The organism is Robiginitalea biformata HTCC2501 (assembly GCF_000024125.1).
Classification (GTDB): domain Bacteria; phylum Bacteroidota; class Bacteroidia; order Flavobacteriales; family Flavobacteriaceae; genus Robiginitalea; species Robiginitalea biformata.
In genome coordinates, this window is sequence record NC_013222.1 from 3209314 (window position 1) to 3324656 (window position 115343).

Genomic DNA, 115343 nt, shown 5'->3' on the forward strand with positions numbered 1-115343 from the left:
GAAAGCCGAAGCTTCTCAGCAATCCGGGTAACCCGGCGCCACGGGAATACGCTAGGCCACCGGTTCGCCGATCAGGTCAAAATCTCCCGCTTCGGTCACCCGGATTTCGGCAAAATCCCCAACCCTCAGGTAATGTTTTGCGGCATCCACGCGCACTTCGTTGTCCACATCCGGGGAATCAAATTCCGTACGCCCTATAAAATACCCGCCTTCCTGCCGGTCGATCATACAGCGAAAGGTCTTCCCCACCTTTTCCTGGTTCAGCTCCCAGGAAATCTGGGCCTGCAACTCCATAATCTCAGATGCGCGGGCTTGTTTGGTCGCTTCGGAAACATCGTCTTCGAGGTTGAACGCATGGGTATTTTCCTCGTGGGAATACGTAAAACAGCCCAGGCGCTCAAACCGCGTCTCCCGCACCCATTCTTTCAGGATTTCAAAATCTGCATCGGTCTCCCCGGGATATCCCACTATCAGCGTTGTGCGAATAGCCATCCCGGGAACCTTTTCCCGAAAAGCCTCCAGGAGCCGGGTTGTTTTTGCCCGGGTGGTTCCGCGCCGCATACTTTTGAGGATGGGGTCGGAAATGTGCTGCAACGGGATATCGATATAGTTGCAGACCTTCGGTTCAGCCCGCATGACCTCCAGAACATCCATCGGAAAACCGGTGGGGAAAGCGTAGTGCAGGCGGATCCACTCGATGCCTTCAACCTTCGCCAGGGCGCGTAATAAATCGGCCAGGGCCCGCTTCTTATACAGGTCCAGCCCGTAATAGGTAAGGTCCTGGGCTATCAGGATGAGCTCTTTGACCCCTTTGGCTGCCAGGGACTCCGCCTCCCGGACCAGGTCTTCGACCGGCTGGCTGCGATGCCCGCCCCGCATCAGCGGGATAGCGCAAAATGAACAGGGTCGGTCGCACCCTTCGGCGATTTTCAGGTAGGCATAGTTGGCCGGGGTTGTGGTGAGCCGCTCCCCTACCAGTTCGTGCCGGTAATCCGCCCCGAGGGCTTTCAGGAGCCGGGGCAGATCGCGCGTGCCGAAGTAGGCGTCCACATCCGGGATTTCCTTTTCCAGGTCCGGTTTGTAGCGTTCGCTCAGGCAGCCCGTCACGAAGACCTGGTCTACCCGGCCGTCTTCCTTCTGCCGGACGTATTCCAGGATGGTATTGACGCTTTCTTCCTTGGCATTGGCGATAAACCCGCAGGTATTGATCACAACGATATTCCCCTCCCCTTCGTGCACCACGTCTTTCTCAGAGGCCTTCAGCTGCCCCATGAGCACCTCGGAATCGTAGAGGTTTTTGGAGCAACCCAGGGTCACCACGTTTATCCGGTTCTTTTTGGAAGATTTTGTCCGCATGCCAAATCGTTGATTGGGGCGCAAAAGTACGAACTACGGCAGGAAGTTCGGCTCCCGGGAGACGAAAATGGCGCGGAATTCGTTATTTGTATATGTATTGGCCCGGTAAAAAGATATCAATTGCAGCTGCCGCAACCCTGTTGGTCCTGTTGGCAGCGGGCGTCTCGTGCACCTCGGATACGGAACCGGCCGATACCACGCCTCCCGCGAAAACCGGACGCTACTTTCCGGATCCGGTCAGCTTTGCCGAATGGGAAACCACAGACCCCTCCGACCTGGGCTGGGACAGCGCAGCCGAGTCGGATCTCGATACATTCCTGGCTTCCAGCGGTACCCGTGCACTGATTATCCTGAAATCCGGACGCATAGCCAAAGAGACGTATTTCGGGACGTTTACCCGGGACAGCCTTTGGTACTGGGCCTCAGCGGGAAAAACACTTACGGCCTTCTCTGTAGGCCTGGCCGTGCAGGAAGGCTTTATCGACACGGGGGACGCCACTTCCGACTACCTCGGCGCGGGATGGACTTCGGCCCCGGCCGAAAAGGAAGCCCTGATCACCGTGGGGGACCAGCTCCGGATGACCACGGGCCTGAACGACCTGGCATTTGATTGCGTCAGTCCGGGTTGCCTTGAGTACCTGGCCGATGCCGGGGAGCGATGGGCCTATCACAATGGCCCGTATACTTTGCTGCAATCCGTGGTGGCGGCAGGGACCTCGGAAAGCTTCACCGCCTTTTTCAACTCCCGCCTGCGCAACCGAATTGGCATGGACGGCCTATGGTTCAGCACCAATGGCAGCAACAATGTGTATTTCAGCACGGCCCGCAGCATGGCGCGGTTCGGGCTCCTGGTTCTCGGACGCGGCAGCTGGGGGGATACTGAAATCCTGGAAGACGGGGATTTCCTGGAGGACATGCTGACGCCGTCCCAGTCGTTGAACGCCTCATACGGCTACCTGTGGTGGCTCAATGGGAAAAGCAGCTATATGTTACCCGCGTCCCAGGTGGTCTTCCCCGGGGAGCTGATGCCGCAGGCTCCTTCCGACCTCCTTGCCGGGCTGGGCAAGAACGACCAGAAACTCTATATTGTGCCTTCTCAGGAACTCGTCATTATCCGGATGGGGGACGATGCGGGGGAGAGCCTGGCAGGACCCTCCAGTTTTGACAATACGCTCTGGCAGCACCTCAGTGCCTATATGAACCTCTGATTTTTAATCGGCATACCCCTCCGGCATCCTTCGGACCGGTAAACGCATTTCAAATGCCCGGCCCAATTCGAGCAATTGCTTCTCCTGGAAGGGACGGGCAATGAAGGTGAGCCCGGCTGGTTCCCCGCTTTCGCGATACCCCATGGGCACGCACAGGGCGGGGTGGCGCCCCAGGGCGGCATAGGCCGCATGCCGGTTGTTCACCGATAGCACGGCGTCCAGTTGATGGGCATTCCAGGGTACCGTGAAATAATCCATACCGGCTGCCAAAAGGCGTGCTTTGAGAGCCTCGAGGTCTTCCGGGCCGGTTGTATCCCCGAGGATTCCCTCCAGCCTTCCCTGCCCGTAGGGCGCACGGACCAGGCTGTCCTCCCTGTTAAAGGCCACCAGGTCGGCCACGTCGGAAATTCGCACGGCATCCCGGTTGCGAACGCGTTTTTGGAGGTAGGCGGGCAGGTCTTTTCGCATATCCCCATTAAGCAGTTTCGAAAAGCCATCCAGGTCTGTTTCCGGCGGGGTAATCGGGATGATTTCCGCACCGGCCTCCCGCAATACCCGGATGGCGCGGCGGTATAGGGAATCCGACTCGGAAATGGCCTCAAAAATACCAAAGCGGCGGCCCGCAAGGGCAACAGGTTCCACCCGGTGTCCGTTTATCAGCGTAGGGGTTTCCAGTGCAACGGGGTCTTCGGAATCATAGCCCCGCATGGCGTCGAGCAGGATGGCCGCATCGGTAACCGTACGGGCCATCGGGCCCGGGGTATCCAGGGTGGATGAAATCGGCACGATTCCCGTTCGGCTCAGCAGGCTCACGGTAGGCTTGAGGCCCACTACGGAGTTTTGGCCGGAAGGAGACAGGATGGAGCCGGAAGTCTCGGTCCCCACGGCCCCCATGGCATATCCTGCAGCCACGGCCGTGCCACTTCCCGAACTGGAGCCTCCCGTTTCGAATTGGCGGCGCCCGTAAGGATTGAGGGTTTGGCCGCCCAGAGCGCTGTAACCCACCGGACATCCGTCGCAAAAGTAGTAGGCCCATTCACTCAGGTTCACCTTCCCCAGAATCACAGCCCCGTTCATCTGCAGCTGGTTCACGATAAATGCATCTTCCGTGCGGTTCTCCTGCAGGGCCACTGCCCCGGCGGTAGTCGGCATGGATTCCGTGTCGATATTGTCCTTGAGTAAGACCGGCATGCCGAAGACCGGGTGCCGCTCAGCGTCCGGCACCAGGCGCAGGACTTCGTCCTTTTTACGGGCCTCCTCCAGCGCGTTCGGGTTGATGGCCAGGACCGTATTGAGCGTGGTGGCATGGGGCAATTCGTAGGTGTAGATCCGATAGAGGAAAAAGCGCGTCAATTCCTCATAGGTCAGGGTACCGCCAAGGATTTGCTCCTGGATTTCCGGTATGGAACGCCCCAGAATGAGGCCTCGTAACTCCCGGTAGCGGGCGGGGTCCAGGGAAAGCGCCTCCGCGTATAAGGGCCGGAAGATATCGTTCTTGTCGGTAACCCGGGACTGAATCAGCTTATAGCGCATCCTCCGGTTGGGGTGATCGGCATTGGCCGCTACCTCGGAGGCGTCGTCATAGGGCTCCCAAATGCGCTCGGGAACATCTTCCCGGGCGCGATCTGCAGAGGTGTTCCCGTCCTTGCAGGAAAATTGAAGGGCGGCACATGCCATCAGGGACGAAATGCCCAATACAAATACTATCCGCCTTCGGATGCTAGCTGGTTTTTCCATAGTTCGATATTCCTTTTGCTTATGCGAACAAATTCATCCTTGCCCTCTGCCCTTGCGAGCTCCATGGACCGTGTGGCCGCCCGGATGGCTTCTTTCAGGGCACCTTTCCGGGCGAGGAGCAGGGATCGGACCCGGTGAAAATAATACGTGTCGCCCCCGAGTTCCAGGGCGCGGTCTACATAGTCCAGGGCGCGGTCGGTGTCCCTGCCTGATTCCTGCAGGTAGCGGGCAGCCTCGTAATAGGTCTGGGCCGTTGGATCCCGGGAGAGTGCCCGTTGGATTTCCGCCTCCATGGCACTTCGGGTATCCACCGCAATCGGGATGCGGATGCGGGTATGGTCCCAGTGCCAGACCATTTGGGCCCCGTCGTGCCGGATGCTGTCAAAGCTGATCTCGAAATTCTCTTTGCCTTCCGAAGCGACCTCCGGATATACCTCAAAGCGGAAGAGGTCCTCGGCGGGGTTGTAGGCATCCCGCCCGTCCCCCCAATGCGTGGTATCCCGGTGAAACGCCACCTCCCAGGCGGTTTCCTCCGGGAAGGCATACAGGGCGTAAGTGCCGGCAGGCACCGGGTTCCCGGCAACCAAAACGGGGCAACTCAGCCTGATTTTCGTCGATTCATTCGCTCCCACCCGCCAGATCCTGCCATAGGGCACCAGTTCCCCGAATATTTCCCGTCCGCGAACAGCCGGGCGCGAGTAGGAGACGCCGATACTGCACAGCCCAATCTCCTGGCGGATTTCCTGTGCCGGGCTCGCCTTTGGGTGACGTAACTGGGCATACGCGCAAGTCAGCATCAACATCAGTCCGATCCAGAGCAGGAGCTTCAAGACTGTCGTTTAAAGAAAGAATCCACGAATTCGTATTTGTTGAATACCTGCAGGTCCTCAACCCCTTCCCCGACACCGATATATTTCACCGGAATCCCAAACTGATCCGAAATGCCGATTACCACGCCCCCTTTGGCCGTGCCGTCGAGCTTGGTGACTGCCAGGGAATTGACCTCGGTGGCCCGCGTAAATTGCCGGGCCTGCTCAAAGGCATTTTGCCCGGTGGAACCGTCCAGCACCAACAGGACTTCATGGGGTGCACCCGGGATAACTTTCTGCATTACCCGGCGCACCTTGGTCAATTCATTCATCAGGTTCACCTTGTTGTGCAGCCGCCCGGCCGTGTCGATCAGGACTATATCGGCCTGCTGGCCCACAGCGGAACTCAGCGTATCAAAAGCTACGGAGGCCGGGTCGCTTCCCATGCGCTGTTTGACAATGGGTACCCCCACGCGCTCTGCCCAAATTTCCAGTTGTTCGATGGCTGCCGCCCGGAAGGTATCTGCCGCGCCGAGGATTACCTTTTTGCCCTGCTGGTTGAATTGGTGCGCCAACTTGCCGATGGTGGTGGTCTTCCCGACCCCGTTCACGCCCACGACCATCACCACGTAGGGACCCTCCACTTCGGGCAGGCTTACTTCGGCAGCCTCCCCCGAATGCGTTTCTTCGAGCAGCCCGGCAATTTCTTCCCGGAGGATCCGGTCCAGCTCGTCCGTGCCCACATACTTGTCGCGGGCCACGCGTTCTTCGATGCGCCCGATGATTTTCAGGGTGGTCTCAACCCCCACATCCGAGGTCACGAGTACTTCTTCCAGGTTGTCCAGGACTTCGTCGTCCACCTTGGACTTCCCTACCACGGCCTTGCCGAGTTTGGAAAAGAAACTGGTCTTGGATTTTTCGAGCCCCTTGTCCAGGGTCTCCTTTTTCTCTGAGGAAAAGATTTTCTTGAATAAACTCATGGGATGGCGTGCTGTTGGGCAAAGATAGCATTTTAACGATTCCCCTCCCCAACCCGCGGGAGACCCGGGACCGTCCAACATTTACCGCCCTGGGTTCCTGAATAATCTTCGTGACGGCGGCTGGCACAGGTAAAAAAAAAACCGCCCTCCCGAAGGAAGGCGGTTCACTCTATATATGCAATGCTCTTATTTACTGTTGAGCCAGTCATTCACCATTTCGGGCGGCATTACTGCCTCCACAAAAGTATACGCCCCTGTTTTCGGAGACTTGACCATTTTGATAGCCTTGGTCAGCCGCTTGGACGATGATTGTAACGTTGCTACTGTTTTCTTAGCCATGTTTCCTTATTTTATCTCTTTGTGAACAGTCATACGCTTGAGGATCGGGTTGAATTTCTTCAATTCGAGCCGGTCCGGCGTATTCTTTTTGTTCTTGGTCGTGATATAGCGGGAGGTCCCGGGCATGCCGGATTCCTTGTGCTCGGTGCACTCCAGGATCACCTGTACTCTGTTGCCTTTTTTAGCCATGGTGCAATCGCTTTAGTGTCTGATGACTTATTGGATGATACCTTTCTGTTTTGCCTCCTTGAGCACTGCCGAAATCCCCTTCCGGTTAATCGCCTTCAATGCCCGGGCCGATACCTTGAGGGTAATCCAGCGGTCCTCCTCCGGGATATAAAAACGCTTCTTTGAAAGATTTACATCGAATCTCCGACGCGTCTTGTTGATCGAAAACGAAACGTTATTGCCAAATTGGGCTCGTTTCCCGGTAAGTTCACAGACTTTAGACATTGCGCTACAATTTCTTGGTTCAAAACAGGGTGCAAATTTACGGCATTTTTCGCGTACACCCAAACTTCTTTTTTAGAATTTTAGGATTTCTTCCCGAAGCATCTCAAAGGCCTTGTGGACGGACTTCCGGACAATCCGCTCCCGGTGGTTGCCCATGGTGAACACTTCGGCACGCGTCCCCCCGGGGCCGCTGACCGCGATGGCCACTGTCCCGACGGCGGCATCCGATTCGCCTTTGGCAGGCCCGGCGTTACCCGTGGTGGCTACCGCGATATCCGCCCCCAGCACCTTCCGGGCTCCTTCCGCCATGGCCCCGGCAACTTCCGGGCTCACCACGGAATGGGCTTCTATCAGTCCCGGATCCACGCCCAACACGTCTTTCTTAACCCCGGTGGCATAACTCACCACACTGCCCAGGAAAAAATTCGAAGCGCCCGGGACAGCAGTCAACTGGGCGGCGATAGCCCCGCCGGTGCAACTCTCTGCCGTAGCCAGGGTAGCCCCGCGGGCGGTGAAAAGCTTGGCCAGGGTAGCCTCCAGGGCTTCCCCGTCCGATTCCCCGAAAAGAATATCTGCCAATTGGTCGCGCAGTTCCCCCACGTAGCGGTCCAAATCTTCCTGAACGGCCTCCGGGTCGGTACCCCGGGCGGACACGCGTAGCCGCACCTTGCCCAGGTTGGGCAGGTAGGCCAACCGGATGTGGCCGGGCAGGGCATCCTCCCAGGTTTCAATCCGGTCCGCAATCGCGCTTTCCCCCAGGCCGTAAGTAATCAGGGTATGGTGCAGCAATACCGGTCGGTCGTAGCTGGCGATGATTCGCGGCACCACGTGTTCCGTGAACAGGGCCTTCATCTCAAACGGGACACCCGGCAGGGAAACCAGCACGCCCCGGCGGCCTTTCAACCACATGCCCGGGGCCGTGCCGTGTGCATTGTGCAGGACATCGGCCCGGGATGGTACCAGGGCCTGTTTGCGGTTCAGGTCGGAAATCGGGGTCGAAATATAGTTGCTGAACAGGTATTCAATATGGCGGAGTACCTCCTTATCTTCCCGGAGGCGGTCTCCGGTGTACTCGCAAAGCGTGTGTTTGGTAATGTCGTCCCTGGTAGGCCCGAGCCCCCCGGTAATTATAACGATGTCCGCCCGGGACTCTGCTTCCTTAAGGGCGGTCAGGATGTGTTCGCGATTGTCCTGCACCGAGGATATCTGGTACACGGACACCCCGATTTTATGAAGTTCGGCGGCAATAAATGCCGAATTGGTATCTACGATCTGCCCGATGAGGATTTCATCGCCAATCGTCAGTATCTCGGCGTACATCAGACGTCAAAATCGTTCCTGAGCTCCCCGATCACCTGTTCCACGTCCCGTTTCAATACCGGGAAACGTTCGCGAATAGTCTCCATATTCCCCTCGCTCTTCCCCAGGGTTTCTATTTCCAGGGCTATCGCCCGGGTCTGTTCCATTCCCAGCAGGTCCACGTTGGGCTTGATCTTATGAGCCAGTTTGTATACCTGCTCGTAATTCGATGCCGCGATAGCAGTTTCCAATTCCCTGAGATCGACCGGCACTTCTTCCAGGAACACCGAAACCACCGACAGTACGAAATCGGAATCCCCGTCGGCCATTTCATTGATTTTGTCGAGATTGTAAATCATCACTTTACATTTACGGAGAAAAGCTCCTTCCCTTCCAACTTGCCGGCAAGGTAATCATTTGGCTGTACCTGTCCAACACCGGCCGGGGTTCCGGTAAAAATTATATCCCCCTTTTTCAGGGTAAAGAAGGTGGAGATATAGGCGATGAGCTCATCCGTTTGCCAGAGCATATGCCGCGTATCCCCGCGTTGCACCACCCGTCCGTTGCACTCCAGGGTAAATTCCAGGTATTCTTTGCCGGTGAACCGGGATTTGGGCACCCACTCCCCGATAACCGCCGACCCGTCAAAGCCTTTGGCCTTTTCCCAGGGCAGGCCCTTTTCCTTGAGCGATTGCTGTACATCCCGGGCGGTCAGATCCAGGCCAACGCTCACCTGGCTGTAATAGCCGGGTGCAAACTCCGGGGCAATGTGTTTGCCCACCTTGTCGATGCGCACCAGCAATTCCACCTCGTAGTGCACCTCCCGTGTAAACTCCGGGATATAGAAATCCTGTTCCCGGGGCAGGATAGCCGAGTCCGGTTTGATAAAGAGCACGGGGGAATCCGGCCGTTGGTTTTTGAGTTCCTCGATGTGGGCGGCATAGTTGCGCCCCACGCAGATGAGTTTCATAATGCTGTCCGTATTTCAATATGAAGCCGGCTTAGGCGACAGGGGCGCGAGCCCCGGGGGTTATCCGAGTTTGTTGTTGAGCTTGCTGAGCTTGATCTGGGTGAGTACTTTCTTGGTGTACAGCGGGAAGTCGGCATTGAGCATCCACCCGAAATACCCGGGTTCCTGCTCCAATACCTCGTGGACGCTCCTGCCCTTGTGCTTCCCGAACCCGAAAACCTCCTCCCCGTTTTCATCCCGACGGATGAACCCGGCAAAATCCACGGTGTCGTTGTGGGTGGAAAACGCCGCCAGCTCCTGCACGTTGTTGGTCAGTTCCGAGTAACGGTCCAGTTGGGAGAGCAATACTTCGTAAGTAGCCTGGGTATCCGCTGTGGCGCTGTGGGCATCGGTCAGCTCCTTGCCGCAATAAAACTGGTAGGCAGCAGCCAGGGTCCGCTTCTCCATTTTGTGGAAAATAGTCTGCACGTCCACGGAAACGGCATTTTTCATATCAAAGTCCACCCCGGCCCGCAGAAGCTCTTCCGCCAGGAGGGGGATATCGAAGCGGTTGGAATTGAAACCCGCCAGGTCACACCCCTGGATCATCTGGTAAACCTCCCGGGCCAGTTCGCGGAAGGTGGGCTCGCCAGCCACCTTTTCGTCCGTGATGCCGTGGATGGCGGACGCCTCCTCGGGGATGGGCACCCCGGGGTTGACCAGCCAGGTTTTGCTTTCCTTGTTCCCGTTGGGGAATACCTTCAGGATGGCGAGCTCCACAATCCGGTCGGTAGCGATATTGGTCCCCGTGGTCTCCAGGTCAAAAAAACAAATGGGCTTACTCAGGTTCAGTTTCATGCTAATGGATTAGGTCGGGCCTGTTTATGCCTGGAAAATACAGGGGTTTACAGGTATTATAAAGTTCATTGTCCGCAAAGCGGTTAATTGTATGCGTCAGTGCCTAATGTGTGCTTCAGGGTCATACGTCCCGTTCCGTATCCCAGGCCTCCAGGTAATCGGCTACCGCCTTGACGAATAAACCTCCCAGGGCGCCGTTGACCACGCGGTGGTCGTAGCTGTGGGAAAGGAACATCTTGGAACGGATACCGATGAAATCCCCCGAAGGCGTCTCGATGACGGCAGGGACCTTCCGGATGGCCCCCAGGGCCAGGATGCCCACCTGGGGCTGGTTGATGATGGGCGTACCGAATACGCTGCCGAAAGACCCGACATTGGTTACCGTGTAGGTTCCGTCCCGGACCTCGTCGGGCTTCAGGGCGTTGTTCCGGGCGCGGGTGGCCAGGTCGTTGACCGCCCGGGCCATACCTACCAGGTTGAGTTGGTCCGCATTCCGGATTACCGGAACAATCAGGTTGCCGTCCGGCAGGGCGGCTGCCATGCCCAGGTTGATCTGTTTTTTCTTAATCACCCGGTCGCCGTCTACCGAGATATTCATCATGGGGAATTTTTTCAACGCCTTGGCAACGGCCTCCATGAAGATCGGGGTAAAGGTCAGCTTCTCCCCTTCCCGCTTTTCAAAATCCGCCTTGACGCGATCCCGCCATTCCACAATGCGGGTCACATCCACTTCCACAAAACTCTGGACGTGTGCCGAGGTCGATACGCTTTCGGCCATGTGTTTGGCGATCAGTTTCCCCATGCGGCTCATCGGGATAACCTCGTCCCCTTCGGATATGGAAACCGGGGAACCCGTCGCCGCCGCTGCAGGCTTGGGCGCCTGGCCTTTTTCGGGGGCTGCCGCCATTGCCGGACCTGCTGCTTCGGTTGCTGCTGCCTCCCGGGGTTCGCTTTCCGAACGGACGGCCCCTTCCTGTCCGCGCGACTCGAGGTAGGCCAGCATGTCGCTTTTGGTTACCCGGCCTTCTTTTCCGGTACCCGGGATGCGGTCGAGTTCTTCCTGGCCGATCCCCTCCTCCCGGGCCATATTCCGCACCAGGGGCGAATAAAACCGGTCTCCGTGCGAAACCGGCGCAGGGGCCGGCCGGGCTGTCTTTTCGCCCTGCTCCACAAAGGCCGCAGCCGCTTCCGCCTGCCCGGAGGATTCCTTTGCAGCCGCTTGTTTCCCGGGGGTGTCTGACGACCCGGGGGAGGCCTCCGCATCGGGGGATCCCGCTGCTTCCCTCCCGGCATCCGGCTGGTCGGATTCGCCGTTGAGTTCAATCACCGCCACCACCTGGCCCACTTTGACCACATCGTCTACCTCGAAGCGCTTTTCCACCAATACGCCGTCCACTTCGCTCGGCACTTCCGAATCGACTTTGTCGGTGGCAATCTCAAAGACAGCCTCGTCCGCCTCAATGGCGTCTCCTACTTCTTTCAGCCAGGAGGTCAGGGTTGCCTCGGCAACGCTTTCCCCCATCTGCGGCAATTTCAATTCAAATTTTGACATATTCCTATTTTGACACCTTGTATCCGGAGAATTTTTGCAAAAATAGCAAAAAAACAACCGGTTTGATGAACTTTCTATCTATCCTGGCCCTTGAAGGACCCTTCAAATGGGATCCGTTGCAGGATGGACCGGCCCAGGGTCACCTCGTCCGCATACTCCAGGTCGTCCCCTACCGGAATCCCCCTGGCGATGGTGGAGAGTTCCACCTCCACCCCCTCGAGTTGTTTGTAAAGGTAAAAATTGGTCGTATCCCCTTCCATGGTTGCGCTGAGGGCCAGTATCAGCTCGCGTACCCCCCCGTCGCGCACCCGCTCCACCAACGATGCGATCTGCAGGTCCTGGGGCCCGATGCCCTCCATGGGGGATATCTTCCCGCCCAGTACGTGGTAGAGCCCCCGGTAGTGCCCGGTGCTCTCGATCGCCATGATATCCCGGATATCCTCGACGACGCAGATCAGCGAGCGGTCGCGTTTGGGGCTGGCGCAAATCTCGCAGCGCTCGGAATCGGATATATTGTGGCATTCCCGGCAACGGCAGATCCCCGAGCGGAGGCTGGTGAGCGCCTCGGCGAGCTTTTCGGTCCGGGCCTTCGGCTGGCGCAGCAGGTGCAGGACGAGCCGGAGGGCCGTGCGCTTGCCGATACCCGGCAACTGGGACACCTCATCCACGGCTTTTCCGAGTAATTTCGACGTGATTTCCATATACGGCAAAATTACGTATCTATTTTAAGTTTTGTACTTTGGTGGCCAAATTAAATGGAATGTCCAAACCGGGCCGGATTCCGGCCTGCAGCCGTTTTTTAAGGCAACGGGCACCCCGGTGCGGCACCAGCCTCCTCCTATGAATGCAACCCATATCCTGCTCCTTATCGGGGGGTATTTTGCCCTGCTGCTCCTGATTTCCTATTTCACCGGGCGGAACGATTCCAACGACGACTTTTTTAAGGCGGGCGGGCAGTCACCCTGGTATTTGGTAGCCTTCGGCATGATCGGGGCCTCCCTCTCCGGGGTGACGTTCATCTCCGTCCCGGGCTGGGTAGAATCCTCCCAGTTCAGCTATATGCAGGTGGTATTCGGCTACCTGGCGGGGTACATCGTGATTGCCCTGGTGCTGATGCCCCTATATTACCGGCTGGGGGTGACCTCCATCTACGAATACCTCGAACAGCGATTTGGCTGGGTCAGTTACAAGGTGGGTGCCCTGTCCTTTTTTGTCTCCCGGGTGCTGGGTGCGGCCTTCCGTTTATTCTTGGTCGCCATTGTGCTCCAGCAGTTCGTCTTCGACGCCTGGGGGGTCCCCTTCGAGGCTACGGTGGTCCTGTCCATTGCGCTGATCTGGGTGTATACTTTCCGCGGGGGAATCAAAACCATCGTCTGGACGGATACCCTGCAAACACTTTTCATGCTGCTGGCCGTAGGGTTTTCCATCCACTTCATCAACCAGAGCCTGGGGTGGAGCCTGTCCGATTTCCTGGCGTCCGAAGAGCTGGAGGCTTACAGCCAGACCTGGTTCACGGATTCCTTTGCCGACAAAAACCACCTGGTTAAATCCTTCCTGGGTGGCATGTTCATCACCATCTGCATGACCGGCCTGGACCAGGACATGATGCAAAAAAACCTCACCTGCCGCAACCTGTGGGATGCGCAAAAAAATATGCTTTCCTTTTCGGTGGTCCTGGTTGCCGTGAATTTTGTGTTCCTGCTGCTCGGGGCGCTGCTCTTTATCTATGCCGACCGGTTCGGCATTGCCCTCCCCCTGATGGACGGCAGCCCGAAATCCGATTTGCTTTTCCCGGAAATTGCCCTGAACAGCGGCCTGGGCCCCGTGGTGGGCACCACCTTCATGCTCGGGCTGATCGCCGCGGCATACAGCAGTGCGGACAGCGCCCTGACCTCCCTGACTACTTCGTTCTGCGTGGATTTTATGGGGATCGGCAAGTTACCGGGAGCGCAACAGAAGAAACTCCGCAAGCGGGTACACATCGGGATGAGCCTGTTGCTGATCGTCGTGGTGATCCTCTTCAAATACGTCCTGGACCGCAACGTCATCGACGGGTTGCTCACCGTGGCCACCTATACCTACGGCCCGCTGCTGGGCCTGTTCGCCTTTGGTATCCTGACCCCCTATGCCCTGAGGGATTCCAGGGTCTGGGTGGTAGCCGTGACGGCCATCCTCGTGGTGGCGCTGATCGCCAATTTGCCGCCTGAATTGCTGGGGGGTTATGAAATCGGGTACGAACTCCTCCCGCTGAACGGGTTGCTCACCTTCCTGGGGCTGCTCTTGATACGCAAGAAGCGCACCCTGTAACGGCGGTTCTTTTGCTGTTCCGGTCAGTAGTTGCCGGTACCCAGCATGACCAGGGTGCACGCCTCCAGGGCTTCTATCCCCGACTGCCTGAGGCGGGAAGCAAATTCCGGGTTTTCCGTCCCGGGGTTGAAGATGATGCGCTCGGGCCCAAGTGCGATGAGCTGGTCGTAAAAAGGTTCCTGCCTGCGCGGGTTCATATACAGCGTTATCGTGTGGATTCCTTGGAATTCTTCAATATTCCGGGTAATTTCAATACCGTGAGCTTTTCCGGCCACCATCCCGAATGCCACGGTTTCAATGCCTTTTTCGGCCAGGCGCCGCATGGCCAAATTGCTGTAGCGGGATGGTTTCAGGGAGGCCCCGAAAACAAGCGTTTTTTTCATACTGCTGACGGTTAAATTTTAATCCGGTTGCTGTAACGAATGCAAAGGTAGCACGTCTTTACTACAAAGCATCCTAGTTCACCCATTGACCGGGCTGTATTTTTATAGTTAATGGTTAGTGTTTAGTGCAGCCTGTCAATGTAAGAAACCCCGGCTTTCGACGAGTAGTCAGCCGGGGTTTCGCATGCCTGCGCCCCCGGAGGGTCATTCGCCCTGGATGTTAAATTCAGGGATACCCGTAACATTCGTGGATTTATGGCGTCTATTATACAACATCAATCATCAACGGCATCATCAATCGTTTGATAAATAAAACGAACAGTCATTTGAGAATCGTCCAGGCTGTGGACCGGTAGTCTTATCGGCGGGCCCGAGGGGGAATTGGTTGGTTAACCTCCCTGGCTTGGCCGACCCGGACCCCGGCATCCGTGCCGGGGTTCTTTTTTTTGGCCTGGCCTACCACCTGATGATGACGCTCCCCCAGGTAAACCCGCTCCCGAATGCGGCCAGGACCACCAGGTCGCCCGCTTTAATTTTACCTTTTTCCCAGGCCTCGGTCAGTGCAATCGGGATACTTGCCGCCGTAGTGTTTCCGTAATGCATGATATTGTTGTAGACCTGGTCGTCGGAGAGGCCAAATTTCTGTTGGATAAACTGTGAAATCCTCAGGTTGGCCTGGTGGGGGATCAGCATGTCGATATCACCGGTATCCAGGCCGTTCGCCCGGAGGCCTTCGCGGATGACCTCGCTGAAGCGGACCACCGCATTCTTAAATACGAATTGCCCGTTCATGACCGGGTAGAAGGAGGTGTCTTCCGGGTCGGCATCCTCCAGGATGTCGGTCACCCAGCGCTGCCCCATCCCCGGGGCGGTTACCGCCAGTTCCTCGGCATGCTGCCCTTCGCTGTGCAAGTGGCTGGAGAGGATCCCCTTGCTGGTGTCGGTCTCCCGGCTGAGTACCGCCGCACCGGCGCCATCCCCGAAAATCACGGAAACGCCCCGGCCGCGGGTAGACATATCGAGCCCTTTTGAATGGAGTTCCGACCCGATTACCAGGATGTTCTCATACATCCCCGATCTGATGTACTGGTCGGCCACCGAGAGGGCATAGACAAAACCGGAACACTGGTTGCGGACGTCCAGGGCCCCTACGGTGGGCAATTCCAGGTCACGCTGGACCAGTACGCCCGGGCCCGGGAAATAATAGTCCGGGCTGAGGGTTGCAAATACGATAAAATCGATCTGATCCTTGTCGATCCCGGCCCGCTCGATGGCGATGCGTGCTGCCTTGACCCCCATGGTTGTGGTGGTATCCTCCCCGGGCACCACATGCCTTCGCTCCTGGATACCCGTGCGTTCGCGAATCCAGGCATCGCTGGTGTCCATCTTCTTTGACAGGTCGTCGTTGGTAACAACCCGTTCGGGTACATAAAACCCGAGGCCGGTAATTTTTGAATGATACATGGGATGTGGCGTTTAGTTTGGTTCCGGGACAGGCCGGGACAGTGGGTAAATGTACCGATTATTGTTTTTGTGTCCCAAAACAGCACATAAGTTTTGCATGCCGGGACCCGATTGGCGCCTTCTCCGGGAAGTTAGTATCTTCAGGGCGGAGCAGGCCTGCCCTGCCAATTGATTCACGCCAAAAGAACGATCTATGAGAACCCTGTTTGCCCTCTTCGCCTTCCTCTGCCTGATCCCGGTTTCCGGACAGGACCAGCTGGAATACCAGCAACCCCCCGAAGAAATTCTGGAACTGGCCACCGCCCCCCTGGCGCCGTACGTCTGGATGACCGACAACGGAAAATATATGCTGATGCTCTACCGCAGTGCCTACAAGAGCATCGAGGAATTGTCCCAGCCGGAAATGCGGCTGGCCGGGCTCCGGATCAACCCGAAGACAAACACGGGTAGCCGTACCACGTTTTACAACAACCTGGAACTCCAGGTCCCCGGGGAATCCGGTACCCGGCCAGTGACCGGCCTCCCCCCGGAGCCGCGCCTGGCCGACTTCAGCCTGTCTCCCGACGAGGAAAAACTGGCCCTAACCCATACCACGGCCACCGGGGTGGAGCTGTGGGTGGTGGAACTGGCCACTGCCACCGCCCGGCGCCTCACGGGGCCCCGGCTGAATGCCAACCTGCGGGACGTGGTCAATTGGTTCGGCGACAGCAAGGCGCTGCTCGTAAAGACGCTCCCCGCAGACCGGGAGGCGTTGGTGGACCGGAGCGAAGTGGTCCCCACGGGCCCTACCATTGCCACCAATGACGGGAAAAAAGCGCAGAACCGCACCTACCAGGACCTGATCAAGAACCCGGACGACGCCTTTAATTTTGAACAACTGGCCCGTTCGGGACTCACCCGGGTATCCCTGGACGGTACCTCATCGGAATGGATGGAACCGGGGATGTACAGGAATATCAGCTTTTCCCCGGACGGCAACTACGTGATGGTAACCACTGTGGAAAAACCGTTCTCCTACCTGGTCCCCTACTACCGCTTCCCCTCCCGGACCGCCATCTATACCAAAGGCGGCGCATTGGTAGAAACTGTTCTGGAGGTCCCGCTTATCGAGGACCTGCCCAAGGGTTTTATGGCGGAGCGCACCGGCATGCGCGACCTGAGCTGGCGAAGTGACCAGCCAGCCACCCTGGTCTATGCCGAAGCCCTGGACGGGGGCGACCCGGCCGTGGAAGTGCCATTCCGGGACCAGGTCTTTACCCTGGAGGCCCCGTTCAAGGGCCCGGGGAAGCCCCTGTTGAAGACCCGCAACCGGTACAGCGGCATCACGTGGGGTACGGACCAGGTAGCCATCGCCCGGGATTACTGGTGGAACAACCGGAATACCAAGACCTACCGCTTCAACCCTTCCGACCCGCACGAAACCCCCGTAGTCCTCTCCGACCGGAATTACCAGGATCGCTACAGCGACCCGGGCAACTTTGTAACCCGCCGAAACGAATGGAATCGCGAGGTCCTGGCCCTGGACCGACGGGGCCGTGCCTTCCTGCTCGGGGACGGATACTCCGAAGAAGGGCAATTCCCCTTCCTGGACCGCATGGACCTGGGCACGGCCGAAACCACCCGGTTATACGAGTCGCGCCTGGAGGGAAAAATGGAGACGCTTATCGATTACAAACCGGAGCAGGATGAATTGCTGGTCCAGATAGAGTCGCCCAGCGAGTATCCGAATTATTACAGCCGGAGCGCCCTGCGGCGCCGCGCCCCTCGGCAGCTCACCTACTTTGAAAACCCGTTTAAAAGCCTGCAGGAAGTCCATAAGGAAGTGATAACCTACCGGCGGGATGACGGGCTGGAACTCAGTGGGACGCTGTACCTTCCAGTGGGCTACAACCCGGATTCCGGCGAGAAAAAACCGATGATCCTCTGGGCCTACCCCCGGGAATTCAAAGACAAGAACAGCGCGTCGCAGAATACCCAGAACCCAAACGAATTTACCTACCCCTACTGGGGCTCCCCGATTTACTGGGTGGCCCGGGGTTATGTGGTACTGGACGATGCGGCGTTCCCGATTATCGGGGAAGGGGATGCCGAGCCCAACGACAGCTTCCGGCAGCAACTGGTGGCCAATGCCCGGGCGGCTATCGATGCCGTGGATGAGCGGGGGTATATCGACCGGGATCGCGTGGCAGTGGGCGGACACAGCTACGGGGCCTTTATGGTGGCCAACCTGCTCTCGCATTCGGACCTCTTTGCCGCCGGCATCGCGCGGAGCGGTGCCTACAACCGGACACTTACGCCCTTCGGGTTTCAGAGCGAGGAACGCAATTACTGGGAAGCCCCGGAGGTGTATTACACGATGTCCCCGTTTATGCACGCAGATAAAATGAAGACCCCCCTGCTCCTGATCCACGGGGAGGCGGATAATAATTCCGGGACCTACCCGATGCAAAGCGAGCGCTACTTCAATGCGCTGAAGGGCCTGGGGGCAACCGTGCGGTTGGTGATGTTGCCCAAGGAAAGCCACGGGTACCGGTCGCGGGAAAGTATCCTGCACCTGCTCTGGGAACAGGACCGCTGGCTGGAAAAATACCTGAAGCCGGAGTCGGGTTCTGCTGCCGGGAAGAATTAGCCAGGGCCGGGTTGCCATGGCCGGGTACTCCTGGTACACGGCCGGGTTGCTCAATCCAGGTACTCCTGGTAATTGTTGACCCGGACCCGTGCCTTCAGGTCGTGCAGTAAATTATACAGGCCGAAAAATGTGCGGTTGATATAGAGGAAATGCCGGGATCCCCGGTTCGCATTCATCTTGCGGATTTGGGTATCCTGGGAATACCGCTGGCTCAGGTCGGCGATCTGCCCCCAGAATTCCGTGGATGAAAAGTCGAACACCTCCTCGTTGAAGGGGCTCGTAAACAATTCGAGCATCTCCCGGAACAGCGCCTTAAAGTAAGTGAGTTCCTCCGGGCTGTCGGAAGGGGTCAGGATCTCGAGTTCCTGTAATTTCGCCGTAAGGATCGCATCATTTTCAATATTCTCCCGCTCGGCAAGTTCAAAATAGGGATTGTAGAAACTTTCCGGGATTTCCTTGATACAGCCAAAATCGATGGCAATCAGGCTGCCGTCCTCCCCCACCAGAAAATTGCCCGGGTGCGGATCGGCATGTACTTTACGAAGGCCGTGGATCTGGAACATATAAAAGTCCCACAGGGCCTGGCCCAGCCGGTCGCCGGTTTCCGACGGGAAGGATTTCTTGGTGAAATCGCCCAGGTGCTCCCCAACCATCCAGTCCATGGTGAGGATGCGCCGGGAAGACCACTGCGGATAATACTCGGGAAAGCGCAACCCGGGCAGGTGGCTGCAGGCATTCGTAATGCTCCGACTCTGTTCGAGCTCCAGGAGATAATCCGTTTCCTCGAGCAACTTGTCCTCCACCTCGCGAAAATACTTGTCCGAATCCTTCCCGCTCAGGTTGAACATGCGCATGGCGATGGGTTTCACCAGGGCCAGGTCGCTGCTGATACTCTCCGACACCCCCGGGTACTGGATCTTGACGGCGAGGGCCTTGCCGTCTTTGGAAGCCCGGTGGACCTGGCCAATACTTGCGGCGTTTACGGATTCCGGTTCAAACCGGTCATAGAGCTCCTCCGGGTACGCCCCGAAATACGTGCGGAATGTTTTCCGCACCAGGGGGGCCGAAAGCGGGGGTACTGAAAACTGGGCCAGGGAAAATCGCTCCACGTAGGCGCGCGGCAACAGGTTCTTCTCCATACTCAACATCTGCGCAACCTTCAGGGCACTGCCCTTCAGACTTTTAAGCCCGTCGTAGACGTCCCGCGCATTGTCCTCGTCCAACTGGCTCCGGTCTGTTGAAGGCTTTACGAGTTTTTTTCCGTAGTACTTCATGTAGTTACCGCCGAGTTTGACCCCGGTCTGCACGAGCTTGCCGGCGCGTTCCATCTTGGTTACGGGAATGTGGTCGAGTGATTTCATCTGTGGTATCGGGATCTATTGGATTAACTCATGGGAAAATAGGAAACGGAGCTGGACGCCGATCAGGTCATGTGTTCCTTATAGAGGAATTTGCCGAAGTCCACTACCCGCTCCAGGGGGGTATTGTCGAAAATATCGAAGATGGTATTGACGGATTTTTCAATGGCCACATCGGTTTTTTCAAAGCCGGGCGAGTCGTCCTTCATCCAGAAACGGAGCAGGAAAAGCATCTGCACCCACGCCCCTTCCGAAAACAGTCCCGGCTGATGGCGGGTAACTTTGGTTTGCTTTTCCTCATTAGCCGCCTCGATCAGGCTTTTGGCATAACCCCGTACCTTTTTTCTCAAATCCCCCAACTGGGCCAGTTGGCGCGACGGTTGGGAATCGGAACCCAGAGCAAACAACACGTACGACCTGTTGAGCCCGAGCAATTCAAAAAACGTGTAGAAGAAACTCAGGATTTTTTCCCGGTTGGTATACCCGTTGTAATTTTTGTCCTTCTCAATCCGCTCAATGGTCTGGTCGAAGAATTTCGTCCATACCTGACGCCTGACCGCATCGAGGGAACCAAATTCCCCGTAAAACTGCTCTTCCCCGATTCCCAGTTCTTTACAGAATTTATATACCGAAGTGGGAAAGTGCTCCGTCTCCAGGACGGCGGTCATGTAGGCTGAAAAAATTTGTTGGCGGAGGGTTGGTGGATTCTTCTTTTTAGAAGCGCTCATGTCGTTAACTTTTGTTTATACAATTTTGTTTTTAAAAAACACTAATACTGTTAATGGAACGGTAAATCCACCGTTAATATGCGAATTTCACCCAGTGGCCTGCCAGCCTGTTTGCAGTTACCCGCCAGCCCAACAGCAATGGCCCGCGATCCCATCCATTGGGTTCGATCTACCCATTCTACAGGGGCAGACAGCAGGATTGCAATAAAAACAAAAGCGCGCCCCCACAATGGGAAGCGCGCTTTTCAAACAACCTAACCAATTAATAAACAAACTGATTACTGAGTCAAAATGCTTCTTCATAGCAAGTTTGAAAGCAATCGTTACAAATATACTTATGTTTATTAATTATCATTATTTATTCAACATAAATATTTGTTAAATATGCGGTGACAGGAAGTTGCCCATACGTGTCAGTTTGTCACCCGCGGCGGCATTGGTATTTTTTTTGACATGTACCAGGCAAAAACTGATACCATGGCAACAGGCAAGATCAATGTTTCCGTAGACAACATTTTTCCGCTCATCAAGAAATTCCTTTACAGCGATCACGAAATCTTCCTCCGCGAGTTGATTTCGAACGCGACGGATGCCACCCTGAAACTCAAGCACCTCACTTCCATCGGGGAGGCCGAAGTGGAATACGGCAACCCGCTTATTGAGGTAAAAATCGACAAAGAAGGCAAGAAACTGCACATCATCGACCAGGGGATCGGGATGAGCGAGGAAGAAGTGAAAAAATACATTAACGAGGTGGCCTTCTCAGGGGCCGAGGAATTCCTGGACAAATACAAAGATGCCGGGAAGGATGCGGGGATCATCGGCCACTTTGGCCTGGGCTTCTATTCCTCTTTTATGGTTGCCAAAAAAGTGGAGATCCTCACCAAAAGCTTCCGGGAAGACACCCCGGCTGTCCATTGGACGTGTGAAGGAAACCCGGAATTCACTATAAAGGAAGCCGAGAAATCCGACAGGGGTACCGAAATCATCCTGCACCTTGCGGAGGATTCCCTGGAATTCCTGGAGGAAGGCCGCATCCGCGAGCTGCTTACCAAATACAATAAGTTCATGCCTATCCCGATTAAATTCGGGACGCGTACGGAGACCCTCCCAAAGCCCGAAGGGGCTAAGGAGGACGATCCGGCACCCACCCGGGAGGTAGACAATATCATCAACAACCCGAACCCGGCGTGGACGCAGAAACCCACGGACCTGGAGGAGAAGGATTACAAGTCCTTTTACCGGGAGCTCTATCCGATGCAGTTTGAAGAGCCCCTCTTCCACATCCACCTGAATGTGGATTACCCCTTCAACCTGACCGGCATCCTGTACTTCCCGAAACTCACCGGGGACATCAACCTGCAGAAAGACCGGATCCAGCTTTACCAAAACCAGGTTTTTGTCACGGATAATGTCGAGGGAATCGTTCCGGAATTTTTGACCATGCTGCGCGGAGTTATCGATTCCCCGGATATCCCGCTGAACGTCTCCCGTTCCTACCTGCAGGCCGACGGAGCTGTTAAGAAAATTTCCTCCTATATTTCCCGGAAGGTCGCCGACAAACTCACCGCACTCTTCAAGGACGACCGGGAAGCCTACCAGGAAAAGTGGAACGACATCAAGATCGTCATTGAATACGGCATGCTGTCGGACGAGAAATTCTTTGAGAAGGCGGATGCTTTTGCGCTCTACCCCACCGTAGACGGGGAATACTTCACCTTTGAGGAACTCATCGACAAAATTGAGGCCCAGCAGACCGACAAAGACGGCAAGCGGGTTCTGTTGTACGCTTCCGACAGGGAGGCACAGCACGCCTACATCGATACGGCAAGGGCAAAGGGATACCAGGTATTGCTGCTGGACAGCCCGATTGTCCCCCACCTGATGCAGAAACTCGAAACAACCAAGGAAAATCTGTCATTTGCCCGGGTAGACGCCGACCATATCGACAAATTGATCCGGAAGGAAGAAGATGCGGTGTCCAAGTTGTCGGAGGACGAGCAGGAAACCCTCAAGGGCCAGCTGGAAAAGGCCCTGGGCGAAAAAAGCTCCTACACGGTCCAACTGGAGGCCATGGACAGCGACCAGGCTCCGTTTGTGATCACCGAGCCCGAGTTCATGCGTCGGATGAAGGAAATGCAACAGACCGGGGGCGGGATGCTCGGAATGGGGAACATGCCGGAGCTCTACAACCTGGTGGTCAATACAAACCACCCGCTCGTCGGCGAGATCCTCAACACGAAAACCGATAAGAAGCGCAGCCGGCTGATTGCCCAATCCCTGGACCTGGCCCGGCTGTCCAAGGGACTGCTCAAAGGGGAGGAGCTCACGGCCTTTATACGCCGTAGCTACGACATGGTGAAATAGGTCGTATCTTTCGGCCATGGCGTATACCTGGCACTACTATTTGATGGCCGGCATGTACCTGTTTGCCGGCCTGGCCCATTGGATCTTTCCCAGGGTATACGGCAAAATCCTGCCCCCCTGGATCCCGTGGAAGCGTTTTACGGTCTGGGCCAGCGGGCTGCTGGAGGTCCTGCTGGGGATTGCGCTGTTCTTTCCCGTATTCAAAGACTGGGCACTTTACGGCATCATCGGGATGCTGTTCCTGTTCCTTCCGGTACACGTTCATATGCTGCAAGATCCCCGGGCAGCGGGCGGATTGCCGCGTTGGCTGCTCTGGCTGCGCCTGCCGCTACAGGCGGGTTTGATGGCGTGGGCCTATGCCTATCTGGGCTGAGAATCCGGCCTCAGTTATACAGGCGGTTTTCGAAGTAGCGCTTTATCCAGGCCAGCTGGCAGCACGCAAAAACCAGGAGGAAAATGGCTCCGTAGACATAGGTCACCGGCACATCCGGGAATTGCATGGCCGGCAGTTGCAGGGCGGCCGTCCGGTCTGCAAGGGTCTCCAGAAGCCGCGGGCGGACCAGTTCCCCCGGCGGCACGCTTACCCCCAGGACCACCAGTACGAGGGCGGCAGCGGCTATGCCCAGCCAGGCGCGCCTGCCGATCAGGGGGCTCGTCGGAGGGAGTACCTTTTCCGCGCGGACGCGGTCCATCACGGAACCCGTGAATCCTTCCGGGGCCCGCTCCATAGCAGACTCCCTGAGGATCTTCCTGTAATACGCATCTTGTTTTTTATCGTCCATATTCCCTGAGTATTTGGTAACCGGCCGAAGCCGAAATCAAGTCGCGCAGCCTTTCTCTGGCCCGAAACAACCGGACCTTCACCGTCCCGGCGCGGATTCCCGTTATGGCTGCTATTTCCCGAAGGGATTGTTCCTGCAGGTAAAACAAACTGATGAGCAACCGGTCGTCTTCGGGCAATTCCTCCAGGGCCATGAGGATCAGGTCCCGTCGTTCCCCTTCCATTAGTTGCGACCAGGTATCTTCCAGATCGCAAAGCGGCCTGCCTTCCGGCAACTCATCCGTCCGGTAGGACCTGTGCCGTTTTTCCCGTGCCGCAACATCCAGGATGCGATGATAGGCGATGGTGTACAGCCAGGTTGAGAAACGGGCCGATCCCCGGTAACCGGACAACGACTGGTACGCCTTGACAAAAATATCCTGGGCGGTTTCCTCGGCCACCTCCCTGTCCCGGAGCATCCGTACGGCCAGGGTAAAGACCATTTGGCTGTAGCGGTCTACGAGAACTTCATAAGCGCGGTCCTCCCCGTCCAGTACCCGGGCAATCAAATCCCTGTCAGCAAGTTGTTGGTTCATCTACCCCGTTTGACGCCCGGAAGGCCCTCCGGGTTACAGAATTTTCGATATATCTGTAACCTGCCGGCAACCGGACCCGTCCTATGGGGTGTATATCAATCAAAAATCTAAAATTCATATCACATGGGAGGAGAAATTATCGTATTTGTCTGTTTGTTTTCAGTTGTATTCGGGATTGCCTATCTCTACTTTTCCACGCGGAACAAGGAGCGGATGGCACTGATCGAAAAAGGTGCGGATGCCAGTATTTTTGTCAAGGGCAAACTGCATGCGCAACCCATCTGGAAAACCCTTATCCTGAACCTGGCCCTGTTGTTAATGGGTATCGGTGCCGGGGTAATGATTGGCGGGATTTTGGCCCAAATGGGAGGTGTGGATGACGACATCGCCATGCCGGGTTCCATCTTCCTTCTGGCGGGAACCGGTCTGCTGATCGGTTTTTTTATCACCAAGAAAATGGACGAAAAGGATTGAGGCCGGACAAATATCCGGCACATGCCATACATCAGGCCGCCCGCTTTCGGGCGGCCTTTTTTTTGGGCGCGGTCTGGCCCGTTTCGGCGAATACCCGGAAATGGCTAAATTGGTATATGGAAATTATCAGTACGAATACGGGGAAGCCCACAACCTTCCGATGGAAGGGAAAGGATGTAGTTACCGGGATTTATAAATCGCCCCAGCCGGATGGCATCTACCTGGACCGGGAGGGCGTACGCAACGACTATATCGGAAACCCGAAAGTCCACGGGGGATCCTACAAAGCATTTTACATGTTCGCCGCCAGCGAATACCCCTACTGGCAACGGCAATTTCATCGACCCGAATGGGGGTATGGGCTGTTCGGGGAAAACCTCAGCGTAGACGGACTGGACGAATCCGCATTGCGCATGGGTGCCGTATACCGCCTCGGGGAAGCCGTCATCCGCATCACCACCCCGAGGGAACCCTGTTACAAGCTGGGCGTGCGATTCGGGGACCAGGGAATCATCGACCGGTTTATTAAAAGGGGACGCCCGGGGGCTTACGGCCAGGTCATCGAACCCGGGCGGGTCCGGCCCGGGGACCGGATGTCCCTGCAGGAAGCCCGGGGAGAAAGCCCGGATATCGCCTCGTTCTTCAAAATGATTTATGCGGGTGAAAAAGATCCTCAAATCCTGGCAGGGGCACTGGATACGGATATCCTCCCCGAAAAAATGCGAAAACAACTCCGGCGTTGGCAGCGCCTGGGTTAACGGGACCCGATGGGTAATGGCTGCTGCCGGAAATGTCGGGTAGCAGAAACAGGTGGGCCATAAAAAGCCTGGGGCTCGTATGGCATTGCCCAGGATTAAGGCGCAGCCCACAAACAGAAAGAGGGAACACAAGTGCTCCCTCTTCCCGGAATTAAACAAACTAAACTAAACATCCATTACCTGACAACTTTCAGGGATTCTGAATACGTTCTATCTCCTGCCTTTACCTCGACTTCTACTTTGTAGGTGCCGGCTTCGGCGGTTTCAAAGTTGAAGGCCTTTTCGACCACCGGGGAGTCCTTGAAACGCTCAATGTAGAGCAGGCGACCTTCCTGGTCAAAGACTTTAACCACTACGGTGTTTCCTTCGAGGTTGAGGTAATTGAGATATACTTTTTCGCCCTGCTTCCGCATATACGGGTCGGCGTCGGCGATTTTTTCGAGTTTACCGGCCACCGGCTTTACGGGATTAACCGATGCCGTGGCTACTGTTGTGCCGGCCAGCATTACGAAGGCGGCTGCGATGTTGATCCAATTTTTTTTCATAACTGGTTGTTTTTTGAATTACACAAGGCAAATCTACGGTGGAAGGCGTGCCCACACTACTACGTGATTATCCAGTTTATGTGCTATATTGACCCGGTTTTGTGTTAATTAATTGTAAAATGATAATATTGCACATGTTTTGGGTAATTTTGCATAGTCCAAGGGGAAATTCCCTACGTATCTTAGGTATAGATTAAATGGATATGCTGAAACTCAAACCAGCTTTTGAAGCGATCGAGCCCGACTTCGGGCAGTCGTTTACCTACCAGAAGTTCGATGCGCTGAAACCGAACAAGAACCTGGTCTGGCATTACCACCCGGAAATTGAACTAGTCTATGTAAACGGGGGAAACGGAAAGCGGCAGATTGGCAGCCATGTATCCTATTACACCCAGGGCGACCTGATCCTGATAGGGTCCAACCTCCCGCATTGCGGGTTTACCGATGCCTGCACGGGTAATACCAGCGAATCGGTGGTTCAGATGAAAACCGACTTTTTGGGCTCCGATTTTTTTTCTATCCCGGAAATGCGGAACATCCGGCAGCTTTTTGAGAAAGCCAAAGGGGGCATTGCCTTTACGGGGAGCGCGAAAAAGAAAATCGGCGAGAAGATTGAAATCCTGGAATACAAATCCGATTTCCAGCGGTTGCTGGCCATCCTGAATATCCTCAATGAGTTGGGCAGCACCTCGGAATACCAGATCCTCAATGCGGAACACCTTTCGGTGGAAACCCAGAGCAAGGAAAACGAACGGATCAATTCCATCTTCAATTTTGTGAAGGAGAATTACCGGGAACCCATATCACTGGAAGAGATGGCCGACCTCACCCACATGACCGTCCCCTCTTTCTGCCGCTATTTCAAAAAGGTGACCAACAAGACCTTTGTGCAATTTGTCAATGAATACCGGATGGTGCACGCCTCCAACCTGCTCTCCGAAAATGAAATGTCGATTACCGAAATCTGTTTTGAAAGCGGTTTCAACAATTTTTCACATTTCAACAAGTCGTTTAAGGCCTTTACCGGCATGAGTCCCTCGGAATACCGGAACCAGCTCAAATCGGTCATGCGATGAACCCCTCCCGGGAAGACCTGGAAAACCTGCCGGACGCTACCCTGAGGTACCAACCGGGCTTCCTGCTCCCAAAAGAAGCCGAATCCCTGTTTGGCGAGATTAAAAGCCAAACCCCCTGGCGGCAGGATACCATCCGGCTCTTTGGGAAAACCTTCCAACAACCCCGCCTCACGGCCCTGTACGGTAAAAACGGACAGGCCTATACCTATAGCGGTATCCTGATGGAGCCCCTGCCGTTTACGCCCCTGCTGGAGGATTTGCTCCATCGGGTTTCTATTGCGGCCGGGGAAAAATTCACGACCTGCCTGCTGAACCTGTACCGGGATGGTTCGGACAGCAACGGCTGGCACGCGGACGACGAACCCGAACTGGGGAACAACCCGGTAATCGCCTCGCTCTCCCTGGGTGCATCCCGTAAATTTCATCTGAAGCACCGGCGCATTAAATCCCAGCGCGTCCGAATGAACCTGGAGTCCGGCAGCCTGCTCCTGATGGCCGGCACCACGCAGCACCACTGGTTGCACCAGGTACCCAAGACCAAACGCCCGGTTGGCCCCCGTATTAACCTCACATTCCGCAGGCTGGGGTAACCCATTAACCGTATATATCATTCAGGACGGCTGCCAGGCGCAAACCGCCCAGGAGCAGTTGGCGCTCCACGCTATCCCACCAGAGGTAGCGATAGCGGTAATAGAGTTTTTCCCCGTTTTCGACGGATGCGTAAACCCGGTTGGCCAGGGACTGGGATTGTCCGGCCCACTCCAGGACCGATCCGGACTGGATAACCCGGATTTCCCTGCGCGTCGCTGGCGGGAGGGTTTCGGCCAGCTCCGTGTAGCTCATCCCGTAATCCTCGATCATATCGGAATCCCAGAGCCGGTGCAGGTTTGTCCCTTTGTCAAAATACTGGAGTTGGATGTCGTTGCCTCCCCGGTCTTCCGGCCGGCCCACATGCATGGGCTGGTGCAGGTCGCCAACCAGGTGCACGAGCAGCTTCAGGTAAAATACCTGCTGGTCCCTGGGGCTGGCAGGGTCCTTCAAAACCCGGATGCAGTGTTCAATTCCCTGAAGGATGTCCCCATCCGGATTGGGGGTGATTTCCCCATAGGGCGTCTCAGGAGGGAGGTTTACGTAATGCCAGGGGCTGAAGGAGCGATAGGTGGTATCCGATTTAATATCGTCCCCGAAGGTGGATACCTTGGCCAGGCTTTCGCCCTCCAACAGCCTGGATACCGCCTTGCGGGCCCGGCGGGAAAGGTGCGCCTCGGCTACCTCCCCGATAGCCCGGTGGCCGGTCCGGCCCCAATCGGGCAGGTCGGCGGCGGTTAAGAGGGGAAACAGGCACAGGAACAGGATGGTCTTTTTCATATGGAATCGTAATAGGTTCAAAAGTAGGAATTCGGGAATTAAGGAATTGTTAATTTGAAGGCCCAATCCCAGGGATTGTCTGAAATTCGTACCGTGAAAAAGTTGATACGCGCATTCCGATCCGTCCGCCCGCCCTGGTTCCGATACCTGCTGGCAAGCCTGCTGACGGGGGTCGTGCTGATGGCCCTTTTCATCGGTTCGGTCTACGCGGGCCTGTGGGGGCGGCTGCCCGGGAAATCCGAATTGCGCGACATCCGACACGACCGGGCTTCCGAAGTGTATGCGGCCGACAGTTCCTTAATCGGGAAATACTACCTGGCCGACCGCCAGCCCATTGCCGTGGATGATATTCCCGATTGTGTTCTGGAAGCCCTGGTCGCCATTGAAGATGAGCGGTTCTACCGGCATTCCGGCATCGATTACCCCAGCCTGCTGCGCGTATTTTTTAAAACGCTGCTGATGGGGGATAGCGGCGCAGGCGGGGGAAGCACCCTGAGCCAACAGTTGGCCAAAAACCTCTATCCGCGGTCCGGGGGCGGCGGCCCGGGCCTGGTTGTGGATAAGCTGAAGGAAATGTTTACCGCCCGCCGACTTGAACGCATATACAGCAAAAAGGAAATCCTCGGCCTTTACCTCAACACCGTTTCTTTTGGCGATAACAGTTTCGGGATCGAAAGCGCCTCCCAAAAGTTTTTTGGCGTCCCCGCGGAAGAACTCCGGACCGAGGAAGCCGCCACCCTGATCGGCATGCTCAAGGCAACCCATTCCTACAACCCGCGGCTATTCCCGGAACGGAGCCTGGAGCGAAGAAACCTCGTTTTGGATGCCATGGCCCGCAATGAGTACCTGGAACGCGAAAGGGCGGACAGCCTGCAGGCCCTGCCCCTGGAACTCGATTACAACCCGTATTCCGCAAACGAGGGCATGGCTCCCTATTTCAGGGAAACCGTGAGGCGGGAAGTGGCCAATTGGCTGAAGGATCGTCCCGGGGCGGACTCCGCCCTGAACCTCTACACCTCCGGCCTGCGGATCTATACGACACTGAATCCGGGGATGCAGCGATTGGCCGAGTCTAGCATGCGGGAGCATATGCAATCCCTGCAAGCCGATTTTGAGGAGGCCTACGGAAATCGCGCGCCCTGGAAAAACAATCGCAAATTCATCGACCGGTATATCCGCCAATCGCCTCCCTACAGGAAACTGGCATCTTCCGGTTTGGGACACGAAGATATACTGGATTCCCTCGGGCAAAAGCGACCCATGGTTCTGGCCGATTGGGGTGGTGAAACTGAAACCGAGGCAAGTACCCTGGACAGCCTGATGCATTATGCCCGATTTCTAAATACCGGTTCCCTGGCCATCGACTCCCGGAGCGGGGCCGTCCTGAGTTGGATCGGGGGGATCAATTTCAAATATTTCAAGTACGACCATATCTCACAGAGCCGCCGGCAGGTGGGATCCACATTTAAGCCCATAGTGTATACAGCCGCCCTGGAATCCGGGATCGACCCCTGCCAGCACTTTTCGGCCCGGGAGGTCCGCTATGAAAACCTGGAAGACTGGACGCCGTCCAATTCCGGGGACAAGGACGAAGCCTACCTGAATTATTCCATGCAGGCGGCATTGCAAAATTCCGTGAATACCGTAGCGGTAAAAGTCCTCGAGCAAACCGGTATCCCCCAGGTGGTTGCCCAGGCCCGGGCCATGGGAATCGACGCACCCCTCCCCGAGAAACCCTCACTGGCCCTGGGTACGGGATCCATCGGCATCCCGGAATTGGCCGGGGCGTATGCGAGTTTTGTAAACCAATCCAGGCCGGTTACCCCTTACCTGATTGAGCGGATCACGGACCGGGAGGGCAATGTACTCTATCGGCACGAGCCCGAAAAAGACCTGCAGCCGGCCTATTCGGAGCGCACCCGGCAGCTGATGCTGGAAATGCTCCAGGCCGTCGTGGATGGAGGAACAGCTTCCAGAATCCGAAGCACATATGGCCTCCGCGGGGATATTGCGGGAAAAACGGGGACCACCCAAAACAACAAGGATGCCTGGTTTGCAGCCATTACCCCCCGCATGGTACATGTGAGCTGGGTGGGGTTGGAGTCGCATGAAATCGGATTCCCCAATACGCGCATCGGGCAGGGAGCCAATGCAGCCCTCCCTTTGTTTGCGCAATGGTACGGAGAACTCGCACGCGACCCGGATTTGCGCGAATGGACCACGCAACGGTTCGGGGACCCCTCCTCGGAAGTAGCCGGGTTGCTGGATTGCGAGCCGGTTAAACGTGACGGGTTCTTCAAACGCCTATTCACCAACCCGGACAAGGCGAAAACCCGAAAATTCAAGGATAATAACGGCAATTAGAGGGGCGCGTTTACCCGCAATCCCAATACCTGAGTGTGGCTCCCCGGATTCCTTAAGGAAAATATAATATAGTGTTAATGCCACACCATTTCCCTGCAATCCTTTTTAAATTAGCCCGCAACTGACCGATAACCGACAACCATGCGAATACTTTGCCTGTTGGCAAGCCTCTTTTATTTTTTGGGAGCTGTTTCACAGGACCACACCCAGAAATCCTTTACCGTAAAATACATCACGGAAACGATCGTCCCGGACGGAATTCTGGACGAACCTATTTGGGAGGAAGCGGAAAGTGCGGCCAATTTTTGGGAATATTTCCCCGTAGACAGCATCCAGGCGCGCAAACAGTCGGAGATCAAGATGTTGTACGACGAAACGAACCTGTATATAGGTATCACCGTTTATACCGAAGGGAAGAATTATGCCATCCAATCCCTTAAAAGGGATTTTCGAGCCGGCAATTCCGACAATATCACGCTGCTTTTCGACACCTTCAACGACGGGAACAATGCGTTTCTTTTCGGCACGAATCCCTACGGTGTCCGCAGGGAGGGCCTCGTCTCGGGCGGGGGCCTGGACCTGAGCGGATTTACCATTTCCTGGGATGTCAAGTGGCGGGGTGAATCCCGGATCTATGAGGATTACTACACCTCCGAGCTCGTCATCCCCCTGACTTCCTTTAAATTCCGGGAGGGTGAAAATCGATGGCGTTTCAACAGCTATCGGTTTGACACCCAGTCCAACGAAAGCAGTACCTGGGTCCGGATCCCCCAAAACCAGAATATCTTCGGGTTGACTTTTATGGGGGATATGATCTTTGAGAAACCGCTCGGTCGTTCCCGTACACCCCTGGCCCTGATCCCCTATGTGAATACGAGTTGGTCGAATGACCGGGAGAACAGTATCGAGGACACTTCCTTTAAGGTGGGCGGTGACGCCAAGGTATCTGTCGGGAACAGCATGAACCTGGATATAACCTTAAACCCGGACTTTTCCCAGGTGGAGGTGGATGACCAGGTAACCAACCTGACGCGCTTTGAGGTGTCCCTGCCTGAAAAGCGCCAGTTTTTCATCGACAACAACGACTTGTTTGCCAGTTTCGGAGATTCCCGGGATGCAAACCCCTTCTTCTCGCGCCGTATCGGGATTGCCCAGGATACCGCCGGCAATACGATTGAGAATTCCATCATTGCCGGGGCCCGGCTCAGCGGAAAACTCACCAACGACCTGCGCCTGGGCTTCTTCAGCATCCAAACCGAGGAAGATGCGGGGAACGAGATTGCGGGAAACAACAACAGCATGCTGGCCCTGCAGCACCTGGTTTTTTCGCGTTCCAATATCGGCATGTTCTTCATCAACCGGCAGAGCACGGGGGACCCGGATTTCCTAGCTGAAGAAAATCGCTATAACCGCGTTGCCGGCATCGATTACAACCTGATTTCTGCCGACAATGTTTGGAGCGGGCAGTACTACCTGCATAAATCCTTCAGCCCGGGGGTTGAGGGCAGGGATTGGTCGGCCGGGGCAAGTATGCGTTACAATTCCCGGAATTACAGCGGATCTACCAAATGGGTTTACATAGGCGAAAACTTCGATTCCGACCTGGGATTTGTGCGCCGCACGGACATCGTCAAGGGGCTGGCCAGTTTTAACCGGGCCTTCTGGCCGGAGGACAGTTTTATCAACACACACAGTTTTGGAGTGACCCCGGTATTTATCTGGCGCCCCACCCAGGACTACCAGAATACGGATTACAGCATCTTCTCCCAGTGGGAAGCCCGATTCCGGAACCGGGAGCGGCTGCAGCTCCAATGGTCCAACCGCTATACCTATTTGTTCGACTCCTTTGACCCGACGGGTTCCGAGGACGGTCTGGAACTACCGGCGGATACCGAGTACCACTACAACAGTTTCCAGGTGGAATACCAATCGGACGCCCGCCGGATCCTGGCCTACGGGGTGGAGACCACTGTCGGCGACTTTTACAATGGAGAGCGCTTTTCCGTGGAAGGGAACCTGGCGCTGCGCATCCAGCCCAAGGCATTTATCTCCATGCAGTTGAATTACGACAAAATCACATTGCCCGACCCCTACCCCAGTGCGGATATCTGGCTGATTGCCCCGCGGTTTGAACTGACTTTTTCCAAGTCCCTGTTTTTATCCACCCTGGTGCAATACAGCAACCAACGCGACAATTTCGGCGTAAATGCCCGGCTGCAATGGCGCTTTGCACCCCTTTCCGACCTGTTCCTGGTATACACGGACAACTATTACGTAGACCGGTTCAGCCCCCGGTTCCGGTCGGTCAACCTGAAGTTTACCTACTGGTTGAATATCTGAAAGCGCGCTCTGGGGAAATTCGATTATCTTTTGGCCCAAACCGAAATAACCGACCATGGAGGAACCCCTGATTACTGACGACACCATCGTTTTTGGACTGCTGGCACTGTGCCTCGGCTTCGTATTCTATACCTCCGGACGCCAACAGGGTTTCTGGAAGAAGTTTTACAATTTCATCCCCGGGATCCTGTTGTGCTACCTGCTACCCGCGGTTTTTTCCAGCCTTGGGATCATCTCCGGCGACCACTCCCGCCTGTATTTTATGGCGAGCCGGTACCTGTTGCCGGCAGCCCTGGTCCTGATGACCCTGAGTATCGACCTCAAGGCGATTCGAAACCTGGGGCTCAAAGCGTTGATCATGTTCCTGACCGGGACCGTTGGGATTGTCGTCGGTGGCCCGCTGGCCATCCTGATCGTTTCTGCCGTTTCACCGGAAACGGTTGGCGGCGCGGGGTTTGACGCTGTCTGGCGGGGCCTGGCGACCATCGCCGGAAGCTGGATCGGGGGCGGGGCTAACCAGGCAGCCATGCTCGAGATATTCCAGTTCAACCCGGACCGGTTTGGGGAAATGGTCCTGGTGGATATTTTAGGTGCCAACCTGTGGATGGCCATCCTCCTGCTGGGCGTTGGCAAAAACCGCAGGATCGACCGGTGGCTCCGGGCAGATGCCTCCTCTATAGAGACCCTGAAAGTCAAAGTCACCGAATTCGCCGAACGCATCACCCGCGTACCCAGCCTGAACGATTACATGATCCTCCTGTTTATGGCCTTTACGGCCGTGGGCCTCGCCCACTGGGCCGGGGGCTATATAAGCCAGGCCCTGAGCGAAGGCTGGGAATGGGTCAGCGACCCGACGAGTTTCCTCTCCTTCCTGGGCGGGGAGTTTTTCTGGATGATTGTCCTGGCTACCGTCATCGGGATAGGGCTTTCTTTTACCCCTGCCAAAAACTACGAAGGGGCGGGTGCCAGTAAGATCGGCGGGGTTTTTATCTATATCCTCGTAGCGACCATCGGAATGCAGATGGACCTGAGCCGGATCCTGGAAAACCCGGGATTGCTGTTATTGGGCCTCATCTGGATCGGATTTCACGCCGGCCTGCTGATCCTGGTAGCCAAATTGATCCGGGCGCCATTCTTTTTCCTGGCCGTAGGCAGTCAGGCCAATGTGGGCGGTGCCGCTTCGGCACCTGTCGTCGCTGCCGAATTCCACCCCTCCCTGAGTTCTGTAGGGGTGTTGCTGGCCGTTCTCGGATACGTAGTCGGCACCGGCGGCGCCCTGCTTTGCGCCTACCTGATGGAAGTGGCTGCTCCGGTTACCGGTTGAATTTCCTCTGTACCCGGGTTTCCGCAATTTCGTCAGAACTGCCTCCCCGGCTGATGGCAGACCGCCAGGCCCGAATCCTGAGCCGCCGGCCCGAATCCTGTCTGCACTACCTGCATCCGCTTCCGGGTTTGTAAAAAAAATGGCATATTTGCCCCGCTAATCTTCAAGGATGAAAAAATTGGTTTTGGCAGCGGTTGCCGCTGTTGCACTCGCGGGTTGCGGAGGGGATGATACCGCCGGGAATCTCACGGTAGAAGGAAATGTCCGGGGTCTGAAAAAAGGAGTACTCTACCTTCAGCAGGTGGCAGACACCTCCCTGGTGACGCTGGACTCGGTGGTGGTCAAAGGCAATGGGGAATTCCGATTGACCAGCCCGGTGGACGGAGCCGATATTTTCTATCTCTACCTGGACAAGGCAGACAACAACCAACTCAATGACCGCATCGTATTTTTTGCAGAACCGGGTACTATCCGGATCGATACGGAATGGGATGCGTTTGAATCGGAAGCCGCGATCTCTGGTTCGGCGGCCAATGAGAAGTTTGCAGAGTACCGCAAAATCCAGTCGCGCTACCACGTACAACAGCTCGAATTGGCCCGTGCCATGGGCGAATTGCAGCAGCCACAGGATAGTGCGGCCCTGGATTCCCTGGACCGGGTGGGGCAGCGACTCACGCTACGCTCCTACCTCTATGCCCTGAACTTTGCCCTGAACAATACGGATTCCCACCTGGCCCCGTTTGTGGCCATTACAGAAGTATCCGATGCCAACCCGAAATACCTGGATTCCATATACCAGGCCCTAAGCCCGGCGGTGGCCGAGTCCAAATACGGCAAGCAGTTAAAGGAATTACTCAGCGAGCAGCGTTCCCAGGCAGAAAACCCGGATTAATCAGGCGAGCTCGTTGACCCGGTCTACCAATTCGGCAGCTTCTTTCTCAAGGGTTTGACGCACCCCTTTCAAATGCTTTTTCCGGTTTTCAACATCCTTGTTGTTGACCTCCGCAATGAGCGAGTCGAAGGTCGCTATCGCCTTGTCAATGATCTCGGATCCTTCCTTGGACCCCTCCTTATTACTGCTGCGCTCCGCAATGTAAACGGCCTCTATAATGCCGCCCAATACGCTGTTGATATCTTTTTTGAGGTCCCGTATAGTAGCCATGATGGTAAGTTTCTTTCAAAAATACAATTTCCCCGCATACCCGCGGAAACCTTTTTCAGGCTGTCACTTGCAGTAATTCGCACCCGTTGGTCGCCAACCGGGCCTTGTGAACGGCTGCCGGCAGCATCAGCGTCTCCCCGGCACGGAATTCTTCGGCTACCCCACCTGCAACCAGGGTGGCTGTACCCGACAGACACATAAAAACCGTAAATGACTTCCCGTCAAATTGCAGATCCCTGTCCCGGTCCAGTTTCAGGTAATCCGTGTTGAAATAAGGACTGCGGGCCAAGCTGTTTGACGTATTCGGCTGCCTGGAATAATCCAGGACAAAATCGTCACGGCGCCGGTAGTCGATGGCATCGAGGGCGAGGTCCGTGTGGAGTTCCCGCAACTTCCCCTGCGCATCCCGGCGGTTGAAATCGTAAACCCGATAAGTAACATCCGAACTCTGCTGGATCTCCGCCAACAGGATACCCCCGCCAATTGCATGGATCTTCCCGCTATTGATAAAGAATGCATCCCCCGTGGATACCGGCTGATAGTGCAGCAGATCCGTCAGTGTACCTCCTTCCAGGGCTTGCTGGTAGCGCTCCCGGGATACATCCTCCCTGAAGCCAACAATGAGCTCGGCGCCCGGGTCGGCATCCAGGATATACCACATCTCCGTTTTGCCAAAACTGTTGTGGCGGGTCCGGGCCAGTTCGTCCCCGGGATGCAACTGGATGGAAAGGTCCAGCCGGGCATCGATAAATTTAATCAGGATCGGAAATTCCTCCCCAAAACGTTCCAGGACCTCATTCCCCAGAACTTCCCCGGGGAATTCCCCGATGAGTTCCGGCAGGGTTTTGCCGGCATACGGTCCGTTAACAAGGGTTGTGGCGTCTCCCGGCACTCCGGATAATTCCCAACTTTCCCCCACCGTGTCTCCATCGGCTTCCTTTTCCAGTACCGTTCGCAGTTTATTGCCACCCCAAAGGCGCTCTTTGAAAATGGGTTGGAATTTTAATGGATACAATTCCATAAGTATCGTGTTGACAAACGGATTATTCAGCGCCCCGGTAGGAAACGAAGTTTCTCGGGGTTTCATACAGGGTGATTTCCAGGTCACATGAAGCGGGGATGTGGGGCCGGAGTTTATCCCAGATTACCACTGCAATATTCTCGGCTGTCGGGTTGAGTTCCCTAAACTCAGGGACCTCCTCATTGAGGTTCTTATGGTCCAGGGCATCCTCCACTTTATCCCGGATTAGAACTTTGAGCTCTGCCATATCCACAACAAAACCGGTTTCCGGATCAATCGGACCCGTAACACTGACAATCAACTCGTAATTGTGGCCGTGGTACAGCGGATTGCTGCATTTTCCGAATACCTCCCGGTTCCGGGCGTCGTCCCAATCCGGCCGGTAAAGCCTGTGAGCGGCGTTGAAATGTGCTTTTCTGCTAACGGTTACTCGCATCACTTGAGGTTGTGCGTCATCACGTAGTTGTGAAAGCGTTCAAATATAATCCTAAACCATGCGGTATAGGCTCCCGGGTTCGCCTCCAGGTCTTCGCGAATCTCTTCCAGCCCCATCCATTTCCAGTCGGCTACCTCATCCGGATTGATGTTGGGCTCGCCCTCGAAATGACCCAGCAGGACATGGTCCAGTTCGTGCTCCGTAAGGCCGTTGTCGAAAGGGGCTTTATAGATAAAAGAAAAAAGGTCCTGCAAGTCTGTTTGAAAACCCATTTCCTCTTCCAACCGCCGCTTGCCAGCCTGGATGTTGGTCTCCCCTACTCTTTGGTGGCTGCAACAGGTGTTAGTCCAGAGGCCCGGGGAATGGTACTTGTGGGCGGCGCGCTGTTGTAACATGGTCTCCCCTTTGTGGTTCAGTACGAAAACCGAAAATGCCCTGTGCAACCGGGCTTTTTCATGAGCCTCCATTTTGGGCATGGTCCCGAGGACTTGGTCTTGCTCGTTGACAAGGATTACTTGTTCTTCCATAACAGCCCAAAAATACGGTCTTTGGTGTAGTTTCGGGTTAAGGGGATCATAAAATGTGGAATGGGGCCCCCACCCACCCGAAATAAAATTATACGTATCGCCTGCAAAGAACAAGCGGGCACCTGGAAATCAGAAGAATCGCGGAGACTTGATATTGCCAACCATTCGCAGGAAGTCATAGCGGAGGATCACTTCAAATGAGCCATCGTTGAATGCGGCGCTACCCAACTCGGTAATTTCCCTGTCATAGGCCACCCCGATGAGGAAGGAGGGGGAAATATTGAAGCCTACCATGCCGCTGAAGGCGGCATCCCAACGGTATGCTGCGCCGAAAATAAACTTTTCGTTGTACATGAAATTGGCCGACACGTCCACCTGCAGGGGTGCCCCAAGGGTCGCTTTGGTCAGGATACTCGGTTTGAATTTCCAAAGCGGGTCGAAGTCCCAGACATAGCCCGTGATCATATAAAAGTTCATCTGTTCTTTTGCGGTGGACAGTGAGGATTCGTCAAAGTGGCTGGTCTCCAGGAACCGCGGCACCGACAACCCGGCATAGAAATGCTCGGTATGGTAATAAATACCGGCGCCGATATTCGGGGAAAGCCGGTTCTGGATATCGGATTGCAACTGGGCATCCGGGTAATTCGGGTCGGAATTGAGTTCGGAAAAACGGATGTCCAGCATGTGGACGCTGGCCTTTAATCCAAAGCTCAGGCGCTGCTCCGGCCCCACCTGAAGCGTATAGGAAAAATCCCCGTCAAAAGCAGTCTCCGAGGTAGGTCCGATCTGGTCGTTGACAATCGACAGGCCCATCCCCACGCCTCGGTACCCTACCGGAGTATGCAGGTTGAAGGTCTGCGTCTTCGGGGCGCCATCCAGGCCAACCCACTGCGACCTGTAGAGTGCTGCAATACTCAGGTTGCCGCGCGACCCGGCATAACCCGGGTTGATGGAAACCGTATTGTACATATACTGGGTATATTGTGCATCCTGCTGTCCTTGTACCGACACTTCAATACAGAGGAGAATAACCATAGTTATGGCCACCCGGCCGAGGCGAATGATTGGTAAGAGGTTATTCTGTCCCATGCAATTATCGGTTTAAGTAAAGGTATCCGGTCCGGGTGCGCATCACCCCATTCTCATCCTCAAAATCCAGTATATAGAAATAGGTTCCCACCGGTAATTTGTTGTCCTGGGCAATCGTGGCCCGGCCCTGTGAAGTGCCGTCAAAAACGTTGCCCTGCGTATCGTAGGCCCGTGTGGTGAACACCAGTACGCCCCAGCGGTTGTAGATCCGGATCGTGTTATTCGGGAAATCCTGGATCCCCGCAATTGTCAGGTAATCGTGTGCGCCATCCCCGTTGGGGGTAACCACATTGAAAACCTCCAGGTCTTCGGCAGAGCTATTGGGCTCCAGGTAGTCCGGGATACCGTCCCCGTCCATATCGTCGTTGTAGAAGATGCCGTCGCCGTTGGCGTCCTCGCCCGCGGTGAGGATCTGGTCGCCGTCATCGTCCGTATCCCGGTAATCGAGCTCCCCGTCCCCGTCGGTATCGGGCCAGTCGTTGATGGGGTCGTCCTTGCCGTCGTTGACGTTGATATCAATGGCCGTTGTCCCTTCGAATCCGTCGTCCAGGCCGTCCCCGTCTTTGTCGGACCCCACAATTACAGTCTCCGCAAATCCATCCATGTCGATGTCGTTCGCCTCAACGCTGTCGGGTACCCCGTCGTTGTCGCTGTCGCTGTCCACGTAATCCGGTATGCCATCCCCATCGGTATCTTCAGGGACAATCCCCACGGCCCCGCCGTTCTCATACACGTCATCCAGCCCGTTCATATTGGCGTCCGTACCTCCCGGGGGAATGTAGCCGGCTGTGGACTGCCCTTCGATATTATCCGGTACGCCGTCGTCATCGCTGTCAATATCCAGGTAATCCGGGACTCCATCCCCGTCCGTATCCGTCGGGTTGGTGGCCGGGTTGCCATCGCCGTCCAGATCCAGGTCTTCAAAGCTATCCACGATACCGTCGTTATCCGCATCGATATCGAGCCCAACGGCATTCACCAGAACCGTCACAGTGGCGGTGCTGCAATTTCCCAGGGCATCGCAAAGGGTATAGGTAAAGCTGTCCGAGCCGGTAAATCCGGGATCAGGCGTGTAGGTCACCGTATCATCCGAAGGATCCCCGGGCGTGCCGCCGTCATCCAACGCGAGCGTGCCATTGGCAGGCGCCGTGGTGGTCAGGGACCCGGAGGTGGGTATGTCGTTATCGTTTGCCAGGATATCGGCAATTGTTGCCTCATTTTCATTGGTGGCAATCGCATCATCAAAGGCGTCGACAATCGGGTTGACCGTTACGGTAACCGTTCCCGTACTGCAATCCCCGGATGTGTTGCAAACTGTATAATCAAAAGAATCCGTCCCGTTGAAATCAGGATCCGGGGTGTAGGTGAGGATATCATCTGTAGGATCGTTCGGGGTGCCGTTCTGGTCGATAGTCACCGTGCCGCCAGCCGGATCCGTAGCTGTCAGGGAGCCGTCCTGGGGGAGGCTGCTGTCGTTGGCGTATATCGGGATATTCAATGCCACATCCTCGTCGGTAATAGCCGTGTCGTCCACCAGCACAGCGGCCTGCTGCATACAAACAACCGTGAATTCCGGTAGCGGTGAACTCACGCCGGCTTTTATGACCGAAGCCGTATAGTTCCGGACGGTCTGGTCGGCTATAACCATGGGGCGAAGGGGGTCTCCGCCCACAGCCGGACTCCAGGTCACCGTCGCACCACCGTTTACATTTGCGGAGATATCAAGCGTGACTTCATTGTCCGGGCTATTGCAATCTGTAAGTATAAAATATCCGGTTGCGTTCGAGCCGCAAAGCGTTCCGTCATAGGTGGCGAAATAAACACCCGGCTGGGTTGCCTCGTAAAAAAAATCCGTACTCAGGACGGTGCTCGTATCCGATGCCTCGTACCAGCGGTAATTCGATTCATCTCCCGCATTGGGGGCCTGCAACAGGAACTGCCCATGCAGTTGGGATATACCCGCGATCAGGAACAGGCCAACAGAGAGGATTGCGGTATGAAGCAACTTGAGTTTCAAGATTCGGGCTGGGTTGTTGGTTGCTACTTAACTACAAAGACCACGTTGATCAGTGCGTTATAATCTGCAGGTTGTCCGATGATATCGTATGTGAGTACCCCATTGGCATCGATACTCATATTGTCGAATACTGTGGGGTCTGCATACGTCACATAATAATACAGTTCATTGGCCGCATAGGTGGGCAGGGCTGCAGGTGCACCGGCACTGGCTACAGCCGGTGTGCCGAATTGGGCAACGTATTGGGCATACAGGTCTTCGGTAAAACCGGTGCCATTTGCCGATGCATCGATTGCGATGGACGGCGGGTAGAAAATCCGGGCAGCCTTTGAGGTAATCGGCGCAATGGCATTAATGACTTCCTGTACAGTTGTTTCGTTGGTTGGCGAAGATTCTCCGCCTTCATCCACGTCAATCGGCGTCCTGAGCGGGACTTCGTCGTCGTACTGGTCGTCTGTGTTGTCCAGCAGGGAGGAAAGGTCCACTACCTCGTTGGTCCCATTTTCAATCCCGATGGTCAGGTCCGTGCCGCTCAGGCCCGATCCGCTGATGTTCTGATCGTCCGTGGAGACAAATCCGGAGAGGTCCACACTATTGCCGTCTTCGATGGAGAGCGTGTTCCCGGCCAGGGTCAGGTTCTGGTCGTCCGTGTTGTCCAGGTAACCACTCAGGTCTACCGTCGTAGCATCGCCGGTTAGACTCAGCGTATTGCCTGCAAGGCTCATATCCTGGATTTCATTATTTGGGTCCGCGTCTGCATCGTCCACCAGGGCAGAAAGGTCTACCGAGGCAGAGCTGCCATCTTCGATATCAATTTGAAGCGTGTTGCCCGTCAGGCTGGCGCCGGTCAGGTTCTGATCGTCTGTGTTGTCCAGGTAGCCACTCAGGTCTACACTATTTCCGTCCTCAATAGACAGGGAGTTTACCGCCAGGGTCAGGTTCTGGTCGTCGCTGCCCAGGCTGGAGACCGGAACAGACAGGGTTCCTGCCGCGTCGGTAATTTCCAGGTTGCCGGCATTGACCGCGAAGGCCGTGTTCGTTTCATTGCTGGAGTCGTTGTCGTTGTCCGCCACAGATACGGTTCCCCCGCCGTCGGAGAGGGTTACATCCGTACCGGTGCGGCTGATGGTCTGCAGTTCATTGGTCGGGTCAGCATCCGCGTCGTCCACCAGAGCAGAAAGGTCTACCGAGGCAGAGCTGCCATCTTCAATGTCAATTTGCAAGGTATTGCCCGTCAAACTGGCGCCGGTCAGGTTCTGGTCGTCTGTGGATACATATCCGGAGAGGTCCACGCTGTTGCCGTCTTCGATGGAGAGCGTGTTCCCAGCCAGGGTAAGGTTTTGATCGTCTGTATTGTCCAGGTAACCACTCAGGTCTACTGTCGTAGCATCGCCGGTAAGACTCAGCGTATTGCCTGCAAGGCTCATATCCTGGATTTCATTATTTGGGTCCGCGTCTGCATCATCAACAAGCGAAGACAGGTCAATTACTTCATTGGTCCCATTTTCAATCCCGATGGTCAGGTCCGTGCCGCTCAGGCCCGAACCGCTGATGTTCTGGTCGTCAGATCCCAGGCTGGAGACGGGGACGGAAAGCGTTCCTGCCGCGTCGGTAATTTCCAGGTTGCCGGCATTGACCGCGAAGGCCGTGTTCGTTTCATTGCTGGAGTCGTTGTCGTTGTCCGCCACAGATACGGTTCCCCCGCCGTCGGAGAGGGTTACATCCGTACCCGTACGGCTGATGGTCTGCAGTTCATTGGTCGGGTCAGCATCCGCGTCGTCAACAAGTGAAGACAGATCGATTACTTCATTGGTCCCGTTTTCAATCCCAATGGTCAGGTCCGTACCGCTCAGACCGGATCCGCTGATGTTCTGGTCATCCGTGGAGACGAATCCAGAGAGGTCCACGCTGTTACCGTCTTCGATAGAGAGCGTGTTCCCGGCCAGGGTCAGGTTCTGATCGTCCGTGTTGTCCAGGTAACCACTCAGGTCTACACTATTTCCGTCCTCAATAGACAGGGAGTTTGCCGCAAGGGTCAGGTTCTGGTCGTCGCTGCCCAGGCTGGAGACCGGAACAGACAAGGTTCCTGCCGCGTCGGTAATTTCCAGGTTGCCGGCATTGACCGCGAAGGCCGTGTTCGTCTCGTTGCTGGAGTCGTTGTCGTTGTCCGCCACAGATACGGTTCCCCCGCCGTCGGAGAGGGTTACATCCGTACCCGTACGGCTGATGGTCTGCAGTTCATTGGTCGGGTCAGCATCCGCGTCGTCAACAAGTGAAGACAGATCGATTACTTCATTGGTCCCGTTTTCAATCCCAATGGTCAGGTCCGTACCGCTCAGACCGGATCCGCTGATGTTCTGGTCATCCGTGGAGACGAATCCAGAGAGGTCCACGCTGTTACCGTCTTCGATAGAGAGCGTGTTCCCGGCCAGGGTCAGGTTCTGATCGTCCGTGTTGTCCAGGTAACCACTCAGGTCTACTGTCGTAGCATCGCCGGTTAGACTCAGCGTATTGCCTGCCAGGCTCATATCCTGGATTTCATTATTTGGGTCCGCATCCGCATCATCAACAAGCGAAGACAGGTCAATTACTTCATTGGTCCCATTCTCAATCCCAATGGTCAGGTCCGTGCCGCTCAGGCCCGAACCGCTGATGTTCTGGTCGTCAGATCCCAGGCTGGAGACGGGGACGGAAAGCGTTCCTGCCGCGTCGGTAATTTCTAGGTTGCCGGCATTGACCGCGAAGGCCGTGTTCGTCTCATTGCTGGAGTCGTTGTCGTTGTCCGCCACAGATACGGTTCCCCCGCCGTCGGAGAGGGTTACATCTGTACCCGTACGGCTGATGGTCTGCAGTTCATTGGTCGGGTCAGCATCCGCGTCGTCAACAAGTGAAGACAGATCGATTACTTCATTGGTCCCATTTTCAATCCCGATGGTCAGGTCCGTGCCGCTCAGGCCGGATCCGCTGATGTTCTGGTCATCCGTGGAGACGAATCCGGAGAGGTCCACGCTATTGCCGTCTTCGATAGAGAGCGTATTCCCGGCCAAGGTCAGGTTCTGATCGTCCGTGTTGTCCAGGTAACCACTCAGGTCTACTGTCGTAGCATCGCCGGTTAGACTCAGCGTATTGCCTGCCAGGCTCATATCCTGGATTTCATTATTTGGGTCCGCATCCGCGTCGTCCACCAGGGCAGAAAGATCTACAGAAGCCGAGCTGCCGTCTTCGATATCAATTTGCAGCGTGTTGCCCGTCAGGCTGGCGCCGGTAAGGTTCTGATCGTCCGTGTTGTCCAGGTAACCACTCAGGTCTACCGTCGTAGCATCGCCGGTTAGACTCAGCGTATTGCCTGCCAGGCTCATATCCTGGATTTCATTATTTGGGTCCGCATCCGCATCATCAACAAGCGAAGACAGGTCAATTACTTCATTGGTCCCATTCTCAATCCCAATGGTCAGGTCCGTGCCGCTCAGGCCCGAACCGCTGATGTTCTGGTCGTCAGATCCCAGGCTGGAGACGGGGACGGAAAGCGTTCCTGCCGCGTCGGTAATTTCTAGGTTGCCGGCATTGACCGCGAAGGCCGTGTTCGTTTCATTGCTGGAGTCGTTATCGTTGTCCGCCACAGATACGGTTCCCCCGCCGTCGGAGAGGGTTACATCTGTACCCGTACGGCTGATGGTCTGCAGTTCATTGGTCGGGTCAGCATCCGCGTCGTCAACAAGTGAAGACAGATCGATTACTTCATTGGTCCCATTCTCAATCCCGATTGTCAGGTCCGTGCCGCTTAGGCCGGATCCGCTGATGTTCTGATCGTCTGTGGAGACAAATCCGGAGAGGTCCACGCTGTTGCCGTCTTCGATAGAGAGCGTATTCCCGGCCAGGGTCAGGTTCTGGTCGTCGCTGCCCAGGCTGGAGACGGGGACGGAAAGCGTTCCTGCCGCGTCGGTAATTTCCAGGTTGCCGGCATTGACCGCGAAGGCCGTGTTCGTCTCGTTGCTGGAGTCGTTGTCGTTGTCCGCCACAGATACGGTTCCCCCGCCGTCGGAGAGGGTTACATCCGTACCGGTACGGCTGATGGTCTGCAATTCATTGGTCGGGTCCGCATCCGCGTCGTCCACCAGAGCAGAAAGGTCTACCGAGGCAGAGCTGCCGTCTTCGATATCAATTTGAAGCGTGTTGCCCGTCAAACTGGCGCCGGTCAGGTTTTGGTCGTCTGTGCTGCCCGCAGCCAGCTCGTCGATAGCCGCCTGGGTATCCCCGGCTGTAAGACCGGAGGTGGAGTTGTCGTAACTCACCTCAGCGGCCGTCTGGTCGTCGGTCTCGGTGAATGTGGTGGCCGTCCCGTCTTCCGAGGTATAGGTAAAGCTGCCGTTGGCATTGTCCACCAGGGTGGTCACCGTCTCGTCGATGTCCGTGCTGGAACCGCCCGCATCGGTAACTGTGGCGATCCGGTTGCCCGCAAGGGTATTGGAGATTGCAACGCCATTTGTGTTAATGGTCACATCCGATCCGTCGTTGTTGGTGAAGGTATAGGTACCGTCCCCGTTATCGGCAACATCCGCCTTGCTGACTGTCTGGGAAACCCCATTCTCATTGACATAGGTAAATGTTCCGTCATTGTTGTCCGAAAGGTTTGTAATGGTCTCGGAAATGGTTACCGAAGCAACGTTCAGGTAGAGCGCACCGTCTGATCCGGCGGTAATATCGTTATTCGCATCGGCGCTTATCAGGTTGGCAGACTGGGTTCCCCCACCGTCTGTCACTTCCAATGAACCGGCATTCATGGCCGCACCCGTGTTGTATTCGTTGGTCGGATCCGCATCCGCGTCGTCTACCAGGGCAGAAAGATCTACAGAAGCCGAACTGCCATCTTCAATGTCAATTTGCAGGGTATTGCCCGTCAAACTGGCGCCGGTCAGGTTCTGGTCGTCTGTGGATACATATCCGGAGAGGTCCACGCTGTTGCCGTCTTCGATAGAGAGCGTGTTCCCAGCCAGGGTGAGGTTCTGGTCGTCGCTGCCCAGGCTGGAGACCGGAACAGACAGGGTTCCTGCCGCGTCGGTAATTTCCAGGTTGCCGGCATTGACCGCGAAGGCCGTGTTCGTCTCATTGCTGGAGTCGTTGTCGTTGTCCGCCACAGATACAGTGCCCCCGCCGTCGGAGAGGGTTACATCCGTACCCGTACGGCTGATGGTCTGCAGTTCATTGGTCGGATCCGCGTCCGCATCGTCTACCAGGGCAGAAAGGTCAACCGAAGCCGAGCTGCCATCTTCAATGTCAATTTGCAGGGTATTGCCCGTCAAACTGGCGCCGGTCAGGTTCTGGTCGTCCGTAGATACAAACCCTGAGAGGTCCACGCTGTTACCGTCTTCGATAGAGAGCGTGTTCCCGGCCAGGGTCAGGTTCTGATCGTCCGTGTTGTCCAGGTAACCACTCAGGTCTACTGTCGTAGCATCGCCGGTTAGACTCAGCGTATTGCCTGCCAGGCTCATATCCTGGATTTCATTATTTGGGTCCGCATCCGCATCATCCACGAGCGAAGACAGGTCAATTACTTCATTGGTCCCATTCTCAATCCCGATGGTCAGGTCCGTGCCGCTCAGGCCCGAACCGCTGATGTTCTGGTCGTCAGATCCCAGGCTGGAGACGGGGACGGAAAGCGTTCCTGCCGCGTCGGTAATTTCCAGGTTGCCGGCATTGACCGCGAAGGCCGTGTTCGTCTCGTTGCTGGAGTCGTTGTCGTTGTCCGCCACAGATACGGTTCCCCCGCCGTCGGAGAGGGTTACATCCGTACCGGTACGGCTGATGGTCTGCAATTCATTGGTCGGGTCCGCATCCGCGTCGTCCACCAGAGCAGAAAGGTCAACCGAAGCCGAGCTGCCGTCTTCGATATCAATTTGAAGCGTGTTGCCCGTCAGGCTGGCGCCGGTCAGGTTTTGGTCGTCCGTGCTGCCCGCAGCCAGCTCGTCGATAGCAGCCTGGGTATCCCCGGCTGTAAGACCGGAGGTGGAGTTGTCGTAACTCACCTCAGCGGCCGTCTGGTCGTCGGTCTCGGTGAATGTGGTTGCCGTTCCGTCTTCCGAGGTATAGGTAAAGCTGCCGTTGGCATTGTCCACCAGGGTGGTCACCGTCTCGTCGATGTCCGTACTGGAACCGCCTGCATCGGTAACCGTGGCGATCCGGTTCCCCGCAACCGTATTGGAAATAGCAATGCCATTCGTGTTAATGGTCACATCCGATCCGTCGTTGTTGGTGAAGGTATAGGTACCATCCCCGTTGTCTGTTACATCCGCCTTGCTGACTGTCTGGGACACCCCGTTCTCATTGACATAGGTAAATGTTCCGTCGTTGTTGTCCGAAAGGTTTGTAATGGTCTCGGAAATAGTTACCGAGGCCACGTTGAGGTAGAGCGCGCCGTCCGAGCCCGCAACAATATCGTTGTTGGCATCCGCACTGATCAGGTTGGCAGACTGCGTTCCCCCACCGTCTGTCACTTCCAATGAACCGGCATTCATGGCCGCTCCCGTGTTGTATTCATTGGTCGGGTCTGCATCCGCATCATCTACAAGCGAAGACAGGTCAATAACTTCATTGGTCCCGTTTTCAATCCCAATGGTCAGGTCCGTACCGCTCAGACCGGATCCGCTGATGTTCTGGTCATCCGTGGAGACGAATCCAGAGAGGTCCACGCTGTTACCGTCTTCGATAGAGAGCGTGTTCCCGGCCAGGGTAAGGTTCTGATCGTCCGTGTTGTCCAGGTAACCACTCAGGTCTACACTATTTCCGTCCTCAATAGACAGGGAGTTGCCCGCCAGGGTCAGGTTCTGGTCGTCAGATCCCAGGCTGGAGACGGGGACGGAAAGCGTTCCTGCCGCGTCGGTAATTTCCAGGTTGCCGGCATTGACCGCGAAGGCCGTGTTCGTTTCATTGCTGGAGTCGTTGTCGTTGTCCGCCACAGATACGGTTCCCCCGCCGTCGGAGAGGGTTACATCCGTACCCGTACGGCTGATGGTTTGCAGTTCATTGGTCGGGTCAGCATCCGCGTCGTCCACCAGAGCAGAAAGGTCTACCGAGGCAGAGCTGCCATCTTCGATATCAATTTGAAGCGTGTTGCCCGTCAGGCTGGCGCCTGTCAGGTTTTGATCGTCCGTGCTGCCCGCAGCCAGCTCGTCGATAGCCGCCTGGGTATCCCCGGCTGTAAGACCGGAGGTGGAGTTGTCGTAACTCACCTCAGCGGCCGTCTGGTCGTCGGTCTCGGTGAATGTGGTTGCCGTTCCGTCTTCCGAGGTATAGGTAAAGCTGCCGTTGGCATTGTCCACCAGGGTGGTCACCGTCTCGTCGATGTCCGTACTGGAACCGCCTGCATCGGTAACCGTGGCGATCCGGTTCCCCGCAACCGTATTGGAAATAGCAATGCCATTCGTGTTAATGGTCACATCCGATCCGTCGTTGTTGGTGAAGGTATAGGTACCATCCCCGTTGTCGGTCACATCCGCCTTGCTGACTGTCTGGGACACCCCGTTCTCATTGACATAGGTGAAGGTGCCGTCATTGTTGTCCGAAAGGTTTGTAATGGTCTCTGCAACGGTAACTGAGGCGACATTCAGATACAGGCCACCATCGGATCCGGCTGTAATGTCATTGTTAGCATCCGCACTGATCAGGTTGATGGTAACGGGAGTTCCCGTTTCATCCGTATAGGTAAAAGTGGCATCCCCATTATCCACCAGGGTGGAAATGGAGGTGTCGCTGATGGTAGTGGTTGCACCTGACGCATCGGTAAAGGTATAGGTGCCGTCGCCATTATCGGCCAGGGCAACCGTTCCGGCCAGCGTATTTATTTCGTCTATCGCATCCTGAACGTTGTTAGCCGCCAGGCCAGAACCGCTGTTGTCATACGGGTTGGAGGCCGCCTCAGTAAAAATCTGCTGGGTGTTGCCATTTTCATCTGTATACGTATAGGTGCCACCGCCATTGTCAACCAGTGTACTTGTGGTCTCGGTAAAAGTCGTAACCGTACCGTCCTCCGAGGTATAGGTAAAGCTGCCGTCCCCGTTGTCGACGAGCGTGGTTACCGTATTGTTTGTGTCGATGGTCACCGAGGTGCCAAAGTCGTCCGTAATCGTATAGGTGCCGTCCAGGTTGTCCGCTACCGTGGCGATCTTGGCGTCAAAGGTGGTGGTGGCCCCGTTTTCGTCCGTATAGGTGAAGGTGCCGTCGCCGTTGTCGGCCAATGAGCTGGTGGTCTCCGTAAACGTGGTCACCGTCCCGTCCTCCGAGGTATAGGTGAAACTGCCGTCCCCGTTGTCTACCAGGGTGGAGAGCGAAGTATCGCTGATGGTAGTTACATTCCCGGCAGCATCTGTAAAGTCGTATGTCCCGTCACCGTTATCGGTGAGGGACACGTTGCCTGCTGCGGCATTGATCTCGTCCAGGGCATCCTGCACATTGTTGGCCGCCAGGCCAGATCCGCTGTTGTCGTATGGGTTGGACGCTGCCTCCGTAAAGATTTGCTGGACATTCCCGGCTTCGTCCGTATAGGTATAAGTGCCTCCCCCGCTGTCTACCAGGGTGGAGAGCGACGTATCGCTGATGGTAGTTACATTCCCGGCAGCATCTGTAAAGTCGTATGTCCCGTCACCGTTATCGGTGAGGGAGACGTTGCCGGCTGCGGCATTGATCTCGTCCAGGGCATCCTGCACATTGGTACCTGCCAGGCCGGAAGTGGTGTTGTCGTAGGAGACCTCGGCGGCAGACTGGTCGTCGGTATCTACCACCGCCGCGACATCTGCCAACGGAACGCTAACCGTATTCCCGTCGCTGTCTGTAATTACCAGGTCGGTCCCAACCACCTCAAATAAGGCATTTGTAGTGTTTGTATCGATAACTGCTGCCAGGTCTGCCAGAAGGATACTCACCGTATTGCCGTCACTATCCGTCAGGGTCAGGTTTGTGCCGTCTTCGGTAAGGCTTGCGTTGGTCGTGTTTGTATCGGTCAGGGCGGCAATGTCCGCAACAGGTACGCTTACCGTATTACCCTCGCTATCGGTGATCACCAAATCTGTTCCGATAACGCCAAAGGCTGCATTGGTGGTATTCGTATCCGTAACCGCTGCGATATCCGCCAGGGGTACGCTTACCGTATTCCCGTCGCTATCGGTGATCACCAGGTCCGAGCCCGCGACGGCAACCGAAGTATTCGTGGTATTGGAGTCCGTGGAGGTGTGCTCCCAGGAGTCCCCGTCCCAGAAATAAATGGTTCCGGTATTCGTATTGACGTAAATATCGCCTGTATCCGCGCCGGACGGGGTGGTCATCCCCGGGGCACTGACGTCGGTGCCGCTCAGGACCTCGCAGTTGCACTGGTCGGCCAGGTTGACCGTAGTCTGGGCGTATCCCGCCGCAGTAAACAGCAACAGGAAGGCGAGTACGATGAAAATTTTCATGGTACCTGGTATTTCATTAAAAAGCTTGGTGGTGATCATAGCAAAACGCTTATGTAAGCTCAATTTTGTTCGATTGGGCCTGTGCTCCTTAGAACACAGTATTTTATCATCCTACAAATTTAACCTGATGCCTAGGGGGGGAAAATAATTGTTGTGAAGGGGTCATATTCCACAGTATAGCCCCCTTTTTCTGAGGTGTGGCTGGGTTGCAGGTGCCCGATTTTAGCGTTCCGTTGGTCGATAAGCCCCGTAACCATGGGCATTTTCAAATGCATAAAATTGTAGGAATTAACTTATTAACAACGTCGTTGAAGTGAAACTATATCCCGTTGAAATACGTCCAATATGGCGGTATAAAATTGTCAGTTCCAAGTAGTACAGGGAAGTTTCCCTGTAGAATCCGACGCGTGAAAAATCCAGGATCCGGAAACTATCAATTGGGATTCACCCGATAGGTGATACGGCGGTTAGTGATCAAAGTGGGTACCCGAATTTCGATCATCGGGCTAAACTCGGAGGTGCTGCCCGCACCCGTAGCTGTCCCTGTAAGCAAATCGCCAATATCCGTGCCCGCGGGCAGCGGAAAACGGAATTCAAAGCGGTTGGTGGTATCCGTATTTCCATCCAGGTCGGCATAGGATGCCGTGGCACCGTCCAGATCGCTTCCGGATCCTTCGGTTGCGGAGCCGATAAAAGTCTGACCTTCGCCGTAGTCGTAGTTATTGCCGAGTTGGTTATCCCCGATGGTAGCCGTACCTTCCTGGATATCCGAAAAGAAGACTTCAACGAGATCGCCGGGGCGCGCCCATCCCTTGACTATCAGTTCGGTACCCTGGATATAAGCCCCGGCCAACACCGGGAAATTTATGAGCCCATTCGGGCCGTTGTCGGTGTCGCCTGAATCGTTGTAGGACACGCCATCCCCCATGGGATCCGCTCCGCCCGGGCCACCCAGGTCAATTCCAAGTGCATCCCCAGCCGTGCCATTGGCGAAGATGGAGTTTTGGGAAATCGTATTGCCGGAGGTCCCGTTTCCAGCCAGGACAATCCCGGCACCACCGTTGCTGTAAATGACGTTGTTGCTGATGCTGGAATTACTGCCTCCTAGGCGAATTCCGGCATTTTCTATCACGCCGCTGCAGGATCCCCCATCCTGGCCGGATCCGGTAATGGAATTCTCGCTGATGGTGATTCCACCAAGGGAGGCCAGGCCGTCAATTCCCAGGGCTGCGGCATTCTCTATCAGGTTGCGCTCAATAACAATCCCGGACCCGCCGGTGATGGTAATATTGTCGAAGCACTTGTCGCCACCGTTCGCAGACAACTGGTTATCCCGAATCCGGGAAGATGTGCCTCCTGCAACCAGGATTCCCGCCTCTTCGTTGGTTGCGATGTAATTGGCCTCAGCCAGTAAACTACCTCCGGCCTGGTGGATCCCATACAGGATGTTGCCGACATTGGTTCCTGATGCATCGACCCCCAGCAAGTTTTCCCGAACATTGGCATCCCCGCTATTGAGCCGGATGGCCGCTTCGTCGTTTGCAAAAATCGAAAGGTTCCGGACAGTGGTGTTTGCCGCGGCTATTCGAAATACATCCCCGTCATTCCGGTGGACCTGAATTTCCGGCAGGTCGAAGTCTGGCAGCAAACTGCCGGATACACCTACCGGAGTACCCCCGGACCCCGTTGTACCGGAATTCGTGTCCCCGCTATAAGCGGTTTGGGTCCGGCCGTCGATAAACGTATTATCTGCCGATATTTCCGGTAAAGGATCCCCAATGGGTTGTTCGATATTGAAAACCCCTGCACTGTACTCCGGATCCGCACTGCGACCCAGGGCATCGCCGGTAGGTGGAATCATGAAAATAGAAACATCTTCTCCCGCTCCCGGGTCAAAAAGGGCATTTGCGACGATATCCAGGCCGCTCTCGTCCAGGTTATTGGCATTTGTTATAAACTGACTGAGGGATCCCTGGCCCGTTTCGTTTGTGTTGACAATCGTATTAAAGTTAAACCCAAAGTCCATCCCGGCCACCCCCTGGTTGAGGATCGTCATGCTGCTCCGCGACTGGGCGTTGTTAAGCGATCCAGGGCCCGGGTCTTCGGCCGAGGGGTCCTCCCCCCCTACCGCATCGGTGTCCTCCACAAGTGCACCCAGGATAAAATCTGTTTTAAAGGTCTGTACAGGGAAGCATTCCGTGCAGCCAGCCCCGCCTGTCCGGGAGGAACGCACCGAATTGTTGACGGCCCGGATCGTATACGTGCCGTTGGCCATCCCCCCGAAAACGTACCGCCCGGCTGCATTGGTTGTGGTGGTCTCCCGGAGGCCGCCCCCCGAGTCGTAGAGTTCCATGGTCACGCCCTCCAGCGGCACACCGCCGGCCGTAGCGCGGTTCCGTCCGGGTCCCCCCCCGTAATTCAAATCTTCAAAGACTATCCCGGTAACCAGGTTGGAAGGTACTTTCAATACCACCGCATTGACCAGCACAAAATCCTGCCCGGACTGGACAGTGGTCGTCACACTGGATTCCCCGGGTTGCACGTATGGCGACACATCATACGTATCCAGGTCGATTCCGTAGGCGGCTGCATTGTTAATCGTAGGAGTTACCGTATTGTCGAATATGGTGGAGTTGAAGGGGTTATTGGTAGTAATTCCATTGTTATCCCCATCGCCGGCCAGGGTAAAAGTACCCAAACCGGTGGTGACCGTTAATAGCTCGTTGTTGCTGAGGGTCTGGTCACCTTCCCAGGACAATACGGTCGTTTTCGCACCGGATGCCCCAATTGCGAAAAAGCCCCCCAGCGTATAACTCGAGGAAGAATTGCTCTCCCCGCTGAAGCCCTCGTAGACGTTGATGGTGGATGCCGGCAGCCCATTGTCCGTATAGAATACCATGATGCTCCAGGCTCCCAGGGTTGTGGCCGTGGAACAATAACTGCCTGTATTGTCGATGGTCAGGCCGGAAAAGGTGAAATTGTGTGTAGACAGGGATGGCAGGGACGCCACATAGGTGGTGATATCGGCACGTCCGCCATAAAAGGTACGATTGGTCAGGGAACTCCCATATAGGAAATCCGCATCGATGGTATTCCCGTCCAGGTTCACCTGGGTATCCGGCGTAGCTCCGGAATGCGACCAGTACAGAATGGCTTTGTCGATGGTGGCCGTAGCCGGGATATTCCCGATAAGCGAATTGCTTGAACTCGTGGTAATTGCACAGGGGTCGGTATTGTTGGACTGAGTCCTGAGTGTCCCGCCAGTGGTGGTATAATCCACGTAGCCGTCAAATTCTTCCTTGAGGACCAGGGGCGTGTTAAACAGGTATTCATCATCCGAGATCGTCCCTTCCCCGCTCCCGTCAAGGATCACCACCCCCGGGTCGCTGATATTGCTCAGGGTCACCGTAAAGGTTTCGTCCAGGTATTCGGGAATGGAATCGTCGATGAGCGGGACAGTTATCGTTTGGGTTTCCCCATCTGTGCCCAGGAAATTCAAGGTGCCGGATGTAGTTGTGTAGTCGCTGCCGGCTACGGCGGTCCCGTCCGCGGTAGCATAATCTACAGAGAAAGCGCCGGGGGCATCCAGCTGGAGGCTTACGGTAAACACGGCTACGCCGTCATCTTCGTTGACAGCCACGTCGTCTATCGAAATACTCGGCGAGAAATTCGCTGTGAACAAGACATTGTCGACAAATACAGTTTCCGAGCCGCCCCAGTTGCCGCTACCGGTTATAAACCGAATTTCGGAACTGGCAGAAATTTCATTGGGCGCCAGGGTATAACTGATGGACCCCGTACCAGCCAGATTGGCAACGGTATTGAAGCCGCTGCCGTCCCAGAGCTGTACGTCGATGTCCTCATTCCCGTTGGTCCGGTTGTAATCCAGGGTGAGTGTCACTGATGTGGCACCGGCCAGGTTCAGAGTCCTGCTGATCCGGGCGTTGTCCATATTCTGGAACCGCAATTGGTTGCTGATGATCCGTATCCGCCCGTTTGATGGGTTGTTGTCGTCGTTGTCCTCGTTCCAGGCGGCCGAAAAGTTCAATGTACCGTCATTGTTGGAATACGAGGTGGAACTGAAATTGTCCCGGAAGGTATCCTGGCCAAATGCATTATGGAGTCCCCCCAGGACTACGCAACATACCAGCAGGCAAACCAGCCGGCAGTTGATCCGTAAAAAGTAAGGGTTCGAATGACGCATAGCTTCGATCTAGCCCCTAAAAATAAGATGCGATGCCCCGCTGGTTAAATATTTGTTGTAAATGGACCGATAAGTCGTGTCAAGGGGGTAATCCCTGTTGTCAGCCGGTAAAAAAGCATGGACGTTTATCGATGCGCCCCGATAAACACAGTAGTTCCCAAGGAGGCGAATCTATTCCAGGATAATAAACTCCGAGCGGCGGTTGAGTTCGTGTTCCTGGGCGGAACAGGGTACCCCGTCATCGCAGCGATTGATCAGGCGGGATTCCCCGAAGCCTTCCCCTTCCAGACGTTCCGGGGCGATGCCCTTGGAGATCATGTACCGCACGGTGGAGTCGGCCCGACGCTGGGAGAGCGCCAGGTTATACGCATCCGGGCCCCGGCTGTCCGTATGGGAATTCGCCTTAATCCGCAGGCTGGGGTATTTTTCCATGGCGGCAATCACTTTCTGGATCTCGATCTCGGCATCCGGGCGGATGTTCGCCTTGTCAAAATCAAAGTAGATCGTACTCAGCTGCAGGAGTTTGGCCAAATCGTCCCCGTAGCCGGCCGTAATGGTCTCCGGTTCCAGGTAGAAGTCCACTACCCGGGGTTTCCCGTCAGAGGGCGACAGGTATTCCTCGGCGGGAACATACCCCTCCCGGGAGGCCCGGACAAAATTCGGCTGGTTGCAATCCAGGGTAATCTCGTAATTCCCCCGGGAATCCGTAATGGCCGAGGAAACTTCGTTGTTCTGCTCGTCGATGATACGGACGGTGGCCCCCGCCAGCAGCTCGTTGGTGATCTTGTTCCGGACCGTTCCGCTGATGGCCTGGATACACTCAAACTGCAGCGGGCGGTTTTCTACAAAACCGTAAATATCATCTCCCCCGGGTCCGCCCGGCCGGTTTGAGGCAAAATAGCCTTCCCGGGTCGTATCCGAAATCACATAGGTGAAATCGTCCTGGGCCGAATTGACGGGCGTGCCGACGTTCTGTACGGAGCCCTTCCAGGGCAAATAGTCCAGCTTGGTGGCAAAAACGTCCAGCCCGCCGAGACCCGGGTGGCCGTCCGAGGAGAAATACAGGATGCCTTCCGAACTGACAAATGGGAAGGTCTCCCGCGCCTCGGTATTGATCTTGGGCCCCAGGTTCTCAGGCTCGCCGAACGTGCCGTCCTCGCGGATCACCACCCGCCACAAATCGGACTGCGCTACCTGATCGGCAGCGCCGATTCGGGACCCCGGCATATCCGAGGCAAAATACAGGACCCGGCCGTCCGGGCTCAGCGCCGGGTGGGCCACCGAATAACTGTCGCTGTTAAAGGGCAATTCCTCGATGGTCGCCCAGACCCCGTCTATTTTTTCCGCCCGGAATATCTTGAGCCGGACAAACCCCGCCTCATCCCGCGTGTACTTGCCTTCCTTAAAATTGTTCCGGGTAAAATAAAGGGTGTTTCCATCCGGGCTGAGTGCGGAGGTGGATTCGTGAAACCTCGAATTCACCCCGTCAACCTTGGTCACCCGCTGCCCCCGGGCACTGTCCGGGGATACCTCGTAGAGATCCAGGAAATCCTGGGAATTCCAGGTGTGGCGGTACCTGGCCAGGTTGCCGGTATCCCGGTCCGAGGAAAATAGCAATCCCTCCCCGGTGAGCGAAGGGGCAAAATCCGAATAGGGCGAATTAAAGGCAAAAGGCGTCAGGTCGTACCGGCCGGAATTCGCCTGGATCTCTGCCTGGTAATCCCGATTGGCCTGGTAAATCTCAGCCCGCGCATCGGATAGTGAGCGGGTCAGTTCGGTAAACCGTTCCATGACCGAGTCGGCCCGGCCCAGTTGCCCGGTACTCCGCAGTGCCTGCGCATATCGAAAATAATAATCCGGCGTAGCCTCGTCCTCAAACTCCCTGAGTAATCTTTCGTAGGATTCCGCCGCCCGGTCGTACTGCGCGTTAAAATAATAGGAATTCCCCAGGCGTTGCAGCAATTCGGCCGACACATACCCCCGGTCCACCACCTTTTGGTAGATATCCTGTGCAGGTTTGAAGGAATAATCGGCATACTGGCGATTGGCCCGCTCGAGCAGCCGTTCCTGAGCGGTCACAGAGCCGCTTCCCAGCAGGAGAATCAGGAGGATGGAACGATATAGCTTCATGTTGTATTTCCTTGATAATTAGAAGAACCGGGGTGAAACGAGCCGCTGGAACGACCGGACGAGTTCCCAACGGACAAACAACTCAAAAGATCCGTCGTTAAACTGGGTCCCCCCGAGTTCCGTAGTCTCCCGGTCGTAGGCCAGGCCTACCATGAGTTGCTGGTTTAGCTGAAAGCCGATCAGCCCGCTGATAGCGGCATCCCACCGGTATGCTGCTCCAAAAGAAAATTTCTCGTTGAACAGGAAGGTGCCCGACAGGTCGAGCTGAAGCGGTGCGCCGCTGACCACCTTGGTGAGCAGGGCAGGCTTGAACTTCAATGTGGGGTTCAGGTCAAAGACATAACCGGTGATCATATAAAAATTTACCCGGTCTACCGAGAGAAACTGGTTTTCCTCCCCGTCCTGGTCGGAATTGTCAAAATGCTCGGATTCCAGCAGGTTCGGGGCGGAGACCCCGGCGTAGAACCGGTCCGTATGGTAATAGATCCCCAAGCCGAAATTCGGCGTAAAGCGGTTGTCGATATTGTCGGCGTCCACCATCTCCTCCTGGTAGCGGGCCAGCCCGTTGAAATCCAGGCTCAAAAGGTTTCCTCCGGCTTTCAGGCCAAAGGAGAGTTTCGCGTCCCGCGATACATCGATCGTATAAGACAAAACGGCATCCAGATACGTCTCCTGGACCACCCCGTCCCCAATATTGTCGTTCACCACGGAGATCCCGTAACCCAGGCGGGAATTCCGAATGGGCGAATGCACGTTGAGGGTGAAGGTCTTGGGCGCCCCTTCCAGCCCGATCCACTGGGAGCGGTACAGGGCCGCAAGGCTCAACTGCCCGCGTGAACCCGCATAGGCCGGGTTCACTGTCATGGTATTGTACATGTACTGGGTGTACTGGGCATCCTGCTGGGCATGGCCCACAGCTGTCGCCAGGACTGCCAGGAGCAGGAGAAACGGGCGTGAAAGTATCCGCATGTTCATTATTTATTCCCGACGTACAGGTATCCGCTGTCCGTGATCCGCCGTTGGTTCAATTCGTATTCAAATATATAGAAATATACCCCTGAAGGCAGGTATTCCTCGGTATTAACCGTTGAGCGGCCCTTGGAACGCCCGTCGAATACATTGTTCTGGTTGTTGTAATTAATACCCTCATAAACTGAAACCCCCCAGCGGTTGAAAATTTTCAGCGTATTGTTCCGGGCGAGCTCCACATTTTCGATAAAGAGGAAGTCGTTCTGGCCGTCGCCGTTGGGGGTGACCAGTTGGAATACAATGATGTCCCCTTCCGGCACCACGGTGGGGTCCGGATCCAGGTATTCCGGGGTGCCATCCCCGTCGGAATCGTCGTCCGTGGGGTCCCCGTTGTCGTCCAGATCTTCGTTCGGGGTATCGATGCCGTCCCCGTCGTCGTCAAAATCCCGGTAGTTTACATCCTCCGTCCCGTCCGTGTCCGGCAGGTCTTCCGCCGGGTTGTCGATCTCGTCGTTCACGTCAAACCCGTCATTCACATCGGCGCCTTCATAACCGTCGTCCAGGCCGTCCCCGTCCGTATCCGTTCCCGTAAATGTCTGATCGGGTATCCCGTCGAAGTTAAAATCGTTCCCCTCGTTGTTGTCAGGAACCAGATCGTTGTCCGAATCGCCGTCCAGGTAATCCGGGGCGTCCGTGCCATCGGTATTCACAGGGTCCAGCCCCCCCAGGTAAGCGGAATTCACCCCGTTGTTCGCAGCGTAGGTTGCCGCATCATCGTCGTTGGGCGGGATATAACCGGCAGTGGTCTGCGCTTCCACATTGTCCGGGATGCCATCGTTGTCCGAGTCGATGTCCAGATGGTCCGGGAACAGGTCCCCGTCGCTGTCGGCAAAGTTGGTCAGCGGGTCGTTATCCCCGTCCGTATTCGGGTCCTCCACGGAATCCAGAATCCCGTCGTTGTCGTCATCCAGGTCGTCGATATCCGGTACGCCGTCCCCGTCTGTATCGGTACCGGGCGGCGGGCCGTCCGGATCCAGGTAGTCCGGGGTGCCGTCGTTGTCCGTATCGTCATTGGTCGGGTCGCCGTCCTGGTCGGCGTCCTCGTCAGGAGTATCGATGCCGTCCCCGTCGTCGTCAAAATCCCGGTAGTTTACATCCTCCGTCCCGTCCGTATCCGGCAGGTCTTCTGCCGGGTTGTCGATCTCGTCGTTCACGTCAAAACCGTCGTCCACATCGGAGCCTTCATAACCGTCGTCCAGGCCGTCCCCGTCCGTATCGGTACCGGTAAATGTCTGGTCGGGTATCCCGTCGAAGTTAAAATCGTTCCCCTCGTTGTTGTCCGGCACGCTGTCGTTGTCCGAATCGCCGTCCAGGTAATCCGGGATCTCGTCCCCGTCCGTATCCTCCGGGGTAATGCCTTCATCCCCCGTTCCTTCATAGGCGTCGTCCAGGCCGTCGTTATCGCTGTCGTTGCCGCTCGGGGGCACGTAGCCGTCCGTAGGCTGGCCCTCCACGTTGTCTGGGAGGCCGTCGTTGTCGGAATCGATATCCAGGTGATCCGGAATCGCGTCCCCGTCCGTGTCCAGCGGATTGGTCAGCGGGTCGTTATCCCCGTCCGTATTCGGGTCCTCCACCGTATCCAGGATCCCGTCGTTGTCGTCATCCAGGTCAATCGGGTCCGGAACGCCGTCCCCGTCCGTGTCCGGGTCAACCGTCGGGTCCAGGTAGTCCGGGGTGCCGTCGTTGTCCGTATCGTCATTGGTCGGGTCGCCATCCTCGTCGGCATCCTCGTCAGGAGTATCGATGCCGTCCCCGTCATCGTCCACGTCCCGGTAGTTCACGTCTTCCGTCCCGTCCGTATCCGGCAGGTCCTCTGCCGGGTTGTCGATCTCGTCGTTCACGTCAAAACCGTCGTCCACATCGGAGCCTTCATAACCGTCGTCCAGGCCGTCCCCGTCCGTATCGGTACCGGTAAATGTCTGGTCGGGTATCCCGTCGAAATTAAAATCGTTCCCTTCGTTGTTGTCAGGAACCAGATCGTTGTCCGAATCGCCGTCCAGGTAATCCGGGATCTCGTCCCCGTCCGTATCCTCCGGGGTAATGCCTTCATCCCCCGTTCCTTCATAGGCGTCGTCCAGGCCGTCGTTATCGCTGTCGTTGCCGCTCGGGGGCACGTAGCCGTCCGTAGGCTGGCCCTCCACGTTGTCAGGGAGGCCGTCGTTGTCCGAATCCAGATCCACCCGATCCGGGTAGCCGTCACCGTCGCTGTCTACGTCCTGGCTGAAATTCACTGTCTGAGGATCCTGGAAGTTATCCAGGCAGGAGAACTGAATCCCCGACTGGCGGGGGACGTTGGTGGTGAAATTTTCACCCACGGACGCCTGTATCCCGAATCGAAAAACAAAAGTGGAAATATTGACGAATTCCACGGCCAGGTTCACACTGGGGTTTTGATTGGAAATCCCGTTATATTCGGCGGTTCCCCCATTGATCAGCAGGCCGCCTTCCGTATTGTTGACCACGATTTCCGTCGGGTTGTCGAACGTGTAGCTGGCCGGGGTATCAAAACGGTTGAATTCCTGGAACTGCTCGTTCCCGTCCACGTCCAGGAAATTCGCTATCAATTCTGCCTGGGTAGCCGGGGTATTGGTCCCCGCCTCAACCAGGGTAATCCTCAGGTCCGCATAGGGTCGGCGGAGCATGTCCGATGTGGTGAAAAAGATCTCGGGTTTGAAGAACTCCGGGTCCACGGCATTCTGGTCCAGCGTGCTGATCGCTGCGCCCTGCAGGGCCTCGATAGTCACCAGGGCATCCAGGCCGCTGCCAATACCCGGGATGCGGTAGACGGCCCCTTCGGCGAATTCCCCGCCGGATTCCAGGACGGGTTCCTGGTCAAAGGAGAGGGTGGGGATCTCGTCACAGTCAAAATCCGTGCTCAATACACTCGACTCCACGCGGTCCAGTATTCCGTCATTGTCCGAATCCGGATCCCGGTAATCGGGAATCCCGTCGGATTCCGTATCCACCGGCTGGAGTCCTTCCCCGGCGCCGGGTGCACTCTCGAATGCATCGTCCAGCCCGTTCCCGTCTGCGTCAATCCCGGACGGGGCCAATACTGCCGTGGCATCCTGAGCCTCAACGCGATCGGGTATGCCGTCATTGTCCGAATCGAGGTCCAGGTAATCCGGGATACCGTCCCCGTCCGTGTCGGTCGGGTTTGTGGCAGGGTCGTTGTCTCCGTCCGTATTGGCGTCTTCCACCAGGTCCGTGATGCCGTCGCCGTCATCATCGATGTCGTTCTGGTTCTGTACCCCGTCCCCGTCGTAGTCGAGGGCGCTTGGGTCTGCGGGAAAGGGCTGCAGCGTTTCCGCAAAGGAGGTAAGCAGGAAAACCGCCGTCAGCAGGCAGGCGAATATTCGAAAGGAAGAAAGCGGCCGGGCGCTTTTGGTTTGCGTAGTGATCTCCATAGATGATCGTTTATTGGGACGAGCACCATGGCATTGCGGTTAGGTTCTTTTAGCTGATTGGGGCACCAAAAGTACGATGCAAGATAAAACTAAAATACCCCGAAGCCAACAGAATTGCTCCCGGATATTCGGGATAATCCGTCAACGACCGCTTTCATCGACAAACGGGGAAATCCCCGGGGGCATCCTTTTCATTTAAAGGCAGATACATTCCATTTATCGGATGTCCCCGGCAAGGCAACCGGGTGTTTCAGACAGGCTGCGGCCCCTGGGTTGAAGGAATCTTCTTATTAATGCCGCCCCGGATAGATCGGGCAGGCTCCCGTGCCGGCAATCCGATGCTTTTTGGTATTTTTGCGCAAATTTCCCATCACCGCAAATTTCCCAACACGTGAGTTTTAAAAGCGAAATAGATAAACGCCGCACCTTCGGCATCATTTCCCACCCGGATGCCGGGAAGACCACCCTCACCGAAAAATTGCTGCTTTTCGGGGGGGCCATCCAGGAAGCCGGCGCCGTTAAGAGCAACAAAATTAAAAAAGGGGCTACCAGTGACTTCATGGAAATTGAACGACAACGCGGTATCTCTGTGGCCACCTCGGTACTCGCATTCCTGTATAAGGACAAGAAGATCAATATCCTGGATACGCCCGGCCACAAGGACTTTGCGGAGGATACCTTCCGTACGCTGACCGCCGTGGACAGCGTGATCGTGGTTATCGACGTGGCCAAGGGTGTAGAGGAGCAGACCGAAAAACTCGTGGAGGTATGCCGGATGCGGAACATCCCGATGATCGTTTTTATCAACAAACTCGACCGGGAGGGGAAGGACGCCTTTGACCTGTTGGACGAAGTGGAACAAAAGCTCGGTTTGAGCGTCACCCCCTTGAGTTTCCCGATCGGGATGGGCTATGATTTCAAGGGGATCTACAATATCTACGAACGGAACCTGAACCTCTTCAAAGGCAGCAGCAAGAAAAAGGTGGAAGAGGTCATGGCTTTTGAGGACCTGGACAACCCGGAGCTGGAGCAACTCATCGGTTCGGATGCGGCCAACGCCCTGAGGGAAAACCTGGAACTCGTGGAAGGGGTCTACCCGCCCTTTGACCGGGAGGCTTACCTGGCCGGTACGCAGCAACCCGTGTTTTTCGGCTCCGCCCTGAATAATTTCGGGGTCCGGGAGCTATTGGACTGCTTTGTGGAGATCGCGCCGCCCCCACGTCCCAAAAAGGCGGAAGAACGCCTGGTAGAGCCCTCGGAAAAGGAAATGACCGGGTTTGTCTTTAAAATCCATGCCAACATGGACCCCAAACACCGGGACCGCCTGGCATTTGTGAAGATCGTCTCGGGCACGTTCCAGCGCAACAAACCCTACCTGCATGTCCGCCTGGACAAGCAACTGAAATTCTCGAGCCCGAACGCGTTCTTTGCCGAGAAGAAGGAAATCGTCGACGAGTCTTACCCCGGGGATATTGTCGGGTTGCACGATACGGGGAATTTCAAGATCGGCGACACGCTGACCGAAGGGGAAGCCCTACACTATAAAGGGATCCCCTCGTTTTCACCCGAACATTTCCGCTATATCAACAACGCGGATCCGATGAAGTCCAAGCAGCTGGCCAAGGGGATCGACCAGCTGATGGACGAAGGGGTGGCTCAGCTATTTACCCTGGAAATGAACGGCCGGAAAATCATCGGCACCGTGGGCGCCCTTCAGTACGAGGTTATCCAATACCGACTGGAGCACGAATACGGGGCCAAATGTACGTATGAAAATTTCCCGGTACATAAGGCCTGCTGGGTGGAGGCTGCAGATCCCGACAGTGAATCCTATCAGGAATTTTTGCGCGTTAAACAGAAATACCTGGCGCGGGACAAACGCGGCCAGTTGGTTTTCCTGGCGGATTCCGCCTTCTCCCTGCAGATGACCCAGCAGAAATACCCGGATGTGAAACTGCACTTCACTTCGGAGTTCGAGCCCCAGGGAGCCTGAGACACGCTGCAAATCTTCAAATCGACAAATCTTCAAATCAAAAAACCGCGCCTCCCAGCGCGGTTTTTTTGATCAAGCCTCCCCCGTGGGCCCGAAATTGATCGGGATGGGTGGTTGCTCGTAATCCTTGATGGGCCCATGGGCCTGCTCAAATCGCTGCACGTTCTCGCCCAGCGCCTTGAGGAACTTCTTGGCGTGCTGGGGCGTGAGCACAATGCGGCTCTTCACCTTGGCCTTTGGCCGTCCGGGCATCATGCTGATAAAATCCACTACAAATTCAGAGACCGAGTGGTTGATGATGGCCAGGTTTGAATAGATACCCTCGGCGGTTTGCTCATCCAGCTCGATGTTGATTTGCTTCTGCTGTTGTTTCTCCGGTTTATCTGCCATGGCAATGGGATTTAAAAAACCCCCGGTTTTCATGGCCGGGGGTTTGTAATATGAATGATCAGAATTTCAATTCCTCCTTGCGGGCCATGATCTCGTCGTACTCCTCCTTGGAGCCCACGATGATGCTGTCATAGTCGCGCATACCGGTTCCGGCCGGGATCTTGTGACCCACGATCACATTTTCCTTGAGGCCTTCCAGATCGTCGATCTTACCGCTTACGGCCGCTTCGTTCAACACCTTGGTGGTTTCCTGGAAGGAAGCCGCAGAGATAAACGATTTGGTCTGGAGGGATGCCCGGGTAATTCCCTGAAGGATCGGGGTAGCGGTTGCCGCAACGGCATCGCGTCCTTCGACCAGCGTCTTGTCGGCGCGCTTGAGGATGGAATTCTCATCCCGCAGCTCGCGGACGGAAACAATCTGGCCGCGCTTCAGATTCTCGGATTCCCCGGCATCGGTTACGACCTTCATCCCGAAGATGTTGTCGTTCTCCCGGATAAAGTCGTCCTTGTGAACCAGCTGGTTCTCCAGGAAGATGGTGTCGCCCGGATCCTGGATCTGGACTTTACGCATCATCTGGCGAACCACCACTTCAAAGTGTTTATCGTTGATCTTCACTCCCTGGAGGCGGTACACTTCCTGCACTTCATTGACCAGGTACTGCTGTACGGCAGACGGGCCTTTAATGGCCAGGATGTCTTCCGGGGTAATGGACCCGTCCGACAGCGGCATACCGGCGCGGACGTAGTCGTTCTCCTGTACGAGGATCTGGTTGCTGAGTTTCACCAGGTATTTCTTCACCTCGCCCAGTTTGGACTCGATGATGATCTCCCGGTTCCCCCGCTTGATCTTGCCAAAGGAAACCACCCCGTCGATCTCGGAAACCACAGCCGGGTTGGAGGGGTTCCGGGCTTCGAAGAGCTCGGTAACCCGCGGCAGACCCCCGGTGATATCCCCCGCTTTGGCGGATTTCCTCGGAATCTTGACCAGGATTTTGCCCTCCTTAATCTTCTCCCCGTTGTCCACCATCAGGTGGGAACCAACCGGCAGGTTGTAGGAACGCAGTACCTCGCCTTTTTTATCCTTGATATGCAGGGTCGGGATCAGTTTCTTGTTCCGGGACTCGGAAATTACCTTTTCCTGGAAACCGGTCTGTTCGTCGATTTCCACCTGATAGGTAACCCCCTGGTCGATATTCTCATAGTCGATTTCCCCGGGGAATTCGGAAACGATTACCCCGTTATAGGGATCCCACTGGCAGATGATATCGCCCTTCTTCACCTTGGCGCCGTCCTTGATGTGCAGCGTGGATCCGTAGGGAATGTTGTTCGTGCTCAGCGTAATGCCTGTCTTGGCGTCGACGATCTTGATCTCCGAGGTCCGGGAGATGACGATTTCCGCCTTGTTCCCTTCGGAGTCCTGCCCCGTTACTGTGCGCAGGTCTTCAATCTCGGCTACACCGTCGTACTTCGCTTCGAGTTTATTATCCTCGGAGATGTTCCCGGCAATACCTCCCACGTGGAAGGTCCGCAGGGTCAGCTGGGTACCCGGCTCCCCGATGGACTGGGCAGCCACCACACCGACGGCTTCGCCTCGCTGGACCATCTTGTTGGTCGCCAGGTTCCGCCCGTAGCATTTGGCGCAAATCCCCTTCTCTGCCTCACATGTAAGCGGCGACCGCACCTCGATGCGCTCGATGGGGGAATTCGCAATCTTCTGCAGGTCGGCCTCCAGGATTTCCTGTCCGGCTTCCAGCAGTTTTTCTTCGGTAAGCGGATCGAAGACGTCGTGGAGGGATACCCGTCCGAGGATTCGCTCCCCGAGGGTTTCCACAATCTCTTCGTTCTTCCGCAGCGCTTCCACTTCGATTCCGCGTAGCGTACCGCAATCCTCGATGTTGATGATCACGTCCTGGGAAACGTCGACAAGACGACGGGTCAGGTATCCGGCATCCGCCGTCTTCAGGGCCGTATCCGCCAATCCTTTCCGCGCCCCGTGCGTGGAGATAAAGTATTCCAGGATCGAAAGGCCTTCCTTAAAGTTCGACAGGATCGGGTTTTCGATAATCTCGCCCCCGCCGGCCGTGGACTTCTTCGGCTTGGCCATCAGCCCCCGCATACCGGTAAGCTGGCGGATCTGCTCCTTGGAACCCCGGGCACCGGAATCCAGCATCATGTACACGGAGTTGAAGCCCTGTTGGTCTTCCCGTATCCGCTTCATGGCCAGTTCTGTGAGCATGGCGTTCGTAGAGGTCCAGACGTCGATCACCTGGTTGTACCGTTCGTTGTTCGTGATCAGCCCCATGTTGTAGTTCATCATGATGCCGTCCACCTGCTCATTGGCGTCCGCAATCATCTCGTGCTTTTCCTTAGGGATGATAATATCCCCGAGGCTGAAGGAGAGTCCGCCCCGGAAGGCGAAATCGTACCCCATGGTCTTGATGCGGTCGAGGAACTCGGCCGTGGTGGGTACATCCGTCACGGAGAGGATGCGCCCGATAATATCCCGGAGGGATTTTTTGTTGAGAACCTCGTTGATAAAGCCCGCTTTCTCGGGAACCACGGAATTGAACAATACCCGTCCCACTGTGGTCTCGATGATCTTGCTTTCGAGTTCGCCCGCTTCGTTCAGGTCCTTGACGCGCACCTTGATGGACGCGTTCAGGTTCACCCGCTTTTCATTGTAGGCTATCTCCACCTCTTCCGCGCTGTAGAACGTCAGGCCTTCCCCTATGACAGGGACTTCCTTGGTAGACTTCCGCTCCTTGGTCATATAGTACAGTCCGAGGACCATGTCCTGGGAGGGTACCGTAATGGGCGAGCCATTGGCCGGGTTGAGAATGTTGTGCGATGCGAGCATCAGCAACTGGGCTTCCAGGATGGCTTCCGGCCCCAGGGGCAGGTGCACCGCCATCTGGTCCCCGTCGAAATCCGCGTTAAAGGCGGTACATACCAGGGGGTGGAGGCGGATCGCCTTTCCTTCGATCAGGCGCGGCTGGAAAGCCTGGATCCCTAGGCGGTGGAGCGTGGGGGCCCGGTTCAGCAACACGGGGTGCCCTTTCAGCACGTTCTCGAGGATATCCCAGACTACAGGCTCCTTCTTGTCGATAATTTTCTTGGCCGACTTCACCGTCTTGACGATGCCGCGCTCAATCAGCTTGCGGATCACAAACGGCTTGTACAGCTCTGCAGCCATGTCCTTGGGCAGACCGCACTCGTACAGCTTCATCTCCGGTCCTACCACAATTACGGAACGGGCGGAATAATCTACCCGCTTTCCGAGGAGGTTCTGGCGGAAACGCCCCTGTTTTCCTTTGAGGGAATCCGAAAGGGATTTCAGCGGCCGGTTCGATTCGGTCTTCACCGCGGAAGCCTTCCGCGTGTTGTCGAAGAGGGAATCCACAGCTTCCTGGAGCATCCGCTTTTCGTTCCGGAGGATCACCTCCGGCGCCTTGATCTCCATGAGGCGTTTCAGCCGGTTGTTCCGGATGATCACGCGGCGGTACAGGTCGTTCAGGTCGGAGGTGGCAAAACGGCCCCCGTCCAGCGGTACCAGCGGCCGGAGTTCCGGCGGGATCACCGGGATGACCTTCATGATCATCCACTCCGGGTTGTTGTCGCGGTTGTCCTGGGACTCGCGCAGGGCTTCCACCACCTGCAGCCGTTTCAGGGCCTCGGTCTTCCGTTGCTTGGAAGTCTCGGTATTCGCCTTGTCGCGGAGTTCGTAGGACAGTTCCTTGAGGTTGATGCGGGAGAGCAGGTCAATGAGGCACTCCGCACCCATTTTAGCGATGAACTTGTTCGGGTCGCTGTCCTCCAGGTACTGGTTTTCCGGCGGGATGGTCTCCAGGATGTTCAGGTACTCCTCCTCGGTGAGGAAGTCCATGGGCTGGATCTCCTCCCCGTCGGGGCCCTTGGCAATGCCCGGCTGGATGACCACATACCGCTCGTAATAGATAATCATGTCCAGCTTCTTGGACGGCAGCCCAAGCAGGTAGCCGATCTTGTTGGGAAGCGAACGGAAATACCAGATATGGGCAACGGGAACCACCAGGTTGATGTGCCCCACCCGGTCGCGACGGACCTTTTTCTCGGTCACCTCTACCCCGCATCGGTCGCAGACGATCCCGCGGTAGCGGATCCGCTTATATTTACCGCAGGCGCACTCGTAATCCTTTACCGGGCCGAAGATGCGCTCGCAAAAGAGCCCGTCCCGCTCCGGCTTGTGCGTACGGTAGTTGATGGTTTCAGGTTTCAGGACTTCCCCCCGCGATTCGGCGAGGATGGCTTCGGGCGATGCCAGGCCGATGGAAATCTTGTTGAACCTCTTGATTTGTGTATTATCCTTTAGTCGTGCCATGTTGTGATGGTACTAGTATTAAATGTGATGTGTTAACAGCTTACTCCTCCAGGCGGATGTCCAGACCCAATCCCTTGAGTTCGTGCATCAGTACGTTAAAGGATTCCGGCAGGCCGGGTTCCGGCATGCTTTCCCCTTTCACGATGGATTCGTAAGTCTTCGCCCGGCCGATTACGTCGTCGGACTTCACCGTCAGTATCTCGCGCAGGGTGGCAGAGGCGCCGTAGGCCTCCAGGGCCCAGACCTCCATTTCCCCGAAACGCTGGCCACCGAACTGCGCCTTACCGCCCAACGGCTGCTGGGTGATGAGGGAGTACGGCCCAATGGAACGGGCGTGCATCTTGTCGTCCACCATGTGGCCGAGTTTCAGCATGTAGATCACACCCACCGTTGCCGGTTGGTGGAAGCGCTCCCCGGTACCCCCGTCGTACAGGTAGGTATGTCCGAAGCGCGGGATCTCGCCCTTGTCGGTGAGCTCGTTGATCTCGTCCAGGGTGGCCCCGTCAAAGATCGGCGTGGCGAATTTCTTGCCGAGTTTCTGTCCGGCCCATCCGAGTACCGTTTCATAGATCTGCCCGATGTTCATCCGCGAGGGTACCCCCAGCGGGTTCAGCACGATGTCCACCGGAGTCCCGTCCTCGAGGAACGGCATATCCTCCTGGCGCACGATCCGGGCAACGATTCCCTTGTTTCCGTGGCGTCCGGCCATCTTGTCACCCACCTTCAGCTTCCGCTTCTTGGCGATGTACACCTTGGCCAGTTTCATGATGCCGGCTGGCAGTTCATCCCCAACCGAGATGGTAAACTTATCCCGACGCAGGTTCCCCTGCAGGTCGTTCAGCTTGATCTTGTAGTTGTGCAACAGGTCTGCAACCAGGTCGTTGGTCTTGGAGTCCGTTGTCCAGCTGCCGCCAACCAGGTGGGCAAAATCGTCCACCGCGTTCAGCATCTTCAGCGTGTACTTCTTGCCCTTCGGCAGGACCTCTTCGCCCAGGTCGTTCATCACGCCCTGGGAGGTTTTCCCGTTCACCAGCTGGAAGAGTTTCTCCACCAGCACGTCCTTGAGCTGCTCAAACTTGGTCTCGTACTCGAGCTCCAGCTTGGCAATCGCCTCCTTGTCCTCGGACCGCTTGCGCTTGTCCTTGATGGAGCGGGAGAAGAGCTTCTTGTCGATGACCACCCCGTTCAGGGAGGGCGGCGCCTTCAGGGAAGCGTCTTTAACATCCCCGGCCTTGTCGCCGAATATGGCGCGCAGCAGTTTCTCCTCCGGCGTCGGGTCGGACTCCCCTTTCGGGGTGATCTTCCCGATCAGGATATCCCCGGGCTTCACCTCGGCCCCGATACGGATCATCCCGTACTCATCCAGGTCCTTGGTAGCCTCTTCGGAGACGTTCGGGATGTCGTTGGTGAGCTCCTCGGCCCCCAGTTTGGTGTCCCGTACTTCCAGGGCGTATTCGTCGATGTGGATGGAGGTGAAAATATCCTCGCGCACCACTTTTTCCGATATGACGATCGCATCCTCAAAATTGTAACCCTTCCAGGGCATAAAGGCCACTTTCAGGTTCTGGCCCAGGGCCAGCTCGCCGCTTTCGGTGGCGTACCCTTCACAGAGCACCTGTCCCTTCTTCACCTTCTCGCCCTTCCGGACAATCGGCTTCAGGTTGATACTAGTACCCTGGTTGGTCTTGCGGAACTTGACGAGTTCGTAGGTCTTGGAGTCCTCATCGAAGCTCACCAGGCGTTCCTCGTCGGTACGCCCGTATTTGATGGTGATCCGCTTGGAATCCACGCTTTCCACCACCCCGTCGCCTTCGGCGTTGATCAGAACGCGGGAGTCCGTGGCCACCTGGCGCTCCAGCCCGGTCCCGACAATCGGGGATTCCGGCTTGAGCAGGGGTACGGCCTGCCGCATCATGTTCGACCCCATCAGCGCCCGGTTCGCATCGTCGTGCTCCAGGAACGGGATCAGGGAAGCGGAGATGGAGGCAATCTGGTTGGGCGCTACGTCCGTGTAGTTGATCTCCTTGGGATCCACCACCGGGTAGTCGGCCTCCAGGCGCGCAATTACTTTTTCCGCATCGATGGCCCCATCCTTTTTGAGCGGGATGTTGGCCTGTGCAATTTTCTTGCCCTCTTCCTCTTCGGCGCTCAGGAAGGTATAGTTGGCCGTATCGACCTTGCCTTCCTCCACCTTGCGGTAAGGGGTCTCCAGGAAGCCCATGCTGTTCACCTTGGCGAATACAGACAGGGAGGAGATCAGTCCGATGTTCGGCCCTTCAGGGGTTTCGATCGGGCAGAGCCTTCCGTAGTGCGTGTAGTGTACGTCACGAACCTCAAAACCTGCGCGCTCCCGCGAGAGACCTCCCGGCCCGAGGGCCGACAGCCGCCGTTTGTGCGTGATTTCCGCCAGCGGGTTGGTCTGGTCCATAAACTGGGACAGCTGGTTCGTACCGAAAAACGAGTTGATCACCGAAGACAGCGTCTTGGCATTGATCAGGTCAATGGGGGTAAACACCTCGTTGTCGCGCACGTTCATCCGCTCGCGGATGGTACGGGCCATACGGGCCAGCCCCACGCCGAACTGGGCGGAAAGCTGCTCCCCTACCGTACGCACCCTCCGGTTGGAAAGGTGGTCGATATCGTCGATCTCGGCCTTGGAGTTGATCAGTTCGATCAGGTACTTAATGATGGTGATGATATCCTCCTTGGTCAGCACCTGTTTGTCCATGCCGATATCCAGCCCGAGCTTTTTGTTCATCCGGTAACGCCCTACCTCTCCCAGGTTGTAGCGCTGGTCGGAGAAGAAGAGCTTGTCGATGATGCCGCGGGCGGTTTCCTCATCCGGCGGCTCGGCATTCCGTAGCTGGCGGTAGATGTGCTCCACCGCTTCCTTTTCTGAGTTCGTCGGGTCCTTCTGCAGCGTGTTGTGGATGATCGCGTAGTCGCTCTGGGCGTTGTTCTCCTTGTGCAGCAGGATGGTTTTTACGTCCGTTTCGATGATCTGGTCGATATGCTCTTTCTCCAGGACGGTATCCCGGTCCAGTACAATCTCGTTCCGTTCGATGGAAACCACCTCCCCGGTATCCTCGTCCACGAAATCCTCGTGCCAGGTGTTCAACACCCGGGCGGCGAGCTTGCGACCCAGGACCTTTTTGAGGCCGGTCTTGGACACCTTCACTTCTTCCGAAAGGTCAAAGATCTCCAGGATGTCCTTATCGCGTTCAAAGCCGATGGCCCGGAACAGGGTGGTTACGGGTAATTTTTTCTTCCGGTCGATATACGCGTACATGACGCTGTTGATATCGGTGGCGAATTCGATCCAGGATCCCTTGAAGGGGATGACCCGGGCCGAGTAAAGCTTGGTGCCGTTTGCGTGGAACGACTGCCCGAAAAAGACGCCGGGCGAACGGTGCAGCTGGGAAACCACCACGCGTTCCGCCCCGTTGATGACAAACGTCCCGCTTGGGGTCATGTACGGGATGGTGCCCAGGTATACGTCCTGGACGATGGTTTCGAAATCCTCGTGCTCCGGATCCGTGCAATACAATTTCAACCGCGCCTTGAGCGGCACGCTGTAGGTAAGCCCGCGTTCGATACACTCCTGGATGGAGTAACGGGGCGGGTCGATGAAGTAATCCAGGAATTCCAGGACAAACTGGTTCCGGGTGTCTGTGATGGGGAAATTTTCCATGAAGGTGTTGTACAAACCTTCATTGGCCCGCTGGTCAGATTTCGTCTCAAGCTGGAAAAAATCCTGAAACGATTGAATCTGAATGTCCAAGAAATCCGGGTATTCCGGTATGTTCTTAGCCGAGGCAAAGCTTATTCTTTCAGTCTGTTTTGTGAACATCTACGGACAACATTTAGTGTGAATACGAAAGAGGGGCTGTATATGACTTTATATACATCGTATAAAAGGGTTTAGGCCTAGCCGCCAGAAAGGCGGAAGACCTAAACCTAAACCATATGGTCGACGCAATTATTTAAGCTCAACTTCTGCTCCTGCTTCTTCCAGTGATTTTTTGATACCTTCGGCTTCGTCTTTGGATACGGCTTCCTTAACAGCTTTGGGTGCGCTGTCAACGATGTCTTTTGCATCTTTCAGACCGAGTCCGGTCAGTTCTTTTACCAATTTAACAACTGCCAGTTTGGAACCACCGGCGGCCTTCAGGATTACGTCGAATTCGGTTTGCTCTTCAGCAGCTTCACCGGCGTCTCCACCAGCAGCAGCACCTCCGGCAACCGCAACCGCAGCAGCGGCGGGCTCGATTCCGTATTCCTCTTTCAGGATATCGGCCAATTCATTTACCTCCTTAACGGTAAGGTTGACCAACTGTTCTGCGAATTCTTTTAAATCTGCCATTTTTCTATCGTTTACTTCTGTTTGAAATTTATACTTAGGTTTTAGTGCGTACTTACTCTTTTTCGGAAAGGGTCTTCAGGATTCCCGCCAGTTTGCCGCCGCCGGACTTCAGACCTGAAATCACGTTCTTGGCCGGTGACTGCAGCAGGCCGATGATATCTCCAATTACCTCTTCCTTGGACTTGATGCTTACCAGCGCGTCCAATTTGTCATCGCCGATATAGATTGCCTCCTCGATGAAAGCGCCTTTGAGCAGCGGCCGGTCGGACTTCTTGCGGAAGTTCTTGATCAGCTTGGCCGGGGCGTTTCCGGTCTCGGAAAGCATCAGCGAAGTGTTCCCCTTCAGGACTTCGGGCAAATCCCCGAACTCCTTTTCAGAGGCCTCCATAGCCTTGGCGAGCAGTGTATTCTTCACTACCGCCAGCTTGATATTTGCTTTAAAGCAAGCGCGACGGAGGTCCGAGGTGGTACCGGCATCCAGGCCGGAAATATCGGCCAGGTAGATGATACCGCTCTCGCCCAGCTGGGCTTTCAGGTCCTCAATTACAGTTGCTTTTTCTTCTCTGGTCATCTTGGGTTCTTTTAGATTTGGACCACTTTCGGATCCAGTTGAACACTCGGACTCATGGTGCTGGACATGTAGATACTCTTCATGTACACCCCTTTGGCAGCCGCGGGTTTCATCTTGACCAGGGTCTCGATGAGTTCCTTGGCATTGCCAGCGATCTTGTCGGCTGAAAAGGATACCTTGCCGATTGCGGCATGGACGATCCCCGTTTTATCCACCTTGAAATCGATCTTACCGGCCTTGACCTCGGAAACCGCCTTGGCGACATCCATGGTTACCGTACCCGTCTTCGGGTTCGGCATCAGGCCACGGGGCCCCAGGATCCGCCCGAGCGGTCCGAGTTTCCCCATGACGCTGGGCATGGTGATGATGACATCCACGTCCGTCCAGCCGCCTTTGATCTTTTCGAGGTATTCATCCAGACCTACGAAGTCTGCTCCTGCTTCTTTTGCTTCCGCTTCCTTATCCGGGGTCACCAGTGCGAGCACCTTGACGTCCTTCCCGGTCCCGTGGGGGAGGGTTACAACCCCGCGGACCATCTGGTTGGCCTTCCGCGGATCCACCCCGAGGCGGACCGCCAGGTCTACCGTGGCGTCAAATTTTACGTTGGTGATTTCCTTGATAAGCTCGGAGGCTTCCTGAATAGAGTAGAGCTTGTCGCGTTCGATCTTGGCCCGAGCCTCTTTTTGCTTCTTTGTTAATTTCGCCATGTTAAAGTGCTTTTCGGATTAAAAGGGGCGTTTGCCTGCCACCTTCAGGCCCATGGAACGGGCCGTACCGGCAACCATCATCATGGCTGACTCGGTGGTGAAGGCATTCAGGTCTGCCATCTTGTCTTCTGCGATGGCGCGAATCTGATCCCAGTTCACACTCCCCGCTTTCACGCGGTTCGGTTCGCCGGATCCCTTTTTAACCTTTGCCGCTTCCATTAGCTGAACTGCCGCTGGCGGTGTCTTGACGACAAAGTCAAAGGACTTGTCGCCGTATACGGTGATAACAACAGGCAAAACCTTGCCCTGTTTGTCCTGCGTACGCGCATTGAACTGCTTGCAGAACTCCATGATGTTAACGCCGGCAGCACCTAAAGCGGGTCCAACCGGTGGCGACGGATTCGCAGCACCTCCCCTTACTTGTAGTTTAACTACTTTACTTACTTCTTTTGCCATTGTTATATTTAATTTACAGCTCCCGGCCGTTTCACCCCGGCCGGTTTAAATCCCGCCACCCGGGGGCCGCGGAACATAAAAGCGAGTTAAATTGGAAGCAACTCCACTTTTAAGCGTAACAATTATTCTCTATACCTTTTCTACCTGCATGTAGCTGAGCTCCAGAGGCGTCTTCCTTCCGAAAATCTTCACCATCACCTCGAGTTTCCGCTTTTCCTCGTTGATCTTCTCCACCGTTCCGTTGAAACCATTGAAAGGACCGTCGATTACTTTTACCGTCTCGCCCAGGACAAACGGAATCGCCACGGCATCCGTGTTGATTGCCAGCTCGTCCACCTTCCCGAGCATCCTGTTGACTTCGGATTTGCGAAGCGGCACCGGGTCTCCCCCTTTGGTTTCACCCAAAAAGCCGATCACATTGGTGATGGAGCGGATAATGTGGATCATCTCCCCGGTAAGGTTTGCCTTAACCATGATGTATCCGGGAAAATAAACGCGCTCCTTGTTGATCTTTTTTCCGTTGCGGATCTGGACCACTTTTTCGGTAGGAACCAGGACCTCTTCCAGGTTATCCCCGAAACCGTGGCGTTCCACCTCGCTCTCGATATACCCTTTGATCTTGTTTTCCTGACCGCTTACGGCGCGGACTACGTACCACTTCTTCTCCAATACTTCTGACATCCTCCTCCGCTTATCCGATTAATGCGTTAAAATACAACTGGATGAGTTTTGAAAACAGGGAATCCACACCCCAGGTCGCCAGGGCAAACAGAATGGAAAAGACCGCTACGATCACCATCAGGTTAGACGCCTCCGCCCGCGAGGGCAGGGTTACCTGGTGCCTTAATTCATGATAGGATTCCTTAAAATATGTCAACATCGCTGGTTGTATTTTATTCCTGAAGACCCGCTCCCTGCGGGACCTTCCGTTGCTCTGCACGGGAGGAGAGACTCGAACTCCCGACACCTGGTTTTGGAGACCAGTGCTCTACCAACTGAGCTACACCCGTATTTACAGTGAAAGGGATCCGTCCCGATTCGTTATCAGGACGGGACCCCTCACTGCCTTTCCTAAGCCTTTTGGGGCTTAATCCAGAATCTTGGTTACCTGGCCGGCACCGACAGTACGACCTCCTTCGCGGATGGCGAAGCGCAGCCCCACGTTCAGGGCGATCGGCTGGATCAGGTCTACAGTGATGGTCAGGTTATCCCCCGGCATCACCATTTCAACGCCGTCAGGCAGGTTGATGGTTCCGGTAACGTCCGTTGTCCGTACGTAGAACTGAGGACGGTAGTTGTTGTGGAACGGCGTGTGACGTCCACCTTCTTCTTTTTTCAGGATATAGACTTCCGCTTCGAACTTGGCGTGCGGAGTAACAGATCCCGGCTTGCAGATTACCATTCCGCGCTTGATATCTTTTTTCTCGATACCGCGCAGCAGGATACCTACGTTGTCACCGGCTTCCCCGCGGTCGAGGATCTTGCGGAACATCTCAACACCTGTAATGGTAGAGGACAGTTTTTCAGCGCCCATACCGATGATGTCAACCGCGTCTCCTGTACTGGCAACACCAGTCTCGATACGGCCTGTAGCAACAGTTCCACGTCCGGTAATGGTGAATACGTCTTCAACGGGCATCAGGAAATCCTTGTCCACATCGCGCTGGGGCAGCTCGATCCACTCGTCTACAGCCTTCATCAGCTCCATTACGGTGTCCACCCACTTTTGCTCGCCATTCAGGGCGCCCAGGGCAGAACCGGAAATAACCGGGCTGTTGTCGCCGTCGTACTCGTAGAAGGAAAGCAGCTCGCGCACTTCCATTTCAACGAGCTCCAGCAGCTCCTCGTCGTCCACCATGTCTACCTTGTTCAGGAAGACAACGATGCGCGGGATACCAACCTGGCGGCCGAGCAGGATGTGCTCGCGGGTCTGGGGCATCGGACCGTCTGTAGCAGCAACTACCAGGATAGCGCCGTCCATCTGGGCAGCACCCGTAACCATGTTCTTTACGTAATCCGCGTGACCCGGACAGTCAACGTGGGCGTAGTGACGGTTTTCGGTCTGGTATTCTACGTGAGAAGTGTTGATGGTAATACCACGTTCTTTTTCCTCGGGAGCGTTATCGATGGAGTCGAAGCTCCGAATGTCAGAGAGGCCAGCGTTTGCCAGTACGGTAGTAATGGCGGCTGTCAGCGTAGTTTTACCGTGGTCGACGTGTCCAATCGTACCGATATTCAAGTGCGGTTTGGAACGGTCAAATGTTTCCTTAGCCATTGTTAGTGATTTTAATCTTAGTTTATATTAGTGTAACTGTTCTAAACGCGTCCGGCCCGCCATCCCCAAACTCCCTGCCGGTAAACGGCAATTGGAAATCGGTTCGATCAGGGCTCCGAAAGCGGGTGATCCGGCCACCGGGGCCATATTTCTTTGAGCCAACGACGGGAATTGAACCCGTGACCTCTTCCTTACCAAGGAAACGCTCTACCCCTGAGCTACGTCGGCTGGTTGGCGCAAGGTTCAGGGGGCGACATCACCGAAAACCTTTCGGAAATCGATCGGCCCAAGCACCGCAAACGCTTGCCCAAGGTCTTGAGCGGGAGACCGGGTTCGAACCGGCGACATTCAGCTTGGAAGGCTGACGCTCTACCAACTGAGCTACTCCCGCAATAATTTAATCTCAATATGTCAATTCGCGAGGATTACCTCGCTGCGCTCGGTTCCGGTTAAACCTAAAACCATTTTTAGTAGCGTTTCGGTTGTCTCCGGATTACCGCCACCGGTTTCCCGGTGTCGGTGATCCTGGTTCGGGGAACCGGTCCGAACGTTTGCAGAACGTCCGGTGGACGTTTTGCAGTGAGGAGCCAGCTGGTGCGCTGGCCTCATCCTCTTATATAAGAACTCAATGAACGCTAATCAAAAGCGAGCTCTTGACACCCACTTTAAGAATTTCTTTGTGGGGAGAGCAGGATTCGAACCTGCGAAGGTGAAAACCAACAGATTTACAGTCTGTCCTCGTTGGCCGCTTGAGTATCTCCCCGAACCCTAGAAATTTAAGAACTTACGAGCCGATGGAGGGACTCGAACCCACGACCCCGAGATTACAAATCACGTGCTCTAGCCAGCTGAGCTACATCGGCTTAATGGGCCTTTTTTAAGCATAAAAAAGTCCGCTATTTCTAACGGACTGCAAATGTAGATAATTATTTATTTAATCAAAACTATATTTATAAAAATTTTAGGGAGGAATACGCCCTGGGTTTGCGCTTCTTTTTGACCAGTTTCCGCTCCAGGGAACTGCAGGCAGAATCGACTGCTTCCTCAAAGGATTTACACTGCTTTTTCACGACGAAGGTATCTTTGGGAACCTGCATTTTAATCTCTGCAACCTTGTTCTCCTTTTCGCTGATGTTCTCCACCTTCAGAAACACCTCGGCCCGGATGACCCGGTCGTAAAATTGTTCGAGTTTGTCGAGCCGGCGCTGGGTGAATTCCAACAGTTTACCATCGGCGTTAAAATTGACGGATTGTGTGGTCACATGCATACGCGTTGATTTTGATGGTTCTTACTTTGTTTTGTTCCTCGGGTGCGAAGTACCGTGGATCCGTTTCAGCTCGGCAATGCTATTGTGCGTATAAACCTGCGTGGAGGCCAGTGAAGAGTGTCCCAAAAGTTCCTTGACGGAATTCATATCGGCTCCCTGGTTTAGTAGATGAGTAGCGAAGGTATGCCTGAGGATGTGCGGGCTCCTTTTGGACTTCGCGGATACCATACTAAGGTATCTATTTATAATTCTATAAACAAGATTTTCATATAATTTATTGCCCCTGGAAGTGAGGAAGAGATGCGGTTCCGAACCGGATTTGAAGTGGGCGCCCCTGAGCTCCAGGTAGGCCCGGATTTCACGTACAATCCCCGGTAGGAGCGGCAGGATACGCTCCTTGTCCCGCTTCCCGGTAACCCGCAGCGTCCCCTGTTCCAGGTCTACGTCCCCGAGCTTTAATCCAATGAGTTCGGCCCGACGCATCCCCGTGGTATAGAGGAGTTCCACAACCAGTTTGTCCCGATGGGCCTCATACCCTTCCGATGGCTCCCATTCGCCCAGCAGGCCCTCCATTTCCGACTCGCTGAAGGGGATTTCCACCCGGCGCGGGATTTTCAACGGTTTGTGGGCGGCCAGCGGGCTCGCGTCAATGCGGCCCTGCCGAAGCTGGTATTTATAATAGGATTTCAGGGAGGCTACCTTCCGGTTCACCGACCGGTTGTTCAGGCCGGATTCCATCAGGTGGATGATCCAGCTGCGGATCACGGGGTACGGCTGGTCCGCCAGGGCAAATTCCCCCTGTTCCTCCCGGCAGTATTCCGAAAATGCATCCAGGTCGGCCAGGTAGGCCTTCACCGTATGGGCGGCATACTTCTTTTCCAGGGTCAGGTATTTGGCAAACGCCTCCAGGGACATGGATTAAAGATACGAAAGGGGCGGGTACAAAAAAACGACCCGGGCCAAATGGTCCGGGTCGCGATATTGCTTGCTGAGTGGATCCTAGTATTCTTCCTGGTCCCTCAGACTTTGGATATATTCTGCCTTGAGCACTTGCTGGCGGCGTTCTACCGAAGGCTTGGTAAACTGCTGCCGCTTCCGCAGCTGGCGCATGGTACCGGTCCGGTCGAATTTCCGCTTAAAGCGCTTGAGCGCTCGGTCGATATTTTCTCCTTCTTTTACAGGTATAATTAACATGGGCTACAACCTCCTTTCTTTTGGGATTCGGGCTGCAAATATACAGCCATTCCCCGGAAACTTCCTAGTTATTTTAAAAGATTCTTTGAGATGACCACTTTCTGTATCTCCGTAGTCCCCTCCCCGATGGTGCACAGTTTGGCATCCCGGTAGAATTTTTCCACGGGAAATTCACGAATATACCCGTATCCCCCATGGATTTGCACCGCCTCGTTAGCCACCCGCACACACACTTCCGAAGCGTACATCTTGGCCATGGCGCTCTGTTGGGTTACCGGTTTACCCGCATTTTTCAAAAACCCCGCTTTGTGGACCATCAATTCAGCCGCCTCGATTTCCGTGGCCATCTCAGCGAGTTTGAAGGAGATACCCTGGAATGCGCTGATGGGCTTGCCGAACTGCACGCGTTCCTTGGAGTATTTCAGGGATGCCTCAAAGGCTCCTTTGGCAACTCCCAGGGAGAGTGCCCCGATGGAGATGCGGCCTCCGTCCAGGACCTTCATGGACTGGATAAAGCCTTCCCCTACCGGCCCGAGCCGGTTGCCGTCCGGGATGCGGCAATCCTCAAAAATCAATTCGGCGGTTTCACTGGCGCGCATGCCGAGCTTATCCTCTTTCTTGCCGCTGGAGAATCCCGGGGTACCCTTTTCCACCACAAAAGCCGTCATGCCCCGGCTGTCTCCTTTCTCCCCGGTCCGGGCAATGATTACCGCCACATCGCCGCTGATCCCGTGGGTGATAAAATTTTTGGCACCATTGAGAACCCAGTGGTCACCGTCCTTTTTAGCCGTGGTATTCATCCCGCCGGCGTCCGACCCTGTGTTGTGCTCGGTCAGGCCCCAGGCACCGATCCATTCGGCAGTGGCTAATTTAGGAATCCAGCGCTGCTTTTGCTCTTCGTCCCCAAAAAGCAATATATGGTTCGTGCAGAGCGAATTGTGGGCGGCCACGGACAGGCCGATACCCGGGTCCACCTTCGAGATTTCCTCGATAATGGCGATGTATTCGTGGTACCCCATCCCGGAGCCCCCCAGGGCTACCGGTACCAGCACCCCCATAAATCCGTATTCCCCGGCTTTCTTGAAAACCTCCACGGGAAACGTCTGGGAAGCATCCCATTCCATTACGTGGGGACGGATGAACTGTTCCGCAAAATCCCGCGCAGATTCGGCCACCATACGCTGGGTTTCGGAATATTCAAAATTCACACTATCAGTGGATTCGGCGATCATAGCAATTCATTGTTTTTCAAGGGACAAATATAACGCTATTCTCTCAATTCGCCCGCCTGGAATACTGCCGATCTCCCGGAGCTCCTCCAGGGATTCGTAGGGACCCAGGGTATTTCGGCGGGCCACGATATCCCGGGCCATTTGCCAGTCCAGGTACACCAGTGCAGCCAGTTCCTCAACGGTGGCATCGTTGATATCTATGCGTTGTACCGGCGGGGGTTGCACCACCCGGAACTGCAGGGCGGCACGCCTGGCTACCTCCGGGGGGAGCCCGTATACGTCGTAGAGCTGCCCGGCGTGCTGGAAGCCGCCAAGGGCATCTCGGAACTTTACGATCCGGGCAGAAAGGACCGGACCAATCCCGCGGACGGCCTGCAAATCCGATGCGCTGGCCTGGTTCAGGTCCCGGAAAGGGTTGGGTTTTGCCTCGTCCCGGCCCGGCGGGCGGACCCGGAGGGTGGAGGTGTCTGAATGGGGTACCCGTACTGCGGAGGCGTCCGGATGGCGTTGCCGGCCCGCAAAGGATTCCGGCTTACCGGACTTTTGATCGGAAACCGGAGTAACCGGGGTGTCAGGGATCCAGGTAAAAGTAGTGTCGGGTCCTGCAGCGACCGGATGCCCGCTCCCCCACCCGGGCGCCGAGCGACGCAAGCATTCCAGCAGTAACATCAGGCACAGGAAATAAAAAATCCCACTCCGGATGCGTTGGTTGCCTCTGAAGTGGGATTCGGGTCGCCTCATCCGCCAAAAATACGGATGGGGCCTGCCCCTATTCTGCAGTCTGCTTCCGGAAAAGCTGGTTATTCTTGAGTTTCGTCATGTACTCCCGCAGGTCTACCCGTACCTCGCCGGACATGATATACAAGCCGATGATGTTCGGGAAGGACATGGCCAGGATCATCATATCCGAGAAATCGAGTACCGCACCCAGGCTCACAGACGCCCCGATTACGACAAATACCAGGAAAAGGGATTTGTAGACCATCTCGGATTTCTTGCTCTTGCCGAAGAGGAACGTCCAGGCCCGCATACCGTAGTAGGACCATGAAATCATCGTGGAAAAGGCAAAGAGGAATACCGCGATGCCCAATACATACGGGAACCAGGAAATCTGGCTGCCAAAGGCATCGGACGTAAGTTGGGCGCCGGCCATGCCCTCCACCTCGTGCATCCCGGTAAAAATCAGGACGAGTGCCGTCAGCGTACAAACCACCACTGTATCGATAAACGGTTCGAGCAGGGCCACAAAGCCCTCAGAGGGCGGATGGTTGGTTTTTGCGGCGCTGTGCGCGATGGCAGCCGACCCCACACCGGCTTCATTGGAGAATGCCGCCCGCTGGAAACCGACCACCAGCACGCCGATGATCCCCCCCTTGAGGGCTCCCGGGTTAAATGCGCCGTCCACGATGGCGGAAAAAGCCGGTCCGATATTTTGTATGTTCATGATAATGACCGCGAGGGCGGCAACCACATAGATAGTCGCCATGAGGGGGACCACCTTGCCGGTTACCTTGGCGATGCTCCGGATTCCCCCGATGATCACGACCCCTACCAGGATGGCCGTAACCACACCGAACCAGAAGCCGTTCCCCTGAAGGACCGAGAATTGCCCGGCCAGTTGTTCAAAAGACTGATTGGCCTGGAACATATTCCCCCCGCCAAAGGAAGCGCCTACTGCCAGGACGGCAAATACCACGGCCAGCACCCTTCCGAGGCCTTTGAGGTTCCTTTTTTCCAGCCCGTACCGCAGATAGTTCATCGGCCCGCCGAAGACCCTCCCGTCCGGGAGGATGTCCCGGTATTTCACGCCCAGGGTGCACTCCACAAATTTCGAGGACATCCCGAGCAGCCCGCAGATAATCATCCAAAAAGTCGCCCCTGCCCCACCGAGGGATACGGCAACGGCTACACCTGCGATATTTCCAAGCCCGACAGTACCGGACACCGCGGTCGCCAGTGCCTGGAAATGCGTAACCTGCCCGGGGGCATTCGGGTCGTCGTATTTGCCGCGTGCCAGGGCCAGGGAATGCCGGAAGCCGCGGATGTTGATAAAGCCCATGCGGATGGTGAAGAAGGTGGCCCCCAGTACGAGCCAGATTACGATAAACGGAATGCCATTGGTAATCGGGTCGCCGTTCGGGTGTGCAATTACCACGGGCTCGTCGTATTCCACCTGGGCCAGGTAATGGGCCCCCTGCTCGATGATGTGTTCCGGGTTGTCCGGGTTGTAGATTACCTTCCCTTCGTCCACCAGGTGTTTCAGTGAACCGGAGGCGTTAGCCGAAATGGTCTGGTCCGGCCCGTTATCCCGGGATATAACCGCTATGGGGTCTCCATTTCGGACTTGCTCCCCTTCTGCCTTCAGCCACTCTTTAAGGACGTACCGGTCGGTTACGTCTGGCGACCAGCCGGGGATGCCGATATTCTTGACGTCGGCATATACCACCGGGTCGTACAGGCCGAGAGCGGCGAACGGATCCCAGAAAAGCACGGATCCCAGGGCGTTGACCGCCGGTGTCATCGTGCCGTTGAATACTTCCGTGATCGCCTCGGTGGGGACGGTGTATTCCGCGGTTGCCGAGTTCCCCTGCGAATCCGTTACGACCACGGAGTAAGGCACGCCTTCGGTGAGCCCTGTAGACCGGTCCGAGGTAAGCGGGGTCTCCTGGTTGCTCCACCGGTAGGTGTACGGCGCCGTACCACCGGAAACGGTTACCCGGATGACCCCGTCGTTGATATTGGATGACGGGTTGTTGATGGTCCCCCGGAGTTCGAGTTCCTGGGCGGTTATCCCCAGGGATGTCATGCAGATCAGGAGGGAAAGTAAATACTTCATATTCGGTAGGGTGAGTTAGTGTGGTTTGAATTTTTCGGACCGCGGCAATATCCTAAAAATTAGGATGCCGTCCAAATATTATCCCCGGGGTTCAGCCGATGTGAAACATCTCGTTGAGCTTGCGGATCTGTTCCGGACGGCCCAATACGATGACCTTGCTCTTGGGTTGCAAGGGGAGGTCCGCTTCCGGGTTGATGATATAGTTGCCATCGGGTTCGATATACCCGATAATCGTACATCCCGTTTTCCGCCTGAGGTCCAAATCGCGAAGCGTATTGCATTCCACCTGGTTGCGAAAATCCTCAATCCCGACTTCTTCCAGGTTTGTCGTGTGCTCGCCTTCCATGGAAAGCTGGTCCATGAAGGTAATCAGGTCCGGCAGCACCACCAGGGATGCCATGTGATCTCCGCCGATCTTGTCCGGCATGATCACCTTGTCAGCGCCTGCCAGTTGCAGTTTTTTGACCGAGGAAATCTGCGAGGCGCGGCTGATGATGGTGAGGTCCGGGTTCAACTGGCGGGCCGAAAGGACCACAAACAGGTTGGCCGCGTCGTCCGGGAGGGTGGTAATCAGGTACCGGGCGCGTTCCACCCCGGCCTCCTGCAGCACCTCGTCCTCGTTGGCATCCCCTTCCTGGAACAGGATGTCGTCCGTTTCGTACTTCTCGATAATGGTTGGATCCCGCTCCACTACGACAAAGGGCTGTTTGTAATTCTGCAGCCGCTGCGCGGCCTGGGAGCCGTTCCGTCCGTACCCGCAGATGATCACATGGCGCTCAAGTGCATCGATTCGCTGTTTCACTTTTTTCTTCTTTAGGATTTGAAGGGAATTTCTCCCGAGGATATACTCGGTAATCACTGAGATCGCAAAGGCAAAGATAAAGACGCTCGATACGATCAGGATAACCGTAAAGAGTCGTGCCTCCGTATCCAGCGGGCGCACCTCCTGAAAGCCCACCGTGGTCACGGTGATGATGGTCATGTACAGGGACTCGCTCCAATTGAACCCGGCGACGTAACGATACCCGAACAGCCCGAATAGCAGCACGAGGAGCATCAGCGTCAGCGCCAGGTAAATCTTGGACCGGAAGAGCTTCAGCATAGTCAGAGGTCAAATACGGAGGTTCGTTTGGTGTACACCAGATCCTTGATCCTCAGCCAGAATGCGAGGAAGAGATAGAGGGCAAATCCAAAGCCCAGCGTAACAAACGTCAGGTAAATAAACGAGGTCCGGACCACCCGGGTACGGATGCCCAGGCGCTCGGCTATGCGGCGGCAGACTTCAAATCCCCGCTTTTGGAAATAATACAGTGCCGTGTAAAAAAGGTTCACATGCTAAAAATAGCACATTCCGAACAATTATTCGGTTACCTCCCCGTCCCACTCGAGCATCCCCCCTACCAGGTTGTAGGTACGCTCAAAGCCCTTGCTTTGCATCAGGGAGCAGGCCTGGCCGCTGCGGTTCCCGGAACGGCAGTACACGTAATAACTTTTGGATTTATCCAGTTTTTCCACTTCGTCCAGGAACCCCTGTCCGCGGTATATATCGATCTGGATGGCCCCGGGGATGTACCCCTCCTCCATCTCTTCGTCGGTCCGGACATCCAGGATGACGGCATCCGGGTCGGATTCCAATTGTTCCCTCCAGTCTTCTTGGGTAAGGTCTGCCATACGGTGTTTTCTGTTTTTGGAGTCGCGCATTCCAGAAAACCGGGGCGCGCGAATTCCCGGCAAAAATACGGATTTTGGACCAAATGCCCGCCGGGTCGCCCGAAACTGCCTCCGGGCTCCGTGCGGCTACCTCAACTATTCTCAGGCCTTGATGCTGCACCCGATTGCCCGGGTGGTTTCAGTTGGCACGGGTTGTCCGTTGAGCAGGGCGTCCACGGCAGCTTCCACGTAGGGCGTTTCCACGGCCGAGGCATCCCGGTAATTGTCGTCGACGGCTCCGATATAGCGTACAATATGGTCGGAACCGCTGCGCTCCAGCAAAAAGACGTGGGGGGTGCGGGTGGCCCCGTAAAGCGGGTAGATTTCCTGTTCCTCGTCGAGCAGGTAGGGAAAGGAGAAGCCTTTTTCCTTTGCCCGCAGGGCCATCTTTTCAAAGCTGTCCCCGGGTTGTATCTCCGGGTTATTCGGGTTGATGGCAATCACGGGGAAACCCCGGTTCGCATACTTCGCATTCAACGCCTCGATCCGATCCTCGTAGGCCTGGGCATACGGGCAGGTGTTGCAAGTGAACACAACGATAAAGCCCTTAGCCTCCGGGTAATCGCTGAGGCTGACGCGATCGCCGCCAACGGCGGGCAGTTCAAAATCCGTGGCCTTGTCCCCTACGGAATATCCCTGTGATAATACTTCCTGGAGCGGAAAGAGGAGCAAGCCAAATAAAACGAGAAGGTGTTGCAGTGTTTTCATGCTATTTGATTTAATCGTTTAAAAAAGATTGAACGACCGACTCGAGTTGTGGGCCGTCAAATGTTTGTTCGTAGAATTCGCGGCGGTTTGCGGAATAGATCAGGGTGGCCGGGATGGCGCCGGACCATTCCTGAGAAACCCGGGGGATCCAGTCGTTTTGCCGGGGGTCGTCCAGGACCACCACCGGGCTTTCGATTCCCCGTTTTTCAATAAAGGCCGGCAGACGCTTTTCCCACATGGAAGGCATATCCAGGCTCACCAGGGTAACCTCCACGCCCCGGTCGGCATATTCCCGGCGGATTTTTTCAAAAAAGGGAAGTTCCGCAATACAGGGGGCACACCAGGTGGCCCAGAAATTGATGATCCGGACCTGGGTGCCTTCCTGATGGAATAACGGCTCCAACTCCTCAAAGGCCAGCACGGGAATCGGTCCGGATACCGTTTCTACAGTTGTCTTGGGGGATCCTGTCAACCAGCTGAAATCTCCCTGTTGGGCATACAGCTTACCTGTAAGTAACATGGGTATCAGCAGAGGCAATAAACGCAGATGTACCATACCGAATTTGATTCCCTTAAAATTAACCACAGGGTCTCCCCCCTATGGAACGTTTAACAAAATTTTAGCTTGCCGCAGGTTGGAGTCCTTTGATTTATGTTATATATTTGTATATACAAATGTTGTAGTGACATGAATGTAGAAGCAATTATCAAAACGGCTACCCTTCCGCCCCGGCGGCGCACCATGATCCACCTGATGCTCGTGAACAACCGGATTGGCGAGGCCATGGCACAGACATTGAAACCATTCGGCCTGTCCATGCAGCAATTCAACGTGCTGCGAATCCTGCGGGGTCAAAAGGGGCAGCCGGCCAATATGCGCACACTCAATGAGCGGATGGTTTCCAAGATGAGCAATACCACCCGTTTGGTCGATAAATTAATCGCCAAAGGCCTGGTAAGGCGCAATGTCTGCCCGGAAAACCGACGCAAGGTGGAAATATTCCTGACCGATACGGGGAAGGAACAGCTGGAGGACATGTCCGCAGCTGTAGACGCCCAGGAGCACGCGCTGATGGAGAACTTCTCGGATGATGATCTGCGCCGTTTAAATGAATTGTTGGACTTAATAAAATAAAACCATGCAAACCAGCACACAGACAGAAATAGAAACTTATCTCGATTCGCTGAACTGGCGTTATGCCACCAAGGAATTCGACCGGGATGCAAAACTCCCGGAACCCGTCCTGGAAGGATTGCTGGAGGCGGTTCGCCTCAGCGCTTCCTCCTATGGGTTGCAACCCTATGAAATTCAGGTAGTCTCCGATCCGGAAGTCCGTCAAAAATTGCGCGCCGCCGGCTGGGACCAGTCACAGATTACGGATGCTTCCCATCTTCTGGTCTTTACATACAAAACGGATTTCGGCCCGGAACTGGTAGAAAGCTATATCGACCGGGTATCAGAAACCCGGGGTGTCGAAAAGGCCAAACTAAATGGCTACTCAGACTTTATGAAGTCGAAACTCATGGACCTGCCCCGGGAACAAAAATCCAACTGGACGGCCCGTCAGGCGTACATCGCCGTGGGCAACCTGCTTTCAGCTGCAGCTGTGGCCCAGGTAGACGCCTGCCCCATGGAAGGCTTTGACCCGGTAAAGGTGGACGAAATCCTGGACCTTGGATCGCGCAACCTGAGCGCCGCAGCCCTGGTGGCCCTGGGCTACCGGTCCGAATCGGACGCTACCCAGCATCAGAACAAGGTTAGGCGTACCCGACAAGAACTTTTTACACACATTTAATCAATTTATTAACAACTATTTATTATCTCAAAAACAGAAACAACACCATGAAAAAGAACCTTTTTGCCCTGACCCTGGCTGTGGTTACCACTACAGCTACATTAGCCACAGAACCCGCAGCCGACGAGACCAAAACCGTCGATGCAAAGGCGAGCACCGTTACCTGGAAAGCCTACAAGGTAACCGGTTCCCACACCGGGACCGTTGCCCTGAAGTCCGGTTCCCTCATTTTTGACGGGGACAAGCTTACCGGAGGCGAATTCCAGGTAGACATGACCACGCTGACTGCAACGGACCTCGAGGGGGAATACCGGGATAAGCTCGTCGGGCACCTGAAGTCCGATGATTTCTTCTCAACGGAGAAATACAACACCTCAAAACTGGTTTTCACCCAGGTAAAATCTACCGGGAAAAACTCCTATGAGGTAACCGGGAACCTCACCATCAAGGGCATCACCAACCCCGTGACCTTTGACCTGTCCGTCTACGGAAGCAAGGCTACTGCCAATGTAAAGGTAGACCGGGCGGCGTATGATATCCGCTACGGATCCGGCAGTTTCTTCGACAACCTGGGCGACAAGACCATTTACGACGAGTTCGACCTGGTCGTCGACCTGGAATTCGCAACAGCGAGCTAATATGCAGGACGAGCACATGCAGTTTAAAATAACTGACTGATAAACGCCGGGGTCCGCTCCGGCGTTTTTTTTGAAACGGGGTTTGACAATACCGAATTCCTTTCTATATTTGACTCCGATGAAAACATTGATTACAACAAACTGGTGGTGGGTATCTGATCGCGGAACGTCGTGACCTGAGCCCCCCTGTGTTTGTCCACCATACCTAAGGCTTGTCTGTCACGACAGGCCTTTTTTAATTTTTGTCAACAAGCTCAATATGGCATACGAACTCCATACACACCACAAGAAAATCCTCGCGGACACCCTGACGCCGGTGAGCGTCTACCTGAAGGTACGCGACCGGTTCCCGGGCAGCCTCCTGCTGGAGAGCAGCGACTACCACGCCAACGACAATTCGTTTTCCTATATCTGCTGCAACCCGATTGCCTCCATCCGGGTACAGCACGAGACGATCTTCCTGGAATACCCGGACGGGAAACGCGAACAGCGCCCCGTGGGCCCGGATACGGATATCCCGATGGAAATACATGCATTTGCGGCCCGCTTCCGGGCGGAGTCTTCAAATTTCAAGTTCATCAACAACGGGTTGTTCGGCTACATGGCCTATGACGCCGTCCGCTATTTTGAGGATATTTCCATTGGCAGGAAACCGGATTCCCCGGATATCCCCGATATCTACTACGCGGTTTACCGCAACATCATCGCCTTTGACCACTTCAAAAACGAAGCCTACCTGTTTGCCCATTCCCACGACGGGAAAAACAATATACCCGAATTGGAACAGCTACTGGCCGTACAGACCTTTGCTTCGTACTCCTTCCGCAAGGAAGGCGAACGGCAAACAAACCTGGAGGATGCCGAATACCTGGAGCAGGTGGAACTCGCCCGCAAGCACTGCGGCCGGGGAGACGTATTCCAGCTGGTCCTCTCCCGGCGTTTCGCCCAGGGTTTCAAGGGGGATGAATTCAACGTGTACCGGGCCCTGAGGTCCATCAATCCCTCCCCCTACCTGTTCTACTTTGACTACGGGAGTTTCAAGATATTCGGCAGTTCCCCGGAAGCCCAACTGGTCGTAGGGGATGGCAAGGCGGAAATCCACCCGATCGCCGGGACGTTCAAACGCACCGGGAACGACGAGGAAGATGCCCAATTGGCCCGGGAGCTCGCGGCCGACGACAAGGAGAACAGCGAACACGTCATGCTCGTGGACCTCGCCAGGAACGACCTGAGCCGCAACGGGAATACCGTGCAGGTGGAAACCTACCGGGAAGTCCAGTATTTCTCCCATGTCATCCACCTGGTTTCCAAGGTTACCGGGCGCAAGAAACCGGAAATCCCGACGATGAAGGTGGTTGCCGACACCTTCCCGGCGGGGACGCTCAGCGGCGCGCCCAAGCACCGGGCGATGCAGTTGATTGAACAGTACGAAAAAACAAGCCGGACCTACTACGGGGGGGCCATCGGATTCATGGCCTTTGACGGCGATTTTAACCACGCCATCATGATCCGGACCTTCCTGAGCCGGAACCACACGCTGTATTTCCAGGCCGGGGCCGGGCTGGTCGCGGCCTCGGACCCGGAGGCGGAACTCCAGGAGACCTACAACAAACTCGGGGCCCTGAACCAGGCACTCGAAATCGCCGAAAACCTCTGATATGAAAAAGGTACTGGTAATCGATAATTACGACAGCTTCACTTACAACCTGGTCCACTATCTGGAAGACCTCGATTGCGAGGTACACGTGTGGCGGAACGACAAGTTCGACCTGGAGGATGCCGGGGCTTTTCACCATATTGTCCTGTCTCCCGGGCCGGGGATACCGGATGAGGCCGGGTTGCTCAAGCCGCTCATCGAGAAATATGCCCCCACCCGGCGTATTTTCGGGGTCTGCCTCGGACAACAGGCTATTGCGGAGGTCTTCGGCGGCAAGCTCATTAACCTGGACCGGGTTTACCACGGGGTGGCCTCCCCTATCGATATTACGGTCCCGGACAGCTTGTATCGGGGCATGCCCGCCAGCATCGAGGTTGGCCGCTACCACTCCTGGGTGGTGGACCCGGACCTGCCCGATTCCCTGGAGGCAACCGCCTTTGACGGGAATGGACAACTCATGTCGCTCCGGCACAAAACCTATGACGTGCGCGCCGTGCAATACCACCCGGAATCCGTGTTGACGCCCAGGGGCAAAGATATCCTCTCCAACTGGTTAAATTCTGAAGCATGAAAGAGACACTGAACAAACTCATCGAACACCGGATGCTGGAGCGGGCCGAAGCCCGCCAGGTCCTTGTGGACATTGCCGGGGGGCAGTATAACACAAGCCAGATTGCAGCCTTCCTGACCGTGTTTATGATGCGGAGCATCCGCACGGAAGAACTCGAAGGTTTCCGGGACGCCCTCCTGGAACTCTGCCATAAGGTCGACCTGGGCGGACATGAGCCCATCGACCTCTGCGGCACCGGGGGGGACGGCAAGAACACCTTCAACATCTCCACCCTGGCCTCCTTCGTAACGGCAGGTGCCGGGATTCCGGTGGCCAAACACGGGAATTACGGGGTGTCCTCCCAATGCGGCAGCAGCAACGTCCTGGAATTTTTGGGCGTTCGCTTCAGCAACGAGCAGGACTTCTTAAGGCGTTGCCTGGACCGGGCGGGGATCTGTATTCTCCACGCCCCGCTTTTCCACCCGGCCATGAAAAACGTGGCACCCATCCGGAGGGAACTCGGGGTGAAGACCTTTTTCAATATGCTGGGGCCCATGGTCAACCCGGCATTCCCGAAATACCAGATGGTTGGGGTGTTTAACCTGGAACTCGCCCGGATGTACGGCTACCTGTACCAGAATACGGACAGGACGTTCAGCATCCTGCACGCCCTGGATGGGTATGACGAGATTTCCCTGACGGGCCCGGCCAAGGTAATCCGCAACGAAAGCGAGGAATTGCTCTACCCGGAAGACCTCGGGCTGCGGGCCCTGGAGGCGGAGTCCATTTACGGGGGGGAGAGCATCGAAGAGGCGGCAGGGATCTTCCTCCAGGTACTCCAGGGCCGTGGGAGCGAGGCACAACAATCCGTAGTCTGCGCCAACGCGGCAGTCGCGATTTCCACGGTGGAGGGCGGATCGATGACCGCCGCCTACGAGAAAGCCACAGAATCCCTCAAGAGCGGGAAAGCCCTTGAAGCCCTGAGGGAATTACAGGAACTAAGCCGGATTGCGCCATGAATATCCTGGACCGAATTGCAGCGACCAAGCGGGAGGAAATTGCCCTGAAACAACTGGTGGTGCCCGAAGCCCGGCTTCGGGATTCCGCCCTGATGCAGCGGGAACCGGCTTCCATGAAAGCCTCCCTCTCCGCCCGGAGTTACGGTATCATCGCCGAGCACAAGCGCAGGTCGCCCTCCCGTGCGGTAATCAACCAGGCGCTCACCGTCCAGCAGGTGGTCCGGGGCTATACGGCAGGAGGAGCCGGTGCGGTTTCCGTACTGACGGACGGGACCTATTTCGGCGGGTCCCTGGAAGACCTGTTGCTGGCCCGGGCCGTAACGGACCTGCCCCTGCTTCGCAAGGAATTTATCCTGGAGCCCTACCAGGTACTCGAGGCGCGGGCCCACGGAGCAGATGCCATCCTGTTGATAGCCGCCCTGCTGGAACCCGGCCAAATCGAAGCCCTCGCCGGCCAGGCGCGGGAACTGGGCATGGAGGTCCTCCTCGAGGTACACGACCGGGAGGAACTGGACAAATCCCCCCTGGGCTCGGCCGATATGATCGGGGTCAACAACCGCAACCTGAAAACCTTTGAAGTAGACCTGGCCACCAGCCACAGCCTGGCGGGCCTCATCCCGGACACGGCCCTGCGCATTACCGAAAGCGGCCTGGGGAAGCCCGGGGAGCTGCGGGAGCTGCGGGATTCCGGTTACCGGGGGTTTTTGATGGGGGAATCTTTCATGAAACAGGACGACCCGGGCAAGGCACTTAAAGCATTTCTCAAAACCCTGGAAGCATGAAACTCAAAGTCTGCGGCATGAAGGAGAATACCGGCGAAATCGCCCGGCTGGAACCCGATTACCTGGGATTCATTTTCTGGAAGGGATCGTCCCGGTATTTCGACGGGGAACCTCCCGGTACGGCGGCTAAAAGCCCCAGGCGCGTGGGGGTGTTCGTCGATGCAGACCCGTCCGATATCCTGCAGCGTACCCGCGATTTTGACCTGACATACATCCAGTTGCACGGCTCGGAAACCGCCGGGTACTGCAGCAGGCTGAACGCATATCTGAAGGACGCATTGGCCCAACCTCCTGGTCTGATCAAGGCCTTTGCCGTGGGGGGCGATTTTGACTTCAAACCCCTGGAGGCGTACCGCCCGAGCTGCGAATATTTCCTTTTCGACAGCCGCGGACCCCTGCCTGGCGGCAATGGCACAGTCTTTAACTGGGAGATCCTGCGGGGATACCCCTTTGATACCCCGTTCTTCCTGAGCGGCGGCATCGGACCGGATTCCCTGGAAGCGCTTGAGGCGTTCGCCGCATCTGCCGCCGGTGCGCATTGCCATGCCATTGATGTAAATAGTAAATTTGAAATCGCCCCGGGAAAAAAAGATGCAGGGAAAATTAAGCGATTTATGGCGGCCAGCCCGTGGCTTTGGCAAGGCAGCGCCGGACAGTGAAAACAACGGCCAGTTGCCTTCTCGCAAATGGCAAATAAAATTGCAAGAAATTGGAAACAAGTAAATACAAAGTAGATGCACAAGGGTTTTACGGGGAGTTTGGCGGCGCCTTTATCCCCGAGATGCTCTACCCGAATGTGGAAGAATTACGGGAGAATTACCTGCCCATCATCGAATCGGAGGAATTTCAGTCCGAATTCCGGAAGCTGCTTCGGGACTACGTGGGAAGGCCTACCCCCCTCTACCTGGCCCGTCGTCTCTCCAGCACGTACAAAGCCCGGATCTACCTCAAGCGGGAAGACCTTTGCCACACCGGGGCCCATAAAGTAAACAACACCATCGGACAGATCCTGCTGGCAAAAAAACTGGGAAAAAAACGGATCATTGCGGAAACCGGGGCCGGCCAGCACGGCGTGGCGACGGCTACCGTCTGCGCCCTGATGGGGCTGCCCTGCGTGGTCTATATGGGCGAAGTGGATATTGCCCGGCAGGCGCCCAACGTAGCCCGGATGAAACTGCTGGGGGCCGAGGTACGGCCGGCTCGATCGGGAAGCCGCACCCTCAAGGACGCCACCAATGAAGCCATTCGGGATTGGATCAACAACCCTGTGGATACGCATTACATCATCGGGTCCGTAGTGGGGCCGCACCCCTACCCGGATATGGTAACCCGCCTGCAGGCAGTCATCTCGGAGGAAATACAATCTCAATTGCAGGAGGCCGAGGGACGCCCGGACCCGGATTACCTGATTGCCTGCGTAGGCGGCGGCAGCAATGCGGCTGGCACCTATTACCATTACCTGGACAGGGAGCACGTCCGGATCATCGCAGCAGAAGCAGCCGGGAAGGGGGTGGAAACGGGCGAAAGCGCCGCTACATCCGCCCTGGGCCGGCCTGGCATCATCCACGCGAGCAAGACTTTGCTAATGCAGACGGACGACGGCCAGATTACCGAACCCTATTCCATCTCGGCAGGCCTGGATTACCCGGGTGTGGGCCCCCTCCATGCCCACCTCTTCCAAACCGGACGGGCCCGCTTTATCCCCGTCACCGACGACCAGGCCATGGAAGCCGGTCGTGAACTCGCCCGGCTGGAAGGCATCATCCCGGCAATCGAAACCTCCCATGCCCTGGCAGTCCTCTCCCAGGGCGCTGTCCCGGAAGGATCCCTGGTAGTGATCAACCTCTCCGGAAGGGGTGACAAAGACCTGCAAACATATATCGACCATTTTAAGCTCGCCTAATACCCCCTACATGAAAACCGCATTACCACACGTATCCGACAGGCTGAAAAGCACCCTGGAAAAACCGGGGAAACTCGTCTCCATCTATTTTACGGCCGGATACCCCGAGCTCGGGGATACCGTCCCGATCCTGCGGGAATTGCAGGCAGCCGGGGCCGATATCGTCGAAATCGGGCTGCCATTCAGCGACCCGCTGGCGGATGGGCCCACCATACAGGAAAGCTCCACGGCAGCTTTAAAAAACGGCATGCACACGGCCCGCCTGTTTGAACAGCTGCGGGGTATCCGGGAAGAAATCCACATCCCGTTGATCCTGATGGGATATTTCAACCCGGTGCTGCAATTCGGGGTGGAGGCGTTTTGCCAAAAATGCCAGGAGGTGGGTATCGACGGGTTGATTTTGCCGGATCTGCCCCTGGAGATCTACCAACGGGATTACCAGCCTTACTTTGAAGCCGCCGGTTTGAGCATGGTGTTTCTGATCAGCCCGCAGACCTCTGAAAAACGGATCCGTCAAATCGACGCGGCTTCCGGCAGTTTCATCTATATGGTGAGCTCGGCGAGCACCACCGGGGTCCAGGACAGTTTCGGCTCGGGGCAACAAGCCTATTTTAACCGGATTGCCGGCATGAACCTCAGCTGCCCGCAATTGGTGGGCTTCGGTATCAGCGACGCCGGGAGTTTCCGGGCTGCCACGCAAAAGGCAAAAGGCGCGATCATCGGATCGGCATTTATCCGGCTCCTCACCGAGAAGGGGATTCCGGGTATCCGCGATTTTGTGAAAGGGTTGAGGGGGTAACCGGGATCTTCGGCCAACCCGGGCGGAATGGGTGGTCCAAACGTGCGGTTATTTGTCGCACTTGTGGTAAATTGAACCCGCCATACCCTTAAAACGCCTAATCATGAAATTCCGCCTGCTCCTCCTGCTGATCCTGTTCCAGTTTTCCGTCCGCGGACAGGACGAAGCCCTGCTGAAAACCCAGGTACGGCATACCATCGACGAACTCGTCCAGTTCATCGCCATTCCGAACGACGCCCTGGAACACGCCGATATCAACCGGAACCTCACCTGGCTTACCCGGGCGTTTTCCGAGCGGGGTTTCAACACGAGCATCCTCCCCACCGAAGAAGAGTCCCTGTTCTTTGCCGCCCTGCCCATGGAAGACGGCAAACCCACCCTGCTCTGGTACATGCATTTTGACGGGCAATCCGTGGACCCTTCCCAATGGGACCAGCCGGACCCCTACAAGGTGGTGCTCAAGGCGCCTTCGGGGGAGGGGTGGGAAACCCGGCCGATGAGCGAACTCAGCGACGACATCCCCTACGACTGGCGCCTGTTCGGGCGTTCCGTATCGGATGACAAGGGCCCGATTATCATGATGCTCAACGCCATCGACCTGTTGAAAAAACAGGGAACCTCCCTGCCCTACAACATCAAGGTCATCCTGGACGGGCAGGAGGAGCGCAGCAGCAAGCCTCTGCCCAAAGCAGTGGAAACATACCGGGAACTCCTGCAGGCCGATTACCTGCTGATTGCGGACGGCCCGGTCCACTACTCGGGCAACCCCACCGTGGTATATGGCTGCAGGGGAATAACCACGATGACCCTGACCACCTACGGCCCGGTGCTCCCGCAACACAGCGGCCATTACGGCAATTATGCCCCGAACCCGAATTTCCAGCTGGCGGAGATCCTGGCGAGCATGAAAGACCGGGAAGGACGGGTACTGATCCCGGGATATTACGACGGCATCAGCCTGAGTGAGGCTGAAATGGATATCCTCCGATCCGTCCCGGACGAGGCCTCATTGATCAATGGGAACCTCCAGATCGCCGAACCGGACCAGGTGGGCAGCTTTTACCAGGAAGCCCTGCAATATCCCTCCCTGAACGTTCGCGGCATGGGCTCCGGATGGATCGGATCCGGGGCGCGAACCATCGTACCTGCCACTGCCACAGCCGAAATTGACATTCGCCTGGTCCCTGAAACGGACGGGAAACGGATGAAAAAGCTGGTCAGGGACCACATTGCCAGCCTGGGATACCGGATAACGGAACAGGAGCCGGATGCCGGGATGCGCACTACCCAATCCCATTGGGTGCGGGTTACAGAAAGTGAAGTCACTGATGCGTTCCGCACCCCCCTGGACAACCCTTTCGGGATGCACCTGGTCTCCCTGCTGGGGGAAACCTTTGAAAAACCGGTGGTTCAGATCCGAATTGCAGGGGGTACCGTCCCAATCGCCCCGTTTGTCAACGCCCTGGATATCCCGGCCTTCCTCCTGCCCCTGGTCAATCCGGACAACAATCAGCACAGCCCCAATGAAAATCTGGAAATCGGACAGATCGCCTACGGACTCCGGGTTTTTGAAGTGATCCTCAGCACGCCGCCTCCCGGGGGATTTTAGCAGTTTTTAACGGTTTTTCTCAACCTAATTACCTATATTAAAGATAGTTAACTAGAAAAAAGAGAAAGACCATGAGTGATAGAAGGAAGTTTAAGAGAAAGAAAGAACAACACAACCCGGCCAATCCCACGGGAAATACAAATATCGACACAAATACCTTTGATATAGACGAATCCACCATCAAGGATCAACAGAACAAGAGCTGAGCGGTTAACCTGCCGCCCGGCGAACCATGAAAAAACCGGAGTTTCTCGCGAAACTCCGGTTTTTTATTTGCATCCCGGTACCGGAAAACCATTAAATCGGCGTGTCCCTATGTCAGGCTGAGTTCCGGCTCGCATTGATATTGCCGTAGAGGGAGCGGGTCACGATCTTTTCGTAGAGTTCCTTCCGGTCCGTGCCCTCGGCAATTCGATGCAGGGCGTATTGTTGGATAACCAAAAGGGGCAGCACAATGTTCTCGCGAATTTTCACGGACTCCCGGGAAACCGACTCATTTTCCATCAGGACTTTGTAGCCGGAGAGCTGCAGGAGCATCTGTTTTGAGAGCTTATACTCCCGGTACAGCATCTCCCAGAACCCCTTATAAACCTCGTCCTCCTTCATATAGCTGGTGAGTTCAAAATAACATTTGGTGAGACTCATCATGCTGTTGAGCATCAGGGCCCGGAAGAAAGCAACCTCCTTATACATCTTCTTGAGTTCGGGCATCCGCCCCTCGTCCTTGAGTTGTTTCAGGGCCGTCCCAATGCCATAGTAGCCGGGGACATTCTGCTTGAGCTGGCTCCAGGAACCGACAAACGAAATGGCCCGCAGGTCGGAGAATTCCAGCTTCGCTTTATTGCCCCGTTTCCCGGGGCGGCTGCCGATATTGGCGTTTGAATAATATTTCAGCGTGCTCCGATTTTCCAGGTAAGGCAGGAAGAGCTCGTGCTGCTTGAGGGCATTGTATTTTTCAAAACTCAGCTCGGACAGGGTTTCGAGCAAGTCCCGCTGGGATTTGTCGATGACGTTCTCCTTGCCGAAGATTGTGTTTGAAAGGCCTGCAGTCAGCAGCTGTTCGCTGTTATGCATAAACAATTCCTTGGTGCCGAAGGTACTGGTAATAGTCTGCCCCTGTACGGTCAGCTGGATTTCGTGGTTGGCGATGGCCTTGGTCTGGGCTGCATAAAACCGGTGGGTTTTGCCGCCGCCCCGGGCGGGCGGGCCGCCGCGGCCGTCGAAGAATATCGCCTTGATCTTGTTGCGCCGGCAAACACGGGAAAGGGTTTCCTTGGTTTTGAATATCGACCAGTTGGCCTTCAGGTACCCCCCGTCCTTGGTCCCGTCTGAAAACCCGAGCATAATGGTCTGCAGGTCCCGCCGCTGGGCCACATGGGCCCGGTATTCCGGCAGGTCGAACAGGGTTTGCATCACGGATTCCGCCTCGGCCATCCCCTTCATGGTCTCAAAGAGCGGGATGATATCGAAGGTCAGGTCCCGGTTTTTCCAACCGGACCAGCGCAACAGCCCGAACACAAAGAGGACGGAGAAGATATCCTCCGAGTTGCTGATGATATACCGGTTACAGCCGTCTTCCCCGTTTTTGCGCTGGATCTCCTCGAGCTGTGCCATATTGACCAGCGTATCCTTCACGATGGGGTCGTCATAGGCCGACGGGTCGAGTTCCAGGGATTCCCGGGTCAGCAACTCCACCAGGCGCTCCTCCGGTAATTCGTCCAGGGATTCTTTAATGAGGCCATGGTGCCGGAGCACCGTCTCCACCACCTGGTAGTGCTTGCTGTGATCCTGGCGAATATCCAACGTGGCGAAGTGCGTTTTAAACAATCGCACCTTGTCGATAAAATGGTCGAGTTCCTTCAGGTAAAGCCCGTAGTAGTCCCGTACGAGGATTTCCCGAATTTCCCTCAGGGTTTCGATCATCTCCTCATAAGACAGGGTTTTACTCGTATCGAACATGGCCACATAGGCCTTGCCCCGCAATTGCTGCATTTGTTCCTGTACCCCGCGGAACGAGATGCGCTTCTGCAGGGTTTTCAGGTCGTTGTAATAACATTTCATCAGGGTGGTGCGGAGTTCGTCGGCCACGTCCATGGTGATATCCGCGGTGACATAGGGGTTCCCGTCCCGGTCGCCGCCCGGCCAGAAGCCCAGCTTGATGATGTCCGGGTTGTCGTACGCGTCGTTTTCGATACTCCCCTTGATATACGCATAGAGGTCTCCGACTGCCTGGTAGTAAACATGGCGAAGCGTATAGATGATGTTTTTGGCCTCGTCCAGGGGAGTCGGCTTTTTACTGTTGATCAGGGAGGTAAGGCCCAGCTGCTGGAGGGTCACGTCGATCTCGTCGATCTTGTTCTCCAGAATCAGCGTGCGGAGCTCGGCGATGATGTCCAGTACGGCCGGCGTGTAAAACTGCGTCGGGTGGGCCGTCAGGACGATACGGGCGCTGAAGGATTCCAGCTTTTTAGAAACCTTGTCCCAGCGCTTGTTCTTTTTGGCCAGCTGGAAATAGTCGCGGATGGACAGGGAATCCGTGTGCACGTGGAGCCTGGGGAAAGCGGCATCCTCCACGCTGTCGTAGAGCACCACCTGGCGTTCCACGTACTGGATTATCCGAAACATCAGGTCGATGCGCTCCTTCTCGTCTGTCGCCTGGGTAAAATTCTCAAAGAAATCGTCGAGGATTTCCGTCGGGTTCTTCCCCGATTTGAGCCCGCGATCACATTGCTGAAACAAAAGTGGGATATAGATGCCCACATTTTCCCCTTCCGTATAGGGCAGGTTCAGGAAGAGGCTGTTATAGATGTTAAATTTATTGCGTACGGATTTTTTGAATTCTTTCAGTCGTTCGACCTGGCTCATAGTAATTTCTCTGATTAATTCCCGACCTGCCGATGGCTTCGATGCCGCCGGCAGATACCGTAAAGTTCCTGAATTGGCCGGGATATTCAAGGCATTCCCGGCCCGAATAACAAAATATGGCAACACGTACACAAAACCAACAAAATCCGCTAGAAAAACGGTTCGTATTGCTCCACCCTGAAGTCCAGGGTGGTATAGGCAGGATCGGCCGCTTTTCGCGACTTGTATGCCGGCATGCTGCCTACGGCCCGGTTGGCAGAACCGGAAGGCGCAGTAAGGGAAACCGTCCGGATTTCCCGGTTGGAACCGCCCTTACCGGGCAGGACGAACCGGTGGATACGGGGAACCCGGTCCACCACCGAACTGAGCCTGAGCCCCGAATCGGCCAGGTGCCTGCGGAAGAGGTATTCCGGGCCATTCTTGCTGTTGCCTCCCGTAAAGAGGAGGGTATCCACCGACGGGAATTGCCGCAGCAGTCCGGTCAGGTCGCGCAGCCGGATCTCCCGCATCCCGGTGTCCGAGGCATCCACCTTTTCCCGGCGGGCACGGTCTACAATATCACAAATGCCAATGCCGCGGGCCATCAAAAAGCGCTTTCTCTGGTCGATAGCCTCTGCCGTATTCTCGAATTTTAGGCCCAGGTTAAAAATCCGGTCCAGGATGGGCCAGAGCTGGCCGTCGCGGCTGCCGTAGCAAAAATCCACATCCCCCGGCAGCAATTCCCCGGTGGTAAACCGCGGCGGCGGCAGCGTACCCACTACCCAGCGCGTGGCTCGCTCAAATACAAAAGGCGGGTATGGATGGACGTGCTCAAACATGTTCCGGGGATTTACCTTCAGCCGGGCATTCTTCATTGGGGGGCAGCCGGGCATTCTTCCTTTGGGGGCAGCCGGCATTCTTCCTTTGGGGCGTATTATTTCAGCCGCCAATTTCCTTAAGCGAGATCGCGTTGCCCCGCTTGACGGTTCCTCTCAAATTGCCTAAATTAGTAGGAACAAACTACGCGACAATGGGCAAGGGAGACAAAAAGACGAAAAGGGGTAAAATCGCCAACAAATCCTTTGGCGCCAGGCGCCCCCGTAAAATCCGGAAAAAAACTCCGGTAGAGGAAAAAATCAATATCAAGGGCAAATCCTGACAGCGGGTTCGCAGGGGGCTCCTCCGGGATGCTTCCCAGGCCTGAGCCTGCGCCGGTACGACGGTACCGGGCCCTCCTTTCATCGCACAAAAACGGGCTGGTCTTCCCGCAGGGTGTGTTCCTTGCTGTACTGGTAATCGTCGTAATCGAATCCCAGCAATCCTTCCGGCCGGTCGATCCCCTGATCCAGGATGTACCGCACCATGGAACCCCGCGCCTTTTTGGCAAAGAAACTGATGATCCGGAGCTTGTCCTTGCTCCAATCCTTAAAAACCGGGGTTACCACCGGGGCTTTGAGGTTCTTGCTGTCCAGGGCGCTGAAATACTCCTTACTCGCCAGGTTGACCAGTACATCCCCCTCCGCCATTTCCGAATTTAACTGGTCGGTGAGTTTTTTCTTCCAGAACTCATACAGGTTCTTTTTCCTCCCCAACCGCAATTGGGTGCCCATCTCCAGGCGATACGGCTGGATCAGGTCCAGCGGACGGAGCAGGCCGTAGAGACCGGAGAGAATCCGGAGCTTCTCCTGGAGGGCGTCCAATTGACCCGGTTCCAGCGTATAGGCGTCGAGTCCCTGGTAGACGTCCCCGTTGAACGCGAATACCGCCGGGCGTGCATTCCCGGGTGTAAACGGGAGGGAAAATTCCTGGTTGCGGGTCCAGTTCAATTCGGAGAGTTCCTGGGATATGTCCATCAGGCGCGCCAGGGAGCGCGGTTTTTTCTTGGCCAGCACTTTATTGATCCGGGCGGCTTCCTCGGTAAACCGGGGTTGCGAATACCGCTCCGTGGGCAGCCCGGTTTCAAAATCCAGGGATTTGGCCGGGGACAGGACAATTTTCATAGCGTTCAGTTTTGGGGGTTAAAAATACAAAGCAGAGGTGAAATGGGTAAGCGCGTACCAGGGATGTTGTTTATACCGCCATCGCCTGCTTCTATTCCAGGCGGTGCTTTGCGTAGTCCCGCCATTTGATAATACAGGCCGCCATATCTTCAGGCACCGGGGCCTCAAAATCCAGCTCCTTCCCGCTCAGCGGGTGGGTAAAGCCAAGGGTCCTGGCATGTAGGGCCTGACGGGGCAGGATCTTGAAGGCGTTCTCCACAAACTGTTTGTACTTGGTAAAAGAAGTCCCCTTGAGGATGCGGTCGCCCCCATAGCGGGAGTCGTTGAAGATTGTATGGCCAATGTGCTGCATATGGACGCGGATCTGGTGGGTCCGTCCGGTTTCCAGCCTGCAGGAAACCAGGGTGACATACCCCAGGCGTTCCTCAACCCGGTAATGCGTCACGGCCTCCTTGCCCTGGGAGCCGTCCGGGAACACCTGCATCTGCAGCCGGTTTTTCGGGTTCCTGCCGATAGGCCCCTCCACGGTGCCCGAATCGTCGGCAACATTCCCCCAGACCAGGGCCAGGTACTCCCTCCGGGTGGTCTTGTCGAAAAATTGCCGGGCCAGGTTGGCCATGGCGGCTTCCGTCTTGGCAATGACCAGCAGGCCGGAGGTCTCCTTGTCGATGCGGTGGACGAGGCCCGGGCGATTATCCGAATTTAACGGAAGCTGGTCCAGGTGGTGGACCAGGGCATTGACCAGGGTACCGGTATAATTTCCGTGGCCCGGGTGGACCACCATCCCGGCTGGCTTGTTTACCACCAGCAGCACCTCGTCCTCATAGACAATATCCAGCGGGATGTCCTCGGGCAACAAGAGGTTCTCGTAAGGCGGGTGTTCGAACAACACGCGGATCGTATCCCCGGGTTTGACGCGGTAATTTTGTTTGATCACCTGTTCGTTGGCCCGGATATTGCCGTCCCGGGCCGCCTGCTGGATCTTGTTGCGGGTGGCGTTCCGGATGCGGGTCATCAGGAATTTGTCTACCCGGAGGGGTTTCTGGCCCGTATCCGCGGTAAAGCTGTAATGCTCAAATAATTCGTCTTCTTCCGGGTCTTCCTGTTGGGAGTGCGCTGCCATGCTCAATCGGATTCCGATTGGATCCGGGCCTGATCCGGGATATTCCCGTTGCCGCAGATCAGTTCTACCCGGGAGGTTTTCGGTAGTTTGTCGCCCGGGTTGATGTATTTGCCGTCGTGCCGGATGCGATAGACCATATCCTTGCCCAGTTCGTCGATGTAGGTGACGCGTTCCACCTCCAGGCCAACGGCCCGCAACATGGACTCCGCATTGCGTTGGGTTACCTGGATGATGTCCGGGACGCTGACTTTCTTGTATCCCGACGGGTTCACCGTCACGTAGATTTTCCGGTTCTCCTTGACGCGGTTGCCCGCCGGCGGGTTTTGCTCGATAATCGAAAACCGCGGGTACTCCGGGTCAAAATTGGCAGAGTCCACCACCTCGTAACGCAACCCGGCTGCCTCTACCGCCTGGCGCATCTCGGGAACGGACATCCGCCCCAGGTCGGGTACCTGCACAAACTCCCCGTGGCGGGTAGTGCTCTCGAGCCACTGCAGCGTCACAAAGGAAATCACCACGACCGCCACCAGGGCGAGTGCCAGGTTGATCAAAAATACCCGGGAGCGTAGAAAATTCAGGAAGTTGCGCATACGGTTCTTATTAACCCCACAAATATAGGAAACCCGCCTGTTTTTTAATTAAATTGGGCCGGTCTTACGATCAATTTAACGCAATCCACAGCATGGGATCCACCAAAAAAATTGCCGTGATCATGGGCGGCTATTCCAGCGAATACGAAATTTCCCTGAAAAGCGGGGAGGTTGTCTGCAAGTGGCTGGACCGCGATCAATACGACCCGTACCGCATCCTGATCCGCCGCGATAAATGGGTGATGCTGGGGGATTCCGGCCGGGAATACCCCGTCAGCCGGCACGACTTCAGCGTCGAACTGGAGGACGGCACACTCCGGTTCGACTGCGTCTTCAATGCCATACACGGTACCCCGGGGGAAAACGGTCTGATGCAGGCCTATTTTGAATTGATCGGCATGCCCCAGACTTCCTGCGGTTTTTACCAGGCGGCGGTTACCTTTAATAAACGCGACCTGCTGGGTATCCTGAAATCCGCCGGGGTGCCGGCTGCCCGGTCCTACCACCTGGACAGGGGCCAGGAGCTCAACCAGCAGGCCATCCTGGATGCGGTGGGCCTGCCGTGTTTTGTAAAGGCCAACCGGGCGGGCAGCAGTTTCGGGGTGAGCCTGGTTCGGGAAGCCTCCGGCCTGCAGGCCGCTGTTGAAAACGCCCTGAAGGAAGACGACGAAATCCTGATCGAAGCAGCCCTCCAGGGCACCGAGGTCTCCGTGGGGGTGATCCGCTACCAGGGGGCCACCCGCGTACTGCCCATCACCGAAATCGTTTCGGAAAACGATTTCTTCGACTACCAGGCCAAATACGAAGGCAAGTCGCGGGAAATTACCCCGGCCCGGATCCCGGAAGACACTGCAGAAAAAGTTCGGGAGCTCGCGGCGCGGATCTACGACCGGCTCCGGATGACCGGGTACAGCCGCTCGGAGTTTATCCTGGTGGATGGGGAGCCCCACTTGCTCGAAGTAAACACCACCCCCGGGCTTACCGAGGCGAGCATCCTGCCCCAGCAGGCCGCCTGTGCCGGCATCTCGCTTACCGAACTGTTCGGGAGCGCCATTGCGGACGCTTTGGACAAAAATGGTTAGCTTTAAACAACCAAACTGCAAACCGGCATGAAACGCGCTGTCTTTCCGGGGTCCTTTGACCCGATCACCCTGGGGCATTACGACATTATCCAACGGGGCGTCTCCCTTTTTGACGAGTTGATCATCGCCATTGGGGAGAATGCTGAAAAATCCTATATGTTCGGACTCGAACAGCGCATGGATTTTATCCGGGAGGCGTTCCGCGATACGCCCGCCATCAGCGTACAATCCTACAGCGGGCTCACCGTGGACTTTTGCCGGAAGGTAGACGCCGGGTTCATCCTTCGCGGCCTGCGAAACCCGGCCGATTTTGAGTTTGAGAAAGCCATCGCCCATACCAACCGGAAGCTTTCGGAGATCGAAACCGTTTTTTTGCTCACCTCTTCCGGAAAATCCTATATCAGTTCGTCCATTGTCCGGGATGTCATCCGCAATGGCGGTGACTATACCGGGCTCGTACCGGATACTGTAAGATTCTGACGCCCGGCACCTGTGCAAATCCTGATACCGGGTCCGGTCGAACCTGAAACACGGGCCGGATCCCCGGAATACAGGGACGTCCAACCCCATAAATAGACCGCCTCACCACGAATTGGGGGCAGTTCACAACAATACTTGCACATATAATAGGAATCCCAGTATTTTCGTAGGAAATATCTGATGAGTTTTGAAGGAGACGCAAGTACACGCACAGAGTTTTCTGATTTCACAAATACCCAGCCCTACGGCATTCCTCAATCGGGACCTCGAAGTGGTCCACGCATCGGATACCTTTATCGAGACTTTTCATTTCGACAAAAAAAACCTGTTTGGACGTAGGATTTCCGAAGTCCTCCCCCAGGCCCCGGAACACCTGATCGGCGTCATGCAACGCTGCCTGAAGGGAACTGACGGCAAAAAAGGCATCGACCGCTTTGTGACCTCCGACAACGAGGAACACTGGTACGAGTCGAGCAATACGCCCTGGTACGACAAAAATGAAAACGTCATTGGCGTTATCCTTCAAATTACCAACATCACCGACCGGATCCAAAAGGAACTCCAGTACGAAAAAACGCAAATCCTTTTGGAAGCCAAGGCGGTGAATGCCCGCATCGGCAGCTGGGAATACAATGCCTTTACGGAGAAACTCAGCTGGTGCCCGATGACCCGCAAAATCCACGAGGTCCCGGACGACTACAAACCAACAATTGACGACGGCATTGAATTCTACAAGGAAGGCTATTCGCGAAATGCAATCTCCATGGCGGTATATAAGGCGATGGAAACCGGGCAACCCTGGAAGGAAAAGCTGAAAATCGTTTCCCGAACCGGAAAGGAACTCTGGGTAATCGCCACCGGGAAGCCGCTCTACAAGGACGGCATCTATATCGGGCTGATCGGGACCATCCAGGACGTTACCGAAGCCAATATCTCCCACCAGCGGTCTACGGAGAGCGAAAACCTGCTACGAACAGTGGTAGACAACCTCCCGCTTAACGTCTATATCAAGGACCTGGAATCCCGGAAAATCCTCGTAAACAAGGCGGAATGCGCCTACCTCGGGGTATCCGACGCGGATGAACTGCTCGGAAAATCAGACTTTGAACTCTACAACCGGCAAATTGCCCAGGAATCCCGCGATGAGGACCTCTTTGTCCTGAACAACGGGACCCCGTTGTTGGGCAAGGAGACCATTTCTGTACGCAAGGATGGAAAAGTCACGCACTTTTTGAGTTCCAAAATCCCGCTTTTTGACGAAGACGGCGAGGTCTACGGCCTTCTGGGCCTCAGCATGGATATTTCCGACCTGAAACAAAAGGAATCCGAATTGCGGCAACTGATCGACGTTTCCTCCCAGCAGAATAAAAAGCTCGTGAATTTTGCGCACATCGTCTCCCACAACCTCCGGTCGCACAGCGCCAATTTTTCGATGCTGCTGGATTTCCTTTCCTCCGAACCCGACGGGGAGGAACGCAACCGGATCCTGGGCATGCTCAACAATGCTTCGGACAACCTGCTGGAGACCCTCGAAAACCTCAACGAGGTGATCGCCATCAATACAAATGTGCGGATGGAAAAGAAGGAGGTCCGCCTGCACCGGGCGGTACACGCTGCCCAACAGCACCTGTCGGAATTCCTGAAATCCCACAATGCCAAAGTATTCAACGAAATCCCGCCGGAGGCTGTCATGCGTGCCATCCCTACCTACCTGGACAGTATCCTGATCAATTTTATCACCAACGGGGTCAAATACCGGCACCCCGAACGGGTACCCGAAGTGCGCCTCTCCTATGAAAAATCCGGGGGGCAGGACGTCCTGGTGATTTCGGACAACGGACTGGGGATCGACCTGAAAAAATACGGGGACAAGTTATTCGGCATGTACAAGACATTCCACAACCACCCGGAAGCCCGGGGTATCGGTTTGTATATCACCAAAAACCAGGTGGAGGCCATGAATGGCCGGATCCAGACCAGCAGTACGGTCGGGGAGGGTACGATTTTTAAAATTTTCCTGGATGAACAAGGTTGACCAAATCTTTATTATCGACGACGATCCGATCACAGTTTTCGGGATCCGTAAAATGCTGATGGCCCTCGATGCGGCGGCAGCGATTGACTCATTTGCCAACGGGCAGCTGGCCCTGCAGAAAATTGAGGAATTGCTCGAACAGGGCGGCAACCTGCCCGACGTGGTTTTCCTGGACATCAACATGCCCATTATGGACGGCTGGCAATTTTTGGAGGCTTTTATCCAATTGCCCTGTCCGCGGCCCATCCGCATCAACATCGTCACTTCTTCCATCGACCCGAACGACCTGGATCGATTTGAAAACTTCAAGACGCGCACCAGCCATATCCTGGAATACCGGAACAAACCCATCCGCCTCAGCGACCTGGAGGAAATTACACGGGCCGCATAGGGAACGATATTTGACACCTTATTTGGTACCTTTGCCGTAAACTACAAATCGGCAATCCATGCGGACTTTACAGTGGTGCCTGCTGGCATTGGCAATCCTTACGGCGGGATGCGAAAAGCAAGCCGAAGACGCCCGGTCGGAATTCCCCACGCCTTTTGAATCCGGCGACGGGAATACCACGGCGACCTACGCCGAAACCATTGATTTCTACCTGCAACTGGCCCGGGAATACCCGGAAGTAAACGTACAGACCCTGGGTGCTACCGACAGCGGCAAACCCCTTCACCTGGTGACCTATAGCCCCGAAGGGGATTTCAATTTTGAGCGCCTGCGCCGGGAGCATGCCATTTTATTGATCCTCAACGGCATCCACCCGGGTGAAAGCGACGGGATCGACGCCAGTATGCTGCTGCTGCGCGACCTGGCGGCAGGCAAACTACAAGTTCCTGAAAAACTGGTGGTTGCGGTAATTCCCGTATATAACGTGGGGGGAGCGCTCAACCGGAACAGCGGTTCGCGGGCCAATCAAAACGGGCCGGCATCCTACGGGTTCCGGGGAAATGCGCGCAACTACGACCTCAACCGGGATTTTGTAAAAATGGATACCCGGAATGCCCGGACATTTGCACAGATTTTCCATCTGGTTGAACCGGATTTCTTTTTGGACAACCACGTGAGCAACGGGGCGGATTACCAATACACGCTTACCCACCTTTTCACACAGCACAACAAACTCGGGGGGCCGCTTGGGGGGTACCTGGAAGACAGCCTGCGAACCGCACTCGAAACATCCCTTGCGCGCAACGACTGGGAGATTACTCCCTATGTAAATGTATTTAACCGCCCCCCGGAGTCCGGGTTCAGCCAGTTTATGGACTCCCCGCGGTATTCCACGGGGTATGCCGCTCTTTGGAATACGCCCGGGATGATGCTGGAAACCCACATGCTCAAACCCTATGACCAGCGGGTTGCCGGAACCTACGCCCTTATGGAGTCGTTGATGGCACTGGTGGCGGAACGGCGCGAAGCCCTCCGGGAGCACCGCGGGCAGACAAAAGCGTCCTGGGTACCCGGCTCCGGCTACCCGCTGGGCTGGAAAGCAGACAGTACGCAGTTCCGGATGCTCGATTTCAAGGGATACCAGGCCGATACGATTCCCAGCGCGGTTAGCGGGCAACCCCGGCTTCAGTATGACAGGAACCGCCCCGTGGAAACCCGGGTCCGGTATTACAACCAGTTCCGGCCCACGGACTCGGTGCGAATTCCCGAGGCCTACATCATCCCCCGTCAGTGGACCCGGGTGGTGGAGCGCCTGGAGTGGAACAACATTCGCTACCGGGCCCTGGAGCGGGATACCACCCTGGGGGTTACCTCCTATCGCATCGCGGATTACAGCACGTACCAGCAGGCCTATGAGGGGCACTACCCGCATTACGCCACAAGCGTAACCGCCGATACCGTCAGGCGGGATTTCCACGCGGGCGACCTGGTGGTCCCCACCGACCAGCCCGGGGTGCGCTATCTCCTGGAAACCCTGGAGCCCATGGCGCCGGATTCATTTTTCAATTGGAATTTCTTCGACACCATCCTCCAGCAAAAAGAGGGGTTCTCCCCCTACGTCTTCGAGGAGACTGCAGCGGAACTCCTGGCCGGCGATTCCCTGTTGCGGAAAAAATTCCAACGCATGCGGGATTCGGTCCCGGGCTTTGCCGATTCCGGCTACCGCCAGCTCAATTGGATCTACATGCAGAGTCCGCACTACGAAGCAGCCCACCTGCAGTATCCGGTATACCGGCTTGAATAGTTTTGTAAATAAAGTGGGGTCCGCGGATGAAAGGGTTTCCCCGGGACAGTTTCAGCGAATTTTCCGGGCCGGAAGCTTCCTGCGGATCAGAGGCTTTCCGCAGGCGGTTCAAACAGGATGCGGATATTGATATAGGATTTCTTCAGCGCTTTCTGAATCTTCCGGGGCCCCTTCCATTTGACTTTCTTGATCCCCTCGCTTTTCTGGCCCTTCAATTTGCCGGAATAATCCGTTTTCATAGCGTACCAGTGCACTTCCTTGAGGTGGTATTTCCCCTTGCGCTTGAAGACGTGGTAGGTGGTGCGCAGATGGTTTTCGATTCTCAGGCCCTTGACGCCGGTTTCTTCTTTTACCTCCCGGAGGGCGCACTCCTCCAGGCTTTCCTTTTTCTTGATCTTCCCCTTGGGTAAATCCCACTTTTTGTTCCTGTAGATGAAAAGGACCTTTCCCTGCGGGTTGGTCACCACGCCTCCGGCCGCCACGGTGAGCGGGATCTTGGCCGCGAACTTATTGAGGATCTCCTCGATGTTCGGGTGGTAGATAAAGGCTTTGCTGAGTTTTTTCTTCGAAAGGGACTCTACGGCAGTCTGCACTGCGTCGTCATTCATCATAAAGTATTCCCCTTCCGCGGACTCCACGATTTTGTCTGTCAAAATCAGGGGCCTTTCATTCACAAAAACTTTATACATTTACAGCATGGTTTTAGATGATGAAACGGCTCGGAAAACCGCAGAGCTGCTGCTGCAAATTAATGCAATAAAATTAAAACCTGAAAATCCCTTTACCTGGGCTTCCGGGTGGAAATCCCCTATCTATTGCGACAACCGCATTGTACTGTCCTACCCGGATATACGGGAGTACATCGCCGGGCAACTGGCGCACCAGCTCACGGAACAATACGGGCGGCCGGACCTGGTGGTGGGGGTTGCCACAGGCGCCATCGGCATCGGTATGCTGGTGGCCGAAAAACTCGGGTTGCCCTTTGCATACGTCCGTCCCGAACCCAAGTCGCACGGGCGGCAAAACCAGATTGAGGGCCAGGCTACAACCGGCCAGCGCGTCGTGGTGATCGAAGACCTGATCAGCACCGGCAAGAGCAGCCTGAACGCCATCGCGGCCCTGGACAAGGCCGGGTTGCAGGTTTTGGGTATGCTGGGTATTTTCAGTTATGGCTTTGACGTCGCGGCGGAAAATATTGCCAGGCGGGGCATCCCGGTCCATACCCTCAGCACTTACGGCCACCTGATTGGCCTGGCATCCGAATCCGGCTACATCCAGCCGGACCAGATGGAAACCCTGCGCGAATGGCGCAGAAACCCCCAAGAATGGAACAACTGATATGTATTTAGAATCACCCGCCGTACAGCTCGAGAAAGGCCCGGAGGCCACGTTTGCCTTCCTGAGCGACCTATCGAATTTTGAACAACTCATGCCTGAAAACATCCAGACCTTTGAGGTACTCGGGCCGGATACTTTCCGCTTCGCGCTGAAGGGCATGCCGGAAATCGTCCTGGAACGAAAATCCGAAGACCCCCCCAACCAGCTGGTTCTCGGGGCGGCCAGCGACAAACTCCCGTTTACCCTGACGGCAGATATTCGGGAAATTTCCGCAGGGAAGAGCGAGGTCCAACTTACATTCGAAGGGACCTTCAACGCGATGATGGCCATGATGGTTAAGGGCCCTATCACGAATTTCCTGGGTACATTGAGCACCAACCTGGCCCGGGTTTGATACCGGGGGAACCCCCAGCCCTTACCGGGCTTCCGGGCCGTAGTGCAACCGGATCTCCTTAAATCCAAAGGCCCGGACCTGCCGTTCGCCGGTGGCAACCAGCAAGCGGCCTTCCGCATCCACCCCCTGTATGACACCCGCAAAGAGACCGCGGTCTGCCGTACTGAATTTGGACTCGGCCCCTTTCCTGAAAAGGCGGGCCTCATAGCGGTCGTGCAGCGACCCATAGCGCAAGGGCGGCTCCGGCGAAGGCTGCGACTCCAGACCTGACAGCTCTTTCCAAAGGGCCTCCTGGAGACGGTCCAGGAGCTGGTCCCTGTCCAGGTTGCGACCGGCCCGGACAGCCAGGGATGCGGCAGCCGGCAGGCCGGGGAATGCCCGCTGGTTCACGTTGAGGCCGATTCCGACGATGCTGTGGGTGATCCCGCCGGATTGCAGGGCATTTTCGATCAGGATTCCGCAGACCTTATACGGACCTGACAGAATGTCGTTCGGCCATTTTACAGAAATTTCGGGGATTTCCAGGGCGTCCAGGACGCTGACTATCGCCAGGGATACCGCCATATTCAGCCGAAAATGCTCCCGGGCAGGAAAGCCTGAAAATCGCTTCAGAATACTGAATGTCAGGTTTTTACCCTCCTCTGATTTCCAACCGGACCCCCGCTGTCCCCTTCCCCTTGTCTGCACCCCGGCAGAAACCAGCGTGCCGTCGGGCAATTCGCGTTCTCGCAACAATCGCTTTAAATAGGCGTTTGTGGAATCTGTGGCAGGGAGTTTGATTCGTTGCATAGGGGCCGGCAGGGCCGTGAAGCTTATGTTAAAAACAGTGCCTAAAAAAACAAAAAAATAATAACTTTGTAGAAACCTAAAACTTTTGGATGACGAAAAGGGAAGCAAGTGCAGATGAATTGATTGCCTTAATTTTACATGGAATAGAAGAAGTAAAAGGATTAGATATAAACCTGCTCGATTTAAGGGCCATTGACAATACGGTTTGCGATTATTTTGTGATTTGCAACGGAACCTCCAACACACATGTCAATGCCATCGTAAATTCCATTCAGAAAACAGTTAGCAAAGCTATTAATGACAAGCCCTGGCATGTAGAAGGTTCGGAAAATGCCGAATGGGTGTTGATGGACTATGTAAATGTCGTCGTCCACGTGTTCCAGAAGCACGTTCGGGAGTACTATGATATTGAGGGACTTTGGGGAGATGCCAAGGTGACGCTCGTCGAAAGCAGCTACAACTAAGAAACAATGGCAAAAGACAATAAAACCCCCCAAAAAAAGCCGCGATTCAGTTCCTGGTGGATATACGGTTTAATCATCGTATTCCTCATCGGCTTCCAGTTCTTCGGTAGCGACAGCCTGTCGCCCACCAGTAAAACGACTACGTCGGAACTTCAGGAATTTCTCCGGAACGGGGATATCGATAAAATTCTGATCATCACCAATACGCGTCAGGCACGGGTATACCTCACCGAGGAAGCCATGACCAAGGACGTGCACCGGGATGTATCCGACCAGCCCTTCTCCCTGAGTTCGGGCAGCGTCCCCCAGTACGTGCTGGACTACGGCGACCTGCAGAACTTCGAGAACGACATCAAGAAAATCAAGCAGGAGAACAACCTGGACACTGTTGTGGACTACGATACGGAGTCCAATGTGTTTATGGAACTCCTCCTGACCATCCTCCCCTTTGTCCTGATTATCGGGATCTGGATCTATCTGATGCGCCGGATGTCCGGCGGGGCCGGTGGCGGTGCCGGCGGCCAGATATTCAATATCGGGAAATCCAAGGCCAAGCTCTTTGACGAGAAAACCGATACGCGTACCTCCTTCAAGGATGTAGCCGGCCTGGAAGGCGCCAAGGAGGAAGTGGAGGAAATTGTGGAATTCCTGAAAAACCCGGATAAATACACCTCCCTGGGCGGGAAAATCCCGAAAGGGGCCCTCCTCGTGGGGCCGCCCGGAACCGGAAAGACCCTCCTGGCCAAGGCCGTTGCCGGGGAAGCCAAAGTGCCCTTTTTCTCCCTGTCCGGATCGGATTTCGTAGAGATGTTTGTCGGGGTCGGGGCCTCCCGGGTCCGCGACCTGTTCAAACAGGCCAAAGACAAATCGCCGGCTATCATCTTCATCGATGAAATCGACGCCATCGGCCGCGCCCGGGGTAAAAACAACTTTACCGGATCCAACGACGAACGTGAAAATACGCTGAACCAGCTCCTGACGGAGATGGACGGGTTTGGCACAAATACGAACGTGATCGTACTGGCCGCCACCAACCGGGCCGATGTGCTCGATAAAGCGCTCATGCGGGCCGGGCGGTTCGATCGGCAGATCTACGTGGACCTGCCGGATATCCGGGAGCGAAAAGAGATTTTTGAGGTGCACCTGCGCCCCATCAAGACAGCCGAGACTCTGGACCTGGACTTCCTGGCCCGGCAGACGCCCGGTTTCTCGGGGGCGGACATCGCCAACGTCTGCAACGAAGCCGCACTGATCGCCGCGCGGAAGGAGCGCAAGGCGGTGACCAAGCAGGACTTCCTGGACGCGGTGGACCGGATTGTCGGCGGGCTTGAGAAGAAAAACAAGATCATCACCCCGGAGGAGAAAAAAACCATCGCCTACCACGAGGCCGGGCACGCCACGGTGAGCTGGATGCTGGAGCACGCCGCCCCCCTGGTAAAGGTGACCATCGTCCCGCGGGGGCAATCCCTGGGGGCAGCCTGGTACCTGCCTGAAGAACGCCTGCTGGTTCGCACCGAACAGATGCTGGACGAGATGTGTGCCACCCTGGGAGGACGCGCTGCGGAAAAAGTGATCTTCGACAAGATTTCAACCGGGGCGCTCAGCGACCTGGAAAAGGTGACGAAACAGGCGCGCGCCATGGTTACCATCTACGGGTTGAACGAAGCCATCGGCAACCTGACGTATTACGATTCTTCCGGACAGAACGAATACGGGTTCACCAAGCCTTACAGTGAGGAAACCGCCCGAAAAATCGACCAGGAAATTTCCCGGATTGTCGAAGCGCAGTACGCGCGGGCCATCGATGTCCTCAAGAAGAACAAGGACAAATTAATTGAACTGGCCGAGCGTTTGTTGGACAAAGAAGTTATCTTTAAGGAGGATTTGGAAAAGATCTTCGGGAAGCGCCCGTTTGAAAAATTCGACAAGCTCGGGCAGGAGAAAACCCTCGATGCGCCTGACGCGGGCGACAAGGGGGCTGCGGAGGCTGACGGTTCGGAGAACGACGCGGAGCCCAAGGCTTCAAAACCGGCCGGCGGCAAGGATCCCGAATCACCGGAAGAACAGGAGGAGAAGACCGTTGAAAAAGAGAATTAAGCGGTCGTACGCGGGTGCCGGTGCGGTAGCCGCAATACGAATATCAGTTCATGGGGCTATTTGATAAACTTTTCGGAGGAGGAAAGAAGAAGAAGCGTTCCAAGGAAACGGTTCAGACACGGGGCGTGCATATGCCCGATTTGCAAATTCCTGTCGACGAGAAGTTTACGATTCAGTTCAAGAAAAACGGCGGCAAATTTATCTATTGCGATAATTTTGAGGAGGTCCGGGAAGCCCTGAAAAACATCGTGGAGGAGAACCAATGGCAGGAGGCCTCTTTTTTTGTGATGAACCCCGCCCTGGAGGAGCGTTTTAAAAACGAAAACCTCCGATTTTCATCCAAAAGCGCCCAAAGCGGGGTCTTTTTTACCACCTGCGAACACCTGGTGGCCCAGAACGGGTCCATCCTGGTTTGCTCCAACCAGTTGCTGGAGAAGAAGCTGGGCGAACTCCCGGAGAACATCATCGTCTTCGCCACCACCAGCCAGCTGGTGGAATCTATTGGGGAAGGCCTCAAAATCATCAAGAAAAAGTACAAAAATCGAATCCCGGCGAACATCACCACGCTGAAACACTTCCAGCCAACCACCGAAAACGCCAAGGATTTTCTCACCTACGGCAGTAGTTCAAAACACCTGTACCTGCTCTTATTGGAGGATCTGTAGCCATGAGGGAGGTATTCAGACGCCTGATCACGGGCGTACTTTACGTTTTACTCCTGCTCTCCGCGGTCTTCCTCAGTTCGGACGCCTTCGATTTCCTCTTTATGGTCTTTGGCCTGGCCTGCCTCTACGAATACAAGCGCCTGGTGCTCCTCAGGGGGTATTACATCTTTATCGCCTACCTGGGGCTGTGGTGGGTGTTTATCTACCTGACCCGGGACGTAATACTGATCCGGCTGCTGCTCATGCTGACCCTGGTTGTGAATATTACCCTGATGGCCTGGCTGTACAGCAAACGCAAAAATCCCTTTACCAATTTGCAGAAGTTCCTCGTCGGGCTTTTTTATATCGGCGGGGGCTGCATTTTCCTGACCATGATCCCCTACAAGGACGACGTTTTTGCCAAATACCTGATAACGGGTATTTTTATCCTGATCTGGGTGAACGATTCCTTTGCCTACCTGGTGGGCAAAACCATCGGCAAACACAAGTTGTTTCCCTCTGTATCGCCGAAAAAGACGATAGAGGGGACCCTCGGGGGGATGGTATTCGCAATAGCCGCTTCGGCCCTACTGGGATACCTCACCCCGGTACTGCACACCTGGGAGTGGGTGGTACTCGGGCTCGTGCTGGTCGGCATGGGGACCTACGGCGACCTGATCGAGTCCCGGTTGAAACGCGCAGCCGGCATCAAAGACAGCGGGGCCATCCTGCCCGGACACGGGGGGATGCTGGACCGCCTGGACAGTTTGGTATTTGCCGCGCCTTTTGCATATTTGACATTATTAATTCTCAGCTATGTTTCATAGGGAAGGCCAACGGATTATCCTGATCACCTTTGTGCTTTGTGCACTACTGGCCGTCGTGGCCGAACACCATGTCGTATCGGCCCCGTGGCGTATCGGGGTACAGGTTGCGGCAATTGTCGTCCTGATCCTGATCCTGCAGTTTTTCCGAAACCCCAGGCGGATAGCCCCCAAAAACTTTGATGAAATCCTCGCCCCGGTAGACGGGAAGGTGGTGGTAATCGAAGAAATCGAAGAGAAGGAATATTTCCGCGACCGGCGCATCCAGATCTCCATCTTCATGTCGCCCATCAACGTGCACGTAACCCGATATCCGGCCAGCGGGGTGATTACCTACTCCAGGTACCACCCGGGCAAATACCTGGTGGCCTGGCACCCGAAATCGAGCGAAGAGAACGAGCGGACCACCGTGGTGATCCGGACGCCCAAATTCGGCGAAATCATGTATCGCCAAATTGCAGGAGCCATGGCCAGGCGCATTGTGAATTATGCAGAAGAAGACGAAAGCGTTCAGCAGGGCGAGGATTCGGGTTTTATAAAATTCGGCTCCCGGGTAGATGTGATCCTGCCCCTGAACAGTACGATAACCGCCAGGCTTCAGCAAAAAGTCCGCGGCGCCCAGACGTGTATAGCAACCCTACCACAACAACGGGATGATGAGTGAAGACCTCCATACGCGGTTCAGGCAGGCAGTTGACCGCGTCAACAGCTATACCAAGCCCCTGCCGGCTGATTTCCTGTTGAAACTCTACGCCTACTACCGCATAGCCAACAAGGATTACAGC

The 115343-nt window shown here is 55.7% G+C and carries 101 protein-coding genes and 5 tRNA genes (2 of these 106 only partly in view); 41 read left to right on the plus strand and 65 right to left on the minus strand.

All coding sequences use genetic code 11. The features are described 5' to 3' along the window. Positions 1–31, plus strand: partial view of a DUF349 domain-containing protein gene (locus RB2501_RS14220; protein WP_015755560.1) — the 3' end only. It extends 2126 nt beyond the left edge of the window; only the last 31 of its 2157 coding nucleotides appear in the window; its start codon lies beyond the left edge, outside the window; the stop codon is at positions 29–31. Positions 32–51: 20 nt separating this feature from the next. Here the strand turns inward: RB2501_RS14220 and rimO are convergent, their stop codons facing one another. Further along, positions 52–1356, minus strand: a complete 1305-nt coding sequence (rimO, locus tag RB2501_RS14225; protein WP_015755561.1) for a 30S ribosomal protein S12 methylthiotransferase RimO — start codon at positions 1354–1356, stop codon at positions 52–54. A gap of 92 nt (positions 1357–1448) precedes the next feature. On the opposite strand from rimO, the gene RB2501_RS14230 reads away from it, so the two are divergent. After that, positions 1449–2564, plus strand: coding sequence for a serine hydrolase domain-containing protein (locus tag RB2501_RS14230; protein WP_015755562.1), 1116 nt, complete (start codon positions 1449–1451; stop codon positions 2562–2564). A gap of 3 nt (positions 2565–2567) precedes the next feature. On the opposite strand, the gene RB2501_RS14235 is transcribed toward RB2501_RS14230, so the two are convergent. The 12 genes from RB2501_RS14235 to recR all read right to left on the minus strand — a co-directional run bounded on the left by RB2501_RS14235 (position 2568) and on the right by recR (position 12241). Continuing rightward, positions 2568–4301: an amidase family protein gene (locus RB2501_RS14235; RefSeq protein WP_238528076.1), complete on the minus strand. Its 1734-nt coding sequence runs from the start codon at positions 4299–4301 to the stop codon at positions 2568–2570. Next, positions 4268–5131, minus strand: coding sequence for a DUF2911 domain-containing protein (locus RB2501_RS14240; RefSeq protein ID WP_015755564.1), 864 nt, complete (start codon positions 5129–5131; stop codon positions 4268–4270). The genes RB2501_RS14235 and RB2501_RS14240 overlap by 34 nt, the downstream gene beginning before the upstream one ends. Then, a complete protein-coding gene (gene ftsY / locus RB2501_RS14245; protein ID WP_015755565.1) occupies positions 5128–6090 on the minus strand; it encodes a signal recognition particle-docking protein FtsY in 963 nt (320 codons plus the stop codon). Before ftsY ends, RB2501_RS14240 begins: the two co-directional genes overlap by 4 nt. A 186-nt stretch (positions 6091–6276) precedes the next feature. Next, entirely contained in the window at positions 6277–6429 is a 153-nt protein-coding gene (locus RB2501_RS16070; protein WP_083760737.1) for a DUF4295 domain-containing protein, read from the minus strand. Positions 6430–6435: 6 nt separating this feature from the next. After that, positions 6436–6618: a 50S ribosomal protein L33 gene (gene rpmG / locus RB2501_RS14250; RefSeq protein WP_015755566.1), complete on the minus strand. Its 183-nt coding sequence runs from the start codon at positions 6616–6618 to the stop codon at positions 6436–6438. A gap of 27 nt (positions 6619–6645) precedes the next feature. After that, positions 6646–6882: a 50S ribosomal protein L28 gene (rpmB, locus tag RB2501_RS14255; RefSeq protein WP_015755567.1), complete on the minus strand. Its 237-nt coding sequence runs from the start codon at positions 6880–6882 to the stop codon at positions 6646–6648. Positions 6883–6954: 72 nt separating this feature from the next. Beyond that, the gene (locus tag RB2501_RS14260; protein ID WP_015755568.1) at positions 6955–8202 is read right to left on the minus strand and encodes a competence/damage-inducible protein A; all 1248 of its coding nucleotides are present in this window, start codon (positions 8200–8202) and stop codon (positions 6955–6957) included. Beyond that, positions 8202–8540, minus strand: coding sequence for an Hpt domain-containing protein (locus RB2501_RS14265; protein WP_015755569.1), 339 nt, complete (start codon positions 8538–8540; stop codon positions 8202–8204). The genes RB2501_RS14260 and RB2501_RS14265 overlap by 1 nt, the downstream gene beginning before the upstream one ends. Beyond that, on the minus strand, positions 8540–9151 hold the full coding sequence (locus RB2501_RS14270; protein ID WP_015755570.1) for a fumarylacetoacetate hydrolase family protein: 612 nt from the start codon (positions 9149–9151) through the stop codon (positions 8540–8542). The genes RB2501_RS14265 and RB2501_RS14270 overlap by 1 nt, the downstream gene beginning before the upstream one ends. Before the next feature lie 60 nt (positions 9152–9211). Next, entirely contained in the window at positions 9212–9988 is a 777-nt protein-coding gene (locus RB2501_RS14275; RefSeq protein ID WP_015755571.1) for a 3'-5' exonuclease, read from the minus strand. Positions 9989–10109: 121 nt separating this feature from the next. Beyond that, complete coding sequence (locus RB2501_RS14280) at positions 10110–11540, minus strand: dihydrolipoamide acetyltransferase family protein (protein ID WP_015755572.1); 1431 nt, start codon at positions 11538–11540, stop codon at positions 10110–10112. 74 nt (positions 11541–11614) lie between these two features. After that, positions 11615–12241, minus strand: coding sequence for a recombination mediator RecR (gene recR / locus RB2501_RS14285; protein ID WP_015755573.1), 627 nt, complete (start codon positions 12239–12241; stop codon positions 11615–11617). A 139-nt stretch (positions 12242–12380) separates the two neighbouring features. On the opposite strand from recR, the gene RB2501_RS14290 reads away from it, so the two are divergent. Continuing rightward, the gene (locus RB2501_RS14290) at positions 12381–13847 is read left to right on the plus strand and encodes a sodium:solute symporter (protein ID WP_041327902.1); all 1467 of its coding nucleotides are present in this window, start codon (positions 12381–12383) and stop codon (positions 13845–13847) included. A gap of 23 nt (positions 13848–13870) precedes the next feature. Here the strand turns inward: RB2501_RS14290 and RB2501_RS14295 are convergent, their stop codons facing one another. After that, positions 13871–14230, minus strand: coding sequence for a CoA-binding protein (locus tag RB2501_RS14295; RefSeq protein WP_015755575.1), 360 nt, complete (start codon positions 14228–14230; stop codon positions 13871–13873). A 456-nt stretch (positions 14231–14686) separates the two neighbouring features. Continuing rightward, on the minus strand, positions 14687–15694 hold the full coding sequence (locus RB2501_RS14300) for a 3-oxoacyl-ACP synthase III family protein (protein ID WP_015755576.1): 1008 nt from the start codon (positions 15692–15694) through the stop codon (positions 14687–14689). 193 nt (positions 15695–15887) lie between these two features. Here RB2501_RS14300 and RB2501_RS14305 point away from each other — a divergent pair, with 193 nt between their 5' ends. Further along, entirely contained in the window at positions 15888–18323 is a 2436-nt protein-coding gene (locus tag RB2501_RS14305; protein ID WP_015755577.1) for an alpha/beta hydrolase family protein, read from the plus strand. A gap of 50 nt (positions 18324–18373) precedes the next feature. On the opposite strand, the gene RB2501_RS14310 is transcribed toward RB2501_RS14305, so the two are convergent. Then, positions 18374–19684, minus strand: a complete 1311-nt coding sequence (locus RB2501_RS14310) for an ABC1 kinase family protein (protein ID WP_015755578.1) — start codon at positions 19682–19684, stop codon at positions 18374–18376. 62 nt (positions 19685–19746) lie between these two features. Beyond that, the gene (locus RB2501_RS14315) at positions 19747–20409 is read right to left on the minus strand and encodes a TetR/AcrR family transcriptional regulator (RefSeq protein WP_041327303.1); all 663 of its coding nucleotides are present in this window, start codon (positions 20407–20409) and stop codon (positions 19747–19749) included. A 477-nt stretch (positions 20410–20886) separates the two neighbouring features. Between RB2501_RS14315 and htpG the strand changes: the two genes are divergently transcribed. Continuing rightward, positions 20887–22776 (plus strand): molecular chaperone HtpG, encoded by a 1890-nt coding sequence (gene htpG, locus RB2501_RS14320; protein ID WP_041327903.1) that lies wholly within the window; start codon positions 20887–20889, stop codon positions 22774–22776. A gap of 16 nt (positions 22777–22792) precedes the next feature. Beyond that, positions 22793–23149, plus strand: a complete 357-nt coding sequence (locus tag RB2501_RS14325) for a DoxX family protein (protein WP_015755581.1) — start codon at positions 22793–22795, stop codon at positions 23147–23149. Positions 23150–23159: 10 nt separating this feature from the next. Here RB2501_RS14325 and RB2501_RS14330 read toward each other — a convergent pair whose 3' ends face one another. Continuing rightward, positions 23160–23558, minus strand: a complete 399-nt coding sequence (locus RB2501_RS14330; RefSeq protein WP_015755582.1) for a hypothetical protein — start codon at positions 23556–23558, stop codon at positions 23160–23162. After that, the gene (locus RB2501_RS14335) at positions 23548–24132 is read right to left on the minus strand and encodes an RNA polymerase sigma factor (protein ID WP_015755583.1); all 585 of its coding nucleotides are present in this window, start codon (positions 24130–24132) and stop codon (positions 23548–23550) included. The genes RB2501_RS14330 and RB2501_RS14335 overlap by 11 nt, the downstream gene beginning before the upstream one ends. Before the next feature lie 123 nt (positions 24133–24255). Here RB2501_RS14335 and RB2501_RS14340 point away from each other — a divergent pair, with 123 nt between their 5' ends. Further along, positions 24256–24606 (plus strand): DUF6249 domain-containing protein, encoded by a 351-nt coding sequence (locus RB2501_RS14340; RefSeq protein WP_015755584.1) that lies wholly within the window; start codon positions 24256–24258, stop codon positions 24604–24606. A 116-nt stretch (positions 24607–24722) separates the two neighbouring features. Continuing rightward, positions 24723–25364: an MOSC domain-containing protein gene (locus tag RB2501_RS14345; RefSeq protein WP_041327905.1), complete on the plus strand. Its 642-nt coding sequence runs from the start codon at positions 24723–24725 to the stop codon at positions 25362–25364. Positions 25365–25540: 176 nt separating this feature from the next. Here the strand turns inward: RB2501_RS14345 and RB2501_RS14350 are convergent, their stop codons facing one another. Continuing rightward, positions 25541–25909 (minus strand): hypothetical protein, encoded by a 369-nt coding sequence (locus tag RB2501_RS14350; RefSeq protein WP_015755586.1) that lies wholly within the window; start codon positions 25907–25909, stop codon positions 25541–25543. A gap of 203 nt (positions 25910–26112) precedes the next feature. On the opposite strand from RB2501_RS14350, the gene RB2501_RS14355 reads away from it, so the two are divergent. Beyond that, complete coding sequence (locus RB2501_RS14355) at positions 26113–26985, plus strand: AraC family transcriptional regulator (protein WP_041327907.1); 873 nt, start codon at positions 26113–26115, stop codon at positions 26983–26985. Beyond that, positions 26982–27575: an alpha-ketoglutarate-dependent dioxygenase AlkB family protein gene (locus tag RB2501_RS14360; RefSeq protein WP_015755588.1), complete on the plus strand. Its 594-nt coding sequence runs from the start codon at positions 26982–26984 to the stop codon at positions 27573–27575. The genes RB2501_RS14355 and RB2501_RS14360 overlap by 4 nt, the downstream gene beginning before the upstream one ends. A 4-nt stretch (positions 27576–27579) precedes the next feature. Here the strand turns inward: RB2501_RS14360 and RB2501_RS14365 are convergent, their stop codons facing one another. Then, entirely contained in the window at positions 27580–28353 is a 774-nt protein-coding gene (locus RB2501_RS14365) for a S1/P1 nuclease (RefSeq protein WP_015755589.1), read from the minus strand. A 93-nt stretch (positions 28354–28446) separates the two neighbouring features. Here RB2501_RS14365 and RB2501_RS14370 point away from each other — a divergent pair, with 93 nt between their 5' ends. The 4 genes from RB2501_RS14370 (at position 28447) to RB2501_RS14385 (ending at position 35273) form a co-directional block, all read left to right on the plus strand. After that, entirely contained in the window at positions 28447–30717 is a 2271-nt protein-coding gene (locus tag RB2501_RS14370) for a transglycosylase domain-containing protein (RefSeq protein ID WP_238528077.1), read from the plus strand. Positions 30718–30858: 141 nt separating this feature from the next. After that, positions 30859–33057 (plus strand): carbohydrate binding family 9 domain-containing protein, encoded by a 2199-nt coding sequence (locus tag RB2501_RS14375; RefSeq protein WP_041327304.1) that lies wholly within the window; start codon positions 30859–30861, stop codon positions 33055–33057. 55 nt (positions 33058–33112) lie between these two features. After that, positions 33113–34381 carry a DUF819 family protein gene (locus RB2501_RS14380; protein ID WP_015755592.1) on the plus strand — a complete coding sequence of 423 codons (1269 nt, stop codon included), beginning with the start codon at positions 33113–33115 and terminating at the stop codon, positions 34379–34381. A 169-nt stretch (positions 34382–34550) separates the two neighbouring features. After that, entirely contained in the window at positions 34551–35273 is a 723-nt protein-coding gene (locus RB2501_RS14385; protein ID WP_015755594.1) for a DUF4369 domain-containing protein, read from the plus strand. Here RB2501_RS14385 and RB2501_RS14390 read toward each other — a convergent pair whose 3' ends face one another. The 11 genes from RB2501_RS14390 to RB2501_RS14440 all read right to left on the minus strand — a co-directional run bounded on the left by RB2501_RS14390 (position 35274) and on the right by RB2501_RS14440 (position 60846). Beyond that, the gene (locus tag RB2501_RS14390) at positions 35274–35543 is read right to left on the minus strand and encodes a hypothetical protein (protein ID WP_015755595.1); all 270 of its coding nucleotides are present in this window, start codon (positions 35541–35543) and stop codon (positions 35274–35276) included. Between the two features lie 55 nt (positions 35544–35598). Further along, positions 35599–36558 (minus strand): type I phosphomannose isomerase catalytic subunit, encoded by a 960-nt coding sequence (locus tag RB2501_RS14395; protein WP_041327909.1) that lies wholly within the window; start codon positions 36556–36558, stop codon positions 35599–35601. Positions 36559–36586: 28 nt separating this feature from the next. Beyond that, the gene (locus RB2501_RS14400; protein ID WP_015755597.1) at positions 36587–37000 is read right to left on the minus strand and encodes a 6-pyruvoyl trahydropterin synthase family protein; all 414 of its coding nucleotides are present in this window, start codon (positions 36998–37000) and stop codon (positions 36587–36589) included. Further along, on the minus strand, positions 37000–37527 hold the full coding sequence (idi, locus tag RB2501_RS14405) for an isopentenyl-diphosphate Delta-isomerase (protein WP_015755598.1): 528 nt from the start codon (positions 37525–37527) through the stop codon (positions 37000–37002). Before idi ends, RB2501_RS14400 begins: the two co-directional genes overlap by 1 nt. Before the next feature lie 129 nt (positions 37528–37656). Continuing rightward, positions 37657–38562, minus strand: coding sequence for a PorP/SprF family type IX secretion system membrane protein (locus RB2501_RS14410; RefSeq protein WP_238528123.1), 906 nt, complete (start codon positions 38560–38562; stop codon positions 37657–37659). A 58-nt stretch (positions 38563–38620) separates the two neighbouring features. Next, positions 38621–40633, minus strand: a complete 2013-nt coding sequence (locus RB2501_RS14415; RefSeq protein WP_015755600.1) for an Ig-like domain-containing protein — start codon at positions 40631–40633, stop codon at positions 38621–38623. A gap of 23 nt (positions 40634–40656) precedes the next feature. Next, positions 40657–50076, minus strand: a complete 9420-nt coding sequence (locus RB2501_RS14420) for a hypothetical protein (RefSeq protein ID WP_148214396.1) — start codon at positions 50074–50076, stop codon at positions 40657–40659. A gap of 433 nt (positions 50077–50509) precedes the next feature. After that, a complete protein-coding gene (locus tag RB2501_RS14425; RefSeq protein ID WP_015755603.1) occupies positions 50510–54280 on the minus strand; it encodes a Calx-beta domain-containing protein in 3771 nt (1256 codons plus the stop codon). 171 nt (positions 54281–54451) lie between these two features. Continuing rightward, the gene (locus RB2501_RS14430) at positions 54452–56410 is read right to left on the minus strand and encodes an OmpA family protein (RefSeq protein WP_015755604.1); all 1959 of its coding nucleotides are present in this window, start codon (positions 56408–56410) and stop codon (positions 54452–54454) included. Between the two features lie 18 nt (positions 56411–56428). Next, entirely contained in the window at positions 56429–57379 is a 951-nt protein-coding gene (locus RB2501_RS14435; protein WP_238528078.1) for a PorP/SprF family type IX secretion system membrane protein, read from the minus strand. A gap of 5 nt (positions 57380–57384) precedes the next feature. After that, entirely contained in the window at positions 57385–60846 is a 3462-nt protein-coding gene (locus RB2501_RS14440) for a gliding motility-associated C-terminal domain-containing protein (RefSeq protein WP_015755606.1), read from the minus strand. A 391-nt stretch (positions 60847–61237) separates the two neighbouring features. Between RB2501_RS14440 and RB2501_RS14445 the strand changes: the two genes are divergently transcribed. After that, the gene (locus tag RB2501_RS14445; RefSeq protein ID WP_015755608.1) at positions 61238–62839 is read left to right on the plus strand and encodes a peptide chain release factor 3; all 1602 of its coding nucleotides are present in this window, start codon (positions 61238–61240) and stop codon (positions 62837–62839) included. A gap of 72 nt (positions 62840–62911) precedes the next feature. Here RB2501_RS14445 and RB2501_RS14450 read toward each other — a convergent pair whose 3' ends face one another. The 26 genes from RB2501_RS14450 to RB2501_RS14575 all read right to left on the minus strand — a co-directional run bounded on the left by RB2501_RS14450 (position 62912) and on the right by RB2501_RS14575 (position 85462). Continuing rightward, entirely contained in the window at positions 62912–63229 is a 318-nt protein-coding gene (locus RB2501_RS14450) for a DUF3467 domain-containing protein (protein WP_041327911.1), read from the minus strand. A gap of 58 nt (positions 63230–63287) precedes the next feature. Next, positions 63288–67586: a DNA-directed RNA polymerase subunit beta' gene (gene rpoC, locus RB2501_RS14455; RefSeq protein WP_015755610.1), complete on the minus strand. Its 4299-nt coding sequence runs from the start codon at positions 67584–67586 to the stop codon at positions 63288–63290. 40 nt (positions 67587–67626) lie between these two features. Continuing rightward, complete coding sequence (gene rpoB / locus RB2501_RS14460; protein WP_015755611.1) at positions 67627–71436, minus strand: DNA-directed RNA polymerase subunit beta; 3810 nt, start codon at positions 71434–71436, stop codon at positions 67627–67629. A 129-nt stretch (positions 71437–71565) separates the two neighbouring features. Next, entirely contained in the window at positions 71566–71949 is a 384-nt protein-coding gene (gene rplL, locus RB2501_RS14465) for a 50S ribosomal protein L7/L12 (RefSeq protein WP_015755612.1), read from the minus strand. A 52-nt stretch (positions 71950–72001) separates the two neighbouring features. Continuing rightward, entirely contained in the window at positions 72002–72520 is a 519-nt protein-coding gene (gene rplJ, locus RB2501_RS14470; RefSeq protein WP_015755613.1) for a 50S ribosomal protein L10, read from the minus strand. An 11-nt stretch (positions 72521–72531) separates the two neighbouring features. Further along, positions 72532–73227, minus strand: coding sequence for a 50S ribosomal protein L1 (gene rplA / locus RB2501_RS14475; RefSeq protein WP_015755614.1), 696 nt, complete (start codon positions 73225–73227; stop codon positions 72532–72534). A gap of 18 nt (positions 73228–73245) precedes the next feature. Beyond that, entirely contained in the window at positions 73246–73683 is a 438-nt protein-coding gene (gene rplK / locus RB2501_RS14480) for a 50S ribosomal protein L11 (RefSeq protein WP_015755615.1), read from the minus strand. A gap of 129 nt (positions 73684–73812) precedes the next feature. Continuing rightward, positions 73813–74364, minus strand: coding sequence for a transcription termination/antitermination protein NusG (gene nusG, locus RB2501_RS14485; protein ID WP_015755616.1), 552 nt, complete (start codon positions 74362–74364; stop codon positions 73813–73815). Positions 74365–74374: 10 nt separating this feature from the next. Further along, complete coding sequence (secE, locus tag RB2501_RS14490) at positions 74375–74563, minus strand: preprotein translocase subunit SecE (RefSeq protein ID WP_015755617.1); 189 nt, start codon at positions 74561–74563, stop codon at positions 74375–74377. A gap of 57 nt (positions 74564–74620) precedes the next feature. Beyond that, a tRNA-Trp gene (locus RB2501_RS14495) sits at positions 74621–74693 on the minus strand. 77 nt (positions 74694–74770) lie between these two features. Next, a complete protein-coding gene (gene tuf / locus RB2501_RS14500; protein WP_015755618.1) occupies positions 74771–75958 on the minus strand; it encodes an elongation factor Tu in 1188 nt (395 codons plus the stop codon). A 156-nt stretch (positions 75959–76114) separates the two neighbouring features. Next, a tRNA-Thr gene (locus tag RB2501_RS14505) sits at positions 76115–76186 on the minus strand. A gap of 90 nt (positions 76187–76276) precedes the next feature. After that, positions 76277–76349 (minus strand) — tRNA-Gly (locus RB2501_RS14510). Between the two features lie 289 nt (positions 76350–76638). After that, a tRNA-Tyr gene (locus RB2501_RS14515) sits at positions 76639–76721 on the minus strand. Between the two features lie 26 nt (positions 76722–76747). Further along, positions 76748–76821: transfer RNA gene (locus RB2501_RS14520), tRNA-Thr, on the minus strand. Positions 76822–76908: 87 nt separating this feature from the next. Beyond that, positions 76909–77226 (minus strand): ribosome hibernation-promoting factor, HPF/YfiA family, encoded by a 318-nt coding sequence (gene hpf / locus RB2501_RS14525; RefSeq protein ID WP_041327308.1) that lies wholly within the window; start codon positions 77224–77226, stop codon positions 76909–76911. A gap of 21 nt (positions 77227–77247) precedes the next feature. Next, a complete protein-coding gene (locus RB2501_RS14530) occupies positions 77248–78141 on the minus strand; it encodes a tyrosine-type recombinase/integrase (protein WP_015755620.1) in 894 nt (297 codons plus the stop codon). A gap of 84 nt (positions 78142–78225) precedes the next feature. Beyond that, positions 78226–78420 carry a 30S ribosomal protein S21 gene (rpsU, locus tag RB2501_RS14535; RefSeq protein WP_015755621.1) on the minus strand — a complete coding sequence of 65 codons (195 nt, stop codon included), beginning with the start codon at positions 78418–78420 and terminating at the stop codon, positions 78226–78228. A gap of 68 nt (positions 78421–78488) precedes the next feature. Beyond that, a complete protein-coding gene (locus RB2501_RS14540; protein WP_041327912.1) occupies positions 78489–79628 on the minus strand; it encodes an acyl-CoA dehydrogenase family protein in 1140 nt (379 codons plus the stop codon). 30 nt (positions 79629–79658) lie between these two features. Further along, on the minus strand, positions 79659–80393 hold the full coding sequence (locus tag RB2501_RS15900) for a ComEA family DNA-binding protein (protein ID WP_015755623.1): 735 nt from the start codon (positions 80391–80393) through the stop codon (positions 79659–79661). A 28-nt stretch (positions 80394–80421) separates the two neighbouring features. Then, on the minus strand, positions 80422–82488 hold the full coding sequence (locus RB2501_RS14550; protein ID WP_015755624.1) for an amino acid carrier protein: 2067 nt from the start codon (positions 82486–82488) through the stop codon (positions 80422–80424). A 91-nt stretch (positions 82489–82579) separates the two neighbouring features. Further along, the gene (locus RB2501_RS14555; RefSeq protein WP_015755625.1) at positions 82580–83590 is read right to left on the minus strand and encodes a potassium channel family protein; all 1011 of its coding nucleotides are present in this window, start codon (positions 83588–83590) and stop codon (positions 82580–82582) included. A gap of 2 nt (positions 83591–83592) precedes the next feature. After that, positions 83593–83820 carry a PspC domain-containing protein gene (locus RB2501_RS14560; RefSeq protein ID WP_015755626.1) on the minus strand — a complete coding sequence of 76 codons (228 nt, stop codon included), beginning with the start codon at positions 83818–83820 and terminating at the stop codon, positions 83593–83595. A gap of 27 nt (positions 83821–83847) precedes the next feature. Next, positions 83848–84159: a rhodanese-like domain-containing protein gene (locus tag RB2501_RS14565; protein ID WP_041327914.1), complete on the minus strand. Its 312-nt coding sequence runs from the start codon at positions 84157–84159 to the stop codon at positions 83848–83850. Between the two features lie 141 nt (positions 84160–84300). After that, entirely contained in the window at positions 84301–84906 is a 606-nt protein-coding gene (locus RB2501_RS14570) for a thioredoxin family protein (RefSeq protein ID WP_015755628.1), read from the minus strand. A 10-nt stretch (positions 84907–84916) separates the two neighbouring features. Further along, positions 84917–85462, minus strand: coding sequence for a TlpA family protein disulfide reductase (locus RB2501_RS14575; RefSeq protein ID WP_148214397.1), 546 nt, complete (start codon positions 85460–85462; stop codon positions 84917–84919). 132 nt (positions 85463–85594) lie between these two features. On the opposite strand from RB2501_RS14575, the gene RB2501_RS14580 reads away from it, so the two are divergent. From RB2501_RS14580 to RB2501_RS16455, 12 genes are all read left to right on the plus strand, one after another. Continuing rightward, on the plus strand, positions 85595–86041 hold the full coding sequence (locus tag RB2501_RS14580; protein ID WP_015755630.1) for a MarR family winged helix-turn-helix transcriptional regulator: 447 nt from the start codon (positions 85595–85597) through the stop codon (positions 86039–86041). A gap of 4 nt (positions 86042–86045) precedes the next feature. Next, positions 86046–86702 carry an NAD(P)H-dependent oxidoreductase gene (locus RB2501_RS14585; protein ID WP_015755631.1) on the plus strand — a complete coding sequence of 219 codons (657 nt, stop codon included), beginning with the start codon at positions 86046–86048 and terminating at the stop codon, positions 86700–86702. 47 nt (positions 86703–86749) lie between these two features. Then, complete coding sequence (locus tag RB2501_RS14590) at positions 86750–87340, plus strand: YceI family protein (RefSeq protein ID WP_015755632.1); 591 nt, start codon at positions 86750–86752, stop codon at positions 87338–87340. A 259-nt stretch (positions 87341–87599) separates the two neighbouring features. After that, on the plus strand, positions 87600–88997 hold the full coding sequence (locus RB2501_RS14595) for an anthranilate synthase component I family protein (protein ID WP_015755633.1): 1398 nt from the start codon (positions 87600–87602) through the stop codon (positions 88995–88997). A 1-nt stretch (position 88998) separates the two neighbouring features. Then, positions 88999–89568 (plus strand): anthranilate synthase component II, encoded by a 570-nt coding sequence (locus RB2501_RS14600; RefSeq protein WP_015755634.1) that lies wholly within the window; start codon positions 88999–89001, stop codon positions 89566–89568. Next, positions 89565–90566 (plus strand): anthranilate phosphoribosyltransferase, encoded by a 1002-nt coding sequence (gene trpD / locus RB2501_RS14605; RefSeq protein ID WP_015755635.1) that lies wholly within the window; start codon positions 89565–89567, stop codon positions 90564–90566. The genes RB2501_RS14600 and trpD overlap by 4 nt, the downstream gene beginning before the upstream one ends. Further along, positions 90563–91348 (plus strand): indole-3-glycerol phosphate synthase TrpC, encoded by a 786-nt coding sequence (trpC, locus tag RB2501_RS14610; protein WP_015755636.1) that lies wholly within the window; start codon positions 90563–90565, stop codon positions 91346–91348. Before trpD ends, trpC begins: the two co-directional genes overlap by 4 nt. After that, positions 91345–92007, plus strand: a complete 663-nt coding sequence (locus RB2501_RS14615; protein WP_015755637.1) for a phosphoribosylanthranilate isomerase — start codon at positions 91345–91347, stop codon at positions 92005–92007. Before trpC ends, RB2501_RS14615 begins: the two co-directional genes overlap by 4 nt. A 50-nt stretch (positions 92008–92057) precedes the next feature. Next, positions 92058–93251 carry a tryptophan synthase subunit beta gene (gene trpB, locus RB2501_RS14620; RefSeq protein WP_015755638.1) on the plus strand — a complete coding sequence of 398 codons (1194 nt, stop codon included), beginning with the start codon at positions 92058–92060 and terminating at the stop codon, positions 93249–93251. A 10-nt stretch (positions 93252–93261) separates the two neighbouring features. Beyond that, positions 93262–94050, plus strand: coding sequence for a tryptophan synthase subunit alpha (gene trpA, locus RB2501_RS14625; protein WP_015755639.1), 789 nt, complete (start codon positions 93262–93264; stop codon positions 94048–94050). A 103-nt stretch (positions 94051–94153) separates the two neighbouring features. Then, complete coding sequence (locus RB2501_RS14630) at positions 94154–95659, plus strand: M20/M25/M40 family metallo-hydrolase (protein ID WP_015755640.1); 1506 nt, start codon at positions 94154–94156, stop codon at positions 95657–95659. A 71-nt stretch (positions 95660–95730) separates the two neighbouring features. Then, the gene (locus RB2501_RS16455; protein WP_015755641.1) at positions 95731–95865 is read left to right on the plus strand and encodes a hypothetical protein; all 135 of its coding nucleotides are present in this window, start codon (positions 95731–95733) and stop codon (positions 95863–95865) included. 112 nt (positions 95866–95977) lie between these two features. On the opposite strand, the gene RB2501_RS14635 is transcribed toward RB2501_RS16455, so the two are convergent. Together RB2501_RS14635 and RB2501_RS14640 are read right to left on the minus strand one after the other, a co-directional pair. Next, positions 95978–98524 carry a phosphoenolpyruvate carboxylase gene (locus RB2501_RS14635; protein WP_015755642.1) on the minus strand — a complete coding sequence of 849 codons (2547 nt, stop codon included), beginning with the start codon at positions 98522–98524 and terminating at the stop codon, positions 95978–95980. A 149-nt stretch (positions 98525–98673) separates the two neighbouring features. Then, positions 98674–99342: a uracil-DNA glycosylase family protein gene (locus RB2501_RS14640; protein ID WP_041327916.1), complete on the minus strand. Its 669-nt coding sequence runs from the start codon at positions 99340–99342 to the stop codon at positions 98674–98676. A 191-nt stretch (positions 99343–99533) separates the two neighbouring features. Between RB2501_RS14640 and RB2501_RS16525 the strand changes: the two genes are divergently transcribed. Further along, on the plus strand, positions 99534–99662 hold the full coding sequence (locus RB2501_RS16525) for a 30S ribosomal protein THX (protein WP_015755644.1): 129 nt from the start codon (positions 99534–99536) through the stop codon (positions 99660–99662). 79 nt (positions 99663–99741) lie between these two features. On the opposite strand, the gene yaaA is transcribed toward RB2501_RS16525, so the two are convergent. From yaaA to RB2501_RS14655, 3 genes are all read right to left on the minus strand, one after another. Then, positions 99742–100503 (minus strand): peroxide stress protein YaaA, encoded by a 762-nt coding sequence (gene yaaA / locus RB2501_RS14645; protein WP_015755645.1) that lies wholly within the window; start codon positions 100501–100503, stop codon positions 99742–99744. A 91-nt stretch (positions 100504–100594) separates the two neighbouring features. Beyond that, positions 100595–101626, minus strand: a complete 1032-nt coding sequence (locus RB2501_RS14650; RefSeq protein WP_015755646.1) for an RluA family pseudouridine synthase — start codon at positions 101624–101626, stop codon at positions 100595–100597. A 2-nt stretch (positions 101627–101628) separates the two neighbouring features. Then, entirely contained in the window at positions 101629–102216 is a 588-nt protein-coding gene (locus RB2501_RS14655; protein ID WP_015755647.1) for a PASTA domain-containing protein, read from the minus strand. 92 nt (positions 102217–102308) lie between these two features. Between RB2501_RS14655 and RB2501_RS14660 the strand changes: the two genes are divergently transcribed. The 5 genes from RB2501_RS14660 (at position 102309) to RB2501_RS14680 (ending at position 108008) form a co-directional block, all read left to right on the plus strand. Then, positions 102309–103298 (plus strand): D-alanine--D-alanine ligase, encoded by a 990-nt coding sequence (locus RB2501_RS14660; RefSeq protein WP_015755648.1) that lies wholly within the window; start codon positions 102309–102311, stop codon positions 103296–103298. Between the two features lie 27 nt (positions 103299–103325). Then, positions 103326–103778, plus strand: coding sequence for a pantetheine-phosphate adenylyltransferase (gene coaD, locus RB2501_RS14665; protein ID WP_015755649.1), 453 nt, complete (start codon positions 103326–103328; stop codon positions 103776–103778). A gap of 187 nt (positions 103779–103965) precedes the next feature. Beyond that, positions 103966–105813, plus strand: a complete 1848-nt coding sequence (locus RB2501_RS15905; RefSeq protein ID WP_015755650.1) for a PAS domain-containing sensor histidine kinase — start codon at positions 103966–103968, stop codon at positions 105811–105813. Then, positions 105800–106204 carry a response regulator gene (locus RB2501_RS14675; protein WP_015755651.1) on the plus strand — a complete coding sequence of 135 codons (405 nt, stop codon included), beginning with the start codon at positions 105800–105802 and terminating at the stop codon, positions 106202–106204. The genes RB2501_RS15905 and RB2501_RS14675 overlap by 14 nt, the downstream gene beginning before the upstream one ends. Positions 106205–106262: 58 nt before the next feature. Continuing rightward, positions 106263–108008 (plus strand): M14 family metallopeptidase, encoded by a 1746-nt coding sequence (locus RB2501_RS14680; protein WP_015755652.1) that lies wholly within the window; start codon positions 106263–106265, stop codon positions 108006–108008. Between the two features lie 86 nt (positions 108009–108094). Here the strand turns inward: RB2501_RS14680 and RB2501_RS14685 are convergent, their stop codons facing one another. Beyond that, entirely contained in the window at positions 108095–108697 is a 603-nt protein-coding gene (locus tag RB2501_RS14685) for an NUDIX domain-containing protein (protein WP_015755653.1), read from the minus strand. A gap of 7 nt (positions 108698–108704) precedes the next feature. On the opposite strand from RB2501_RS14685, the gene pyrE reads away from it, so the two are divergent. Together pyrE and RB2501_RS14695 are read left to right on the plus strand one after the other, a co-directional pair. Next, positions 108705–109346, plus strand: a complete 642-nt coding sequence (pyrE, locus tag RB2501_RS14690) for an orotate phosphoribosyltransferase (RefSeq protein ID WP_015755654.1) — start codon at positions 108705–108707, stop codon at positions 109344–109346. A 1-nt stretch (position 109347) separates the two neighbouring features. Further along, positions 109348–109740: an SRPBCC family protein gene (locus tag RB2501_RS14695; protein WP_015755655.1), complete on the plus strand. Its 393-nt coding sequence runs from the start codon at positions 109348–109350 to the stop codon at positions 109738–109740. Positions 109741–109761: 21 nt separating this feature from the next. Here RB2501_RS14695 and RB2501_RS14700 read toward each other — a convergent pair whose 3' ends face one another. After that, positions 109762–110529, minus strand: coding sequence for a biotin--[acetyl-CoA-carboxylase] ligase (locus tag RB2501_RS14700; protein WP_015755656.1), 768 nt, complete (start codon positions 110527–110529; stop codon positions 109762–109764). Between the two features lie 89 nt (positions 110530–110618). On the opposite strand from RB2501_RS14700, the gene rsfS reads away from it, so the two are divergent. The 6 genes in view from rsfS to RB2501_RS14730 are tightly spaced (at most 50 nt apart) and all read left to right on the plus strand, a layout consistent with a single transcriptional unit that may run on beyond the window. Continuing rightward, the gene (rsfS, locus tag RB2501_RS14705; RefSeq protein ID WP_015755657.1) at positions 110619–110993 is read left to right on the plus strand and encodes a ribosome silencing factor; all 375 of its coding nucleotides are present in this window, start codon (positions 110619–110621) and stop codon (positions 110991–110993) included. Between the two features lie 6 nt (positions 110994–110999). Continuing rightward, entirely contained in the window at positions 111000–113090 is a 2091-nt protein-coding gene (gene ftsH, locus RB2501_RS14710) for an ATP-dependent zinc metalloprotease FtsH (protein WP_015755658.1), read from the plus strand. A gap of 50 nt (positions 113091–113140) precedes the next feature. Continuing rightward, positions 113141–113755 carry an LUD domain-containing protein gene (locus tag RB2501_RS14715; protein WP_015755659.1) on the plus strand — a complete coding sequence of 205 codons (615 nt, stop codon included), beginning with the start codon at positions 113141–113143 and terminating at the stop codon, positions 113753–113755. Positions 113756–113757: 2 nt separating this feature from the next. Then, on the plus strand, positions 113758–114561 hold the full coding sequence (locus tag RB2501_RS14720) for a phosphatidate cytidylyltransferase (protein WP_015755660.1): 804 nt from the start codon (positions 113758–113760) through the stop codon (positions 114559–114561). Further along, entirely contained in the window at positions 114551–115222 is a 672-nt protein-coding gene (locus tag RB2501_RS14725) for a phosphatidylserine decarboxylase family protein (RefSeq protein WP_015755661.1), read from the plus strand. Before RB2501_RS14720 ends, RB2501_RS14725 begins: the two co-directional genes overlap by 11 nt. Beyond that, positions 115212–115343, plus strand: partial view of an acyl-CoA-binding protein gene (locus tag RB2501_RS14730; protein ID WP_015755662.1) — the beginning only. Its footprint extends 132 nt past the window's final position; only the first 132 of its 264 coding nucleotides appear in the window; its start codon is at positions 115212–115214; the stop codon falls past the right edge of the window. Before RB2501_RS14725 ends, RB2501_RS14730 begins: the two co-directional genes overlap by 11 nt.

What these genes read in the sequence shown, in the direction of transcription:
- RB2501_RS14325 (WP_015755581.1), top strand. Translation starts at nt 22,793, where the DNA reads ATGGCGTATACCTGGCACTACTATTTGATGGCCGGCATGTACCTGTTT.
- RB2501_RS14335 (WP_015755583.1), bottom strand. Translation starts at nt 24,132, where the DNA reads ATGAACCAACAACTTGCTGACAGGGATTTGATTGCCCGGGTACTGGAC.
- yaaA (WP_015755645.1), bottom strand. Translation starts at nt 100,503, where the DNA reads ATGAAAATTGTCCTGTCCCCGGCCAAATCCCTGGATTTTGAAACCGGG.
- RB2501_RS14685 (WP_015755653.1), bottom strand. Translation starts at nt 108,697, where the DNA reads ATGTATAAAGTTTTTGTGAATGAAAGGCCCCTGATTTTGACAGACAAA.
- RB2501_RS14265 (WP_015755569.1), bottom strand. Translation starts at nt 8,540, where the DNA reads ATGATTTACAATCTCGACAAAATCAATGAAATGGCCGACGGGGATTCC.
- RB2501_RS14530 (WP_015755620.1), bottom strand. Translation starts at nt 78,141, where the DNA reads ATGTCCCTGGAGGCGTTTGCCAAATACCTGACCCTGGAAAAGAAGTAT.
- RB2501_RS14350 (WP_015755586.1), bottom strand. Translation starts at nt 25,909, where the DNA reads ATGAAAAAAAATTGGATCAACATCGCAGCCGCCTTCGTAATGCTGGCC.
- hpf (WP_041327308.1), bottom strand. Translation starts at nt 77,226, where the DNA reads ATGCATGTGACCACACAATCCGTCAATTTTAACGCCGATGGTAAACTG.
- RB2501_RS14360 (WP_015755588.1), top strand. Translation starts at nt 26,982, where the DNA reads ATGAACCCCTCCCGGGAAGACCTGGAAAACCTGCCGGACGCTACCCTG.
- pyrE (WP_015755654.1), top strand. Translation starts at nt 108,705, where the DNA reads ATGGTTTTAGATGATGAAACGGCTCGGAAAACCGCAGAGCTGCTGCTG.
- htpG (WP_041327903.1), top strand. Translation starts at nt 20,887, where the DNA reads ATGGCAACAGGCAAGATCAATGTTTCCGTAGACAACATTTTTCCGCTC.
- rplJ (WP_015755613.1), bottom strand. Translation starts at nt 72,520, where the DNA reads ATGACCAGAGAAGAAAAAGCAACTGTAATTGAGGACCTGAAAGCCCAG.
- RB2501_RS14635 (WP_015755642.1), bottom strand. Translation starts at nt 98,524, where the DNA reads ATGAGCCAGGTCGAACGACTGAAAGAATTCAAAAAATCCGTACGCAAT.
- RB2501_RS14555 (WP_015755625.1), bottom strand. Translation starts at nt 83,590, where the DNA reads ATGCTGAAGCTCTTCCGGTCCAAGATTTACCTGGCGCTGACGCTGATG.
- RB2501_RS14435 (WP_238528078.1), bottom strand. Translation starts at nt 57,379, where the DNA reads ATGCGGATACTTTCACGCCCGTTTCTCCTGCTCCTGGCAGTCCTGGCG.
- RB2501_RS14365 (WP_015755589.1), bottom strand. Translation starts at nt 28,353, where the DNA reads ATGAAAAAGACCATCCTGTTCCTGTGCCTGTTTCCCCTCTTAACCGCC.
- rpoC (WP_015755610.1), bottom strand. Translation starts at nt 67,586, where the DNA reads ATGGCACGACTAAAGGATAATACACAAATCAAGAGGTTCAACAAGATT.
- RB2501_RS14550 (WP_015755624.1), bottom strand. Translation starts at nt 82,488, where the DNA reads ATGAAGTATTTACTTTCCCTCCTGATCTGCATGACATCCCTGGGGATA.
- RB2501_RS14425 (WP_015755603.1), bottom strand. Translation starts at nt 54,280, where the DNA reads ATGCGTCATTCGAACCCTTACTTTTTACGGATCAACTGCCGGCTGGTT.
- RB2501_RS14590 (WP_015755632.1), top strand. Translation starts at nt 86,750, where the DNA reads ATGAAAAAGAACCTTTTTGCCCTGACCCTGGCTGTGGTTACCACTACA.
- RB2501_RS14410 (WP_238528123.1), bottom strand. Translation starts at nt 38,562, where the DNA reads ATGGTTATTCTCCTCTGTATTGAAGTGTCGGTACAAGGACAGCAGGAT.
- RB2501_RS14340 (WP_015755584.1), top strand. Translation starts at nt 24,256, where the DNA reads ATGGGAGGAGAAATTATCGTATTTGTCTGTTTGTTTTCAGTTGTATTC.
- RB2501_RS14660 (WP_015755648.1), top strand. Translation starts at nt 102,309, where the DNA reads ATGGGATCCACCAAAAAAATTGCCGTGATCATGGGCGGCTATTCCAGC.
- nusG (WP_015755616.1), bottom strand. Translation starts at nt 74,364, where the DNA reads ATGTCAGAAGTATTGGAGAAGAAGTGGTACGTAGTCCGCGCCGTAAGC.
- RB2501_RS14570 (WP_015755628.1), bottom strand. Translation starts at nt 84,906, where the DNA reads ATGAAAACACTGCAACACCTTCTCGTTTTATTTGGCTTGCTCCTCTTT.
- RB2501_RS14695 (WP_015755655.1), top strand. Translation starts at nt 109,348, where the DNA reads ATGTATTTAGAATCACCCGCCGTACAGCTCGAGAAAGGCCCGGAGGCC.
- RB2501_RS14270 (WP_015755570.1), bottom strand. Translation starts at nt 9,151, where the DNA reads ATGAAACTCATCTGCGTGGGGCGCAACTATGCCGCCCACATCGAGGAA.
- RB2501_RS14230 (WP_015755562.1), top strand. Translation starts at nt 1,449, where the DNA reads ATGTATTGGCCCGGTAAAAAGATATCAATTGCAGCTGCCGCAACCCTG.
- RB2501_RS14680 (WP_015755652.1), top strand. Translation starts at nt 106,263, where the DNA reads ATGCGGACTTTACAGTGGTGCCTGCTGGCATTGGCAATCCTTACGGCG.
- ftsH (WP_015755658.1), top strand. Translation starts at nt 111,000, where the DNA reads ATGGCAAAAGACAATAAAACCCCCCAAAAAAAGCCGCGATTCAGTTCC.
- coaD (WP_015755649.1), top strand. Translation starts at nt 103,326, where the DNA reads ATGAAACGCGCTGTCTTTCCGGGGTCCTTTGACCCGATCACCCTGGGG.
- RB2501_RS14400 (WP_015755597.1), bottom strand. Translation starts at nt 37,000, where the DNA reads ATGCGAGTAACCGTTAGCAGAAAAGCACATTTCAACGCCGCTCACAGG.
- RB2501_RS14600 (WP_015755634.1), top strand. Translation starts at nt 88,999, where the DNA reads ATGAAAAAGGTACTGGTAATCGATAATTACGACAGCTTCACTTACAAC.
- RB2501_RS14615 (WP_015755637.1), top strand. Translation starts at nt 91,345, where the DNA reads ATGAAACTCAAAGTCTGCGGCATGAAGGAGAATACCGGCGAAATCGCC.
- RB2501_RS14375 (WP_041327304.1), top strand. Translation starts at nt 30,859, where the DNA reads ATGCGAATACTTTGCCTGTTGGCAAGCCTCTTTTATTTTTTGGGAGCT.
- trpD (WP_015755635.1), top strand. Translation starts at nt 89,565, where the DNA reads ATGAAAGAGACACTGAACAAACTCATCGAACACCGGATGCTGGAGCGG.
- RB2501_RS14235 (WP_238528076.1), bottom strand. Translation starts at nt 4,301, where the DNA reads ATGGAAAAACCAGCTAGCATCCGAAGGCGGATAGTATTTGTATTGGGC.
- RB2501_RS14310 (WP_015755578.1), bottom strand. Translation starts at nt 19,684, where the DNA reads ATGAAATCACTCGACCACATTCCCGTAACCAAGATGGAACGCGCCGGC.
- RB2501_RS14305 (WP_015755577.1), top strand. Translation starts at nt 15,888, where the DNA reads ATGAGAACCCTGTTTGCCCTCTTCGCCTTCCTCTGCCTGATCCCGGTT.
- RB2501_RS16525 (WP_015755644.1), top strand. Translation starts at nt 99,534, where the DNA reads ATGGGCAAGGGAGACAAAAAGACGAAAAGGGGTAAAATCGCCAACAAA.
- RB2501_RS14630 (WP_015755640.1), top strand. Translation starts at nt 94,154, where the DNA reads ATGAAATTCCGCCTGCTCCTCCTGCTGATCCTGTTCCAGTTTTCCGTC.
- RB2501_RS14315 (WP_041327303.1), bottom strand. Translation starts at nt 20,409, where the DNA reads ATGAGCGCTTCTAAAAAGAAGAATCCACCAACCCTCCGCCAACAAATT.
- RB2501_RS14675 (WP_015755651.1), top strand. Translation starts at nt 105,800, where the DNA reads ATGAACAAGGTTGACCAAATCTTTATTATCGACGACGATCCGATCACA.
- RB2501_RS14430 (WP_015755604.1), bottom strand. Translation starts at nt 56,410, where the DNA reads ATGAAGCTATATCGTTCCATCCTCCTGATTCTCCTGCTGGGAAGCGGC.
- RB2501_RS14715 (WP_015755659.1), top strand. Translation starts at nt 113,141, where the DNA reads ATGGGGCTATTTGATAAACTTTTCGGAGGAGGAAAGAAGAAGAAGCGT.
- idi (WP_015755598.1), bottom strand. Translation starts at nt 37,527, where the DNA reads ATGGAAGAACAAGTAATCCTTGTCAACGAGCAAGACCAAGTCCTCGGG.
- rplL (WP_015755612.1), bottom strand. Translation starts at nt 71,949, where the DNA reads ATGGCAGATTTAAAAGAATTCGCAGAACAGTTGGTCAACCTTACCGTT.
- RB2501_RS14575 (WP_148214397.1), bottom strand. Translation starts at nt 85,462, where the DNA reads ATGGTACATCTGCGTTTATTGCCTCTGCTGATACCCATGTTACTTACA.
- RB2501_RS16070 (WP_083760737.1), bottom strand. Translation starts at nt 6,429, where the DNA reads ATGGCTAAGAAAACAGTAGCAACGTTACAATCATCGTCCAAGCGGCTG.
- rpoB (WP_015755611.1), bottom strand. Translation starts at nt 71,436, where the DNA reads ATGTTCACAAAACAGACTGAAAGAATAAGCTTTGCCTCGGCTAAGAAC.
- rplA (WP_015755614.1), bottom strand. Translation starts at nt 73,227, where the DNA reads ATGGCGAAATTAACAAAGAAGCAAAAAGAGGCTCGGGCCAAGATCGAA.
- RB2501_RS14725 (WP_015755661.1), top strand. Translation starts at nt 114,551, where the DNA reads ATGTTTCATAGGGAAGGCCAACGGATTATCCTGATCACCTTTGTGCTT.
- RB2501_RS14380 (WP_015755592.1), top strand. Translation starts at nt 33,113, where the DNA reads ATGGAGGAACCCCTGATTACTGACGACACCATCGTTTTTGGACTGCTG.
- RB2501_RS14290 (WP_041327902.1), top strand. Translation starts at nt 12,381, where the DNA reads ATGAATGCAACCCATATCCTGCTCCTTATCGGGGGGTATTTTGCCCTG.
- RB2501_RS14330 (WP_015755582.1), bottom strand. Translation starts at nt 23,558, where the DNA reads ATGGACGATAAAAAACAAGATGCGTATTACAGGAAGATCCTCAGGGAG.
- rpmB (WP_015755567.1), bottom strand. Translation starts at nt 6,882, where the DNA reads ATGTCTAAAGTCTGTGAACTTACCGGGAAACGAGCCCAATTTGGCAAT.
- RB2501_RS14275 (WP_015755571.1), bottom strand. Translation starts at nt 9,988, where the DNA reads ATGAAACTGAACCTGAGTAAGCCCATTTGTTTTTTTGACCTGGAGACC.
- recR (WP_015755573.1), bottom strand. Translation starts at nt 12,241, where the DNA reads ATGGAAATCACGTCGAAATTACTCGGAAAAGCCGTGGATGAGGTGTCC.
- RB2501_RS14655 (WP_015755647.1), bottom strand. Translation starts at nt 102,216, where the DNA reads ATGCGCAACTTCCTGAATTTTCTACGCTCCCGGGTATTTTTGATCAAC.
- RB2501_RS14720 (WP_015755660.1), top strand. Translation starts at nt 113,758, where the DNA reads ATGAGGGAGGTATTCAGACGCCTGATCACGGGCGTACTTTACGTTTTA.
- RB2501_RS14700 (WP_015755656.1), bottom strand. Translation starts at nt 110,529, where the DNA reads ATGCAACGAATCAAACTCCCTGCCACAGATTCCACAAACGCCTATTTA.
- RB2501_RS14640 (WP_041327916.1), bottom strand. Translation starts at nt 99,342, where the DNA reads ATGTTTGAGCACGTCCATCCATACCCGCCTTTTGTATTTGAGCGAGCC.
- ftsY (WP_015755565.1), bottom strand. Translation starts at nt 6,090, where the DNA reads ATGAGTTTATTCAAGAAAATCTTTTCCTCAGAGAAAAAGGAGACCCTG.
- rimO (WP_015755561.1), bottom strand. Translation starts at nt 1,356, where the DNA reads ATGCGGACAAAATCTTCCAAAAAGAACCGGATAAACGTGGTGACCCTG.
- RB2501_RS14280 (WP_015755572.1), bottom strand. Translation starts at nt 11,540, where the DNA reads ATGTCAAAATTTGAATTGAAATTGCCGCAGATGGGGGAAAGCGTTGCC.
- RB2501_RS14420 (WP_148214396.1), bottom strand. Translation starts at nt 50,076, where the DNA reads ATGAAAATTTTCATCGTACTCGCCTTCCTGTTGCTGTTTACTGCGGCG.
- RB2501_RS14295 (WP_015755575.1), bottom strand. Translation starts at nt 14,230, where the DNA reads ATGAAAAAAACGCTTGTTTTCGGGGCCTCCCTGAAACCATCCCGCTAC.
- RB2501_RS16455 (WP_015755641.1), top strand. Translation starts at nt 95,731, where the DNA reads ATGAGTGATAGAAGGAAGTTTAAGAGAAAGAAAGAACAACACAACCCG.
- RB2501_RS14260 (WP_015755568.1), bottom strand. Translation starts at nt 8,202, where the DNA reads ATGTACGCCGAGATACTGACGATTGGCGATGAAATCCTCATCGGGCAG.
- RB2501_RS14440 (WP_015755606.1), bottom strand. Translation starts at nt 60,846, where the DNA reads ATGGAGATCACTACGCAAACCAAAAGCGCCCGGCCGCTTTCTTCCTTT.
- rpsU (WP_015755621.1), bottom strand. Translation starts at nt 78,420, where the DNA reads ATGTTAATTATACCTGTAAAAGAAGGAGAAAATATCGACCGAGCGCTC.
- RB2501_RS14385 (WP_015755594.1), top strand. Translation starts at nt 34,551, where the DNA reads ATGAAAAAATTGGTTTTGGCAGCGGTTGCCGCTGTTGCACTCGCGGGT.
- RB2501_RS14595 (WP_015755633.1), top strand. Translation starts at nt 87,600, where the DNA reads ATGGCATACGAACTCCATACACACCACAAGAAAATCCTCGCGGACACC.
- RB2501_RS15900 (WP_015755623.1), bottom strand. Translation starts at nt 80,393, where the DNA reads ATGAGGCGACCCGAATCCCACTTCAGAGGCAACCAACGCATCCGGAGT.
- RB2501_RS14355 (WP_041327907.1), top strand. Translation starts at nt 26,113, where the DNA reads ATGCTGAAACTCAAACCAGCTTTTGAAGCGATCGAGCCCGACTTCGGG.
- RB2501_RS14345 (WP_041327905.1), top strand. Translation starts at nt 24,723, where the DNA reads ATGGAAATTATCAGTACGAATACGGGGAAGCCCACAACCTTCCGATGG.
- secE (WP_015755617.1), bottom strand. Translation starts at nt 74,563, where the DNA reads ATGTTGACATATTTTAAGGAATCCTATCATGAATTAAGGCACCAGGTA.
- tuf (WP_015755618.1), bottom strand. Translation starts at nt 75,958, where the DNA reads ATGGCTAAGGAAACATTTGACCGTTCCAAACCGCACTTGAATATCGGT.
- RB2501_RS14580 (WP_015755630.1), top strand. Translation starts at nt 85,595, where the DNA reads ATGAATGTAGAAGCAATTATCAAAACGGCTACCCTTCCGCCCCGGCGG.
- RB2501_RS14565 (WP_041327914.1), bottom strand. Translation starts at nt 84,159, where the DNA reads ATGGCAGACCTTACCCAAGAAGACTGGAGGGAACAATTGGAATCCGAC.
- RB2501_RS14585 (WP_015755631.1), top strand. Translation starts at nt 86,046, where the DNA reads ATGCAAACCAGCACACAGACAGAAATAGAAACTTATCTCGATTCGCTG.
- rplK (WP_015755615.1), bottom strand. Translation starts at nt 73,683, where the DNA reads ATGGCAAAAGAAGTAAGTAAAGTAGTTAAACTACAAGTAAGGGGAGGT.
- trpA (WP_015755639.1), top strand. Translation starts at nt 93,262, where the DNA reads ATGAAAACCGCATTACCACACGTATCCGACAGGCTGAAAAGCACCCTG.
- trpC (WP_015755636.1), top strand. Translation starts at nt 90,563, where the DNA reads ATGAATATCCTGGACCGAATTGCAGCGACCAAGCGGGAGGAAATTGCC.
- RB2501_RS14300 (WP_015755576.1), bottom strand. Translation starts at nt 15,694, where the DNA reads ATGTATCATTCAAAAATTACCGGCCTCGGGTTTTATGTACCCGAACGG.
- rsfS (WP_015755657.1), top strand. Translation starts at nt 110,619, where the DNA reads ATGACGAAAAGGGAAGCAAGTGCAGATGAATTGATTGCCTTAATTTTA.
- RB2501_RS14650 (WP_015755646.1), bottom strand. Translation starts at nt 101,626, where the DNA reads ATGGCAGCGCACTCCCAACAGGAAGACCCGGAAGAAGACGAATTATTT.
- rpmG (WP_015755566.1), bottom strand. Translation starts at nt 6,618, where the DNA reads ATGGCTAAAAAAGGCAACAGAGTACAGGTGATCCTGGAGTGCACCGAG.
- RB2501_RS14390 (WP_015755595.1), bottom strand. Translation starts at nt 35,543, where the DNA reads ATGGCTACTATACGGGACCTCAAAAAAGATATCAACAGCGTATTGGGC.
- RB2501_RS14450 (WP_041327911.1), bottom strand. Translation starts at nt 63,229, where the DNA reads ATGGCAGATAAACCGGAGAAACAACAGCAGAAGCAAATCAACATCGAG.